The sequence below is a fragment of the Kitasatospora sp. NPDC091207 genome, from assembly GCF_044768625.1.
Taxonomy (GTDB): domain Bacteria; phylum Actinomycetota; class Actinomycetes; order Streptomycetales; family Streptomycetaceae; genus Kitasatospora.
In genome coordinates, this window is the sequence record NZ_JBIVVS010000007.1 from 111,724 (window position 1) to 226,645 (window position 114,922).

Consider the following 114,922-nt stretch of genomic DNA (forward strand, 5'->3'; position numbering starts at 1 on the left):
CGTCCTCGGCACCGACGCCGGCGGCGTGACCTCGGCCGCGAGCGCCTGCGCGGACTCCACCGTCACCGCCGCCACCAACCTGGGCGCGGCGAAGACCACCGTCGCCGGCGCGGTGCTGTCGCCCGGCGCGACCGCCACCTTCCAGGTGATCCCCTACAACCACACCGGCCGCACCCTCGACCGCCCGCTCGTCCTCTATGACCTGCTCCCGCCCGGCATGGTCTACGTCGAGGGCTCCGCGCGCCGCGACACCGGCTGGCCCGACTCGGTGGCGCCCTCCGAGGTCGCCGTCCTGCCCGGCCCCGACGGCCGCCAGCTGCTGAGGATGACCTGGCCCGCGGGCAGCCCGGACATGACCTACCTGCACGACAACCTCGCCTACCGGACCCTGATCGACGTCCAGGTGGCCGGCAGTGCCCGGCCCGGTGAGCTCACCAACGACGTCTACGTGACGGCCGACGGCTCCGGTCCGCCGGTGGCCTGCTTCTACTACGGCAACGACACCGGTGTCGTCGACACCCGGGACCTCGACCGCGACGGCGACACCACCGAGACGCTCTGCCACGCGTCCTCGCAGGTGGAGGTGCAGGTGCCGGCCGTGCTGCGGGCCTACAAGGAGGTCAAGGGCGACCGGGACGCCGACTACGGCAGCACCGGCACGGCCACCCCGGGCGGGCAGATCTCCTACCGGATGACCGTCCGCAACGACTCCCCGGACCCGGTGACCGACTTCGTCGCCTACGACAAGCTGCCGGTCCCCGGCGACGGCTACGTGCTGCGCCCCGACACCCCGCGCGGCTCCGCCTGGACACCGTCACTGGTGCAGCCGCTGGTCGCGAGCGATCCGACCGTGGTGATCGAGTACACCACCTCCGCCAACCCCTGTCTGCCCGGCGAGTTCGCCGTGCCCGGGCCGTGCGACGCCGGTGCGCAGTGGAGCGGCACGTTCCCCGGACCGGGGGCGGCGACCTGGTTCCGGGTGCGTCGGCCCGGCGCGCTGGAGTCCGGCGGCCAGTTCACGCTCACCTGGTCGATGACCGCGTCGATCGACGCCGGGGAGGCCGACTTCGCCTGGAACAGCTTCGCCTACTCCGCGACCGACGCCGAGGGCCGGCCACTGCTGCCCGCCGAGCCCGCCAAGGTCGGCGTCGGCGTGGAGTGGCCGACCCCGCCGGACAACGCGCTCGGCGACTTCGTCTGGAACGACCTGAACAAGGACGGCGTGCAGCAGCCCGGCGAACCCGGTCTGCCCGGCGTACGGGTCGAACTGCTGGACGGCTCCGGCCGGGTCCTGCGGGACAAGGACGGCAAGCCGGTCCAGACGGTGACCGACGCGAGCGGGCACTACCTGTTCGAGCGGCTGCCGGACGGCGAGTACGCCGTCCGCTTCGACCTGGCGACGCTCCCGAAGGACGCCACGGTGACGCGGCGGGCGGCCGGGACCGACCCGGCCCTGGACTCCGACGCCGACCCGGCGACCGGTGCCACCCAGGTGGTCCGGCTGGCCGGCGGGGCGCGGGATCTCGACCTCGACCTGGGGGTGGTGGTGCCGACGCCTTCTCCGTCGCCATCGCCGTCGCCCACGCCGTCGCCGTCGCCCACGCCTTCTCCGACGCCCACGCCTTCTCCGACGCCCACGCCTTCGCCCACGCCTTCGCCGTCGTGGTCCCCGTCGTGGTCGCCCTCGCCCTCGCCGTCCTCGTCCACGGGTGAGCCCTGGTCGCCGACGCACTCGCCGCGCCCGCCGCACCCGACACCGAGCCACGGCGGCGAGCTGCCCGGCACCGGTGGCGGGGTCGGCACCCTCGCGGCCCTGCTCGGCGCGGCCGTCCTCGGCGCGGGCCTGCTGCTCCTCCTGGTCGCCCGGGGAGGCCCTGGCCGCCACAGCTGATCGAGGTCCGGGCCACCCTGACGGGTGAGCCCGGAGAGAAGTGATCGCGCCCGTCGGCCAGACCACCCGGTCCGACGGGCGCGATCACGTCCTGGGGGGTGGGGCTCAGCCCACCGGTACCGGCTGCGCCACCGCGGCCACCGGCAGCGGCTGGAACCAGCGGCGGGTGCCGAACAGCAGCAGCCCGCCCAGACCGATCCCGCCGGCCGCGCAGAGCGCCACCGGCCGCAGCGAGCCCTCCGCGAGGTTGCCGGAGACGGCGTAGCCGAGCGAGTTGCCGGTCGCGAACAGCGTCACCAGCCAGGCGAAGGCCTCGGTGACCGTGCCGACCGGGGCCAGCTCCGCGACCAGGACGAACGCGGCCGCCAGCAGCGGCGCCAGCCCGACCCCGGACAGGAAGGCCAGCGCGGCCATCGCGTACGGCCCGGGCAGCAGAACCAGGGGCAGGTAGGTGAAGGCCATCCCGAGCGCCATCACCCAGGTGCGGGTCGCCGTGCTGCTGCGCCACCGGACCGCCCCGTACCCGAGCGCGCCGAGCAGTCCGCCCAGCGCGGCCAGGGCCAGCAGCGTCCCCGCGCCGCCCGGCAGACCGCCCGCGTGCGCCTCCGCGTAGGCGATGAACAGGACGTTCTGGGCGCCGACCGCCCAGCCGGCGCCGGCCAGGCCGACCAGCAGCAGGACCAGACCCGGGGAGCGGAGCGGACCGAGCAGGCCGGCCGAGTGCGCGCGCGGCGGTGCCTGCCAGGACCGGGCCGGTCCGGCGGTGGCCACGACCAGGGCCCCGGCCAGCCCCAGCCCGGCCGCCACCCAGAGCGCCGCGACCGGGCTGAACACGCCCGCGATCCCGGCCACCGCGAGCGGGCCGGCCACATAGAGGATCTGCTGCGAGGCGGAGTCGAAGGCGTACGCGGTGTCGAGCTGCTCCTCGTCGACGACATCCGGCCAGAGCGAGCGCAGGCAGGGTTCGAGCGGCGGCATCGCCAGTCCGGCGATCGCGGCGCCGACCGGCGCGGCCAGCGCCGAGCCAGGCGCGAGCGCCAGCAGGGCGTACCCGCCACCCGCGACCACGGCGGACAGGAGCAGGACCCGCGGCTGCCCGGTGCGGTCCACGATCCGGCCCAGCACCGGACCGCCCACGGCGGCCGAGATCGCGTAGGCGGCGGTGGCCAGCCCGATCCGGCTGTAGGGGGTGCCGGCCTCGCGCAGGGCCAGCGCGATCACCAGGGCGGTCATGCCGGCGGGCAGGCGGCCGAGCAGGGTGCCGAAGAGCAGACGGCTGACGTGCGGGGCGCGGAGCAGGGCGAGATAGCCCATGGACGGTTCTCCGGGTCGGGGCAGGGGTGGGTGGCGGCTGCCGTCCAAGTTATACGTATAACCGCTGAGCGGTCAATCGGGCCGTCCGGAAGATCTGATGGTGCGTCAGCCTCGTTCGTGTCCGGATTTACCCTTGCGCGGTCCACATCTCAAACAAGTACTTTGAACATCTCAAACCTTTACTGCTAACGTACCGGCCATGACCACCTCAGGAGCAGCTCGGATGCACGGCCTGGGCTCACTGCCCACCGCCGCCCGCGCCTGCCGCCTGACGGGTGCCGTGGACAGCCCGCGCCGTTGTCGTGCCATGAGCTGTATCCAGGCGGCACGCCCCTGACGGGGCCGAGTCCTCCCCGTCCGGCCCACCCGCCGTGCCGCCTTCCTCGCCTCACCTCACCGTCAGCAACGCCCTCCCCGGAGCCGCACCGTCATGTCCACAGCGCCTGAGGCGACCTCGTCGCCGTCCGTGCTCGCCAGAATCCGCAAGACCCCGTTCTGGGTCCAGATCGTCGCCGGCCTCGTGCTCGGTGTCGGCCTCGGCTACCTGGCCCGCGCCGCCGACATCTCCTGGCTGGCCACCACCCTGGAGACCATCGGCAAGATCTTCGTCCAGCTGCTCAAGCTGGCCGTCCCGCCGCTGGTGTTCACCGCGATCGTGGTGTCCGTCGCCAACCTGCGCAACGTCACCAACGCGGCCCGGCTGGCCGCCCGGACGCTGCTCTGGTTCCTGATCACCTCGCTGATCGCCGTCGCGATCGGCCTCGGCCTGGGCCTGCTGACCAACCCGGGCCAGGGCACCGACCTGAAGACCGAGGGCCTCAAGGCGCCGAAGTCCACCGGTAGCTGGATCGACTTCCTGACCGGCATCTTCCCGACCAACATCGTCACGGCCTTCACCGAGGTCGAGGTCCTCCAGATCGTCTTCCTGGCGGTCGTGACCGGCGCGGCGATCATCAAGCTGGGCAGCAAGGCCGAGCCCGTCCTCAAGCTCAGCGAGTCCGTCCTGGAGCTCGTCCAGACCGCCCTCTGGTGGATCATCCGGCTCTCCCCGCTCGGCACCCTGGGCCTGATCGGCAAGTCCGTCGCCAAGTACGGCTGGGACCTGCTGAAGCCCTTCGCCACGCTGACCATCGACGTCTACGTCGGCTGCGCGCTGGTGCTGTTCGTGGTCTACTCCCTGCTGCTCAAGTTCGTCGGCGGCCTCAACCCGGTGAACTTCTTCAAGGGCGCCTGGCCCGCCATCCAGCTGGCCTTCGTCTCCCGCTCCTCGGTCGGCACCCTGCCGGTCACCCGCCGCGTCACCGAGCGCCTCGGCGTCCCGAGCGAGTACGCCTCGTTCGCCGTGCCCTTCGGCGCGACCACCAAGATGGACGGCTGCGCCGCGATCTACCCCTCGCTGGCCGCGATCTTCGTCGCCCAGGTCTACGGCATCGACCTCGGCATCAAGGACTACCTGCTGATCGCCTTCGTCTCGGTGATCGGTTCGGCCGCCACGGCCGGTCTCACCGGCGCGATCGTGATGCTGACCCTGACCCTCTCCACCCTGGGCCTGCCCCTGGAGGGCGTCGGCCTGCTGCTCGCCATCGACCCGATCCTCGACATGGTCCGCACCGCGACCAACGTCGCCGGTCAGGCCGTCGTGCCGGTCCTGGTGGCGGCCCGCGAGAAGACCCTCGACCTGGTCGCCTACAACAACCCGCACGGTGACCTGTACGAGGACGCCCCCGCGGTCACCATCCCGGCGCAGGCCTCCGCGAAGGCCGCCACGGCCTGACGGCCCCGGACAACGGCGAACGGGCCCTCTCCCCGGCGTGGGGAGAGGGCCCGTTCGCGTTGTTGTTGCCGTTGCTGTTGGTTCGGTGGATCAGCGGATCAGCGGATCAGCTGATCAGCGGCCCGCCGAACCGCCGGCTCACCAGCGGCCGGTGAGCGGGGTGTCGGTGGCCTCGCCGAAGCGGAGGCTGTAGAGCGGCGCGCCGGCGTCCTGGAAGGCGCCGTAGAAGGTCGCCGCGCTCGGCCGGTAGACGCCGACCTTCTCCGTCCCGCTCCCGTTCCAGTCGCCCTTGACCGGGATGTCACCGGTGTTGCCGAACGGGACGGCGTGGTCGATGGCGACCGAGGTGTTGGAGTTGCTCAGGTAGAACCCGTGCGTGCTCGGCCGGTAGATCCCGACGGTGTCCTTGCCGGTGCCGCTCCAGTTGCCCACCATCGGGATGTCGCCGACGTCGCCGAGCTGGACGGCGAGGGCGACGGTCGCGTTGTCGTTGGTGAGGTAGAAGGTCGCGGCGCTCGGCCGGTAGATGCCGATGGTGTCCCGGCCCTGGCCGGTCCAGTCCCCGACCAGCGGGATGTCGCCGACGTCGCCGAACGGGACGGCGAGGGCGACGGTCGCGTTGTCGTTGGTGAGGTAGAAGGTCGCGGCGCTCGGCCGGTAGATGCCGATGGTGTCCCGGCCCGGCCCGCTCCAGTGCCCCGTCAGTGGAACGTCGTTCGCCGAGCCGAAGGGCACGGCGCTGACGAGGTTGCCGACGCCGTCGGCCAGCGCGTAGGTCTGGTTGCTCGGGCGGTAGATGCCCGGCTGGGTCGGACGGCCGTTCGGCGTGGTGGTGATCTGGACGTCGAGGTAGTCCCGGTCGATGTCGATCTTGACGCCGCCCCAGGTCTCGGTGGCGTTGCCGTCGTACTGGTGGACCCGCTGGCGACCGGCCCAGGCGGCGCTCGGGATCACCGGGTCGTTGGTGTCCGCCGCACCGTTCCACCGGGCGGTGAACAGCGCGTCGGGCATGGCGTAGCCCTTGCCGCTCGCGCCGGCCGCGACCACGTCCGCGATGCCGGTCGAGGCGCTGCTGTAGACGCCCGAGTTGTAGCCCAGCGCGTGGAGTTCGGTGGTCCAGGCGTGCAGGAACTGCTGCACCGCGACGGAGTACGTCGCTACGGTGTAGGACTCCATGTCGTAGTACAGGACGTTGCCCCGGCCGAGGCCGAGGGCGGTGGCCTGCGCGACGGCGTCGTCGGCCGCGGCGGTGCCCTGGGTGGCCGGCGAGGTGATCTTCGAGGCCTGGACGCCGACGTACACCGGCATGAAGCGCCAGCCGGCGTTGTACTGCTGCTGCACCCAGGAGGACGTCAGGTTGGGCTGGCTGCAGGCCCGGGCGGCCCCGCCGATGTAGATGCCGACGGCCTGGTAGGGGGAGTTGGCGCGCCAGGTGCTCATCGCGGCGGAGTCGGGTGCCGTGCAGGCGTCGAAGCCCTTGCCCGTGTACCTGGTCGCGTCGGCCGGCAGCGGGGCCGGGGCGGCCGCGGGTGCGGCAGCGGCGGACTCGGCGGCCGGGGCTCCGGCGGCAGGGGCGCCGGCGATCGGGGAGGACGGCTTGGTGGTCCGGGCGGACCCCGGCTTCTTCGCCGCGTCGGCGGGGAACCCGGCCGAGGCGAGGATCGTCCGGACCAGCGCCTGGTCGTCACCGTACACACCGGTGGCCGTGACGCCCGGAGCGGTGGCGCGGACCTCGCGCTCGATCTCCGACACGGTCGTGGCGGACGGGGCACCGTCGGTGCCCGGCTGCACGACCAGGGCCTCGGTCCGGCCCACCAGGTGCGCGGGGCAGTCCTGGCGGGACCCGGGGGTGCCCAGGTAGACGGCGTGCTGGTCGAAGCGGACACAGGCCGTCGGATCGGCCGTCAGGTCGATGACCGGCCAGTCGGCCGGCACCGTGAACGCGTGGCCGAGGTAGGAGACGATCTTGGTGGGGACCGGCGACGGGCCGGGCGTGGCCTGCGCCGATCCCAGACTGCCGACGGACAGGAGCGCCGTCGCGCCGAGGGCGGTGAGTATTCGGCGGCGGGCGCCGGAATGCATGGTGATGTCATTCTCCCTGTGGGAAGCGAGGCGGGGCCCGCGCGGTGCCGGGCCCACGACTGGTCCCGCGCCCGGGTACCGGTCGTCGGACCGAGGGCACGGCAGCACAGCATAAGGATCACGGCTGACAGATCGACAACGGCTTTCCGCTCGCGCCGGACCGCCCGGTCCGGCACCGGCGCCGTAGCGGCGCGCCGGTGGTCCGGCTCCGGTGGCAGGGCTCCCCGGGCGGACGGGGGACCACGAAGGGCCCTTGCGCCGCAGGGCCGAGGGCACTTCCGCAGGTCGGGCGCGAGAAGCGGAGCCGCCGGCCGCCACGACGACGCCGGGTGACGGGTCCGGGCCGGGGCGGGCCGGCCGGGGGAGGGGAGCACCACGGGCTGCCCGAACCGCCAGGGCGAACTCGGCGAGTTGGCCGGTTCGTTGCGCCGTCGGCCGGAAGTGGTCTGGTCGCGCTGCCCGGTCTGCGACTGGATCGGCCGCCGCCGGAACGGCGCGGACCCGGAGCTGCGGACACCGCACCGCTACCGGGGGCGCGACGCGATCCGCTGGTGGTGCGGCGGCGGCGACCACGGGTACGAGGAGGCCGCCGAGCCGAGCCACGGGCACGGCAGGCCGGGGCGGCTGGTCACCGATCTATGCCTCGACTGCGGTCGGGCGGGGACGTGGTTCCGGGCGGATGCCGACGGCAGTCCGACGAAGGCCGTTCCCTGAGCGTCCGTCAGGCGCTCGGTTCGGACCGGCTCCAGGGGGAGGAGGAGCGTCCGGGGGGGGGAGGGCCGCCCGGGGAGGAAGGGCGAAAGGCAGGGGGCCCGGCAGACGGCCGGGCCCCCTTGGGTACTGCTCTTGTGCTCATGATGACGGCCGCGGGGGCCGTCTGCGGACCCGAGGGGTCCCGAGCGATCAGGTCATCAGAGGATGATCAGATAGCGGTAACGTTCTCCGCCTGCGGGCCCTTCGGACCCTGGGTGACGTCGAAGCTGACCGCCTGGTTCTCCTCCAGCGAGCGGAAACCGTTCGCGTTGATGGCGGAGTAGTGGACGAAGACGTCGGGGCCGCCGCCCTCCTGGGCGATGAAGCCGAAGCCCTTCTCAGCGTTGAACCACTTGACGGTTCCCTGAGCCATGCCGTTCTCCTTGCGAGGGACGTATTGGGGACCACACCGTGTGGCGCCCGGTCCGCTGCGCTGATCGCCCTGCCTCCGGACGGGTCCGGAGTTTTTCGATATTGCTGAAAAACTACAAAAAGCCTGCGGTTACATGCTCCGCAGGCTTCAAGTACTGCAAGGGGAATCAAACTGCAACTGAGGGCAACGCTAGCATGCGGCTGCTGTGACGACCAGGGGTGACTTACAGGCCGGACAGGGCGTGTCGTAAGGCCGGTGCGAGGCTTCCGGAACGGCAGGCATACCCTGCGGAGAGGCGCACGAACAGCAAGGGAGCGGCCCAGTGGTGGTACCGGAGGCGGAAACGCAGGAGTCCCGGGAGAACCCCCCGGTCAGGCCGCGGGTCGGGCATATTCAGTTCCTGAACTGCGTACCCCTCTACTGGGGGCTGGCCAGGACCGGCAATCTGCTCGACCTGGACCTCACCAAGGACACCCCGGAGAAGCTCAGCGACCAGTTGGTCGGCGGCTCCCTCGACATCGGCCCGATCACCTGCGTCGAGTACCTGCGGCACGCGGACCAGCTGCTGGTGCTCCCCGACATCGCGGTCGGCAGCGACGGCCCGGTGATGTCCTGCGTCATCGTCAGCAAGGTCCCGCTGGCCGAGCTGGACGGCCGCCGGGTCGCCCTCGGCTCCACCAGCCGGACCTCGGTGCGACTGGCCCGGCTGCTGCTGGAGGAGCGCGAGGGAGTGCAGCCGGAGTACTTCAGCTGCCCGCCCGACCTGGACGCCATGCTCGCCGAGGCCGACGCCGCCGTGCTGATCGGTGACCCGGCCCTGCGGGCCTACCTGGGGCAGGCGGCCGCCCAGGGCCTGGTGGTGCACGACCTCGGGGCGATGTGGAAGGAGTGGACCGGCCTGCCGTTCGTCTTCGCCGTCTGGGCCGCCCGCCGCGACTTCGCCGAACGCAGTCCCGAGCTGACGGCGGCGGTGCACCGGGCCTTCCTGGAGTCCCGGGACCTCTCGCTGGTCGAGGCCGGCGCGGTCGCCGAGCACGCGGCCCGCTGGGAGCAGTTCGACGCCGGGGTGCTGGAGCGCTACTTCAGCGAGGCACTGGACTTCTCGCTCGGTGAGCGGCAGCTCGCCGGTATGGCCGAGTTCGCCCGCCGGGTCGCCCAGGACAGCGGCTTCGCCCCGGACGTCACGGTCCGCCTGCTGGAGCCGGCGCCGGTGGTGGTCTGACCATCTGACCGTCTGGTCGTCTGCTCGTCCTCGGCGTGCGCGCTGTCCGCTTGTCCGCTCTTCTGTGCGAAGTGGGCGCCGTGCGCTTCGGGTGGGCGACGGGCGGCATCGGGCCGGCGGCACCCCGGGAGAAACGGGGCCGCCGGCCCGGCTGTGCGTCCTGTCCGGTGCGGGGCGCCGCTTGTCCCCCTCCCGCCCCGTGCGGCCCGGTAGCGTCTGCACGCGAGATCCGTGACGTCGGCGGCGCCCGTAGGCGCTGACGACGGCCGGGCGGCCGAGGGGAGCGTGCGGGATGCGGGCACTGGGGGCGGACGACCCGCGACAGGTGGGCGGGTACCGGCTGCTGAGGCGGCTCGGCGCGGGCGGAATGGGCCGGGTCTACCTGGGCCGGACGGCCGGCGGCCGCACGGTGGCCGTCAAGCTGGTCCGCGGCGAGCTCGCGGAGGACGCCGAGTTCCGGGCGCGATTCCGTCAGGAGGTCGCCGCCGCCCGCCGGGTCGGCGGCGCCTGGACGGCGCCCGTGCTGGACGCGGACACCGAGGGCGAGCACCCCTGGGTGGCCACCGGCTACGTCGCCGGTCCCGCGCTCGGCGCCGCCGTCGGGGACTTCGGGCCGCTGCCCGAGCAGGCCGTACGGGCCCTGGGCGTCGGGCTCGCCGAGGCGCTGACCCATGTGCACGGCCTCGGGCTGGTGCACCGGGACGTCAAGCCCTCCAATGTCCTGCTGACCCTGGACGGGCCGCGCCTGATCGACTTCGGCATCGCCCGCGCGCTGGACGCGACCAGCGGCTTCACCCAGTCCGGCTACGTGGTCGGCTCGCCCGGTTTCATGTCGCCGGAGCAGGCGAACGGACAGCCGGCCGGCCCGCCGAGCGACGTCTTCTCGCTGGGCGCGGTGCTCGCCTTCGCGGCCACCGGTGTGCAGCCCTTCGGCGAGGGGGTGAGCGTGGCGGTCCTGCTCTACCGGGTCCTGCACGAGGAGCCGGACCTCGCCGGGCTCGCCGGGTCGCTGCGCCCGGTCGTGCGGGACTGCCTGGCCAAGGACCCGGCCGCCCGCCCGACTCCGTGGCAGCTCCGGGACCGGTTGGACGCCGACGGCGCGGTCACCGTCCGGCTGGGGCGGGGTGGCTGGCTGCCGCCCGCGCTGGCGGCGGGGGTCGGCCGCAGCGCGGTCGAACTGCTCGACCTGGAGCTCGACCTGGAGGGGGAGGGGGACGCGGGGGGAGCCGATGCCCCGGCGGGCCCCGCGTCGGCGGGTGGTGCACAGGCGGGTGGTTCGGCGGGGGGTGTTCCTGCGGCGGGCGGTTCACCGGGCCGGACGCCGACCGATCGGGTGCCGGTCGACCGAGTGCCGTACGACCACGTGCCGTACGACCACGTGCCGTACGACCGAGTGCCGCACGACAGGACGCCGACGGAGCCGGCGGGGTCGAGGGCGGGGTCGACGGCGGGGCGTCGGACCGGGACCGCGCTGGTGGTCGCGGTGGCGGTCGCCCTGGTGCTCTCGGCCGGCGGGTACGGCCTCTACCGGGGGTTCGGGGGCGACGCGGTCCAGGAGCGCACGCCCAGCTCCGGACCGACCGTCACGGCGTCGTTCAGCTGGTCGGCGACCGCGAGCTCCACCACGTCCACGTCCACCACCACCCTGCCCGCCGGCCAGGCACCCCCGCCGGGCACCGCCGCCGGCCCGAGCGTCGTACCGCCCGCCTTCCTCGGCACCTGGCGCGGGGAGATGACCACCGACAAGGGCCTGCCCGCCGGTACGACCACGCTGGTGATCGGCCCGGCCGCGATCGGGCAGGAGAACACCACCAGTCGCAACGCCGTCTCCGGGCTGATCTCGGTCAGCTGCGAGGGCGCCTGGACGCTGGACTCGGTGTCGGAGGGGAAGCTGGTGTTCACCTCCCGGCTGGTCCGCTCCTCGCTGCCGGGGGCGTGCAGCAGCGGCTCCAACGCGGAGACGCTGACCCTGCAGAAGGACAACACCATCCGGTTCGGCTCCGCCGATCCGGCGGCCGGAAACCCGACCGGGACGATGCGGAAAGTGGCCTGACGGCAGAGCGCGAAAGCGCTGGCGTAGGCTGGTTCGGCCGTACCAGGAAGCACGGAAACACGCAGTGGTACCTGGGAACGCGCGGTAGTGCCCGAGAACACGCAGAAGTACCCGAGAGAGAGAAGGCCGCCAGGTGTCCGAGCTCGCAGCGACCACCCTCGATGCGCCCAGCACCGACCTGCAGGCCGTGCTCGACCGGGCGGCCGGCGGTGGCCGGATCAGCCCCGAAGAGGCCCTGGAGCTGTACCGCTCGGCGCCGCTGCACGCGCTCGGCTCGGCGGCCGACGCGGTGCGCCGCCGCCGCTACGCCGGTACCGAGCACATCGCGACGTACATCATCGAGCGGAACATCAACTACACCAACGTCTGCGTGACGGCGTGCAAGTTCTGCGCGTTCTACGTGCCGCCGAAGAGTGACAAGGGCTGGTCCCGCGACCTCGAGGAGATCCTGCGCCGCTGCGCGGAGACGGTCGAGCTGGGCGGCACCCAGATCATGTTCCAGGGCGGGCACCACCCGGACTACGGCGTGGAGTACTACGAGCGCGCCTTCTCGGCGATCAAGGCGGAGTTCCCGCAGCTGGTGATCCACTCGCTGGGCGCGTCCGAGGTCGATCACATGGCCCGGATCTCGGGGGTGCCGATCGAGGAGGCCATCACCCGGATCCACAAGGCGGGCCTGGACTCGTTCGCCGGCGCCGGTGCCGAGCTGCTGCCGGCGCGCCCGCGCAAGGCGATCGCACCGCTCAAGGAGTCCGGCGAGCGCTGGCTGGAGATCATGGAGGCGGCGCACGGCCTCGGGGTGGAGTCCACCTCCACCATGCTGATGGGCACCGGCGAGACCAACGCCGAGCGGATCGAGCACCTGCGGATGATCCGCGAGGTGCAGGACCGCACCGGCGGGTTCCGGGCCTTCATCCCGTACACCTACCAGCCGCAGAACAACAAGCTCCAGGGCTCGACCCAGGCGACCGTCTTCGAGTACCTGCGGATGATCGCGATCGCCCGGCTCTTCCTCGACAACATCGCCCACATCCAGGGCTCCTGGCTGACCACCGGCAAGGAGGCCGGCCAGCTGTCGCTGCACTACGGTGCGGACGACCTCGGCTCGGTCATGCTGGAGGAGAACGTGGTCTCGGCGGCCGGCGCCAAGCACCGGTCCAACCTCACCGAGCTGATCCACCTGATCCGGGCCGCCGACCGCGTCCCGGCCCAGCGCGCGACCACCTACGAGCACCTGCGGGTGCTGGACGACCCGGCCAACGACCCGGTCGACCCGCGGGTCGCCTCGCACATCGCCTCCACGGCGATCGCGGGCGGCACGGCGCACCCCGAGCTGAAGATCCTCAACAACGGCTGACGGCTGATGGCCGATGGCTGACAACTGACAACTCGCAGTGGCCGGCTGACGGTGGCCGGCGACAGCTGACGCCGGTTCCAGCCGGCTGTGCCCATCTGACCGGTGCCGACCCCGCCTTGGTGACCTCGCGATGCTGACACTGCACCGGGCCGCCCTCGTGCTGCCCGACCCGGCCGACCCCACCGCCCCGTCCGTCGCCGACGGGGCGGTGCTGGTGCACGGCGAACTGATCGCCGCCCTCGGCCCGTACGCCGAGCTGGCCGCCGCCCACCCCCGCGCCCGGCTGCGCGACTGGGGCGACGGCCTGCTCACCCCCGGTCTGCGCAACCCGTACGGGCACTGGTTGCTGGAGTACGCGTACCACCCGGACCCGCGTGAGGAGATCGGGGACGCGCCGGTGCCCGGGGGCCTGGTGGGGCCGGTGGGTTCCGGGGAGCCGGTGCGGCCGGTCGACGAGGCGCGCTGTGGTGCGAGCGCCCGGCGCGGGCTGCAGCGGATGCTCGGCTTCGGCGTGACCGCGGTGGCCGGCCCGTTCGAGCGCGCCGCGGTGCGCACGGCGGTGGCCCGGTCGGGGCTGACCGCACTGCCCGGTCCGGCCGGGCTCCCCGGGGCGGAGGGGCCGTTGGATCCGCTCGCCGTGCTGCCGCTCGCGGCGGCGGTGCACGGGCGGCTGGCCGTCGGCGGGCGGGCCGACTTCGCCGTCTTCGGTTCTGCCGGTGCCGCCCGGCCCCGGGACCGTGCCGATGCCGCAGGGGCCGGTGCTGGGTCCGGCGCGGGGGCCGGGGCAGTGTCCGGGGTGGAGTCCGGGGCAGGTCGGCGACCGGTCGGTTGTCTGGCGACGGTGCTGGCCGGGCGGTTGGTGTACCGCCGACGCTGAGCGTCGCCTACTCGTGGGTAGCTGACTCCCGTGCGTCATGCGGGAGTTCCTTCGTGTGCCGTCGAACTGTGCTGTAGGCCATATTGTCTGATTCACCCTTCGCCGTGACCTGAGGGCCCGCCAGCGGATACGATCCCGGTCAGCTCAGTCCGTACCCTCACCACGTACCGCCCGTCCCCACGGGTGGCGGGGCCCCGTCCCAGGCCCCGAAGGCTAGCCAGGACAGGAACCATGCGATCCGCGACCGTCCCCCCGCCGCGTTCCCCGCGGTTGGGCCGTGGCTGGTACCTCACCGCCGTGCTCAGTGCCGTGCTGGCTGTTGGCATGTGCCTGCTCGGCTGGCGCCAGACCGAGCAGGCCGACCGGATCGGCGCGCACCCGGTGAGAGTGGACGGCGTCGTCACCCAGATGCCCACCGGTGGCGGCTCCTACAGCACCGTCAGCTACCGGGCCGCCGGCCAGCAGCACACCGCCGCCGCGCTGCCGCTGGCGGACGGTGCCAAGGTCGGTGACGCGGTCTGCCTGGAGCACGCCGCCGACGACCCCGGCGCGGTCCGGATCTGCGGGGCCACCTACCCGCAGCCGGTCGGCGTCGGGCTGGCCTGGTTCAGCGTGCCGGTGGCCGTACTGCTCTTCCTCGTCTGCGTGCTGCGGATCCGTCGGCACCGCCGGGCGGTCGCCATTCGCAGCGGCAACGGGCGGTTCGCCACCACCGTGGCGCTGGCCACCGGTGCGCTGGCCGAGGGGATGCCCGCGATAACGCAGGGCAAGCGCTCGCGCCGTAAGCGGCGCTCGGGCGGGCGGCGCGGCCTGCACTGAGCCGGCGCGCCGTCGTGCACGCCTTCCTGCGGGCGCCGCCCGGGTGCAGTCCCGGGCGGATCGGCCGGTGGCCGTGCCGGGGGTGGGCGCAGGGCCCGCGCCGGGCTGGTGGCGTGCGGGCGGCGTGCCCCCTTGCCGAACTCGTCGGTGCCAGGGTGAACAATGGGGGCGTGACCCGAGCCTCTCTGGACAAGCAGCCGCACGAAGTCGCCGCCATGTTCGACGACGTCGCGGCCAAGTACGACCGGACCAACGACGTGCTTTCCCTCGGCCAGGCCCGTGCCTGGCGCCGGGCGGTGGCCGAGGCGGTGGCCGCCGGACCGGGCGATGTCGTGCTCGACCTCGGGGCCGGCACCGGCACCTCCTCGCTGCCCTTCGCCGAGGCGGGCGCCACGGTCGTCCCGTGCGACTTCTCGGTCGGCATGCTCGCGGAGGGCAAGCGCCGGCACCCCGAGCTGCCGCTCACCGCCGGTGACGCGACCAGGCTGCCGTTCGCCGACGGCACCTTCGACTCGGTGACGATCTCCTTCGCGCTGCGCAACGTGCACGACACCGACGCCGCGCTGAGCGAGATGTTCCGCGTCACCAAGCCCGGCGGCAAGCTGGTGATCTGCGAGTTCTCGACGCCGACCTGGACGCCGTTCCGGACGGTCTACACCGAGTACCTGATGCGGGCGCTGCCGCCGGTCGCCACCGCGGTCAGCAGCAACCCGGACGCCTACGTCTACCTCGCCGAGTCCATCCGCGAGTGGCCGGACCAGCCCGCGCTGGCCGCCAAGCTGCAGGACGCCGGCTGGTCCAAGGTCGCCTGGCGCAACCTCACCGGCGGGATCGTCGCCCTGCACCGGGCGTACAAGGTCTCGTAGCGCGCGGGGGCGGGTCGGGGGTGGTGCGCCCTCCGGCCCGCGCCCTCCGGCCCGCGGGGCGCTCCCCGGCCCGCGCCCTCCGGCCTGCGGGGGCGGCGGGCCGCCGGCGGGTGAGCGACGTGCGAGGCCCGTTCAGCCGCGTGGCCAGACCACGCCCTGCAGGTCCTCGATCGAGCGGTTGAGCCGGGTCAGCACCGTCGCCAGCCCGGCCACCTCGGCGTCCGACCAACCCTTCAGGACCCGGCCGAGCCCCTCCTGGTGACGTCGGCGGTCCTCCGTGAGCGCCTCACTGCCGACGGCGGTGATGGCGAACTTGCGGGCCACCCCGCCGTCCGGATCCGGGATCCGTTCCACCACGCCGGCCCGGAGCATCGCCGCCGCCTGACGGTTCACGGTGGAGGTGTCCAGCTGGAACGCCTCCGCGAGCTGTCCGATCGACATCGGTCCCTGCGCCTCGATCCGGGAGAGCAGCAGATAGGCGGAGCGCTCCAGGAAGCCGGCGGTTCGCCCGCCGGCCATCGCGTGATGGCGCCCGATGAGCATCAGCTCCCGTTCGATGTCGTTCAGGTGGTCCCTCACGTGTGCCTCCGGGCGGCCGTACTCCCTGCGTCGTTCGCGTTCATGGTAACCACGAGGATCTGATGTGCATGGTGCATGCAATATGTGTAGTGCATGCGACGAGAGGAATGGGCCCATGAAGAGTGCCGAGAACAACGCCGTGGGCGGTGCTGTGCCACCGACCGGCCGGAACGGTCGCCGTTCGGGCGGTGCGGTGTCGGGCGGTTCTGCGTCGGCCGGTGCCGGTGCCGGTGCCGGTGCCGGTGCCGGGAGCGGCGCGGTCGTCGCGGCGCTGGCCTTCGCCGGCATCGTGGTCGCCGTGATGCAGACGATCGTCATCCCGATCGTCCCCGCCCTGCCGGGGCTGCTCCGCACCTCGGCGTCCAACGCTTCCTGGGCGCTCACCGCGACCCTGCTCGCGGGCGCCGTCGCGACCCCGGTCAGCGGGCGGCTCGGCGACCTCTTCGGCAAGCGCCGGATGCTGCTCGCCAGCCTGTTGATCATGATCGTCGGCTCGGTGGTGGCGGCGCTCGGCTCCTCGCTGGTCCCGGTGGTCGTCGGCCGTGCGCTCCAGGGCGCCGCTGCCGGCGTCATCCCGCTGGGCATCAGCATCATGCGGGACGTCCTGCCGCGGGAGCGGCTCGGTTCCGCGATGGGCCTGATGAGTTCCTCGCTCGGCATCGGCGGCGCACTGGGTCTGCCCGCCGCGGCCGTCGTCGCCCAGCGCGCGGACTGGCACTGGCTGTTCTGGGGCTCGGCCGGGCTCGGGGTGCTCGCGGTCGCCCTGGTCCTGCTGGTCGTGCCGGAGTCGCCGGATCGCAGCGGGGGCCACTTCGACGCGATCGGCGCCGCCGGGCTCTCGGCGGGGTTGGTCTGCCTGCTGCTCGCCATCTCCAAGGGCAGTGACTGGGGCTGGCTCAGTGGCCTCACCCTCGGCCTGTTCGCCGCTGCCGTGCTGATCCTGCTGCTCTGGGGCCTGTTCGAACTGCGCAGTGACCAGCCGCTGGTCGACCTGCGGGCCACCGCCCGACGGCAGGTGCTGCTCACCAACGGGGCCTCGGTGGCGCTCGGCTTCGCGATGTACGCGCAGTCGCTCGCACTGCCCCAGCTGCTGCAACTGCCCGAGGCGACCGGCTACGGGCTCGGCCGCTCGATGGTGGTGGCCGGGCTCTGCATGGCCCCCGGCGGGCTGATCATGATGCTGGTCTCCCCGTTCTCGGCGAAGCTCTCCGCTGCCAAGGGTCCGCGGACCTCGCTGCTGGTCGGCGCGGTCGTACTCGCCGTCGGGTATCTGCTGGGCCTCGCCCTGCTGCACGAGGTCTGGCAGCTGGTCCTGGTCGGCTGCATCCTCGGCACCGGCATCGCCTTCGCCTACGCGGCCATCCCGGCGCTCATCATGGGGGCCGTCCCGCCCGGCGAGACCGCCGCCGCCAACGGGTTCAACGCGCTGATGCGTTCGATCGGCACCTCGTTCGCCAGCGCGGTGATCGGCGCGGTGCTCGCTCACACGGCCGTCTCCTTCGGGCCGGCGCAGGTGCCCTCGCTGGACGGTTTCCGGGCGACCTTCGCGATCGGTGCCGGAGCGGCGGCGCTCGGGGTGCTGATCATCGCCTTCATCCCGCGCCGGCGGCGGGAGGTGGCGCCGGTTCCGCTCGTGGTGGTGCCGGGCGGGGCCGGTGACTCGGTCGGTGACGCGGCCGGTGGCGGGATCGGTGGCGGGGTCGGGGCTGAGGTCGCGCCCGAGGGCGAGCCCAGGGGTGGGGCTGAGGCCGGGGCTCGCGTCTAGCTTCGGAGCGCGTCGTGGGTGCCGCCCTCGGATCCAGGCCCGGGGGCGGCAACTAGACTGCCGGGGACAACGCCTCCGTCCCCCAGCCGTAGCTCCAGGAGAGTGCCCACCGTGTCCGATACCGCAGCCGACCTGACGAAGCCGGACAGCACCGTGGAGAGCACCGCGGACGTCATCGTGGTCGGTGCGGGCCCGGCCGGCGCCACCACCGCGTACTACCTTGCCCAGGCCGGTCTCGACGTGCTGCTCCTGGAGAAGACCTCGTTCCCCCGGGAGAAGGTCTGCGGCGACGGCCTGACGCCCCGTGCCACCAAGCAGCTGGTCGACATGGGGATCGACGTGTCGACCGAGAACGGCTGGCTGCACAACAAGGGCCTGCGGATCATCGGCGGCGGCGTCCGGCTGGAGCTGGACTGGCCGGAGCTGTCCGCGTTCCCCGACTACGGACTGGTCCGCAAGCGTGCCGACTTCGACGAGCTGCTCGCCCGTCAGGCGGAGAAGGCCGGCGCCCGCCTGTACGAGCGGTGCAACGTCAGCGGCCCGGTGCTGGACGACCGGACCGGCCGGATCGTCGGCGTCACCGCCCGGCTCGGTGACGAGAAGCGCGCGGTGACCTTCCGCGCCCCGCTGGTCGTCGCGGCCGACGGCAACTCCACCCGGCTCTCGCTGGCGATGGGCCTGCACCGCCGTGAGGACCGTCCGATGGGTGTCGCCTACCGGACGTACTTCAACTCCCCGCGCCATGACGACGACTACCTGGAGTCCTGGCTGGAGCTGTGGGACACCCGCGCCGGGGACCGCAAGCTGCTGCCCGGCTACGGCTGGATCTTCGGCATGGGTGACGGCACCTCCAACGTCGGTCTCGGCATCCTCAACTCCTCGCCCGCCTTCGGCGAGCTGGACTGGCGCGACGTGCTCAAGGCCTGGTGCGCCAGCATGCCGGCGGAGTGGGGCTACACCCCCGAGAACATGACCGACCCGATCCGCGGCGCCGCCCTGCCGATGGCCTTCAACCGTCAGCCGCACTACACCCGCGGGCTGCTGCTCGTCGGTGACGCCGGCGGCATGGTCAACCCGTTCAACGGCGAGGGCATCGCCTACGCGATGGAATCCGGCCAGATCGCGGCCGGCGTCATCGTCCAGGCCAACGCCCGGGTGACGGACGCCGGCCGCGAGCGGGCCCTGCAGGCCTACCCGCGCATCCTGAAGGACGTCTACGGCGGCTACTACACCCTCGGCCGCGCGTTCGTGAAGCTCATCGGCAACCCCAAGGTGATGCAGCTCGCCACCCAGCGCGGCCTGACCCACCCGATGCTGATGAAGTTCGTCCTCAAGATGCTCGCCAACCTGACGGACCCGCAGGGCGGTGACGCCATGGACCGCATCATCAACGGCCTCGCCCGCGTCGCCCCGAACGCCTGACGGGTCGCGTCTGGGGGGCCGTGCCGGAGGGGCAGCGCCTGACGGTTCGCGCCTGACGGTTCGCGCCTGAGGGGCCGCGCCTGGGGGGCCGCGCCTCCTGACGGGCTGCGTCCGGCAGGAGGTGCGAGACAGGCGACGCTCCGGTGTGCGGCGCAGGGCTGGCGGGCGCAGGGACCGCTACTGCTCCCGGCGGCCGGCAGAGCGCTGTTCGACGTAGGCGAGGCGGTCCGCGAAGACCTGGGCGGCGTCCGGCGTGAGTGTGCGCAGGGCGACGAGGGCGCTGAAGACGACGTCGCAGAGCTCGTGCTGCACGTCCTCCCAGGTGTGGGTCACGCCCTTGCGGGGATTCTGCCCGGTGACGCCGACCACGGCGGCGCCGACCTCACCCACCTCCTCGGAGAGTTTGAGGATGCGGAGCAGGCGCTCCTCCTGCGGGGAGAGCACGCTCCCCCTGTCCAGCCAGGCGACCAGCTGGTCGACGCTCTCCCAGATCCTGCTGTCCATCGGCGTTGCTCCCGTACGGCTTCGGTGACGTCGACCACCGTACGGGAGCGGCACGCAGGGTTCAGCGGGAGCTGATCCTCACGTTCCGGATGTTCACCGGCAGGGTCGGAAAGCCGTCGCCGGGGTTGTTCTGGTCGTCCTCGCCGCCGGCGGCGATCTTCTGCAGGACGTCCAGGCCGGCGGTCACCCGGCCGAACGGGGTGTAGGCGGGGGAGAGCTTGGTGTCCTTCCAGACGAAGAAGAACTGGCTGCCGTTGGTGTTCGGCCCGGCATTGGCCATGGCTACGGTGCCGGCGGGATAGGTGGCGCCGGTGAGGTTCTCGTCGGGGAAGGAGTAGCCCGGGCCGCCGCTTCCGGTACCGGTCGGGTCACCGCACTGCAGGACAAAGATCCGCTGGGTGGTCAGCCGGTGGCAGTGGCTCCGGTCGAAGTAGTCGCGTTCGGCGAGAAAGCGGAAGGAGAAGGTGGTGCAGGGCGCGTCGGCGGTCAGGGCCTGGAAGGTGATCGCGCCCTGGCTGGTCTTCAAGGTCGCGCTGTAGGGCTTGGCGGCCTTCTTGGCGTCGAAGACCGGGATGCCCTTGAAGTTGTCGGCGGGTACCGCGGGGGTGTAGGTGCAAGTGGCGGCCGCAGGTGCGGGGGACGCGGTCGGCAGGCCGTCCGCTGCGGCGGTGCCGGTGCTCGCGGCGAGCAGCAGGACGGTGGCGGCGGCGGGCAACGCCCAGTGCTTGCGATTCACGTGACGGGCCTTCCGAGGGGTGGTGGATGGCTGGATTGTCATGGCGACATCATCCATGCCCGAGCGGGGATCCGGTAGACGCCGGGGGCAGGAGGTGGGCGGTGTGCGGCAGTGGCGGGTGTCGTGCGGAGCCTTCGGGCGCCGTGGCGGGGTGCTCGGCGAGGGATGCTGCTCGGTGCCGGTGCCGGTGCCGGTGCCGGAGCTGGAGTCGGAGCTGGAGTCGGAGTCGGCGTGGCGTCTGCGTTGGTGCCCGGGGGCGTATGCCTTGGTATCCGCGTAGGTATCCGAGGGCGTCGTTGCTGTCGCCATCGACAGCGGCTGTGGGCGGTGGTGTCCAGCTGGGCGTGGGTGGCCGCCGTGGGGCGGTGGTGGTTCGAGGAGGGGCGGGCCTTCAGATGTCGGAGGGTGCGGTGAACAGGCCGGCGCGGGCGGCGAGGCCGGCGGCGTCGGCGGCTTGCTCGGCGGTGCGGGCGTCCAGGGGCTCGCCGGTGACGAACAGGCGGTAGTAGAGCGGGGCTGTCGCTGCCCGGACCACTTCGGCGCCGTCCGTTCCGCCGGGCAGCTCGCCCCGTTCGACGGCCCGGGTGGTCACTGCGGAGGCCTGGCGGTGGCGTGCGGTGAAGAAGGCGCGCAGGGCGGCGGTGCCGATGTCGGACCGCTGCGCGGCGGTGATCAGCGCGGTCGGGGTCGGGCCCAGTTCGGGGTCGGTGAAGACGGCGAAGACCTCGTGGGTGATCCGGCGCAGGTCAGTGACGAGGTCGCCGGTGTCGGGGACCGGCCAGGGCTGGTCGGCGGAGGCGGTGAGCGCATCCGCGACCAGTCCGTCCACGCCGCCCCAGCGGCGGTACAGGGTGGCCTTGTGTACGCCTGATCGGGCCGCGATCGCGTCGACGGTCAGCCCGTCGTACGCCTTCTCGGCCACCTCGGCCAGTGTCGCGGCGACCACGTCCGCACGCACCCGGGCGCTGCGCCCGCCGGGGCGGGGGGTAGGGGTTCGAGCGCCCTCGCTCACAGTGGTCTCCAGTCGCTTCGGCGCGCGCGATGACGACGGTGCCATGGTCCCCACTTTAATGCGACGCGAGTCGTATTTTGCGTCGGGATGAGGCGCGCGAAGCCGAAAAGCGTTGATCGCGGGCGGTGCGGTGCGCGAAGATGGCGGGCCCTTGGTGCAGGCCCTTCGAGAAGGCCTGTGGTGCTCCGAGATCCGTCCGATGTCGTACGGGAATCTCCTCGTCGGTTCCGTTCGCTTCGGAGGGGTCCTGTCCATGCGCACTTCGTCGTCCTTTCTTCGTGATGTACCCGTGCTGCTGGTGGCAGTGGTGTGGGGGTCGAGCTTCCTCGCGGTGCAGCAGGTGGCCGAGTCGGGGACGGTGGTGGCCATGCTGGTACTGCGGTTCGGGCTGGTGCTGCCCGTACTGGGGCTGCTCGCGCAGCGGGCGCTGCGGGGGATGAGCCGGGCCGAGTGGCTGGGCGGGGCCGTACTGGGCCTGGTGCTCGCCGGGGTCTTTCTGCTGGAGACCTACGGCGCGGTGCACACCTCCGCGACCAATGCCGGCCTGATCATCAGCCTCACCATGGTGTTCACCCCGCTCGCGGAGAGCGCGCTCGCCCGTACGGCTTTGCCGCGGACGTTTCTCGCGGCGGCCGGGCTCGCGGTGGTGGGTGTCGCCCTGCTCACCGGCGACGGTGGGCTGAAGGCACCGACGCCGGGTGATCTGCTGGTGCTCGGTGCCGCCGTGGTGCGGACTGTGCATGTGCTTGCCATGGCCCGCGTCCGGGCCATTCGGGACACCGATACCTTGGGACTCACCTGGGTCCAACTCGCGACCGCCACTGCGGTGTTCGCCATCGCCGCGCCGTTCGCCGGACCGCTGCCCTGGACGGTCGCCGCCTCGTACGGACCCACCGAGTGGGCCTGGCTGCTGCATCTGACGCTGCTCTGCACGTTGTTCGCCTTCTTCGTACAGATGTGGGCCGTCCGGGCCACATCGCCGTCCCGGGTCAGTCTGCTGCTCGGCACCGAGCCGCTGTGGGCCGCCGTCTTCGGGATCACTCTCGCCGGCAACCACTTGGGCCCGCTGGCACTCGTCGGAGGCGCTCTCGTCCTGGGCGCCACCGAATGGGGGCGCCGTACCGCCGTCGGAACGGGACGGGACGAACTCAGGCCTGTGGAGGCCGCTTCGGAGCCGGCGCCGGTCTGACCGGGCGCGGTCGTCATCGGCGCCGTCCCAGGGTGCGGCGGGCGTAGGCAACGGTGACGACCGCGACCAGCGGACCCCAGGCGACCAGCGGGAGGTAGCACAAGGTCATGATCAGACCGGCGGTGCCATGGGGAGCTTCCGGACTGCTCATCGCGGACGCCCATCCGCCGAACAGGGACGACATGCCCACCCAGACGAGAGCGCCGGAGCCCAGGGCGGCCGGGACGATCGCGGCGAGCGGGTGGACGGCGCGGCCGCCGATCAAGGGGACCCAGCGGGGCACCACCTCGCCCCAGGGGCGGACCAGGCCGAGGGTGAGGAGGGCCAGGGCTTCGGCCAGAGCGCTCAGCAGGAGGACGTACGCGGTGCCCCAACCCGGGATGTAGCGATCGGTCGTCGCGGCGAGCTCCCCGCTGAAGCCGACCGGAATGCCCAGCCCGAGGGCGACCCGCCAGAGTCCGGACGGCACGGTGGTCCAGACAGTGGCCCTCGCGGCGCGATCGGCCCAGCGGGGGACGCCGGCGGCGGTGGCGCGGCGGCCGCGGACCGTGCCGACGCCCGGTGCGGCGGCCGTGGGGCCGCCGAGGCCGGGGTGTGCGGGCACTGACACGGCGGTGGTCACGGTGTCGGTCATGACGGTGAACTCCTCTCGCGGCCGGCCACGGTGGCCGATCCGACGGGTCAAGCCTGGCGGCCGGGCGGGGGCGGCAACAGATGCCGATCGGGCTGTTCCGGCTGCTCAGAAGGGGCTCGGGAATGTGCCGATCGGCACAGGCGCCAAGCGTCGGTGGCTCATAAGCTGACCGTCGAAAGGAGGCGATGATGAGTCAGATCCTGGCATTGGTAGTCCCCGTCGCCGTGCTGCTCGGCTGGGTGCTGCGGCTGCGGGCACGGTGGGGCGTGGCGGTCCTGACCGGTGCGGCCGGGGCGGGTTCGCTGGCGGTCACCGCGGGGATCTGGGCTGCCGGCCGCTGGACCGAGTCGGACCGGTTGTGCGGGCTGGCCGGTCTGCTTGAAATCGCCTCGCTCCTGGTCCTGTTGGTCTCGACGCTTCGAACCGATACCGGGCGGCGGTCTGCGGTGGTGACGTGGACGATCGCGGGCGCGGTCGCACTCCAGCCGTCCCGGTTCCAGGGCATCGTCGGGCCAGAAGACACGTTGACGCTCTTCGGCTTCGGTTCGGTGCTCGCGGTGCCGGCGGTGCTGATGGGGTTGTACCTGCGGGGGCTGGACGACACCCGGCTCCGCTCGGTGGCTGCCGCCCGTCGGACCCAGCGGCTCGAACTGGCCCATGATCTCCACGACTTCGTCGCGCACGACGTCAGCGGGATGGTCGCTCAGGCGCAGGCGGGCATGGTTCTGGCAGCCTCGGATCCGGCCAGGGCGGTGGCGCTGTTCGAGCGGATAGAACGGGCCGGGCAACAGGCGCTGGCCTCGCTCGACCGGACCGTCCACCTGCTGCGCAGTGAGGAGACGGACACCCCGGAGCGTGGTCCGCAGCCGGGCCTGGCCGAGCTCGTCGAGCTCACCGATCGATTCGCGGAGTCCGGAGGCGTCACCGTGCTGTTGGACGCCCCGGCCGACCAGCCCGGGGTGCCCCGCGAGGTGGCGGCGACGGCTTACCGGGTCGTGGTCGAGGCATTGACCAACGTACGCCGGCACGCGCCCACCGCGCGCGTGATCGACATCCGGGTTCGGCGCGAGGGGCGGTGGCTGGAGGTCACAGTGCAGGACGACGGTAGTGCTTCTCAGCAGTCCGGTACGCGCTTCGGCGAGGCCCGCCGCCGCGGCAGCGGGCTTGCCGGGCTGGCGGCCCGGGTGGAGGCACTGGGCGGGGCGCTCGCCTCGGGGCGCGAGGGCTCCGGTGGCTGGTCGGTCACAGCGACGATGCCGTTGGAGGCGCGATGAGCATCCGGGTCCTTCTCGCGGACGACGACGAGGCGATTCGCAGTGCGTACCGGATCATTCTGGGCGCCCAGCCGGACATCGAGGTGGTGGGTGAGGCCGAGGACGGTGAGGCGGCGGTGGAACAGGCCAACCGGTTGCGGCCGGACGTGATCCTCGCGGACATCAGGATGCCGAGGCTGGACGGACTGGAGCTGACCCGGCGGTTGGGTGAAGAGTTCCGGGTCGTCGTGGTGACGACCTTCGACCTCGACGAGTACGTGCACGCGGCGATCCGCGCCGGCGCCGCCGGATTCCTGCTGAAGCGTTCCGGACCGGCACTGCTCACCGAGGCGGTGCGGGCAGCGGTCGCGGGGGACGCGTTGATCAGCCCGCAGGTCACGGTGCGCCTGCTGCGCCAGCTGTCGCAGCAGGATCTGCGGCCGCCGCTTGAGGCGCGGTCCGAACGGCAGGCCGCGCATCGGGCGAGGCAGCCACAAGAGCGGGGAAGGGGAGTAGGAGCGGCGCATCAGGAGGCGCAGGGCACCCGGGGGCGGCCGAGGCCGGAGTTCGTCGAGGAACTCACCGCGAGGGAAAGGGAGATCGCTCAGCTTGTCGCCGATGGCTCGACCAACGCGGAGATCGGGTCGCAGCTGTTCATCAGCGCCGGAACGGTGAAGAACCACTTGGCCACGATCCAGCGCAAGATCGGAGCCCGCAACCGCGTCGGCGTCGCGGCCTGGGTGTGGGAGAGCGGCTCCTGAGCAACACCTAGGGCGCGCGCCTGACCTCGGGCAGCGCCAGGCCCCGACCTGCCGCCCGACCCGCCGGCCCACCACGCCGCCCGGCCGGTCCACCCCCTCGTGGACCCGTCGTCGGCGCCTCCTCGGAGCCCCCGGCCCGGTCCTCGGAGCCCCCAGCCCGGTCCTCGACACCGTCCTCGCGGGCACCCTCGGCGCCCTCGGCAGTGCCCCCGAATACGACGGAGCCGGCACCGGGTCGGGCCGGGAAAACGGACGCTCGCGCGCTTGTGAACGAAGGGTCAAGCGGACGTTCGGAGGGCCGCCACCCCTGCGGGTGAGGCGCCATAACACGTCAACATGATGCCTGGAAATTTGCCCTGAGCGACGCATAGTTGATATAGGAGCGAAGCCCTGACCTGCCGCTTCGCAGATGAATACGACTAACTGTGACCATTTGACTGCTTTGCGTTGACAACTCTGGTCATGTTCACTTTCGCCACCATTCCAGGGGTGGCGTAGATCACAAAGATCGCCGTGAATTGCGTGTCGCAGATCACAAGCCGACGGGCATAGGATGCGCTCGTTCCAGGCTTTGTGAACTGCCTCACATGAGGTGGATCTCGGGAACTGGAACACGGGTTCACCACAGCGTGACCCGTCGGTTCCGATCTGCAGTCAAGGACGACTGGACGGAGGGAGCGGGGGCTATGAATGCCTACGCGCCGATCCTCGTACTCGGTGCCATCGCGGCGGCGTTCGCGGTCGGCTCCGTCGTGATGGCCTCAATGACCGGGCCCAAGCGTTACAACCGGGCCAAGTTGGAGGCGTACGAGTGCGGCATCGAGCCGACCCCGCAGCCCGTGGGCGGCGGTCGGTTCCCGATCAAGTACTACCTGACGGCGATGCTCTTCATCGTCTTCGACATCGAGATCGTCTTCCTTTATCCGTGGGCGGTGAGCTTCGACGCCCTGGGGATCTTCGGACTGGTCGAGATGCTCCTGTTCATCGCCACCGTCTTCGTCGCGTACGCCTACGTCTGGCGCCGCGGCGGCCTGGAGTGGGACTGAGTGCGGGGCGGCCGCTGACTTTGTGAACGGGCGGACAAGCCCGGACGGGTGCAGAGGCCCGAACCAGCGCACGGACCACAGGACTTGAGGGCACTGAGGGCATTGAGAGGGATCTGATGGGAATCGAGGAGAAGCTGCCGAGCGGCTTTCTGCTCACGAGTGTGGAGACAGCCGCGGGCTGGGTGCGCAAGGCGTCGCTCTTCCCGGCCACCTTCGGACTCGCTTGCTGCGCGATCGAGATGATGACCACCGGGGCCGGCCGCTACGACCTGGCCCGGTTCGGGATGGAGGTCTTCCGGGGCTCCCCCCGACAGGCCGATCTGATGATCGTGGCAGGTCGGGTGAGCCAGAAGATGGCGCCGGTCCTGCGCCAGGTGTACGACCAGATGCCCAATCCGAAGTGGGTCATCTCGATGGGGGTCTGCGCCTCCTCGGGCGGGATGTTCAACAACTACGCGATCGTGCAGGGCGTCGACCACATCGTCCCGGTGGACATCTACCTTCCCGGGTGTCCGCCCCGCCCGGAGATGCTGATGGACGCCATCCTGAAGTTGCACGACAAGATCCAGCACGAGCCGCTGGGGGCGAACCGGCGCCGGGCCGAGGAGTTGGGCGAGGCGCTGGCCCTGCAGGCCACCCCGGTGAGTGAGATGCGGGGGCAGCTGCGATGAGCGACCAGGTACCCGGGACCCGCCGTGACCAGGAGCAGCCGCGCCGCGAGATCCCCGTCGAGGTGGTCGGCAGCCGGCAGGGCATGTTCGGCAGCCAGGGCAGCGGCGACACGTCCGGATTCGGCGGGCTCAGTGCCCCGATCGCGCTGCCGCCCGCCACCGAACGCCCCTACGGCGGTTGGTTCGACGAGGTCGCGGACGAGCTGGAGGGGGCACTGGAGGAGCAGGGCCTCGAACCGGCGGACGTGATCGAGAAGACGGTCGTCGACCGCGCCGAACTCACCTTCCACATCGCGCGGGAGCACCTCCTCCGGACCGCGCGCATCCTCCGGGACGACCCCGCGCTCCGCTTCGAACTCTGTCTCGGTGTGAGTGGTGTGCACTACCCGGACGATCAGGGGCGTGAGCTGCACGCGGTCTACCACCTGCGTTCGATCACCCACGGCCGGCTGATCAGGCTGGAGGTCAGCGCGCCGGACGCCGACCCGCGCATCCCGTCGGTGGTCACGGTGTACCCGACCAACGACTGGCACGAGCGCGAGACCTACGACTTCTTCGGTCTGATCTTCGAAGGCCACCCGGCGCTCACCCGGATCATGATGCCGGACGACTGGCTCGGTCACCCCCAGCGCAAGGACTACCCGCTCGGCGGCATCCCCGTCGAGTACAAGGGTGCCCAGATCCCGGCTCCTGACCAGCGGAGGTCGTACAGCTGATGAGTACTCAGCACTACGGAGAGGCGGCGGCCGGAGAGGCCGCCCGGGCCGGAGCCCGCGAGACCACCGAGGGTCGGGTCTTCACCGTCACCGGGGGCGACTGGGGTGAGGTGGTCGAAGCCGTCGGCCGGGCCGACGACGAGCGCATCATCGTCAACATGGGGCCCCAACACCCCTCCACGCACGGCGTGTTGCGGCTGATCCTGGAGATCGACGGCGAGACGGTGAAGCAGGCCCGCTGCGGCATCGGCTACCTTCACACCGGCATCGAGAAGAACATGGAGTTCCGCAACTGGGTCCAGGGCACCACCTTCGTGACCCGGATGGACTACCTGACTCCGCTGTTCAACGAGACCGCCTACTGCCTCGCGGTCGAGAAGCTGCTCGGCATCACCGACGACATCCCGGACCGGGCCAGCGTCATCCGCGTCATGATGATGGAGCTCAATCGGGTCTCCTCGCACCTGGTCTGCCTGGCCACCGGCGGTATGGAGATCGGCGGCATCACGCTGATGACCTACGGGTTCCGTGACCGCGAGACCGTCCTGGACGTCTTCGAGCTGGTCACCGGCCTCCGGATGAACCACGCGTACGTCCGCCCCGGCGGCCTCGCCCAGGATCTCCCGCCCGGTGCGGTCGACCAGATCCACGAGGCGGTGAAGACCCTCCGCTCCAGGATGCACGAGTACGACAAACTCGCCACCGGCAACCCGGTGTTCAAGGCCCGCCTGGTCGACGTCGGCTTCCTCGACCTGCCCGGCTGCCTGGCCCTCGGAGCCACCGGGCCGGTGCTGCGCTCCACCGGCCTGCCGCACGACCTGCGCAAGACGGACCCGTACTGCGGCTACGAGAACTACGACTTCGAGGTCGCGATCGCCGACAGCGCCGACTCCTACGGCCGGTTCCTGATCCGCCTGGAGGAGATGAAGCAGTCGCTGCGGATCGTCGAGCAGTGCCTGGAGCGGTTGCGCCCCGGCCCGGTCATGGTGGCCGACAAGAAGATCGCCTGGCCCGCCCAGCTGGCCGTCGGCCCGGACGGCATGGGCAACTCGCTCGACCACATCCGCAAGATCATGGGCACCTCGATGGAAGCCCTGATCCACCACTTCAAGCTGGTCACCGAGGGCTTCCGGGTCCCGGTCGGCCAGGCGTACGCGGCGGTCGAGTCGCCCAAGGGCGAGCTGGGCGTGCACGTGGTCAGCGACGGCGGGACACGCCCGTACCGGGTCCACTTCCGGGATCCGTCGTTCACCAATCTGCAGTCGATGGCGGCGATGTGCGAGGGCGGCCAGGTCGCCGACGTGATCGTCGCGGTGGCCGGGCTCGACCCGGTGATGGGAGGCGTGGACCGGTGACAGACGTCCAGTTGGGGATGCCGGCGCTGCCGGCCAGGCCGTACTCCGAGGAGGTGTACGCCCGCCTGGCCGATGACGCGAAGGAGCTGATCGGCCGCTATCCGGTGGCCCGGTCCGCGCTGCTTCCACTGTTGCACCTGGTGCAGGCCGAGGAGGGCTTCGTCAGCCCGACCGGCATCCGGTTCTGCGCCGAGCAGTTGGACCTCACCACCGCCGAGGTCACCGCCGTCGCCACGTTCTACACCATGTACCGGCGCCGGCCGGCCGGGAAGTACCACGTCGGCGTCTGCACCAACACCCTGTGCGCGGTGCTCGGCGGCGACCAGATCTTCGACGAGCTCCAGCAGCACCTCGGGATCAAGAACAACGAGACCACCGAGGACGGCGAGATCTCGATCGAGCACATCGAGTGCAACGCCGCCTGCGACTACGCCCCCGTCGTGATGGTCAACTGGGAGTTCTTCGACGACCAGACCCCGGAGAGCGCGCGGCAGTTGGTCGACGAGCTGCGGGCGGGCCGGGAGGTCCACCCCACGCGCGGCGCGCGGCTCTGCAGCTTCAAGGAGTCCGCCCGGATCCTGGCCGGTTTCCCGGACGAGCGCCCCGGCGCCGTCGACGAGTCCGGTGCCGGCGGCGCGCCCTCACTGGCCGGCCTTCGGCTGGCCAAGGGCGAGGCGCTGCCCGGTACCGGCGCCACCCGGGTCGTCTCGCCCCGTCACGAAGGGACCGAAGCGTGATGACCTCCGCCGAGCCGGCCGAGAAGCTGCTCACCCCCGTGCTGTCCGCGTCCTGGGACGACAGCCGCCCCTGGACGCTCGCCACCTATCGCCGCCACGCCGGGTACGAGGGCCTGAAGGCCGCCCTCGCGATGCCCCCGGACGACGTGATCGCGCTGGTGAAGGACTCCGGTCTGCGCGGCCGCGGCGGCGCCGGCTTCCCCACCGGCATGAAGTGGCAGTTCATCCCGCAGAACGACGGCAAGCCGCACTACCTGGTGGTGAACGCGGACGAGTCCGAGCCGGGCACCTGCAAGGACATCCCGCTGCTCTTCGCCAACCCGCACGCGCTGATCGAGGGCATGATCATCGCTTCCTACGCGATCCGCTGCGACCACGCTTTCATCTACCTGCGCGGCGAGGTCGTCCCGGTGCTGCGCCGGCTCCAGGCCGCGGTGGCCGAGGCCTACCAGGCCGGTCTGCTCGGCAAGAACATCCTGGGGTCCGGCACCGATCTCGACATCACCGTGCACGCCGGCGCCGGCGCCTACATCTGCGGTGAGGAGACGGCCCTGCTGGACTCGCTGGAAGGGCGCCGGGGCCAGCCCCGGTTGCGTCCTCCGTTCCCGGCGATCGCCGGCCTCTACGCCTGCCCGACGGTGGTCAACAACGTCGAGTCGATCGCCTCGGTGCCGCCGATCCTGGCGCGCGGCAAGGAGTGGTTCAAGGGCCTGGGCACCGAGAAGTCTCCCGGCTTCACGCTCTACTCGCTCTCCGGCCATGTCACCAACCCGGGCCAGTACGAGGCTCCGCTCGGCGTCACGCTGCGCCAGTTGCTGGACATCAGCGGCGGCGTCCGGGCCGGGCACCGGCTCAAGTTCTGGACCCCGGGCGGTTCCTCCACCCCGATGTTCACCGACGAGCACCTCGACGTCCCGCTCGACTACGAGGGCGTCGGCGCGGCCGGTTCGATGCTCGGTACCAAGGCCCTGCAGGTCTTCGACGAGACCACCTGCGTGGTCCGGGCCGTCACCCGGTGGACGGAGTTCTACGCCCACGAGTCCTGCGGCAAGTGCACGCCCTGCCGCGAGGGGACGTACTGGCTCGTCCAACTGCTCAAGCGGGTCGAGGCCGGGGAGGGCGTCGAGGGCGACCTGGAGAAGCTCCTCGACATCGCCGACAACATCAACGGCAAGTCGTTCTGCGCGCTGGGCGACGGCGCGGCCAGTCCGATCATCTCCTCGCTCCAGCACTTCCGGGCCGAGTACGAGCAGCACCTCACCGAGCGCCGCTGCCCGTTCGACCCGGCCGCCTCCACCGTCTGGGCCGACGGCCCCCGCCCCGGCCACCAGTCCGCCACCGAAAGGGAGGTGCACGCGTGACGATCACAGAACCAGCCACCTCCAAGGCCGCGGTCGACCTGGTCACGCTCACCATCGACGGCATCGAAGTGCAGGTCCCCAAGGGGACGTTGGTGATCCGGGCTGCCGAGCAGATCGGCACCCAGATCCCGCGCTTCTGCGACCACCCGCTGCTCGACCCGGCCGGTGCCTGCCGGCAGTGCATCGTCGAGATCGAGGGGCAGCGCAAGCCGGTCGCCTCCTGCACGATTCCGGTCGCCGAAGGCATGGTGGTCCGGACGCAGGTCAGTTCGCCGGTCGCGGAGAAGGCCCAGCGCGGCGTGATGGAGCTGCTGCTGATCAACCACCCGCTGGACTGCCCGGTCTGCGACAAGGGCGGCGAGTGCCCGCTGCAGAACCAGGCGATGTCCACCGGGGACACCGACTCCCGCTTCGAGGGGATGAAGCGGACCTACGAGAAGCCGGTGCCGATCAGCACCCAGGTGCTGCTGGACCGCGAGCGCTGTGTGCTCTGCGCCCGCTGTACCCGCTTCTCGCAGCAGATCGCCGGGGACCCGTTCATCGACCTGGTCGAGCGCGGCGCCCTCCAGCAGGTCGGCACCGGCCAGGGTGACGACTTCGAGTCGTACTTCTCCGGCAACACCATCCAGATCTGCCCGGTCGGCGCGCTCACCTCGGCGGCTTATCGTTTCCGCTCCCGTCCGTTCGACCTGGTCTCCTCGCCGAGCGTCTGCGAGCACTGCTCCTCCGGTTGCGCGCAGCGCACCGACCACCGGCGCGGCAAGGTGCTGAGGCGCCTCGCGGGCGAGGACCCGGCGGTCAACGAGGAGTGGAACTGCGACAAGGGCCGGTTCGCCTTCCGCTACGCGCAGCAGCGCGACCGACTGGCGACCCCGCTGGTCCGTGACGCCGCGACGGGCGAACTCGTCGCGGCCTCCTGGCCGGAGGCGCTGGCCAGGGCCGCCGAGGGACTGCGCGGCGCCCGCGCCGGGGTGCTCACCGGCGGCCGCGTCACCGTCGAGGACGCCTACGCCTACGCCAAGTTCGCCCGGGTGGTGCTCGGCACCAACGACGTGGACTTCCGGGCCCGCCCGCACAGCGGCGAGGAGGCGGACTTCCTGGCCGCCGCCGTCGCCGGCCGGGGTGTCGACCTCGGGGGAGCCGGCGTCGACTACGAGCAGTTGGAGGCCGCCCCGGCCGTGCTGCTCGCGGGCTTCGAGCCCGAGGAGGAGTCGCCGATCGTCTTCCTGCGACTGCGCAAGGCCACCCGGGCCGCCGGCCTCAAGGTGTTCTCGATCGCCTCCCACAGCTCCCGGGGCCTCGCCAAGCTGCGCGGCGCACTGCTGCCCGCGGCACCCGGCACCGAGGCGGAGTGGCTCTCCGCCCTCGCCGCCGACGAGCCGCTGAACGACGACGCCGGCCGCGCCGCCGAGCTGCTCCGCACACCCGGGGCCGTCATCCTGGCCGGCGAGCGGCTGGCCGCCGTTCCGGGTGCGCTGACCGCCGCGCTGCGCCTCGCGCACGCCACCGGCGCCCGGCTCGCCTGGATCCCGCGCCGGGCCGGCGAACGCGGCGCGGTCGAGGCGGGCGCGCTGCCCGGGCTGCTGCCCGGCGGGCGTCCGGTCACCGCTCCGGCCGCCCGGGCCGAGGCCGCCGCCGCCTGGGGAGTGGCCGAACTCCCGGCCCGGCTCGGCCGGGACACCGACCAGATCCTCGCGGCCGCCGCCCACGGCGGGCTGGACGCGCTGCTGGTCGGCGGCGTCGACCCGGACGACCTGCCGGATCCGGCGCTCGCGGACGAGGCGCTGGCCGCCGTGCCGTTCATGGTGTCGCTGGAGCTGCGTCCGTCCGCGGTCACCGCGCGGGCCGATGTGGTGCTCCCGGTCGCCGCCGTGGCCGAGAAGGCCGGAACGTTCCTGGACTGGGAGGGCAGGGTGCGGATCTTCGAGGCCGCGCTCAAGCCCGACCAGCAGATGAGCCGGCACCTGTACCCGGACCTCCGGGTGCTGAACATGCTGGCGGACGCGCTGGGCCACCGGCTGGGCCTGCCCGACGTCCGGGCCGCCCGGCTGGAGCTGGACCGGTTCGAGCCGTGGACCGGCGACCACCCCGCCGCTCCCGCCGCCCACCCCGCGCTGCTGCCCCGGCCGGCCACCGGCCAGGCGGTGCTCGCGGGGTGGCGTCAGCTGCTGGACAACGGCTCGCTCCAGCAGGGCGATCCGCACCTGGCCGGCACCCGGCATCCGGCCGTCGCCCGGATCTCACCGGCCACCGCCGAGGAGATCGGGGCCACCGTCGTACCCGCCGCCGCCTCCACGGGGTCGGCCGCCGCGGCCCTCCGGCCGGCGTTGCGGCTGACCGGTCCGGCCGGATCGCTCACCCTGCCACTGGAGATCACCAAGGACATCCCGGACCGTACGGTCTGGATCCCGCTCAACTCCACCCCGGGCGGCGCCCACCGCGCGCTGGGCACCACCGTGGGCCACCTGGTCACGATCGCCGTCGACACGATCGCCGTCGACACCGGCACTGCCGACACGGCCGACGGCACCGCTACCGGCACCGGAGCCGAGCGCGCCGGACAGGGCGCCGCCCCGGCCGCCCCCGGTGCCGCGGCCGCCGACCAGGCCGCCGCCCCGACCGCCGAGGGGGAGCACCGATGAACCTCGCCGCGTACGAGACCCTGGGCTTCTTCGGCCGCGACCCCTGGTGGCTGGTCCTGCTCAAAGCCGTCTTCTGCTTCGTGTTCCTGGTCGGCACCGTGCTGATCTCGATCGTCTGGGAGCGCAAGGTGGTGGCCTGGATGCAGTTGCGCATCGGCCCCAACCGGAACGGTCCGTGGGGCCTGCTGCAGTCGCTCGCCGACGGCGTGAAGCTGGCGCTCAAGGAAGACCTGGTGGTCAAGGGCGCCGACAAGGCGGTCTACATCCTGGCCCCGATCGTCTGCGCGATCCCCGCCTTCATGGCCTTCGCGGTGATCCCCTTCGGCCCGGCCGGCGACGAGGTGTCGATCTTCGGCACCCGGACCCCGCTGCAGCTGACGGACTTCCCGGTGGCGCTGCTGTACATCCTGGCCACCGCCTCGGTCGGGATCTACGGCATCGTGCTGGCGGGCTGGTCGTCCGGCTCGACCTATCCGCTGCTCGGCGGGCTTCGCTCCTCGGCGCAGATGATCAGCTACGAGATCGCGATGGGCCTGTCCTTCGCGGCGGTGTTCATCTACTCCGGCTCGATGTCCACCTCGGAGATCGTCTCCTCGCAGCAGCCGACCTGGTTCGCGGTGTTGCTACCGGTCTCCTTCATCGTCTACATCATCGCCATGGTCGGCGAGACCAACCGGGCGCCGTTCGACCTCCCGGAGGCCGAGGGCGAGCTGGTCGGCGGTTTCAACACCGAGTACTCCTCGCTGAAGTTCGCGATGTTCATGCTGGCCGAGTACGTCAACATGGTCACCGTCTCGGCGGTCGCCTCCACGCTCTTCCTGGGCGGCTGGCGGGCGCCCTGGCCGGTCTCCACCTTCTGGGAGGGGGCCAACCACGGCTGGTGGCCGATGCTCTGGATCACGCTGAAGATCCAGCTGCTGATCTTCTTCTTCATCTGGCTGCGCGGCACCCTGCCCCGGCTGCGCTACGACCAGTTCATGAAGCTCGGCTGGAAGGTCCTGATCCCGGTCTCGCTGGTCTGGCTGGTCATGGTGGCCAGCGTCCGGGCCCTGCGGAACGAGGGCTACGACTTCGGCGAGGTGGTGCTGTACGTCGGTGCGCCGGCCGGCGCGATCCTGCTGCTCGTCCTGTTGCGGGACGCCCTGCGGCGAAAGCCCGAACCGGCCGGGCCGGACGCCGAAGGCGCGCCGCCCGGTGACGAGTTCGACCCGATGGCCGGCGGTTATCCGGTGCCTCCACTGCCCGGTCAGCAGCTCCCGCCGGTCCCGCGCCGGCGCAGCCGCGCCCCGAAGCAACTCCAGGACGCCCTCAACGGGGCCGACCATTCCGAAGGGAGCTGACCGCGATGTCGTCCGACGAGAACGACAGGACCGACAAGCCATCCGTCCTCGGGCCGGCCGCCGGCTTCGGCGTGACCTTCAAGGCCATGTTCAAGAAGCGGATCACCGAGCAGTACCCGGAGTTCAAGAAGCCCACCGCTCCGCGCTTCCACGGCCGCCACCAGCTGAACCGGCACCCGGACGGCCTGGAGAAGTGCATCGGCTGCGAGCTCTGCGCCTGGGCCTGCCCGGCCGACGCGATCTACGTGGAGGGGGCCGACAACCGCGAGGAGGAGCGTTACTCGCCGGGCGAGCGGTACGGGGTGGTCTACCAGATCAACTACGCCCGCTGCATCCTCTGCGGTCTCTGCATCGAGGCCTGCCCGACCCGCGCGCTCACCATGACCAACGAGTACGAACTCGCGGACTCCTCGCGCAAGGACCTCATCTTCACCAAGGAGCAGCTGCTGGTCGGCCTCTCCGAAGGCATGGTCGACAGCCCGCACTCGATCTTCCCGGGCGCCGACGAGGGCGCCTACTACCGGGGCGAGATCACCGCGGCGGCGCCCGGCACGGTCCAGCAGGAGCGCACCGACCGGGAGAAGGAGGCCCAGCAGTGACCGCCCTGAATCTCGCGGAGCGCGGCGCGGCCCTCGCCGCCACCGGGACGACCTCCACCGGCGAGGCCGTCCAGTTCTGGGTGCTCGCGGTGATCGCCGTCGGTGGAGCGCTCGGCATGCTGGCGATGAGGAAGGCCGTGCACAGCGCGCTCTGCCTGGCCGCCACCATGCTCGCCCTGGCGGTCTGTTACATGGCCCAGGGTGCGGTCTTCCTGGGCGTGGTGCAGATCGTGGTCTACACCGGCGCGATCATGATGCTGTTCCTGTTCGTGGTGATGCTGGTCGGTGTCACCAGCGCGGACTCACTGAAGGAGCAGCTGAAGGGCCAGCGGTTCGCCGCCGTCCTCTGCGGGCTCGGATTCGGCGTGTTGCTGATCGCCGGCATCGCCAACGCCAAGCTGGACACCTTCACCGGTCTCGCCGAGGCCAACGCCGAGGGCAATGTCCAGGGTCTGGCCCGGCTGATCTTCACCAAGTACGTCTGGGCCTTCGAGGTCACCGGCGCACTGCTGATCACCGCCGCGATCGGCGCCATGGTGCTGACCCACCGCGAGCACGTGACGGCCCCGAAGACGCAGCGCGAGCTCGCCGCCCAGCGGGTCAAGGACAACATCCAGCTGCCGCCGCTGCCCGCGCCCGGCGTCTACGCCCGGCACAACGCGGTCGACATCCCGGCTCTGCTGCCGGACGGCACCGTCGCCGAGGACTCGGTGATGGAGACCCTGCGCGAGCGTGGCCAGATCCGCGACGTCAGCCAGGAGATGCTGCGGCGGATGGCCGAGCTGGAGTCGACCACCGCCGACTGGCTGGGCCGTCCGCCGTCCGAGCGCCCGCCGGTCACGGGCCCGCGCAAGGCGCTGGAGCCGGTGCCGAACAACCGGCCGGCGTCGGCCGGCCACGACGAGGAGGGCGCGGAGTGAATCCGGTCAACTACCTCTATCTCTCCGCCCTGTTGTTCACCATCGGCGCCTCCGGCGTGCTGATCCGGCGGAACGCGATCGTGCTGTTCATGTGCGTGGAGCTGATGCTCAACGCCTCGAACCTGGCACTGGTCACGTTCTCCCGGCTGCACGGCAACCTGGACGGCCAGATCATCGCGTTCTTCACCATGGTGGTCGCGGCGGCCGAGGTCGTGGTCGGTCTCGCCATCATCGTGTCCATCTTCCGTACCAGGCACTCGGCTTCGGTCGATGACAGCAACCTGATGAAGCTGTAGGCGGAGGGCCTTCGGTGAACTCTCTCATTCCGCTGCTGGTGGCGGCTCCGCTGGCCGGTGCCGTCCTGCTGCTCCTCGGTGGTCGCCGCTTCGACCGGTTCGGCCACTGGCTGGCCACCGGACTGGCCGCGCTCTCGTTCGGCTTCGGGCTCGCGCTGTTCTCGGACCTGCTGGGCCGTGAGGCCGAGGACCGCTCGATCACGGAGCACCTGTACAGCTGGATCCCGGTGAACGGGTTCCAGGCCGACATCTCGTTCCAACTCGACCAGCTCTCGATGACGTTCGTCCTGCTGATCACCGGCGTGGGCACGTTGATCCACCTCTACTCGGTGGGTTACATGGCGCACGACGAGCGCCGGCGACGCTTCTTCGCGTACCTGAACCTCTTCCTGGCGGCCATGCTGCTGCTGGTGCTCGCCGACAACTACCTGCTGCTGTACGTCGGCTGGGAGGGCGTCGGCCTGGCCTCGTACCTGCTGATCGGCTTCTGGCAGCACAAGCCGAGCGCCGCGACGGCCGCCAAGAAGGCGTTCATCGTCAACCGCGTCGGCGACATGGGCCTGTCCATCGCCATCATGCTGATGTTCGTGGAGTTCGGCTCCTTCGCCTTCGGCCCGATCCTCGGCACGGAGGGGACGGTCGGCGCGGCCGGCCAGGCCAGCGAGGGCAAGCTGACCGCCATCGGGCTGATGCTGCTGCTGGCGGCCTGCGGCAAGTCCGCCCAGGTGCCGCTGCAGTCCTGGCTCGGGGACGCCATGGAGGGCCCGACCCCGGTCTCGGCCCTGATCCACGCGGCCACCATGGTGACCGCCGGCGTCTACCTGATCACCCGCTCCGGGACTGTCTTCAACCTGGCGCCGGACGCCCAGACCGCCGTGGTGGTGGTCGGCGCGGTCACCCTGCTGTTCGGGGCGATCGTCGGTTGCGCCAAGGACGACATCAAGAAGGCGCTGGCCGGCTCGACCATGTCGCAGATCGGCTACATGATCCTGGCGGCGGGCCTTGGCCCGATCGGCTACGCCGTCGCGATCATGCACCTGGTGACCCACGGCTTCTTCAAGGCCGGGCTCTTCCTCGGCGCCGGGTCGGTCATGCACGGCATGAACGACGAGGTGAACATGCGTCACTACGGCGGACTGCGCAAGTACATGCCGATCACCTTCGTCACCTTCGGCCTCGGCTACCTGGCCATCATCGGGTTCCCCGGCCTGTCGGGCTTCTTCTCCAAGGACAAGATCATCGAAGCGGCCTTCGCCAAAGGCGGCACGGAGGGCTGGATCCTCGGCCTCTGCACCCTGGTCGGCGCCGCGATCACCGCGTTCTACATGACCCGGGTGATGATCCTGACCTTCTTCGGCGAGAAGCGCTGGCAGCCGGACGCGGACGGCAACGACCCGCACCCGCACGAGTCGCCGAGCACCATGACCATCCCGATGATCGTGCTCGCCTTCGGCTCGGTCTTCGCCGGTGGGCTCTTCGTCCTGAACAACTCCTTCGTCACCTGGCTGGAGCCGGTCACCGGACACTCCGAGGGCAACTCGCCGCTCAGCCCGCTGGTGGTCACCCTGCTCACCATGGTCTGCATGCTGGCCGGTGTCGCGCTCTCGTACCTGATGTACGGCCGCTCCACCGTCCCCGTGGTGCCGCCGGTCGGCTCCCCGCTCACCCGGGCGGCCCGCCGCGACCTCCTCCAGGACGACTTCAACCACGCCGTCCTGGTCCGCCCCGGCTCGGCGCTCACCGCGGCGCTGGTCTACTTCGACAGCCGCGGCCTGGACGGCTTCGTCAACGGCCTGGCCGCCACCATCGGCGGGATCTCCAGCCGGTTGCGGCGGATCCAGAACGGCTATGTCCGCTCGTACGCGCTCTCCATGTTCGGCGGCACGCTGGTGCTGGTCGCCACGACTCTCCTGATGAGGTCCGTCTGATGGATTGGGATTACACAGACCGTCGGGGAGGCGCGGCATGAGTGCCCTGCTGACCGCCACCTGCGCCGTCCCGGCGGCCGGCGCGGTGCTCACCGCCGCGCTGCCCGCCGGGACGACCGGGCCCCGGCGGCGGACCACCAAGCTCGTCGCCCTGGGCGTCTCGGGCGTCACGCTGGCCCTGGCGGCCACCGCGGTCGCCCGGTTCGATCCCGACGGGGCCCGCTACCAGCTGACCGAGTCCTACAGCTGGATCCGCTCCTTCGGCATCACCTTCTCGCTCGGCGTGGACGGCATCGGTGCCGTGCTGGCCCTGCTCACGGCCGTCCTCGTGCCGGTCGTGATGCTGGCCTCCTGGCACGATGCCGACCCTCCCTCCCCTCCTGCCCGCGGGCAGGAGGGGGCCGCCTCCGCGGGACAGCAGGGGGCCGGGTCCGCCGCGCCGGACGGGACGTTCGAGAACAGGCGTCGCACTCAGGGCTTCTTCGCCCTGATCCTGGCGGTGGAGGCGATGGTGATCGTCTCCTTCTACGCCACCGACGTCTTCCTCTTCTACGTGTTCTTCGAAGCCATGCTGATCCCGATGTACTTCCTCATCGGCGGCTTCGGCGACAGGGCGGGTGGCCCGGAGTCGGCCCGTCAGCGGTCCTACGCGGCGGTGAAGTTCCTGCTGTACAACCTGCTCGGCGGACTGGTCATGCTGGCCGCCGTGATCGGGCTGTACGTCATCGCGCAGGACCAGGGGTTCGGCACCTTCGACCTCCGGACGCTGACCACCGCGATCGCCGACGGTCAGCTGGTGCTCAGCGGCACCGCCGAGAAGGCGCTGTTCCTCGGCTTCTTCTTCGCCTTCGCGGTGAAGGCCCCGCTCTGGCCGCTGCACACCTGGCTGCCCAACGCGATGGGCGAGTCCACCGCCGGAACGGCCGTGCTGATCACCGCGGTGGTCGACAAGGTCGGCACCTTCGCGATGCTCCGCTTCTGCCTCGGGCTCTTCCCGGACGCCTCGAAGACCTTCGCCCCGGCGATCATGGTCCTCTCGGTGATCGGGATCATCTACGGCGCGCTGCTGGCCATCGGCCAGAAGGACATCAAGCGGCTGGTCGCGTACGCCTCCATCTCGCACTTCGGCTTCATCATCATGGGCATCTTCGCGCTGACCAGCCAGGGCCAGAGCGGAGCCACCCTCTACATGGTCAACCACGGCATCTCCACCGCCGCGTGGATGCTGGTGGCCGGCTTCCTGATCTCCCGCCGCGGCTCGCGCCTGATCGCCGACTACGGCGGCGTGCAGAAGGTCGCCCCGGTACTCGCCGGAACGTTCCTGATCGGCGGCCTGGCCACGCTGTCGCTGCCGGGGCTGGCACCCTTCGTCAGCGAGTTCCTGGTGCTGGTCGGCACGTTCACCCGGTACCCGGCGATCGGCATCGTCGCCACCTTCGGCATCGTGCTCGCCGCGCTCTACGCCCTGCTGCTCTACCAGCGCACCATGACCGGCCCGGTCAAGGCCGAGGTGCGCGGCATGCCCGACCTCAAGGCGCGCGAGCTCGCGGTCGTCGCCCCGCTGGTGGCCCTGACCATCCTGCTCGGCGTCTACCCGAAGCCGCTCACCGACATCGTCAACCCGTCGGTGGACGCGACCCTCTCACAGGTCCACGAGACCGACCCGGCACCGGCCCACCCGGTCGCCGCCACCTCAGGAGGTGAGCACAAGTGAGCACCACCGGTTGGCTCGCCGCCGCCGGCGGCAACACGTCGAGCATTCCGGCGCCGCACGTCGAGTACGGCCAGCTCTCCCCGATGCTGGTGGTGTTCGGCGCCGCCGTGACCGGCATCCTGCTGGAGGCCTTCCTGCCCCGCCGCTACCGGCACTGGGCCCAGGTCTCGGTGGCCCTGTTCGGCCTGGCCGGTGCGTTCACCGCCGTGGTGGTGCTCGCCGCCCAGGGGTACGGCTCCACCAAGGTCGACCTGCTCGCCATGGGCTCGGTCGCGCTCGACGGCCCCGCGCTGTTCCTGCAGGGCGTGATCCTGCTGGCCTCGGTGGTCGCCGTGCTCACCTACGCCGAGCGGAAGCTGGAGCCCAAGGCCGGGGGAGAGCCGGCCGACGCGTTCGCCGCGCAGGCCGCCGCCACGCCCGGCGGTGAGCAGGAGCGCGCCGCTGTCCGGGCCGGTTTCGCCACCAGCGAGGTCTTCCCGCTCACCATGTTCGCGGTCGGCGGCATGCTGCTGTTCCCCGCCGCCAACGACCTGCTCACCATGTTCGTGGCGCTGGAGGTCTTCTCCCTCCCGCTCTACCTGCTCTGTGCGCTGGCCCGGCGCCGCCGTTTGCTCTCCCAGGAGGCGGCGGTCAAGTACTTCCTGCTCGGAGCCTTCGCCTCGGCGTTCTTCCTGTTCGGCACCGCCCTGCTGTACGGGTACGCGGGCAGTGTCCGGCTCGGCGAGATCTCGGACGTCATCTCCGGCAAGGCCCTGGCCACTCCGGCGCTGCTGTCCACCACCCAGAACGACGCCCTGCTCCTGGTGGGTCTGGCGCTGCTCGGGGTCGGTCTGCTCTTCAAGGTCGGCGCGGTGCCCTTCCACTCCTGGACCCCGGACGTCTACCAGGGCGCCCCGACCCCGGTCACCGGGTTCATGGCGGCGGCGACCAAGGTGGCGGCCTTCGGCGCCATGCTGCGGCTGTTCTACGTCGCCTTCCCCGGCCTGCGGCTGGACTGGCGGCCGGTGATGTGGGGCGTGGCGATCCTGACCATGGTGGTCGGCGCCATCCTGGCCGTCACCCAGCAGGACGTGAAGCGGCTCCTCGCCTACTCCTCCATCGCGCACGCCGGGTTCATCCTCACCGGTGTGATCGCCACCAACAAGCAGGGCCTCAGCTCCGTGCTGTTCTACCTGCTGGCGTACTCCTTCGTGACGCTCGGCGCGTTCGCCGTGGTCACGCTGGTGCGCGACTCCAAGGGCGAGGCCACCCACCTGTCCAGCTGGGCGGGCTTGGGCCGGAGGTCGCCGCTGGTGGCGGCGGTCTTCGCGCTGTTCCTGCTGGCCTTCGCCGGGATCCCGCTCACCTCCGGCTTCACCGGCAAGTTCGCGGTCTTCCAGGCCGCGGCGGCCGGCGGCGCGACCCCGTTGGTGATCGTGGGTGTGCTCAGCTCGGCGGTGGCGGCGTTCTTCTACATCAGGGTCATCGTGCTGATGTTCTTCTCGGACCCGCAGCCCGGCGGCCCGACCGTGGCCATCCCGAGCCCCTTCACGGCCACCGCGATCGGCATCGGCGTCGTGGTCACCATCGGCCTCGGGGTGCTCCCGCAGTACTTCCTGGACCTGGCGTCGAAGGCCTCGCTCTTCGTCCGCTGAGTGCCGGTGTCCGGGCGGTGCCGCACCGTCCGGACACCGGTCCGTCCTCCGGGTACCGGTCCCGGCCGGACGGCTTCACCGGCCGGGGAACCGCGCCACCGGTCGGAACCGCGCCACGTTCCCGGCGCCGCTCCACCGCCCGAAGTCCGGGCCGCGTGTTCGTCCGCGCGGCCCGGACGTGTCGTCTCCGGATCGGCTCCCACCAGCGGGTCCGGCCCGATCATGACAGGATCCGCACGCCCGTGCAGTGATCCACTCGCGACCGGATACCCTGCCTGTATGGCCAGCGGCGGCACTCAGGGACCAGGCCGCTAGATCGACCAGGGACAGAGGAGTGGTCTTCGTGACCGTCGTGGGACCCTTTGGGCTCAGCGTGCAGGACCGCGATCTGACCCGCGATGTCCAGTCCGGGATGGACGCGGTGGAGATCGCGCTCACCGAGGCCGTGAAGAGTGACGTCCCGTTCATCACCGTCACCGCCAGCCACCTGATGGAGGCCGGCGGCAAGCGCTTCCGGCCGCTGCTGGTGATGCTCGCCGCCCAGTTCGGCGACACCAACGCTCCGGGCGTGGTCCCGGCGGCCGTGGTGGTCGAGCTGACCCACCTCGCGACGCTCTACCACGACGACGTCATGGACGAGGCCCTCGTGCGCCGGGGCGCCCCGAGCGCCAACTCGCGCTGGGACAACTCGGTCGCCATCCTCACCGGCGACTTCCTCTTCTCCCGCGCCTCCCAGGTGCTCGCGGACCTCGGCCCGGAGGCCGTCCGGCTGCAGGCCGACGCGTTCGAGCGGCTGGTCACCGGCCAGATCCTGGAGACCGCCGGCCCCGGTCCGGAGGACGACCCGCTCCACCACTACCTCGATGTGCTGGCCGGCAAGACCGGCTCCCTGATCGCCGTCTCCTGCCGGATCGGCGCTCTCATGGCCGGCGCCGAGCCGTGGGTGACCGACATCCTCAGCGCGTACGGCGAGCGGATCGGCATCGCCTTCCAGCTGGCCGACGACGTGCTCGACATCGCCAGCGACGGCCACGAGTCCGGCAAGACCCCCGGCACCGACCTGCGCGAGGGCGTGCCGACCCTGCCCACCCTGCTGCTCCAGCAGATGCCGGCGGACGAGTCCGACCCGGCGGACCTGCGGCTGCGCGAGCTGCTCAGCACCGACCTCAGCGACGACGAGCCGCATGCCGAGGCGCTGCGCCTGCTGCGTCGCCACCCGGCGCTGGAGCACGCCCGCCGGGAGACCCTGCGGCACGCGGAGGAGGCCCGCGCGCTGCTCGACCCGCTGCCGGACGGCGCGGCGAAGGCGGCTCTCCAGGGCCTGTGCGACGCGGTGGCCATCCGCACCATGTGACCGGCCCGCCGGGTGGACCTGCCCGGCGGTGGTCCGACACCTCGTGAGCCGACGGCCTCGCGGGCCGGTGGGTCGAGCGGTGGCCGTGCGGTAGCCGGACGAAGGTGTGGTGGAAGCCGTTCGGTGTCCTCCGTGAGCCCCGGCGCCGGGCAGTCGGTGGGATTGACTGCCCGGCGGCCCGGGGCGTCCGCCGAATAGGGAAGACTGGCACCCGTCAGCACCGTCCGCAGCTCCGCCAATCCGGAAGGCCACCATGCTTCGCGTCGTCATCGCCGAAGACTCCGTCCTGCTTCGGGAGGGCCTGACCAGGCTGCTGACCGACCGCGGTCTGGAGGTCGTGGCGGGTGTCGGCGACGGCGAGGCCCTGCTGAAGGCCGTCCACGAGCTGGCCGCCGCCGACGCCCTGCCCGACGTGGTGGTCGCCGACGTCCGGATGCCGCCGACCCACACCGACGAGGGAGTGCGTGCCTGCGTCACGCTGCGCGGCCTCTATCCCGGGGTCGGTGTCCTGGTGCTGTCGCAGTACGTGGAGGAGCGGTACGCCTCCGAACTCTTGGCCGGTTCCACCCGGGGCGTGGGGTACCTGCTGAAGGACCGGGTCGCCGAGGTCCGTGAGTTCGTCGACGCCGTGGTCCGGGTCGCCGGGGGCGGTACCGCACTGGACCCCGAGGTCGTCCAGCAGCTGCTCAGCCGCAGCCGCAAGGGTGACGTACTGGCCGGGCTGACGCCGCGTGAGCGCGAGGTGCTCGGCCTGATGGCGGAGGGCCGGACCAACGCGGCGGTGGCCAAGCAGCTGGTGGTCTCGGACGGCGCGGTGGAGAAGCACGTCAGCAACATCTTCCTCAAGCTGGGCCTGGCCCAGAGCCCCGAGGACCACCGCCGGGTGCTCGCGGTCCTCACCTACCTGAACTCATAGCCGGCCGCCGGTCGACCGCCGACCGGTCGCGGGCCCGCGGTCGACGTGGAACCGGCGCGCGCACCCTGATGTGCGCCCGAACCGATCCGTACACGCTCGGTGCGAGGTAGGACACGAACCGTGTTCTCGGGACATCCGATGGTGATTTCCCGCCGCATTGGGTAGTTCCGTCCCAGGCAACCCTTACCCGCATAGGATGCGAGAGGTGCACCAGGCGGACGGGGCACACGGCTCACGCCCGCGGCTGGTGCCCACGAGGAGGTCCGCGGCAGTGACCAGTCAGGTCGATCAGTCAGAAGCGGTGGACGGCTCGGACGGCGGCGAGGGCCGTTCCGGGTCCGGTGAGGGCCGCTCCGGCCCCGCCGTGCCGGCCGGCCCGCAGCCCAGACGCGCCAAGCCGATCCGCAGACTGGATCGGGTGATCATCCGGTTCGCCGGGGATTCCGGTGACGGGATGCAGCTCACGGGTGACCGTTTCACCTCGGAGACGGCGTCCTTCGGTAACGACCTCTCCACTCTGCCCAACTTCCCGGCCGAGATCCGGGCTCCCGCCGGGACGCTTCCGGGTGTCTCCTCGTTCCAGTTGCATTTCGCCGATCACGACATCCTGACCCCGGGGGACGCGCCGAACGTTCTGGTGGCGATGAATCCGGCGGCTCTTAAGGCGAATGTGCCGGATCTGCCGCGGGGTGCGGAGATCATCGTCAATACCGATGAGTTCACCAAGCGGGCGCTGGCGAAGGTCGGTTATCCGGCGGATCCGCTGGGCGACGGCTCGTTGGAGGCGTACCACCTGCACAGGGTGCCGCTGACCACGCTGACGCTGGAGGCGCTCAAGGACAGTGGGCTGGCCCGTAAGGACGCCGAGCGGGCGAAGAACATGTTCGCGCTGGGTCTGCTGTCGTGGATGTACCACCGGCCGACGCAGGGGACCGAGTCGTTCCTGCGCGGGAAGTTCGCGAAGAAGCCGTTGATCGCCGAGGCCAATATCGTGGCGTTCCGGGCGGGTTGGAACTTCGGGGAGACCACGGAGTCGTTCGCGGTGTCGTACGAGGTGGCGCCGGCGCGGCTGCCGGCGGGGCGTTACCGCAACATCTCCGGGAATCTGGCGTTGTCGTACGGTCTGATCGCGGCGGCGGAGCGTTCCGGGCTGCCGCTCTTCCTGGGTTCGTATCCGATCACGCCGGCGTCGGACATCCTGCACGAGCTGAGCGGGCACAAGGATTTCGGTGTGCGGACGTTCCAGGCGGAGGACGAGATCGCGGGGATCGGGGCGGCGCTGGGTGCCGCTTTCGGTGGGGCGCTGGGTGTGACGACGACGTCGGGTCCGGGGGTGGCGTTGAAGAGCGAGACGATCGGTCTGGCGGTGTCGCTCGAACTGCCGTTGCTGGTGGTCGACATCCAGCGTGGTGGTCCGTCGACGGGTCTGCCGACGAAGACCGAGCAGGCGGACCTGTTGCAGGCGATGTTCGGGCGCAATGGTGAGGCGCCGGTGCCGATCGTGGCTCCGGCGACGCCGGCGGAGTGTTTCGACGCGGCTTTGGAGGCGGCCCGGATCGCGGTGACGTACCGTACTCCGGTGTTCCTGTTGTCGGACGGTTATCTGGCGAACGGGTCCGAGCCGTGGCGGATTCCCGAGGTGGGTGAACTGCCGGTGATCGCGGCGGACTTCGCGACGGGTCCGAACCGTGAGGACGGTTCGTTCTGGCCCTACCAGCGTGATCCGCGGACGCTGGCCCGGCCCTGGGCGGTGCCCGGTACGCCGGGTCTGGAGCACCGGATCGGGGGGATCGAGAAGCAGGACGGCACGGGGAACATCTCCTACGACCCGGCCAACCACGATTTCATGGTCCGCACCCGGCAGGCGAAGGTCGACGGTATCGCGGTGCCCGAGGTCGAGGTCGACGACCCCGGCGGCGCGGCCCGCGTCCTGGTCCTCGGCTGGGGCTCGACCTACGGACCGATCACCGCGGCCGTGCGCCGGGTCCGGGCCGACGGTGGGCACGTCGCCCAGGCGCACCTGCGGAATCTGAATCCCTTCCCGGCCAACCTCGGCGCGGTGCTGAAGAGTTATGACAAGGTCATCGTTCCGGAGATGAATCTGGGGCAGTTGGCGTTGTTGTTGCGCGCCAAGTACCTGGTGGACGCGGAGTCCTACAACCAGGTGCGCGGACTGCCCTTCAAGGCGGCCCAGTTGGCGGACGTGCTGGGGGCGGCGATCGGCAGCCTGGACGCATCGGAGAGCGGCCGGGAAGGCGGTCCGGCGAGCGGTCCGGCAAGTGGCCCGGACAACGCTTCGGCGTCCGGTGCGGCGTCCGGTGCGGCGGCCGGTTCGGCGAGCGGTTCGGCGGTCGGTGCCGTGGACGAGGAGGACAACCGATGAGTGAGCAGTTCCCCTCCTTGAAGCTGGTGCCGAAGGCCGAGGCGCCGCAGAGCGCGAAGGAGTTCAAGACCGATCAGGAGGTGCGGTGGTGTCCCGGTTGCGGGGACTACGCGATCCTGGCGGCCGTGCAGTCGTTCATGCCGGAGCTGGGGATCAGGCGGGAGAACACCGTCTTCGTCTCCGGTATCGGGTGTTCCTCGCGCTTCCCGTACTACATGAACACCTATGGCGTGCACTCGATCCACGGGCGGGCGCCGGCCATCGCGACCGGGCTGGCCTCCTCCCGGCGGGACCTGAGCGTCTGGGTGGTGACGGGGGACGGCGACGCCCTCTCGATCGGCGGCAATCACCTGATCCACGCGCTGCGGCGGAACGTCAATCTGAAGATCCTGTTGTTCAACAACCGGATCTACGGTCTGACCAAGGGTCAGTACTCGCCGACCAGTGAGGTGGGGAAGATCACCAAGTCCACGCCGATGGGCTCGCTGGACGCGCCGTTCAACCCGCTCTCGCTGGCGATCGGCGCGGAGGCCTCCTTCGTCGCCCGGACCATCGATTCCGACCGTCAGCACCTCCAGTCCGTGCTGCGGGCGGCGGCGGAGCACGAGGGTACGGCGTTGGTGGAGATCTACCAGAACTGCAACATCTTCAATGACGGGGCCTTCGAGGTCCTGAAGGATCCGGGCACGCGTGACGAGGCGCTGGTGCGTCTGGAGCACGGGCGGCCGGTCCGTTTCGGCGCCGACCTGTCCCGGGGTGTCTTCCGTGCCGCCGACGGTGAGCTGTACGTGGACGCCGTCACGGCCGACAACGAGGCCTCGGTGATCGTCCACGACGCCCACGCGGCCGGCCCCGCGGCGGCGTTCGCCCTCTCCCGGATCGCCGACGCCGACACCCTGCACCACACCCCGATCGGCGTGCTCCGCAGCGTCCGCCGCCCGGTGTACGACGAACTGATGGCCGAGCAGCTGACGGCGGCGACGGCGCAGCGCGGCCCGGGGGACCTCGGCGCACTGCTCGCGGGCCGTGACACCTGGACGGTGGACTGACCGGACCGGCCTCCCCGGCCTCCCCGACAGCCCCGACGCCCCCCGGGCGACGGGAACGACGACGCCCCCCGGCTCTGCCAGGGGGCGTCGTCCTGTCGTTGCCGCTGTTACTGCTGCACCCACTCGACCAACTGGATCACCACTCCGTTCGGGTCGGTGACCTGGAAGAGGTTCTCGCCCCACGGCTCCTCGCGCAGCGGCATGGTGATCCTGACGCCCTCGCCCCGGAGTCGGGCCTCCTCGCCGGCCAGGTCGGTGACGACGAAGGCCAGGATCAGCCCGGCCGCGCACTGGTCCCGGACGTCCTCGGGCAGCACCTCGATGCCGCGCCGCAGGTAGACGACGTTCATCCCGGCGTCTTCGCGGCCGAGCGAGACGAAACCGTCGGCCGCCATCTGCTCGGCGAATCCGAAGTGCTTCTGAAGGAAGTCGGCGGAGGCGGCGACGTCCGCGACGGTGAGCGAGACAGCGGATCCGGTGATCTGCATCAGGTAGTGCCCTTTCGTCGGCGATTATCCCGTACGCAGTACACTGTACAACGTACGGAGAATTGCGATAGGGCTGTTTCCGGTCATGCCGATGGCTGGAAACCGATGAGAGTCCGGGAGCTGATCAGAGTCGGCCGCCGTCGCCGGGTGCCGGGCGACCGGCTTTGCGCGAGGGAGTGTCCGCCGGGGCGGTCGGCCTGCGCCGCGGTGGTGGGCGTGCCGTTGGATCGGCGCACCTCCCGGAAGGCCGCGAGGTCTCAGCCGATCCCGGGGAGAGGGTCCTGGTCGACCTCGTGGCGGGGGACGCGTTCGGCGGGATCGCGGCACTCCGGGCCGAGTCGGAGAATCCGGGACTCGGGGTCGTGGAGCGGCCGGTGGCAGCGGCGGCAGGTGACCCGGGAGCGCACGGCCTCGGGCGAGGCGGTGCCGGGAAGGGGCTCGGGCCGGGGGTCGGAGGCGGCATTGGTCATGGGGCCGACGGTAGCCGGGCGGGCGTCGTGAAAGGATCTCCCCATGCCCAGCGACCGCAGCAGCGCAGGAGATCCGGCGCGTACCCTCGCCCTGCTCTGGGGGCTGACGGCGGAGGAGAAGCCGGGCCGACGCGGGCCCAGGCAGGCGCGGTCCACGGTCGAGATCGCCGCGGCGGCGATCGCGCTCGCGGACGCCGAGGGCGTCGATTCCGTGACGATGCGGCGCGTCTCCCAGGAGCTCGGGCTCTCCCCGATGGCGCTCTACACCTACGTCCCCGGCAAGGCCGAGCTGCTCGACCTGATGCTGGACACCGTCTACGCGACCATGCCGCGCAGCGCCCCTGTTGGCGAGGGCTGGCGGGCCAGGGTCGCCGCGGTCGCGGACGACAACCGCGCGCTCCATGGCGCTCACCCCTGGGTGGCGAGCGTCTCCACCAGCCGCCCGCCGCTGGGGCCGGGGCTGATGGCCAAGTACGAGTACGAGTTGCGTGCCCTGGAGGGCACCGGCCTGCCGGACGTGGAGCTGGACGCCGCGCTCACCCACCTGCTGGGCTTCGTCCAGACCTGCGCCCGGATGGGCGCCGACGAGCGGGCCGCGCAGCAGGACAGCGCGATGACCGATGAGCAGTGGTGGGTGGCGAACGCGGATCTGCTGGCCCGGGTGTTCGACCCCGAGCGGTTCCCCGTCGCGGCCCGTGTCGGTGCGGCCGCCGGCGAGGTGTACGGCGGCGCTTACAGCGCGGACCACGCGTACGCCTTCGGTCTGGCGCGGGTGCTGGACGGGCTCGCGGTGCTGATCGGGGAGCAGCGGCGCTGACGACGCGCGAATCAGTAGACCGGTCGGTCCGTTTCGAGGGGCTCTCAGTAGACCGGTCTGCATATTCGACTGCGCGGCACGGGGGCCCGACTTCTCGGTACGGCGAACTCTGTAGACCGGTCGACATATTCAGCCCGGGAATGTCACTGACGGTGACCCCGACCGCCTGCCCCCTGTGGACCGCCTGTCCTCTGTAGACCGACCGATGTAGACCGACCGACATATGTAGACCGACCGACATAAAAAGCGCGCGGACCAGCGCCAGGGGTCAGCGCGGGCGGGTGTCGTACGCGGCGCGGGCGGTCTGGACGGCGGGGACGCGACTCTCGGACCAGTGGGCGAGGGCTGCCACCAGCCCGGCGGCCTCCCGGCCGAGTGGGGTGAGGCTGTAGTCCACGCGTGGCGGGATCACCGGGTGGGCCTCGCGGAGGACGAAGCCGTCGCGCTCCAGGGTCTGGAGGGTCTGCGCCAGCATCTTCTCGCTCACCCCCGAGACGCGGCGGCGCAGCTCGCTGAAGCGGTAGCCGCGCTCGTTCAGCGCCGCCAGCACCAGCACGCCCCAGCGGCTGGTGACGTGCTCCAGCACACCGCGCGAGGGGCACATGCGGTCGTAGACGTCCGGCGGGGGCAGTTCGCCGAGAGGCACGGCCGAACGGGGTGCGGCGGCCGTGGTGGCTTCGTCCTGGGTCATTACCTGCATGTCAGTACCCTACTTTGAAGTGCGTACTTTCGATAGGTTAGTGCCACCCCTAGGGTGAGTGTCGAAGCGGAAGTCCAACGGGCAGCGGCCCGACCCGACCCGGCTTGACCCGATCCGACCCAGGGAGCAGCACCATGTACGTCGTCACCGGAGCCACTGGACAGCTCGGCCGGCTGGTCGTCGAGGGCCTGCTGGCCAAGGTTCCCGCCCATGAGGTGGCGGTCGCCGTCCGTTCCGCCGAGAAGGCCGCCGACCTCGCCGCCCGCGGCGTGACCGTCCGCGTGGTCGACTACGACCGGCCGGAGACCCTGGCGGGTGCCTTCGCGGCAGGCGACCGGGTGCTGCTGATCTCGGGCAGCGAGGTCGGCCGCCGGATCCCGCAGCACACCGCGGTGATCGAGGCGGCGCGCGCTGCCGGTGTCGCGCTGCTCGCGTACACCAGTGCGCCGGGTGCGGCCACCTTCCGGCTGGCGGACGAGCACAAGGCCACCGAGGCGGCGATCCGGGAGTCCGGTCTGCCCTTCTCCTTCCTCCGCAACGGCTGGTACACCGAGAACTACCTGGGCGACGCGGCCGGCACCGCGGCGCGCGGCGCGGTGATCGGCAGCGCCGGGCAGGGCCGGGTGGCCAGTGCCCCGCGTCGGGACTACGCCGACGCGGCGGTCGCGGTGCTGGTCGGCGAGGGCCGGGGGAGCGGTCACGAGAACACGGTGTACGAGCTCAGCGGCGACGTCGCGTGGAGCCTCCCGGAGCTGGCCGCCGAGCTGGCGCAGGCCTCGGGCAAGCCCGTCGAGCACCGCGAGGTGACCCCGGCCGAGCACCGCGCGGTCCTGGTCGGCGCCGGCCTTCCGGAAGGGTTCGCCGAGGTCCTGGTGGACGTGGACGCCGGCATCGCGCGCGGCGAGCTGGCCGGTACGCCGGGCGACCTGGCCCGGCTGATCGGCCGCCCGACCGTCCCGCTGGCCGAGAGCGTGCGCGCGGCGCTCGGCGCCTGACGCCCCGGGAGGAGGCGCTGAGCGCCGGAGGGCCCGCGCCACATGCTCTCCGGAATCGCCCGTCCATCCCATGTCATGAGCAAAAAGCAAATACGGAGATGACAGCCTGCCCCCGCGCCCGCTACCGTCGGCTCGACACACGCGCGCGCGGAGGGCAGGCCGTCCATGGCAGAGACAACCCAGCAGGAGGCCGGCCGGGGCCTTTGGTACGGCCTGGCCGCCTACGGGATGTGGGGGCTCTTCCCGCTGTTCTGGCCGTTGCTGGAGCCGGGGGCCGCCGACGACATCCTGGCCAACCGGATGGTCTGGTCGCTGGTCGCGGTGGTGCTGCTGCTGGTCGCGCAACGGCACTGGAGCTGGATACGCCCGCTGCTGCGCCAGCCCCGCCGGCTGGCCATGCTGGGCGGAGCCGCCGCCGTGATCTCGATCAACTGGGGCGTCTACATCTGGGGGGTCAACGCCGGTCATGTCGTCGAGACCAGCCTCGGTTACTTCATCAACCCGCTGGTCACCATCGCCTTCGGCGTGCTGGTGCTCAAGGAGCGGCTGCGGGTGGCGCAGTGGGCGGCCGTCGGCATCGGCGCCCTCGCGGTGGCGGTGCTGACCGTCGGCTACGGGCGGCTGCCCTGGATCGCGCTGACCCTGGCGTTCTCGTTCGCGACCTACGGGCTGCTGAAGAAGAAGGTCGGGCTGAGCGGGCTGGAGAGCCTGGCCGCCGAGAGCGCCTTCATGTTCCCGTTCGCGCTCGGTTACCTGATCTACCTGGAGGTCTCCGGTCGCGGCACCTTCGGGCACACCGTGGCCGGTTCGTACGGCTGGGGGCACTCGGGGCTGCTGCTGCTCAGCGGGGTGATCACCGCCGTCCCGCTGCTCTGCTTCGGCGCGGCGGCGGTGCGGGTGCCGCTCACCGTGCTCGGGCTGCTGCAGTACCTGGCGCCGGTGTTCCAGTTCCTGATCGGTGTCGCGGTGTTCCACGAGTCCATGCCGCCCGCCCGCTGGGCCGGCTTCTCGCTGGTCTGGGCCGCGCTGGCCATGCTGACCTGGGATGCGCTGCGGCGGGTGCGGACCGACCGGGCGCGGCGGGCGGCCGCCCTGGCCCGGCCGGTGGCCGACGCGCCGGCCGACGGCACCCCGGTGGCCGACGCCCCGGCCCCGGCAACCACCCGCTGACCGGAGCCCCACCGCGACAAAGAACCGCCGACCGGCCCGCCGCCGGACGCGGGCCGGCCCGGGCACCCCGCCGCAGGCCGACCCGGGGCTGCCGCGGGCCGACCCGGGCAACCCCGGTCCGGCACAGCCCGGGACCGTCCAGCGGCCCCGGGCTCGCTACGCGGTGATGTCCCGGCTGGTGAAGCGGGACCAGGCGGCCGAGCCGAAGACGGCGACGTACGCGGCCTGCAATCCGAGGTTGTCCAGGACGCCGTCCCAGTACATCGGTTCACGCAGCAAGTCCCCGAAGCTCAGCCAGTGGTGGGTGAAGAGGAACGGCTGGATCGCGTGCAGCTGGGGGAAGCTGTCGAGGATCTGGACGGTGATCACCAGCCCGACGGTGGCGGCCATCGCCGCGATGCCGCTGCCGGTGAGCGTCGAGATGAAGAGCCCGATCGCGACCAGCCCGGCCAGCGAGGCGGCCACGACCAGTGCCACCAGTACCGCCCGCAGCAGCGCCTCGCCCAGCCCGATCGTCTCCCCGGAGATCAGCGTGACCTCCCCGAGCGGGAACAGCGCGGCGCCGGTCGCGAGCGCGGCCAGTGCGACCGTCGCCGTCGCCGCCAGGCAGAACACCAGACCGGCCGTGAACTTGGCGGCCAGCAGCCTGGTCCGCCCGGCCGGCGCGACCAGCAGGTAGCGCAGGGTGCCGCCGGCCGCTTCACCGGCCACCGCGTCGCCGGCGACCACACCGACCGTCATCGGCAGGAAGATCGGCAGGGCCACGGCCAGTGCGGTGAAGACCAGGAAGAGACCGTTCTGCGTCACCTGGGCGATGAAGGCCGGGCCCCCGCCACCGCTCGGCCCGTCCGTCTCGATCTTGATCACCACGCCGATCAGGACCGGCAGCACCGCCAGGATCCCCAGGAGCACCATCGTTCGCACCCGGCGGAAGGTCAGCAGCAACTCGCTGCGGAACAGGGCCAGGAACCCGGCCACCGTCTGCGGTCGACGCCCGGCCACGCGCGCCGTCGTCAGATCCGCGGCCCGCGGTGCGACCGGTGTGCCCGCCAAGCCCGCCACTCCCGTCGCGGCCGTGGTGCCCGCCACGCTCGTCCCACTCGTCGTGCCCGTCACGCCCGGAGCCTCAGCCCGCGACATCGAAGCCCTCCCCCGTCAGCGCCACGAAGGCGTCCTCCAACGTGCCCCGCTCCACTCCGAAGCCGCGCACCCGCACACCGGCCGCGACCAGTGCCGCGCAGAGTTCCGGCAGGTGGTCCTCGGTGAGCGTGCCCAGCTCGCCGTCCACCCGGTCCTCGCCCGGCAGTACGGCGGAGACCCGGTGTGCCGTCAGCACCCCGGCGGCCAGTGCCACGTCGGGGGTGCGGACCACCAGCCGGCCCTGGGCCCGGGCGGCCAGCTCGGCGACGGTGCCCTGCACCACCAGCCGGCCGCGCGACATCACCGCCGCGTGCGTGCAGACCTGCTCGATCTCGTCCAGCAGGTGCGAGGAGAGGAAGACCGTCGTGCCCTCGGCCGCGACCTCCCGGATCAGCGCCCGGATCTCCCGCATGCCCTGCGGGTCCAGGCCGTTGGTCGGCTCGTCCAGGACCAGCAGCTCGCGCGGCTGGAGGAGCGCCGAGGCCAGACCGAGCCGCTGCTTCATACCCAGCGAGTAGGCCCGGGCCTTCTTGCCGGCCGCGGCGGACAGTCCCACCCGGTCCAGCGCTTCGGTGACCCGCTTGCGGCGGGTGCGCGGGTCGGCGGTCGGATCGGCCGCGTCGAACCGGGCCAGGTTGTCCCGGCCGGACAGGAACCCGTACAGCGCCGGGCCCTCGATCAACGCGCCGACCCGCGGCAGCACGGTGGCGACGGACTGCGGCATCGGCGCGCCGAGCACGGTGGCCACGCCGGAGGTGGGCGCGATCAGGCCCATCAGCATGCGGATGGTGGTGGTCTTGCCGGAGCCGTTGGGCCCGAGGAAGCCGAAGACCGAACCGCGGGGGACCGCCAGGTCGAGTCCGTCGACGGCGAGCTGGCCGCCGCGGAAGCGTTTGGTCAGCCCCTGGGTCCTGATCACGTCATCGGTCGGGACGACGCCGGACCGGCCGGAGAACGCGACGGCGGAAGCAGCGGAAGCGACGGCAGGACCAGCAGCACCAGCCGGTCCAGCGGCACCAACGGGAGCGGCAGAAGCATCGGGAACGACAGGAACGGCCACGGGGGCCGGGCGCGCTGCGGCGCCCCGGCCCCCGGCCGGCTCCGTAACGTCCCCCGTTACGGGAGCCCGGGTCACTTACTTCACCCCGGCCGCACTCTGCAGCACCGGCAGCGTCACCGCGCCCGCGAAGACCCGGCCGTCATCGGTGACCAGCACGTTCAGCACCTTGGTGCTGATCAGCGAGCCGCCCGCGACCGGCTTGCCGAGGGCCTTCGCCAGCCCCGCCGGGTTCTGCGGCCCGGCGGGGCCGCCCTTGCCGTGCCGGCCCTGCTTGCCCTCGGCCGGCACCGTGACGTCGCCGGTGGGCAGCGTGGCGGTCAGTACCGCGGTCCAGCCCTCGCCGATCACGTTGGGACCGTCGACGCGCCCCGGAATGCCCGCCGCGTCCTGCTCGCCCGGCGCGCCCTTCACGGCCTCCTCCGACAGGGCCGGCGCCTTTCCGCCGGCCTTGCCCTCCGTCACCTTGGCGCCCTTGGGCGCCACGAACTCGAAGGTCTTGGCGGCCGGCTTCGCGAACGACACCTCGGTGAAGTGGATGTCCAGCACGGTGCCCCCGTCGGAGCCCTTGACCACGACCGCGAGCGGTACGCCGTTGTCGGCGGCGACCGCGATCCGCACCTCGCCGATGGTCGAGCCGGACTGGGTGGGCTTCACACTGAGCCGGTACGCCTTCTGCCCGGCCACGTTGGCCGTGCCGTCCACGGTGACGGCGGTGGTGCCCGCGCCCGCCGCGAGGAACTGCCGCGCGACCTCCTGCGGGGTGGTCGGCACACCGGTCAGCGGGGCCTTGCCGGGGCGGCCCTCGGGCCGTGCGCCCTGAGCACCGGTCAGGTGGAGCGCCTCGTTGGTGGCGCTGTCCCAGGCCCAGAACTGGTCGCCGTTGTGGACCAGCTCGTACCCGGCCAGGTTCTCGATCAGGCCGACCCGCTGGCGGTCCGGGCCGTCCACCGAGACCCGCAGGGTGTGCTCGCCGTCGAGCAGTGCGGCCAGCTTGGCCTCCGGCGCCGCCGCGGACGACGTACCGGAGTCGGACCCCGGACCCGAGGACCCCGGACCCGAGGACCCCGATCCCGACCCCGGAGCGCCCGCGCCCGCCCCCGGAGCCGATCGCGCCGCCCCACCGATCCCGCCGCCGGCCGCCGCGAGCAGCTGGCTCGGCACCCCGAGGTCGGCGGAGACCGAGACCGTCCCGGACAGCGTCTGCGCCTGCGAGCCGAGCGCCTTCGCGACGACCTGCTCCGCCGTCAGCGTCGGCAGGTCGGGCGCGGAGTCGTCGGCGAGCGCCGGCACCAGGCCGACCCCGGCGGCGATCACCGCCGCCACCGCCACCGGTACCGCCACCCGCACCGCGGTCCGCCGCCCCGAGCGATAGGGCACGCCGCTGCCCTGGTGCCGTTCAGTCGTCGTGTCGTCCGTCATAGCGTCCAACCCCTCCGTAACCGTGACCGACTGCTGTCCACTCCATTACAAGGCCCGGGGGCGTCCGGGGCATCGCTCTGCAGGGCCAGATCGGGCTCGGCCTCCCGGTGCAGGCGACCCTGATACGGCCTCAGGGTCACCTCCTCCGGACGTACCGGAACTGGCGTAGTGTCGCGCCATGGACGCAACCTTCACCCCGACTGCGAACGCGATGCGGCGCGCCCTGCGCCGTGCCCGGGACGGTGTCGCGCTGGACGCGACAGAGGCTGCGGTGCTGCTCCAGGCCAGAGGCGCGGACCTCGCGGACCTCTGTACGAGTGCCGCCCGGGTGCGCGACGCGGGCCTCGCGACGGCCGGCCGGCCGGGCGTCATCACGTACTCCAAGAGCGTCTTCATCCCGCTCACCCGGCTCTGCCGCGACAAGTGCCACTACTGCACCTTCGCCACCGTGCCCGGCAAGCTGCGCCGGGCCGCGCAGGGCACCGCGGGGGCGCTCCCCGGGCGGAGCCACGGGATGTTCATGTCGCCGGACGAGGTGCTGGAGGTGGCCCGGCGCGGTGCCGAACTGGGCTGCAAGGAAGCCCTGATCACGCTCGGGGACAAGCCCGAGGACCGCTGGCCCGAGGCCCGCGAGTGGTTGGACGCCCACGGCTACGACGACACCATCGCCTACGTCAGGGCGATGTCCATCCGCATCCTGGAGGAGACCGGTCTGCTGCCGCACCTCAACCCCGGGGTGCTGAGCTGGACGGACTTCCAACGGCTCAAGCCGGTCTCGGCCTCCATGGGCATGATGCTGGAGACCACCGCGACCAGGCTCTGGAGTGAGCCGGGCGGCCCGCACTACGGCTCGCCCGACAAGGAGCCGGCCGTCCGGCTCCGGGTGCTGGAGGACGCCGGGCGCAGCTCGGTGCCGTTCACCAGCGGGTTGCTGATCGGCATCGGCGAGACGTACGAGGAGCGCGCGGAGTCGCTGTTCGCGCTGCGCCGGATCTCCCGGGCCTACCACGGCATCCAGGAGCTGATCCTGCAGAACTTCCGCGCCAAGCCGGACACGGCGATGCGCGGCATGCCCGACGCCGAGCTGGACGAGCTGGTCGCCACCGTGGCGGTGGCCCGGCACATCATGGGCCCGGCCGCCTGCCTCCAGGCGCCGCCGAACCTGGTGGACGGCGAGTACGAGCGGCTCATCGGCGCGGGGATCGACGACTGGGGCGGCGTCTCGCCGCTGACGCCCGACCATGTGAACCCCGAGCGCCCCTGGCCGCAGATCGACCGGCTCGCGGAGCACTCCGCGGCGGCCGGGTTCGAACTGCGCGAGCGGCTCGCGATCTACCCCGAGTACGTCCGGCACGGCGAGCCCTGGCTGGATCCGCGGGTGCTGCCGCACGTCCGGGCGCTGTCCGACCCGGAGACCGGTCTGGCCCGCCCGGACGCGGTGGTCCAGGGCCACCCCTGGCAGGAGCCGGAGGACCTGCCCGCCTCCTACGGGCGGACGGACCTGCACACCGCCATCGACACCGAGGGCCGCACCGGCGATCGTCGGGCCGACTTCGAGGACGTGTACGGGGACTGGCAGGTGCTGCGCGAGCAGGTGCTCGCCAAGGGCGCCCCCGAGCGGCTGGCCGGCGATCTGCGCGGGGCGCTGGCGGTCGCCGCCGACGACCCGACGCGGCTGACGGACGACCAGGCGCTGGCGCTGTTCCACGCGGACGGCCCGGCGCTGGACGCGCTCTGCCGGATCGCCGACGACGTGCGCCGCGCGGCGGTCGGCGAGGACGTCACCTACTGCGTCACCCGGAACATCAACTTCACCAACGTCTGCTACACCGGCTGCCGGTTCTGCGCCTTCGCCCAGCGCCGCACCGACGCGGACGCCTACACGCTCTCCCTGGAGCAGGTGGCCGACCGGGCCGCGCAGGCCTGGGAGGTCGGCGCCACCGAGGTCTGCATGCAGGGCGGGATCCACCCCGACCTGCCCGGGACCGCCTACTTCGACATCGCGCGCGCGGTCAAGGAGCGGGTGCCCGGCATCCACGTGCACGCCTTCTCGCCGATGGAGGTGGTCAACGGCGCGACCCGGACCGGGCTCTCCGTCCGCGACTGGCTGCAGGAGGCCAAGGCGGCGGGGCTGGACACCATCCCGGGCACGGCCGCCGAGATCCTGGACGACGACGTCCGCTGGGTGCTCACCAAGGGCAAGCTGCCCGCCGCGACCTGGGTGGAGGTCGTCACCACCGCGCACGAGCTGGGCATCCGTTCCTCCTCCACGATGATGTACGGGCACGTGGACACGCCGGGGCACTGGCTCGGGCACCTGCGGCTGCTGGCGGAGATCCAGCAGCACACCGGCGGGTTCACCGAGTTCGTGACGCTGCCGTTCATCCACACCAACGCCCCGGTCTACCTGGCCGGCATCGCCCGGCCCGGGCCGACCGCGCGGGACAACCGGGCGGTGGTCGCGATGGCACGCCTGCTCCTGCACCCGCACATTCCCAACATCCAGACCAGCTGGGTGAAGCTGGGCGCCGAGGGCGCGGCCGAGATGCTCCGCTCGGGCGCCAACGACCTGGGCGGCACGCTGATGGAGGAGACCATCTCGCGGATGGCCGGTTCGGCGTACGGCAGTTACAAGTCGGTCCGGGACCTCCGGGCGATCGCCGAGGCGGCGGGGCGCCCGCACCGGCAGCGCACCACCACCTACGGTGAGGTGCCCGCCGAGCGGCTGGCGGCGGCCCTGGCCTCGGACGGCCACCTGCCGAAGCTGCTGCCGGTCCTGGACTGAGAGCGCCGGCCGCCGGGCCCCGGGGAACCCGGCGGCCCGGTGGCGGCGTCCACGTCGTGACGGTCCGAGGCGCCGACCGCCACGACGGACGACGAACGGGGTCACGGTGGCGACGGAGGACGGCACGGGTCTTCGGGGCCCGTGGTGGGTGGCCGGCCCGGGCGCCCGCGCAGGAGTGCGCTGGGCCGTGCTCGGCCTGTTGCCGGTGGTGGCCGCGGTCGGCTGGGGGTTGGAGGTCTACGCGCAGGAGACCCACCGGCAGCTGGTCTGGGGGCTGTGCCGTCCGGCCGATCCGCTGCCCGGCCTGGTCCGGGTCGCGGCCGTCGCGGCGCCACTGCTGAGCCTGCCGGCCTCGGCGGCCGCCGGCCTGATCGCGGCCCGGGCCCGGCAGCGCCCCGTCCTGCTGGTGGTCGCGGCCGCGGTCGCCGTCCTCCTGGGGCTGCTCGGCGCGCTGGAGGCCTACGCCACCGTCGACCTGCTGGTCGGCGACCACAGCGACGGGGACACCTGCGAGCGCTGAGCGGCTGTGGGCCGGTGCGCCCCACGGCCGCTCAGCGGCCCGGTGGCCTCAGCCGACGAGCAACTGGCCGCGCAGGTCGCGCAGGTCCCGCGCGTCCAGGCCGAGACCGGACTTCAGGTAGCCGTCGAAGGTGCCGTACGTCTTCCGCACCTCGTCGAAGCCGGCGGCGAGGTACTCCGCCCGGACCTCCAGCAGCGGCTTGTAGACGGCCTGGTAGGCCGGCGGCAGCTGGGCCAGGGTGGCGGCGTTCTCGGCGGCCCGGTAGGTGTTGCTGGCCAGGTAGTCGGCCTCGACGGTCGCGCGCGGCACGCCGAGGGCGGTGAGCAGCGCGGCGGAGGCCCAGCCGGTGCGGTCCTTGCCGGCGGTGCAGTGGAAGAGGACGTTCTCGTCGTCGCGCTCGACCAGGGAGTTGAGCACCGCGTGGTACGCCGTCCTGGCGCTGTCGGCGGAGACCATGGTGCGCTCGGCGTCGGTCATCGCCTGGACGGCGGCCTGCGGGGTGGTGACGTTGAAGGCGCCGGTGTCGGCCACGCCGAGCACGTTGGCGTGCACGGCGGTGGCGCCGGCCGGGAGGCGGTCCGGGGCGGTCTTCTGCTCGGCGGGCGTGCGCAGGTCGAAGACGGTCCGGATGCCGAGCCGGCGCAGCTTGGCGAGGTCCGGCTCGGTGAGCTTGGAGAGGTCGCCGGAGCGGTACACGACGCCCGTCCGGACCCACTGGCCGTCGGCGGTGCGGTAGCCGCCCGCGTCGCGGAAGTTGGGCGCGGAGGCGAGGTGCAGCGAGCGGTCGGCGACGACCAGCGGCGCACCGCGGTCCGGGACCAGCTCGAAGTACCAGCGGTCGGCGGCGGCGAGGCCGGTCACCGTCACGGTGGCGGTGCCGGCGCCCTTGGCGACCGCCTTGCGGTGGCGGATGTCGTCCGGGTCCGTGCCGGCGTAGACGGTGACGCCGAGGGCGCCGGGGGCGGTCCAGGTCAGCGTGAAGCCGCCGTCGGCCTGCGGGGTGACGGCGGCGGCGGTGAAGGGGATGGCGTGTGCCGAGTGCCGGGCGGCGGCCGGGGCGGGGGAGCCGGCCGGTGCGGCGACGGCGAGCGCCGGGGTGCCGAGGGCCAGCGCACCGGTGAGGGCGAGTGCGGTGGTCAGGCGGGTGCGGGAGATGGTCATGGCCCGGGACGGTAGGCAGTCCGGGGTGGTCGGCCGTGGCCTGCGCATGGCGGACCAGCAACATTCTGTTGAAGTGCTGGTGTTCGAGGGAATCGCTCGACTTGTTCGGCCATTCGAATACAGTGCGAGGGCGCGCGACCAGCCGTGCGTCGCGCGGCCCGATCCCCGGACGAAAGGCACCCCGGCGTGATGCCACTGTGGTCACGAGCCCAGCAGCAGGACTTCCGCAGCCGGGTGCGGGGCTGTCTGCTCGGTGGCGCGATCGGTGACGCGCTCGGTGCGGGCATCGAGTTCGAGTCGCTGGAGAAGATCCGCGCGGTGCACGGTCCGCACGGGGTGACCGGCTACATCCCCGCCTATGGGCGGCTCGGGGCGGTCACCGACGACACCCAGATGGTCCTCTTCACGGTGGACGGGCTGATCCGCGCCCACATCCGGCGGGACACCGGCAGCTGGCACCCGCCCACCGACCTCCACCTCGCCTATCTGCGCTGGGCCGCCACCCAGCGGGACTGGGGCCCGGACGAGCGCCGCGCCGACCTCGGCTGGCTCGGCCGCGAGGAGTGGCTGTACGCCCAGCGCGCCCCCGGGCAGGCCTGCCTGTCCGGCCTCTCCGGCCCGGACGCGGACCGCCTCGGCACCCTGGAGGTGCCCAAGAACCCGCACTCCAAGGGCTGCGGCACGGTGATGCGGGCGGCTCCGTTCGGGCTGCTCACCACCTGGGAGCCCAGCCTGGTGTTCCAGCTGGCGGTGGAGTGCTCGGTGCTGACGCACGGCCATCCCACCGGCTACCTCTCCGCTGGCGCGCTGGCGGTGATCGTCCAGACGGTGGCCCGCGGCGGCACCCTGGAGGAAGGCGTCCACCTGGCGCTGGCACTGCTCTCCGAGCGGCCGGCGCACGAGGAGACCACGGCGGCACTGCGGGCGGCGCTGGACGCGGTGCGGGCCGGGGAGCCGTCGGCCGAACGGGTCGAGGCGCTGGGGGAGGGCTGGGTCGCGGAGGAGGCGCTGGCGATCGGGGTGTACTGCGCGCTGGTCGCCCATGACGTGCGCTCGGGCCTGCTGCTCGCGGTGAACCACTCGGGGGACAGCGACTCCACTGGTGCGATCTGCGGCAACCTGCTCGGGGTGCTGCACGGGGACACCGCCCTGCCGCCCGGTCTGGTGGCCGGGCTGGAGGGGCGTGGCGCGCTGCTCGAACTGGCCGACGACTTCGTGCTGGAGCTGATGCACGGGCCGGAGCTGCACGGCCGGGACACCCCGGAGGGCGCCGCCTGGGCGACCCGCTACCCGGTGCTGGGCTGACGGTCCGCGCCGTCCGGCCCCGCCCCGTCCGGCTGCGCCCCCGGTCCCTGCGTTCCGCCCGTTCCGCCCGCTCCGCGCGGTCGGATGCGCCCGGAGCCCGGACACGTAGGTGCCCGTAGCGGTGCCCGCGGCCCCGGGGAGGGCGACGGACACCGCTACGGGCAACTGCGCCGAGAACGGTGCGACGGCTCAGAAGCCGCCGAACACCCCTGCTCCGGCATCGATGGCGAACGCCTTCCAGGCCTCGGCCGAGAAGTGCAGCTGCGGGCCCTGCGGATCCTTGGAGTCCCGCACCGCGACGGCGTCCGCAACCGGCGTGGCGATCTCCACACAGGCGCCGTTGCCGCCGCTGTGGGTGCTCTTCCGCCAGGTCGTCCCGTTCTCGAAGGTGGTGCTCATGCGTGGTATCCCTCTTCAATCGTGGCTATCAGTGACCGGCTCTCGACCACCCCGAGCGCCGCTGCCCGCAGGTGGTCGTAGAGACTGGTATAGCGGCGCACGTCGGCTTCCTTCTCCAGGTAGAGATCGCTCGTCACCCCTTCGAAGTAGACAACCGTGGAATCGGCTGACTCGGGGAACTCCAGCAGGGAGAATGTCCCGGTCATGCCGGGGTGGGCGCCGTGTGAGAACGGGATCACCTGGATCGTGATGTTCGGGCGCTGGCTCAGCTCCAGCATGTGCTTCAGCTGATCGGACATCACCGCCCGGTTTCCCACCTCGCGGCGCAGCACCGCCTCGTCTATGACGGTCCAGAGACTGCCGAGCTGGTTCTCGCCGTTGACGCGGTCCTGGCGCTTCATCCGGACCTGCACCCGCCGCTGGACGGAGAGCGCGTCGGTGTCCGGCTGGGTGCCCTCGACCACCGCCTGGGCGTACAGATCGGTCTGCAGCAGCCCGGGGACGAACGAGGACTCGTAGGCGCGGATCGACGAGGCCTCGGCCTCCAGGCCGATGTAGACGCTGTACGGGGTCGGCATGTCGTTGAAGTCGTGCCACCAGCCGCGCTGCCGGGACTCCCGGGCCATCTCCATCAGGCTGGCCCGCATGGACTCGTCGGTCACGTTGTAGACGTCACAGAGGTCGCGCACGTCCCGCTGGCTGATGCTGCGGCGCCCGTTCTCCAGTCGGCTGATCTTCGACTGGGAGACCATCAGGCGGCCGGCCACCTCCTCCGCCGTCATGGCCAGGCCCTCGCGCAGCTTGCGGAGTTCGGAGCCCAGGCGCCTGCGGCGCACGGTGGGGTTGATGTTCGCGGACACGTCGACCTCCGGCCGGACCTCTGGTGATCGTTGGAACGGCAGTCCTCGGAACACAGTGGAAATTGGGACCAACCCCCCTGACGTTGAGCAGCATGTCACCTTGGATCAGGTCGCCGCCGGGGAATCGCAGGAGCGCAGTAGAACACATCATCGGAAAAGCGCTTTGGCGAGACAGTGGGTGTTCCCGAGTGGTAAGGCGGCGGTACGGCTCGATCCGGTGGTGCTGCGGTGGCGGTGCGGTGGTCGTACGGGCGCGCTGTGCGTCCGTACACGTGCTGGTGGCACATGCTCGGGCGGACGGGACAGGACCTCGCGGAGATGCCCCGGCCCCGCCCGCTGGGACGGCGGAGGGGCGGCCGCCCGGCGACTTCCGTCGCGGGCGACCGCCCCTTCTTCCTGCTGGTGCTCACCGCCGGGTGGCGGCGCGGATGGTGTGGCGTGCGCCGTCCCGCACGCTGCCCCGGGTCGGCCCGGGTGGTGCTCCGGTCGCACCCGGGTGCCCGGCGCGGTCGTGCGGCAGGTGGTGCGGTGCTTCAGGCGGTGCGGCGCACCGGAGCGCGATGCGCGGTGGTGCGGTGGTGCAGTCGTGCGGCGGTGCGGTCCTGCGATGGTGCGGTCGGCGCTGTACCGAAGGTCCGGGTGGGCCGGGGCGCTGCCGCGCCGCCGCGGTGGGCGGCGCCCGGCTCGTGGCGGCGCGGTGTCAGCGCACGCCGACGCGAGGCGCCGCGACCCGGCCACCGCTGCCACTGCGGCCCGTCGCACGAGGACCGGGCCGGTCCGCGCCGATCGGTGCGCCGCTACCGCCCTGGGACGAACGGTTCTGCTGTGAGGGCAAGCCGTTCTGCACGTCCATCACGGCGTGCGCGACCATCCCGCCCAGTGGGTCGTAACGGATCAGGTCGCGCAGCCGTGACCGCGATGACCGGCCCTCGTTGCCCGGGTACAGATGCTTGCCCAGACCCACCGAATGGGCCAGCGCGGCCAGCGCGGCCGTCCGCGGGTCCGGCGGCACGCCGGTGCGGATCGCGGTGTCCAGCCGTTGCTTGATCGCGGCGTTGGTGCAGTCGTCGGACGCCTGATAGCGCGTCGTCGGCAGCACGCCGCACATCTGGCCGGGCACGGCCGTGACCATGCCGCACCGTTCGAGGTGCGCCAGATAGGTCTGCCTGAGCCCCAGCCGGGGCCCGCCGATCCAGTGCGCCGCGCGAACCGGGCTGCCGCGTCGGCGCAGCAGTTCCAGTGCGTGGTCCAGGGTCGGGTCGCCTGTCGGCCGTGGCAGTACCACGGCGATCCGATCGCCTTCCGGGACGATCCGTCCGGCCAGGGACAGCTCGACGAGCTGGGCCCCGGCGAGTCCGAGGTCGAGGGTCTGCGGCTGCGCCGTGGTGCCCGTGGTCGGGTCCAAGGCGAGCAGCAAGAGTTCCTCGGGAACAGTTCTGCGGCTCTTGCCCATCCAAGCCTCCCCGCGTGGATGAATGACAGCGTGACGCCTCTCACACGGGCTTGTCGAGTACGCCTCCGAATCGTGACCTTGCGGCGGTGGCGGGGAACCGACGGGGGCAGGCCCGGCGTCTGACCGGTGAACGGATCGCGGTGCGGCCGTGCGGCGGCAATAAGCGCCGGTCGGGCGGGGTGTGGGCGGCCGGAACGGTCGCCGGTGGCGGAGACTGTACAGGTACACGGGGCGGGGCGTCGGCTTCCCGAAATCGGGTCTGCCGGTGCCCCGCCGGGCGTTGAGGAGGCTGGGTTACGTGGGCGAGTCCCCCGACAGGGTGCTGCGGGACGGCGAGCGGAGGCGGGAGCGGGACGACGAGCGGGGCGGTGGCGTCGCCGATGCCGCCGTGCCGGCGACGGCCGCGGAACCGGCCGTGCCGGAGGACGCCGACGCCGCCGCGACGGACTCCGACGCCGTGCCGGACGCCGAGGCCGGCGCCGACGCGCCCGGGGGTTCGGGGGCCGACCCGGCGGCCGGTGCCGGCGCCGCGTCCAACGCTGCTTCGGATGCTTCGGCCACCGCTCCGGCCACCGCCTCGGGCGCCGCAGGCGCCGCAGCCGTTGAGCCGGCCGGGTCCACGGGCGGGGCCAGGCCGGGCTCCACGGTCCAGCTCCGCGTCCGGGATGTGGACAGCAAGACCACCATGCTCCGCCTGCCCGTGGACAACGCGACCACCGCGCTCCGGCTCCCCGTGGACAACGCGACCACCGCGCTGCGGCTCCCCGACGAGCTCCGTTCCCCGGCGGGCACCGACGCCGGCCAGGCGGATCCGGTGGTGGAGCCGTCGGCCGACGCGCCCGCCGGCAAGTCCGGGCGCCCGACCGGTCCCGACCCGCGTCTCGCGATGCGGACGGGATCCGCCGGCTCCGGGAAGCCCGCGGCCACGCCCGCCGGACCTGCCGAGCCCGCCGGATCCACTGACCCCGCCGAATCCGCCGGATCCACTGACCCCGCCGAGCCCGCCGAAGAGCCGAAGGCCACCGCCGGGTCGAAGAGTCCCGGGCGGCCGGCGGCCACCGAGCAGCCGAAGCCGCCGCAGCCCGCGGGCCGGGCCGCCCAGGTCGGGCAGACCGAGAAGTTGGAGAAGCCCCGGTCCCCGCGGACGCCCGGACCCGGCGCGGGCACCGTGCCCGAGCCGGTCCCCGAGCCGCACCCGGAGCCCCGGCCCGTCCCCGAACCGGAGCCGGCACCCGAACCGGAGCCCGCGCCGGCCCCGAAGCCGGCCCCCGCACCGGCCCCGAAGCCGGCCCCCGAGCCGCTCCCCACCCCCGACCCCCGGCCGCTGCCGCCCGCGCCGCCGCTGCCGAGGCCCGAGCCGCTGCCCGCCCCCGAGCCGTCGCCCCGTCCGGAAACGACGGCCGAGGCGATGGAGGTGCTGGCGGCGCTCAACGCGCGGCCCGTCTCGCCGCTGCGCCGCGCCCTCAAGCGGATCACCATCTGGACCGTCTTCCTGGCCGTCGTCCTCGGTGCGGCGGTGGTCGCCCAGCTGCTCCGCCCGCTGCCGGACACCAAGGTGAAGCTGACCGCCCCGGGCAGCTTCAGCTTCGGCGGCGACCCGCTCGACCTGGCCTGGCCGGCCAAGGGACAGTCGGCCGCCGAGGTGGTCGGCGTCGGCAGCCTCGGCAACTCCGGCCCGGAGACACCGGCCTCGATCGCCAGTGTCACCAAGGTCATGAACGCCTACCTGATCCTCCAGTCGCACCCGCTCAAGAAGGGGGAGAGCGGCCCGAAGATCACCGTCGACAAGCAGGCGGCCCAGGAGTCCGGCAACGTCGACGAGTCCCGAGTCACCCTCACCGAGGGCCAGCAGCTCACCCAGTACGAGGCGCTGGAGCTGCTGATGCTGCCGTCGGCCAACAACGTGGCCCGGCTGCTGGCCCGCTGGGACGCCGGCTCGGAGGACGCGTTCGTCAAGAAGATGAATGACGCCGCCGCCAAGTTCGGCATGGGCAACACCACCTACACCGACCCGGCCGGCTTCAGCCCGGAGACCAAGAGCACCGCCAAGGACCAGCTGAAGCTGGCCGAGCAGGTGATGCAGGACGCGATCTTCCGGCAGATCGTCTCGACCCCGGACACCACCTTCAACAACCAGAAGATCTCCAACACCAACACCCTGATCTCCCCGAAGAACGGCATCATCGGCGTCAAGACCGGCTCCAGCACCCCGGCCGGCGGCTGCCTGATGTGGGCCGCCTACAAGGAGATCGGCGGGGTGAAGCGGCTCATCCTCGGCGTCACCCTGGGCCAGCCGGCGACCACCGCCGAGCCCAGCATCCTCAAGATCGTCCAGAACGTCAGCGCCAAGCAGATCCAGGCCGCCCAGAACGGACTGACCGGCCAGACCCTCGCGAAGCAGGGCGACGTGGTCGGCCGGGTCGACGACGGGCTGGGCGGTACGGTCCCGGTCGTCGCCACCAAGGACCTCACCGCCGCCGGCTTCCCCGGCATCAGCGGCACCCTCACCCTGGACCCGGCGAAGATCGGCCACACGGCCAAGGCGGGGGCCCAGGTCGGTGTGCTGAGCGTGGGCGCGGGTGACAACAAGGTCGAGGTCCCGGTCGCCCTCCAGGCCGATCTGGCCCCGCCGTCCATCCTGTCCCGGCTGACCCGCACGCTCTGACCGCGTGCCCTGACCACGGGCACCGACCCGCGCGCAGACGCCAGCAGACCCCTCGGCGGGGGAACCGGTGCACCGGTTCCCCCGCCGAGGCGCGTCAGCCGGCCCGGGGTCCCCCGGTCTTGGGCCCGCCCGTGCCGCCCTCGTCCGCGCCGCCGGCTCCGGCCGCACCGTTCTCGACCTCGCCTTCCCCGTCCGCCTCGGCCGGATCCAGCCGGGCGCCGCCCCAGACGCCCGGCTCGGTACGGGAACCCAGCCAGTGCGCGATCGTCTCCTCCTCCGCGACCACCCGGCCCAGCGCGATCGCCAGCGTCAGCCCGGTGAACATCACGATCAGCCAGGAGAGACCCGTGAAGACCACCCCGTAAGGCCCGAACTGCGTCACGCTGTGCCCCATGGCGCGCGGCAGGTAGACCCGTGCGGCGATGCCCAGCCCCACCACCACCGCCCCGCAGAGCAGTGCCCCCGGCAGCAGCGGCAGCCAGCGCACCCGGCCGACCAGCAGCAGGTGCTGCGTCCACCACCAGAGCGCCGTGGCGTCGAGGAAGGTCAGCGGGATTCCCAGCCAGGCGCCCAGGCCGAAGCCGTCCCGTACCGGCGTCTGGAACACCAGGCAGACCAGCCACACCAGCAGCCAGACCAGCCAGCGCCAGGCCACCACCCGGGACCCCGACTTGGGCAGCTCCCAGCAGCGTTCGCAGACCCGTTGCATCGCCCGGCTCAGCGTCGTCGCCGAGATCAGCGTCACCAGCGCGCCGATCAGGCCGATGCTGGTCTCCTGGTCATGGCTGGTCTGCAGCATCTGCTGCAGCGACTGCTGCGCCGCGCCCTCCAGCCCCAGTTCCTTGCGGAGCGAACGCACCAGACCGTCGCGGACCGCGGCCGGGGTGAACACCGCCACCACGAAGAGTGCGGGCAGCGCGCTCAGGAAGGCCTGGGCGGCCAGCCGGGTCGCGCAGTCCAGGAGGTTGACCCGCAGCAGCTGGCCGATCGCCCGGCCCACCAACGGCACCTGCTCGGGGAGCCCGCGTGCCTGCCCGGCCAGTTCCGTCGAACGTTTCTTCAGCCGGGCCACCCGTCCGACCGGGTGCTCGCTCACAGGCGTCCTCCTGGGGCATGTCCCGACCGTGGACGGGCGGGCTGCCGGAAGCGCCCTGGTCACCGTGCTCCATGGTCACCCGACCACCGGACGGCCGCATCCGGGGCGGACCGCTGTCGTGGCGGTGCCGGACCGGGCGCGCGAGCGGGCCGGGCTCAGTGGGTGGCGCCGTCCAGCAGCGCGAGGGTCATCCCGCCGAGTGGTGTCACCCGTTCGGGTGGCCCGTACCTGGCCCGGAGGGCCCGCGCCTGGTCCGCCGGCACGACGGTCAGCGGGTCGGCGGTGTTGCCCAGCACGACCAGCCAGACGCGCTGCCCCGGCCCCAGGCACGCGACCGCCTGCGGACAGGTGGTCGGAAAGAGGTCCCTGGCCTGGACGGCGCTGCGGTCGACGAAGACCGGGTACGGCCGGACGCCCTTCGGCAGGTAGTAGGAGACGCCGTCCCCGACCATCGCCCACCCCTGGTCGCCGAGCGGAGTCGCCAGCCCGTCCCCGGGCCGGTAGCCGGCCGAGATCAGCGCGGCCGCCGCCCGGTACGGAGCACGGGACATGGAGTGCGAGCCCGGGTAGCGCACCAGGGACTGCGTGGGCAGCGCCACCACGGCGGGCACCGCGATCAGCCCGACGGCCAGCACCGCGCCCGCGGCCCGGACCTGCCGCGGCGTCCGGCTGCGCCGTGCGGCCGCCGCCACCGTCGAGTGGACCGTCTGCACCGCGCCGCCGGCCAGCGCCGCCCAGGCCGGCACCGTGAAGAGCAGGTAGCGGTCGACGAAGTATGAGGTGCTGCCCTGCGACACCAGCCAGACGGCGACCACCGGAAGCACCGCGAGCAGTAGCAGCTGGAGCGAGGGCAGCCGGTGCCCCGGCGCCACCAGCGCGAGCAGACCCAGCAGGACGAAGGTGTGGAACACCCCGGCCGAGCCGAACAACGGCTCACCGAAGTGCCGCAGCTGGTCGAAGGCCGGCGTGCCGACCCAGCCCAGCTGGCGTCCGGACTGCCGACTGCCCAGCACCACCACCGGCACCACCGGCAGCGCCGCCACCAGCACGGCCGACGGGTACTGCCGGAGCAGCCGCCGCGCCACGGCTCCGCCCGTCCGCCACAGGTGCAGCAGCACCACGGCCGACTGGCCGGCCAGCGTCGCGAACGCGATCAGGTGGCCGGTGCCCGCCACCGCCATCGCCACGCAGTACGGTGCCCAGCGCCGCGGCGTCGGCCGCTCCAGCGCGCGCAGCAGGAACCAGGTGGCCGCCGCGACCGCGCAGGTCACCACGGCGTACGAGCGGGCTTCCTGCGCGTACCGCGAGATCTGCGGCACCGCGGTGAACAGCAGCCCGCCGCTGATCGCCGCCACCCGGCCGCCGAACAACCGCCGCGCGGTGAGCGCCACGAACGCGGCGGCCCCGGCCATCGCCAGCACGGAGGGCAGCCGCAGCGCGATCGCGGAGTCGCCGAACACCGAGGTCCAGACGTGCATCAGCAGGTAGTACGCGCCGTTGCTGGCGTCCGTGTGCCGCAGCAGCCCGAGCAGATCGCCGGGCGAGCGGGTGGCCACCGTCCAGGTCGTCACCTCGTCGCGCCACAGCTCCGGGGTCCCGAGCTCGTAGCCGCCCACACAGAGCATCGCCAGCGCCGGCCAGAGCCACACCTGTCCCAGGGTCCGGAGGACCGGGTGCGGGAGGCCGGCTGATCTCATGGTGAAACGCCTCGTCCTTGCGGTCATGCGGTGCTGCGGGCGGGGCGGGGGGAGCCGTGCCGCGCCAGGCCGCCGGGGCAGGATGTGACGCCCCGTCGCCGGCGCCACCAGGACCTTTCCCATGCTCCCACCCGCTCGCGCACCCGTCGCGCGGACTCCGACGGCCCGGGCCGGGCCGCCCTCGGCCCCGCCCCGGTCGACGGCCGCCCCCGATCGACGGCCCTTCCCGGCGTGGCCACGCCCTGATCCGCTAGGCTGTCAGCGGTCGGCCGGGGCTCCTCGCACCATGCGCGCCGCCCGACCGCGAACGACCCCGCCTCAGTAGCTCAGGGGATAGAGCACGGCTCTCCTAAAGCCGGTGTCGCAGGTTCGAATCCTGCCTGGGGCACAACGAACGTGCAGGTCACAGGCCCTCCGCCGATCCGGCTGGAGGGCCTGTGGCGTTTCGGCGGGCTTTGTCGCCCACTCGGTCCCGCAGCCACAGCCACAGCCGCAACCGTTCCGGGCGGGGCGGCCCACCGGGTGATCAGGGGAGCGGCACCGCGCCGGTGGGGGCTGCCGTCCGGCGTGCTCCTGGTGGTGCGTCAGGGGTGGCCGGGTGGGTCGAACCGAGGCGCGACGGCTCCAGCGACCGCCGGACTGCCCGGTCGGGGCCGTGGTCGCCGCCGGCCCCGACCGGGAGGTCAGCCGAGGAGGGACTGCTCCCGCGTGGTGACGGGCGGCCGGGTGGCGAGGTCCTCGAGCAGGCTCTCGCTCTCGCGGGTCGCGCGCAGCACCTCCGGGTCGAGGTCGGCGACGACCAGCTCGCGCCGGTCCGGGCCGGCCTCGGCGAGGAGACGGCCGTCGGGGGACCAGACCGCGCTGGCGCCGCAGGTCTGCCAGCCGCCGGTGGCGCCGATGTGGTTGGCCAGCACCGTGTAGACGGTGTTGTCGAGCGCGCGGGCCGGGAACCAGGTGCGGGACTCGTGGTGCCCGTGGCCCACGCTGAACAGGGCACCGACCAGGTAGGCGTGGCAGCCGTCGAGGGCGGCCGCGCGGGCGTGCTCGGGGAAGCCGGAGTCGTAGCAGATGCCCAGGCCGAGCCGCCAGCCGTCGAGTTGGAGGGTGCGGCCGGTATCACCGGGGCGGTAGGTGTCCCGTTCGGACTTGAAGAGGTACTGCTTGTCGTACCGGGTGGCGAGCGAGCCGTCCGGGCCGAAGACGAGGGCGGAGATGCGCAGTTCGCCGTCGGCGTCCCGCACGGCCGCGCCGACGACGGCGGCGGTGCCGCTCTCCCGGCAGGCGTCGGCGATCGGTGTGAGCCGGGGGTCGCCGGGCTGGACGCTGTACTTGAGCGGGTCGGTCCGGATCAGCTCGGGCTCGTAGCCGGACAGGAACTTCTCGGCGAAGAGCACCAGGCGGACCCCGGCCGAGGCGGCCTCGCGGACCAGTTCGGCGACGGTCGCGACGTTGGCGGGGATGTCGCCGGCCACGGCCTGGGCCTGGGCGGCGGCGATCCGCAGCGGCCGGTCCGGGTGGTCGGGAGAGACGGTCGGGCGGTCGGGCGTCGAGGGGAGCGGCATGGCGGCCAGATTATGGGGTAGGCGGTGGGCCGGACGCGGTCGGGGGCACCACTTCCGCAGGCCCGGCACGCCGATCCGCGCCGACCAGAGCCACGCGCCGGCCCGGGTGGTCCCGCTCGACCGGTCCGGCGTCCGTTCCGCCGTCCGCTCAGCCGACCGCGCCGTCCGGGCGGTCGACGGCCTCCTCGAAGGCCGGGTCGTAGGGCACCGGCGCCGTCGGGGAGACCAGCACCCGCTGGACCCTCGGCCTGGTCCGCCAGTTGACCCGTCGGACGTCCCGGGCCAGCGCGCCGGGCCGCCAGAGTTCGACGGCGACGGTGACCGCGCCCAGGACGATCCCGGCGGCCAGCCAGCCGCCCAGGACGTCGCTCGGCCAGTGGACGCCGAGGGCGATCCTGGTCCAGCCGATCGTCAGCACCGTCAGCGCGGCGATCGAACAGGCGGTGATCCGTCCGCCGCGTGACGCCCGGTGCCAGATCAGTCCGACCAGGACGGCGCAGGTGATCGCGGAGGCCATCGCGTGCCCGGAGGGGAAGGCCGGCCCGCCGGCGTGCGCGACCGGGTCGGTGAAGTGCGGCCGAGGGCGGTCGAAGGAGAGCTTCAGCACCCACAGGAGGCCCCAGCCGATCAGGGCCTGTGCGGCGACCCAGGAGGCCAGCACCCGGGCGCCGATCAGCCAGAGCCAGACCGCGGCCACGCCGAGCAGCGTACGCATGGTGATGGTGCCGCCGATGTCGGAGAGCATCTGCACCGAGGCGACCCAGACCCTCCGGTCCCGGGCGTAGCCGTGCATGCCGTCGATCCACCCCTGGTCCAAGCCGGCGAGCGGCGACCACGCGGTCTGCACCAGGGCGGCCAGAACGGCGAACAGCGCGGTACAGCCCACCGCGAGCGCCGCGTGCCGAAGCAGGTGGCGATTACGCGGGGTGAGGGATGGCGAGCTGTTGGTCAGGTGCATGGCTGACACCTTCCCAGTGCGTCGTGCTGTTCGGATGCCGTGGCGATAGCGATTTGGCATCTTTTGTGCGGAGAACCTGCGTGCGCCGGGGCGCGGGCGCGGGCGGCTTCGAGGCGTGGACGCGGTGGGAGCGACCGTTCGGGGCGGGCGGCGCGGGAACGTGGGCGGCTGTCGGCGGGTTGAGAGAAGTGAAGAGTGTGCGAAGGAGTGGTCGGTGGCCCCGCGAAGGCTGTTCGCCCCTTCGCCCGGGGTGCGGGCCGGCCGGGGGTCCGTCGCCGGCCGCCGGTCGCCCGCCGCGCCGGCCGAGTGCGGTGACCGGCTGTGGCGAACGCTCCGGAACGGTCACCGGGTTGGCACCTGTGGTGGCGGGCCGGTCACCCTCCGTCCAGGATCGCGGTGAAAACCGGCAGGATACTGCATCGCTGGAAGAATCTGAGCGACTTGGGAATGTTGTCCGGAATCTGTTCGTTGGATCGTTACGTGTGAGCCCCCCGGGGCCCGCATTTCTTGCCCTCTCGGGGCAGGCAGGCAGACCTCCGGCACTACCAGCAAAGGGAGCAAGCATGGCCACCCGTGCCGTCGTTCGCGACAGGGCCGACCGGACTCGCGCGGCCCGCCCGACCAACCTTGAGGCCGACCGTGACCTGGTCGGCATGTACCTCGACGAGATCGCCAGGACGCCCCTGCTCGATGCCGCCGAGGAGGTCGAGCTCTCGCTGCGGATCGAGGCCGGTGTGTACGCCCAGCACCTCCTGGAGGAGGCGGAGCTCCCCAAGGGCGTCAAGCGTGAGGAGCTGGAGGCGATAGCCGAGGACGCCGAGCGCGCCAAGGACGTGTTCATCCGTTCCAACCTCCGCCTCGTCGTCGCCGTCGCGCGGCGCTACCCGCGCAGTGGTCTTCCGCTGCTGGACCTCATCCAGGAGGGCAACGCCGGCCTGGTGCGGGCGGTGGAGAAGTTCGACTACGCCAAGGGTTTCAAGTTCTCCACCTATGCCACCTGGTGGATCCGGCAGGCGATCACCCGGTCCATCGCCGACCAGTCGCGCACCATCCGGCTGCCCGTCCACCTGGTCGAGGAACTCGGCCGGATCCGGCGGGTCCAGCGAGAGAAGTCCAAGGAGCTGGGCCGCGAGCCCGAGCCGGCCGAGATCGCGGCCGAACTGGACACCACCGAGGCACGGATCAAGGACGTCCTGGACTGGGCGCGTGACCCGGTGAGCCTCAACATGTCGGTCGACGACGAGGGCGAGACCCAGTTCGGCGACCTGGTCGAGGACACCGGGGCGACCTCCCCCGAGGACGCCGTGATGGTCATGCTCCGCCGGGAGGAGCTGGACGGTCTCATCGGGCGCCTGGACGACCGGACGGCCTCGATCATCCGGTCGCGGTACGGGATGGAGGACGGCCGCGAGCGGACGCTGACCGAGGTCGGCAAGCAGCACGGGCTGACCCGCGAGCGGATCCGCCAGATCGAGAAGCACGCGCTGGCCGAGCTGAAGCGGATCGCCGACCACGCGGGCTTCGAGGCCGCCTGACGGCGTTCCGGAGCGCCGACGGTGGCCTTCGCGCCGCAGCGACGGACGGTGCGGCCGGGCCCGCGCCGTCGGTCACCGGCAGGGCCCGGTGGGGACGTGCTCCGCGCCGGGCCCCACGCGCGTTCGGAGACCGGGCGTGGGCCGGGGCGGAAGCTTCTAGGCTGGAGGAGTGGACCATGTGCGAGACGGAGGCGGGCCGGTGGCCGAGCAGAAGCCCGGGCGGGACGGCGTGGACGGCGCCGACAGGACGGATGACGCGGAGACGGTGACGACGGTGGACGAGGCCGCGGCTGTCGGTGCCGAGGCGGTGACGAAGGCCCGGCTGGTGTTCCGGGACCCGCTGGACCAGCAGTCCGCCGACGACACCGACGCCGGCTGGGGAGGGCGCCCGGGGGCGGGGGAGAGTGGTGGACGGGGACTGGACTGGTACCTGAGCCAGCGCCCGCCGCACCACGGCGACTGACGGGGAACCGCTCAGCGCTGCTGCGTGACCAGCGCGTCGCGGATCTCGGTGAGCAGGACGACCTCCTTGGCCTCGGCCTCGGCCTGGATCTCGGCGAGGCTCTTGCGCCTGGCGGCGAGCCTGTTCATGGGCAGGATCAGGAAGAAGTAGACGACGGCCGCGGTGATGACGAACTGCAGGACGGCGCTCAGCACGGAGCCCCAGAGGATGAAGATGCCGGTCGTGACCTCGCCGGTCGCGCTCACCTCGCAGGGCCCCTTGAGGCACGAGCTGTAGGTGCCCAGGTCCTTGGCCCCGAAGGCGCCGACGATCGGATTGATCACGCCCTTGACGAAGGCGTTGATGATGTTGGTGAATGCCGCGCCGATGACGACGGCGACGGCGAGTTCGACGACATTTCCGCGCAGCAGGAATTCCTTGAAGCCTTTCATGCCGCGTGAACGACGAAGTCGTTGTCCGGTTACGGGTGATCTTCAAGGGCACCCGATTGACAACCCGTCCGGCCGATCGGCGCGGCGCCCGGCGGGGACAGACCCGCCCGGGCGGGCCCCCAGGCCGACGCGGCCGCCAGTGTGAGCAGCAGCAGGGCGGCTGCCCCGGCCCGGTGCCGGGCGGCCCGGCGGAGCCGGTGGAGGCGGCCGCCGCCGCGTCGGATCGGCGGGAACGGCGGGACCTCCCGTCGTGGCGGGACGGCCGGGGCGGGGAGCGGCAGGGGAAGGCGCAGGGGGAGGCTCGTGGTCGACATGGGCACCGCCGTGGTCGCAGGGCGCCGGCCCGCGGGGCGGACCGGCTCTTCCGACGCAGACTCTGCGCGGTCCGCGCGCTCGACGAAAGCCCTGTCCCCAGCCTGTGGACAACTCGGCCCTGTGGACAACTTCGTACACCCGCGCGAGCTAGTCGACCTGCGGCCGGTTGACGATGCGGTGGGCTGACCCGCGCCCGCGCCCGCGCCCGCGCCCCCCCCAGCCCCCGCGCCCCCAGCCCCCGCCACCCGTACCCGGGCAGCCGGAAGGCCCGTGGGTCGCGCGGTGGCGCGGGCCCACGGGCCTTCCGAAGTCTGGACTCAGCCGGCCGGCTTCGCCGCCGGAGCCGGGCTCGCCGCGGCGGCCGAGCCACCCGAGGACGAGGACGTCGACGAGGTCGAGGACGCCGACGAGCTCGCGGCCGTCGACGAACCGGTGCTCACGGAGCTGCTGGACGACGAACGGCTGTCGGTCCGGTAGAAGCCGGAGCCCTTGAAGACCACACCCACGGCCGAGAAGACCTTGCGGAGTCGTCCCTGGCAGTCGGGGCACGTGGTCAGCGCCTCGTCGGTGAACTTCTGCACCGCCTCCAGGCCGTTGCCGCACTCGGTGCACTGGTACTGGTACGTGGGCACTTGTCTTCCTCCTGGCACTCTCGCCTGATGAGTGCTAACGATGGTCAATGATGCGGCATTCCGCTGGATCAGTCCAGCGACTCGAATGTGAGATGAGCCGGGGGCGCGCCGAAGAGTCCGTTCCCGCACCCGGCCGGGCCCGGCCGGGTGCGGGCCCGCCCCGCCCGGGCCGGGCACCCCGCCCAGCGCCCCGCAGGCCGGCCCGACGCCCAGCGCCCCGTGCCGCGCCGCCGCCGCTCAGCCCTTGGCCGCCCCGACCAGCTGCGGCGCCGCGCTCCGCTCGCCGACGGACGCGACCACCGTGCTCGGCGCACCCGGCGCGACCAGCAGGTGGCGCAGCGAGACGAGCGCGACCAGGCCCAGTCCGGCGCCGGCCATCGGCACCAGGAACCCGGCCGACGGCCCGTGCCCGTCGATCAGCCGCCCGGCCGCGGTGGACCCGACGGCCAGGCCCAGCCCGATGGCACCGGTCAGCCAGGTGAAGGCCTCGGTCTTGGCGCCGTCCGCGACCAGCGTCTCGACCAGGGTGTACCCGGTGATCAGCGTCGGCGCGATGGCCAGACCGCAGACCAGTCCGGCCACGGACAGCGCGACCAGGTTGGGCATCGCCCAGAGCGTCGAGCAGCCCAGGACCAGCAGGGCGTAGCTGGCGAGCATCCGGTGCCGGGCGGCCCGGCGCCAGGCGACCATGCCGTACAGCACGCCGGCCAGCATCGAGCCGCCGGCGAAGATCCCGTACACGGTGCCGTTGGCCCCGGGCTGGCCGACCGACTCGGTGAAGGCGGTCACCGAGACCTGCATCGCGCCGAAGACGGTGCCGACGCCCAGGAACGCGCCGGCCAGCAGCCGGACGCCGGGTGAGGAGAGCGCGGAGACGCGCCGGGCGCCGGGCTGGTGCGGGTGGCGGGCCGGCGCGGTGCGCCGCTGGGCGGCGAAGGCGAGCCCGCCGACCACGGTCAGCGCGGCCTCGGCGATCAGTCCGGCGGCGGGGGTGACCGAGGTGGCGATGGCGCCGGCGAGCACCGGGCCGATCACGAAGGTGAACTCGTCGGTCACGGACTCGAAGGCGAACGCGGTGTTCAGCTTGGCCGCCGACAGGCCCGGGGCCGACTGCCCCGCGCCCTCCGCGGAGAGCTTGGCGACCCAGCGGGCGCGCACCATCGCGCCGACCTGCGGCACGCTGGCGCCGGCCGGGGCGGCGGCGAGGAAGAGGGTCCAGACCGGGGCGTGGCCCAGCGCCAGCGCGATCAGCGTGCCGACCGAGACGGCGTGCACGATCACGCTCGGGACGAGCACGGCGGCCTGGCCGTAGCGGTCGGCCAGCCGGCCGGTCTGCGGGCCGATGAAGGCCTGGGCGACGGCCGAGACCGCCGCGACGCTGCCGGCCGTGCCGTACGAGCCGTGGGTGTCCAGGACCAGCAGGACGATGCCCAGGCTGAGCATCGCGTACGGGAGCCGCGCGGCGAGGGCGGGGGCGAGGAACGTCCAGGCCCCGGGGGTGCGCAGCAGTGCGCCGTACCCGACCCGGGCGGGTGCGCCCCGGTCGGTGGCGGTCTCGGTGTCCGGTCGGGTGTCCGGGCGCGTGACCTGGGTGGCGCGGGTGTCCGCGGTGTTGTCGACCGTTCGGCGGGCCGTCACGGTCGTCCTTCCTGCTGCCTGGTAGCGCGGAAGGGGCATGGGGTGGCCCCGACGGCGCCGAGAGTCGTCCTCTCGCGCGTCGACCGGGGTAGTTACCGGGCCGGCCCGGCGTGGTTACCGAGGTCCGGGCCGCGGCCGCCGAGCGGTCGCGCCAACTCTGCTTCAGACAGATGCTGGGGTGTGTCGATCGTTCTACATATACGCGCGTAGATGACGCGCTTTCCCCCACCATACAGAGGACATCCACATCTGTCCCGCCGACGGCGGGTGAATGCTGGGCGAAGCCCCGATGGTCACCGGCCGTACAGCCACCCGGCGAGCTTGCCGCCCTTGTCCACGGCCCGCAGCCGCCGCTCGGCTGCCTCGCTCACCTCGTCCGTGGTGACGACCAGCAGTTCGTCGCCGCCGCGCAGCACGGTGGCCTTGTCCGGGACGAAGCTGCTCCCTTCCCGGACCACCAGGGTGACCGCCGCGCCGGCCGGCAGCCGCAGCTCGCCGATCTCCACGCCGGACATCCTGGAGGTCGGCGACAGTGCCACCGACAGCAGGTGTCCGTGCAGCTTCTCCAGGGGTGCGGACTCGATGCCGAGGTCCTGGCCCATCGAGCCCTCGGAGACCTTCAGCCACTTGGCGACCCAGGGCAGGGTCGGGCCCTGGAGCAGGGTGAAGACCACGACCAGGATGAAGACGATGTTGAAGACGTCCTGGGCCATCGGCGCACCCGACACCATCGGGATGGTGGCCAGCACGATGGGCACCGCCCCGCGCAGCCCGGCCCAGCTGAGCAGCGCCTGTTCGCGGCCGGGCAGCTTGAACGGGGTGAGCGTGAGCACCACCGACAGCGGCCTGGCCAGGAAGACCAGCACGCCGCCGATCACCAGTGCGGGCACCACGGCCGAGCCCATGGTGGCGGGGGTGCAGAGCAGGCCGAGCAGCACGAACATGCCGATCTGCCCGATCCAGGCCAGGCCGTCGGCGAAACCGCGGACCGCCGGGCCGTGCGGCAGCTTGGAGTTCCCCAGGATGACCGCGCTGATGTAGACGGCGAGGAAGCCGGAGCCGTGCAGCAGCGCGCCGCCGGCGTAGGCGAGCACGGTGAGCGCCAGGACGGCGATCGGGTAGAGGCCGGAGGACGGCAGCGCGACGTGCTTGATCCCGAACGCGCCCAGCTTGCCGACCGCGAGGCCGACCGCGGCGCCGATCGCCAGCTCGGCGACGATCGTGCCGATCAGGACGTACCAGGAGTCCAGCTCACCGGTGGTGGCGAAGGCGACGACCAGGATGACCACGGGCGCGTCGTTGAAGCCGGACTCGGCCTCCAGGAGCCCGGTCAGCCGGTGCGGCAGCGGCACCATCCGCAGGACGGAGAAGACGGCGGCCGCGTCGGTCGAGGAGACGATCGCGCCGAGCAGCATGGAGGTCCGCCAGTCCAGGCCGACCAGCCAGTGCGCGCCGGCGGCGGTCACGAAGACGCTGATGCCGACGCCGACGGTGGCGAGCACCGTGGCGGCCGGCATCACCGGTCTGACCTCACGCCAGCTCGTCTTGAGACCGCCCTCGGCCAGGATGACGACCAGGGCGGCGTAGCCGATCACCTGGGTCAGCTCGGCGTTGTTGAAGGCGAAGCCGAGGCCGTTCTGGCCGAGCGCGACGCCGATGCCGAGGTAGATCAGCAGGCTCGGCAGTCCGGACCGAGTCGAGATGCGCACGGCGACCACCGCGACCAGCAGGATCACGGAGAACTCGAGGAGCAGCTGGTTCAGGTGGTCGACATTCACGCAGGGGCACCTCGGAGGCTGGGGGCGGGCGGGGTGTCTGTCGGCGGTGAGGCCGGAGGGAGCCGACCGGCCGGGGCGATTGGTCCCCTAGCGGATCGTTACTCAGTCTAACATTTTGCCATATCTTTAGCTTCGCTGTTCACACGGGTCTCCTCCGTCCCTTCGCTGACCTCCTCCGATCCCACCGTGAGCGTCCCCCGTGCACGCCCGCCAGCCGAGTCGGCCTAATGTGGTGCCCTGTCCCGGCCGAGTGCCCTGGACATGCCCGCCCGCCCCCCAGTCGAGGACCGCAAGGACCCAGATGCCCCGCTCGAAGAAGTTCCGGCGCGCCCGTCTGATCGTGATCGTGCTGGTCGTGCTGTTGGTGGCCGGCGCCGGCTACGGCGGCTACCAGGGGGTGGCCGCGGTGCGCGCGTCCTTCCCGGAGGTGGACGGCAGCGTCAAGGTGGCGGGCCTGAGCGCGCCCGTCGACGTGAAGCGCGATGCCAACGGCATCCCCCAGCTCTACGCCGACACCTCGGAGGACCTCTTCCGCGCCCAGGGCTACGTCCAGGCCCAGGACCGGTTCTGGGAGATGGACGTCCGACGGCACATCACCGCGGGCCGGCTCTCCGAGATGTTCGGCGACAGCCAGGTCGAGACGGACTCCTTCATCCGCACCATGGGCTGGCGCGACGTGGCGCAGAAGGAGTTCGACTCCCAGCTGTCGCCCGAGACCAAGAAGTACCTCCAGGCCTACGCGGACGGCGTCAACGCCTGGCTCGGCGAGCACCCGGGCGGCGCCGGCGCCTCCCTGGAGTACGCCCTGCTCGGTGTCGCGAACGGTGACTACAAGCCCGAGCAGTGGACCCCGGTCGACTCGGTGGCCTGGCTGAAGGCGATGGCCTGGAACCTCTCCGGGAACCTCCAGGAGGAGATCGACCGCTCGCTGCTCGCCCAGGACTTCAGCCCGGAGAAGATCGCCGAGCTGTACCCGGAGTACCCGTACGCGCGCAACGGCACGATCGTGAAGACCGGCACCGTGGCGGGCGACACCTACCGCCCGGCGGACGGCGCCGCGCCGGCCGGTACCGGCACCACCGCCGGCGGCGGCGGCACCGCCCAGGGCGCGGCCGCGACCAAGGCGCTGTTCAAGGACGTCACCGACCGGATCGACGCGATGCCGCAACTGCTCGGCCGGCAGGGCCAGGGCATCGGGTCCAACTCCTGGGTGGTGGCCGGCTCGCACACCACCACCGGCAAGCCGCTGCTCGCCAACGACCCGCACCTCGGCCCCGGCCTGCCCTCGGTCTGGTACCAGATGGGCCTGCACTGCCGCACCGTCTCGGCCGCCTGCCAGTACGACGTCTCGGGCTTCACCTTCGCCGGCATGCCGGGCGTGATGATCGGCCACAACAAGGACATCGCCTGGGGCTTCACCAACCTCGGCGCGGACGTCACCGACCTCTACCTGGAGAAGGTCACCGGCCCGGACACCTACCTGGTGGACGGCAAGGAGGTGAAGTTCAAGCTGCGCAAGGAGACCATCAAGGTGGCCGGCGGCGAGGACCGCACCATCACCGTGCGCACCACCCAGACCGGCGCGCCGCTGATCTCCGACCAGAGCACCGAGCAGCAGAACGTCGGCAAGTACGCCCCGAACGGCACCTCCGCCCCGGACCGCTCGACCACCGGCTACGGCGTCGCCCTGCAGTGGACGGCGCTCGAACCGGGCAAGACCATGGACGCGGTCTTCACGCTGGACCGCGCCAAGGGCTGGGAGGACTTCCGGGCCGCCGCCAAGGACTTCGCCGTCCCCGCCCAGAACCTGATCTACGCCGACGCCGAGAACATCGGCTACCAGGCCCCCGGCAACGTCCCGGTGCGCGGCAAGGGCGACGGCGGCTACCCGGCGCCCGGCTGGGACTCCGCCTACCAGTGGAAGGGCTCCGTCCCGTTCACGGCGCTGCCCTTCACCCGCAACCCGTCGGCCGGCTACATCGTCACCGCCAACCAGGCCGTGGTCGACCCGTCGTACAAGTACCTGCTGACCAAGGACTGGGAGTACGGCACCCGGGCCAAGGAGATCACCGACCAGATCGAGGCCAAGCTCAAGAACAACGGCAAGATCTCGCCGGACGACATGCAGGAGATGCAGCTCGACAACACCAGCATCCTGGCCAGGACACTGGTCCCGCTGCTGCTCAAGGTGCGGATCGACGACCCGTACGTGCGTGAGGCGCAGGACCTGCTGAAGGACTGGAACTTCCACCAGGACGCCGACTCGGCCGCCGCCGCCTACTACAACGGCGTCTGGCGCCAGCTGCTCAGCCTCTCCTTCGGCCAGAAGTTCCCGGCCGATCTGCGCGCCAAGGACAACTGCCTGCTGGTCCGCCGGCAGACCGATCCGACCAAGCCGGACAGCAGCACCCAGATCGTCACCGAGTGCGGCACCCGCGACCCGGGCAAGGCCCAGCCGGACGGCGGCGACCGCTGGACCGAGGTGGTGCGCCAGCAGCTGGAGAAGCCCGACAGCGGCTGGTGGACGTACATCGACTCGGACCACCACGAGCAGAAGGGCCTCGACAACCTGCTCGCCGAGGCAATGAAGAATGCCCGGCAGGACCTCACCGCGCTGCTCAGCAAGGACGTCTCCACCTGGAGCTGGGGCCGTCTGCACAAGCTGACGCTGCGCGAACAGACCATGGGCAGCGACGACTCCTCGATCGCCTCCGGCCTCGTCCAGCGGCTGCTCAACCGCGGCCCGTACCGCCTCTCCGGCGGCTCGGGGGCGGTCGACGCGGCGGGCTGGAACGCGGCGGCCGGCTACGAGGTGGACTGGATCCCGTCGATGCGGATGGTCGTCGACCTGAGCGACTTCGACGCGTCGCGCTGGGTCAACGTCGGCGGCGCCTCCGGTCACGCGTTCCACCCCAACTACAACGACCAGACCGACCTCTGGCTCAAGGGCAAGCTGCTGACCTGGTCCTACTCGCCCGACGCGGTCGAGAAGTCGGCCAAGAACAAGCTGGTGCTGACCACCGGCTGAGCGAGTCCGGCCCGCTACGGCGGCCCCGCCCCCCGGATCCCGGGGCGCGGGGCCGCCGTCGTCACCGGGGCCGTCACCCGAGCCGGTGCGGCCCGGACGGCGTGAGGGCGAGGTCCACCGGCAGGTCGTGCGGCTCGGCCGGCACACTCGCCACCAGCTCGTGCTCGTACAGCAGCACCGCCAGCAGCGGGCGTGCCCCGGCCCGCCCGAGCCGGGCCAGGACCCGGTCGTACGAGCCGCCGCCGCGCCCCAGCCGCAGCCCCTGCCGGTCCACCGCCAGGCCCGGCAGCAGCACCAGCGACGCCGTGGTCACGGCCTCCGGCCCGAGCCGCCCGCCGACCGGCTCCAGCAGCCCGCGCCCGGCCGGCGCCAGCGCCTCCGGCCCCTCGTACGCGGCCCAGTCCAGGTCGTTGTCGGGCAGCAGGACCGGCAGCAGCACCCGGACCTCGCGCGCCAGCAGCGCGTCCAGCAGCGGCCGGGTGCCCGGCTCGGCGCCGACCGACACGTACGCGGCCACCGTGGCACCCGGCGCCGCCAGCTCCCCGGCGTGCCCGGCCAGCGCGCGCGCCGCCCGCTCCCGCTCCTGCGGTGGCAGCGCCCGTCGCTCGGCCAGCAGCCGTGTCCTCAGCGCGCTCTTCTCGTTGTGCATGGGATCCTCCACAGCTCTGTGCCCGTGACGCTCAGAGCCTGACACGCGGAAGGCGCCCCGATGTCGACCCCGTTGCTGGTCCAGGCCCTGGCCGCGCTGAGCGCCCCGGCGCTGGCCGGTGCCGCCGTGCTGGGGTGGCGACTGCGCCGGGCCGACGGCGAGGCCGCCGACCGCGAGGCCGGGCTGCGCGGGCAGGTCGCCGAGCTGGAGGCCCGCTGCGCCGAGCTGGAGCGCACGGCCTCCTGCGACCCGGTCACCGGGGTCTGGAACTACCGCCACCTGCAGCTCACCCTGGACCGGGAGATCGAGCGCGCCCGCCGTGCCGAGCAGGCCGGCCAGCAGGACGGCCCGCACCCGCTGGCCGTGCTGCTGCTGGACATCACGGGCTTCGACGCGGTCATCGACGAGCACGGCCGGGCCCGGGCCAACGCGATACTGCGCGACCTCGCCCAGCGGCTCGGCATGGAGATCCGCCGCTCCGACACCCTCGGCCGGTACAGCGGCGAGGAGTTCCTGGTCGTGCTGCCGGACACCGGCGCCCAGGGCGCGGCGCACGTCGCCGAACGGCTGGTCTGGTCGGTCCGCCGGCACCTGCTGCTGGACTGGTCCTCCGGCCCGCGCGAGGGCCGTCACCCGCAGGGCAACGGGCTGACCGCCGCCCTCGGCGTCGCCGTGCTGCCCCGGGACGGCACCCATGCGGCGGTCCTGCTCCGGGCCGCCGACCGGGCCCTGGCCGAGGCCCGCGCGGCCGGTGGGGACTGCTGGCGCGCGGCCGCCTCGTCCCGGCCACTCGGCGGCTCCGAAGCCGAGCGTGACCGTTCGGAAAAGCCGGGTAGTGTGTCGCCCTGTGCCGGAGAGGACCCCCTCGCCTCACCCGGCACTTCCCCTTTGCCTGCCACCGTGGCCGGGCCCAGCGACGTGCTGTCATAGCCGGTCCAACCGCGCTCGGCCGGGCGAAAACATGCCTTAGTAAGGTAAACGCATGACGACGATCAGCTCCCGAATTCCGGTTACCAAGGCCGTGGTCCCCGCGGCCGGACTGGGCACCCGCTTCCTCCCGGCCACCAAGGCCACTCCGAAGGAGATGCTGCCGGTCGTCGACAAGCCGGCGATCCAGTACGTCGTCGAGGAGGCGGCCGCCGCCGGGCTGTCCGACATACTGATGGTCACCGGCCGTAACAAGCGCGCTCTCGAGGACCACTTCGACCGCGCCTACGAGCTGGAGGAGCTGCTCGCCCGCAAGGGTGACCAGGACCGGCTGCGCCGGGTGCGCGAGTCCGTCGACCTGGCCAACATGCACTACGTCCGCCAGGGCGACCCGAAGGGCCTCGGCCACGCCGTCTCGGTCGCCGAGCAGCACGTCGCCGGCCAGCCCTTCGCCGTCCTGCTCGGCGACGACCTGATCGACCCGCGCGACCCGCTGCTGGCCCGCATGATCGAGGTCCAGCAGGAGCTCGGCGGCTCGGTCGTCGCCCTGATGGAGGTCGACCCCGCCCAGATCCACCTGTACGGCTGCGCGGCCGTCAAGGCGAACGGCTTCGGCGAGGACGTCTTCCAGGTGACCGACCTGGTCGAGAAGCCCGAGACGGCCGACGCCCCGTCGAACTACGCGGTCATCGGCCGCTACGTGCTCGACCCCTCGGTCTTCGACGTGCTGCGCGAGACCCCGCCCGGCCGCGGCGGCGAGATCCAGCTCACCGACGCCCTGCGCGAGCTGACCACCCGCGCCCCGGAGAGCGGCGGCCAGGTGCACGGCGTGCTGTTCAAGGGCCGCCGTTACGACACCGGTGACCGCGCGGACTACCTGCGCGCTATCGTCCGACTGGCCTCCGAGCGCGAGGACCTGGGCCCGGAGTTCCGCTCCTGGCTCCGTGAGTTCGTCGCCTCCGAGCTTCAGGACTGACACACCGACAGAGAGCGAGAGCGCCGATGACCGGGTCCACGGAGAACAACCCCACCGCCGCAGCCTGCTGCGACGGAGCCGCGGACCCGGCACCGGCCGCCCGCCCGGCCCGCCTGTGGACCGTCGACGAGCACCTCGCCGACGTCCTGGCCGCCGTCGGTCCGCTGCCCGCGATCGAGCTCCAGCTGCTCGACGCCCAGGGCTGCCGGCTCGACGAGGACGTCCTCGCCGACGGTGACCTGCCGCCCTTCGACAACAGCTCGATGGACGGCTACGCCCTCCGCACCGCGGACACCGCCGGCGCCACCACCGAGTACCCCTCGGTGCTCTCGGTGGTCGGCGACATCGCCGCCGGCGCCGCCGAACTGCCCAAGGTCGGCCCCGGCCAGGCCGCCCGGATCATGACCGGCGCCCCCGTCCCGCCCGGCGCCCAGGCCGTCGCCCCGGTCGAGTGGACCGACGGCGGCAGCGGTACCGGCCAGGCCGCCGACGCGATGGGCGCCCCGGTCGAGGACGAGGAGGTCCGGGTGCTGCGCCCGGTCTCCGAGGGCGCCCACATCCGCCGCCGCGGCAGCGACGTCACCGCCGGCGACCGGATCCTGGAGGCCGGCACCCGGCTCGGCCCGACCCAGCTCGGCCTGCTCGCCGCGATCGGCCGGGCCACCGTCAAGGTCCGCCCCCGCCCGCGCGTGGTGGTGCTGTCCACCGGCAGCGAGCTGGTCCAGCCCGGCGAGCCGGTCGGCCCCGGGCAGATCGCCGACTCCAACAGCTTCACCCTCACCGCCGCCGCCCTGGACGCGGGGGCCATCGCCTACCGCGTCGGCGGGGTCCCGGACGACGCGGCGCGCCTGCGCGCCGTCCTGGAGGACCAGCTCGGCCGGGCCGACCTGATCGTCACCAGCGGCGGCGTCAGCGTCGGCGCGTACGACGTGGTCAAGGAGGTCTTCGAGTCCTACAGCGGAGCCAACGGTGTCGAGTTCCGCCGGCTGCGGATGCAGCCCGGCAAGCCGCAGGGCTTCGGCCGGATCGGTGCCGGGGCGGGGGTCCCGTTGCTGGCCCTGCCCGGCAACCCGGTCAGCGCCTACATCTCCTTCGAACTCTTCGTCCGCCCGGTGATCCGGACCATGCTCGGCGCCGCCGACGTCCACCGCCCGGTGGTCCGGGCGCTCTGCCCGGTGGCGCTGCGCTCGCCCGCCGGCCGCCGGCAGTTCCTGCGCGGCCGGTACGCGGCGGCCGACGGCGTGGTGGAGCCGGTCGGCGGCGAGGGGTCGCACCTGGTCGGCGCGCTGGCCAGGGCGGACTGCCTGATCACCGTCCCGGAGGACGTCACCGAACTCCCCGCCGGCAGCGAGGTGGACGTCGTCCTGCTGGGCGGCTGAGGGCGGCCGGCGACCGGCCCGTCTCGCCCGCTGACACGGGCCGTCCCACGCCCTGGCCGGAGTGAGGAGTACGGTAGCGCGGTATTCGATCTGCGCGCCCCCTGGAGCCTTCCGTGACCACCTCACCCCCCGGCGACCGCCTCACCCACGTCGACGACCAGGGCGCGGCCCGGATGGTCGACGTCTCCGAGAAGGCCACCACCGCGCGGACCGCGGTCGCGGCTGGCCGGGTCCGGGTCTCCCCCCGCGTGGTCGAGCTGCTGCGCGGCGAGGGCGTGCCCAAGGGCGACGCCCTCGCCGTCGCCCGGATCGCCGGGATCATGGGGGCCAAGAGGACCCCGGACCTGATCCCGCTCTGCCACCCGATCGCGGTCTCCGGGGTGAAGGTCGAGCTGACCGTCACCGACGACGCGGTCGAGATCACCGCCACCGTGCGGACCGCCGACCGCACCGGCGTCGAGATGGAGGCGCTCACCGCCGTCGCGGTGGCCGGGCTCACCGTGATCGACATGGTCAAGGCCGTCGACAAGGGCGCCGCCGTCGAGTCCGTCCGGGTGCTCAGCAAGACCGGCGGCAAGAGCGGCGACTGGTTCGCCGAGGGCCCGGCATGAGCGCGCCGGTCGGTGACACGCCGGGCATGAGCGCGCCGGTCATGAGGGCGCTGGCCGTCACCGTCTCCAACCGCGCCTCGGCCGGCGTCTACGCGGACCGGGGCGGCCCGCTCCTGGTCGCGGGCCTGGGCGCGATGGGCTTCACCGTCGACGGCCCCCGGGTGGTGCCGGACGGCGAGCCGGTCGAGGCGGCTCTGCGCGAAGCCGTCGCGGCCGGGTACGACGTGGTGCTGACCACCGGCGGCACCGGCATCTCCCCGATGGACCTCACCCCCGAGATGACCGCCCGGGTGATCGACCGGCCGATCCCCGGCATCGCCGAGGCCATCCGGGCGTACGGCCGCGAGAAGGTCCCGACCTCCGCGCTCTCCCGGGGGCTGGCCGGCCTCGCCGGACGTACCCTGATCGTCAACCTGCCGGGCTCGACCGGCGGCGTCAAGGACGGCCTGGCCGTCCTGGAGCCGCTGCTCGCGCACGCCGTCGACCAACTCGGCGGCGGGGACCACCCCCGGCCGGACGCACCTGCTTCCGGGAGCGCGCACTGAACGCCGGTTGGCCGGTAGAACTCCACGAGGGGGACCTCGCGCTGCGCCCGATCCGGGCCCGTGACCAGCGGGAGTGGCAGGAGGTCAGCCGCCGCAACCGGGACTGGCTCCGCCGCTGGGAGGCCACCGTGCCGCCCGGCCCGGCCGCCCGCGGCACCGGCCCGCGCCCGACGTACCGGCAGATGGTCCGCTTCCTGCGCGGCGAGGCCTCGGCCGGGCGGATGCTGCCCTTCGTGGTGCTCCACCAGGGCCGGCTGGTCGGCCAGCTGACCGTCGGCGGGATCACCTGGGGCTCGATGTGCTCGGCCAACGTCGGCTACTGGATCGACGAGGCGGTGGCCGGCCGGGGCATCATGCCGGCGGCCGTGGCGCTTTCGGTGGACCACTGCTTCAGCACGCTGGGACTGCACCGGATCGAGGTCTGCATCCGGCCGGAGAACGGGCCGAGCCGCCGGGTGGTGGAAAAGCTGGGGTTCCGCTCGGAGGGAATGCGGCCGCGCTATCTGCACATCGACGGCGACTGGCGCGACCACCTCGTGTACGCCCTGACCGCCGAGGAGGTCCCCGAGGGGATGCTGGAACGCTGGCGGACGCTCAGTTCCGCCCGACGGCCACATAATTGAATATATGTTCGAAAGAAATATCGATATGGCATCGGCGTGGCGACGGACGGGCACAAATACCGGCAAAATAGTCGGAGAATCAGCTTGATCACACGACACGCCGTGCCAAATTGCTGCCAGGCCTTCCCCGTCGCCCGTACGGTGTGAAACGTGAGCAGTAGCGGCCTTATCTACGCCGTCATCGTAGGGGCCTGGGCCGCCTATCTGGTGCCCATGTGGCTCCGCAGGCAGGACGAGCTCAATGAGGCGCGCCCGACGGAACGCTTCAGCACCGCCATTCGCCTGCTGGCCGGGCGTTCGGCGCTGGAGCGGCGGGCATCCCGGGCCCTGGGCGACGAACCGCGTGACGAGCAGAGCAATGACGACGGCCCTCCCGTACGGGACGAGGCCGCCCCCGGCGACCCCGACGGCGACCCCGGCCCCGTCGGCGATCCCGCCGGTGGGGGAGTGGCGGAGCCGGAGCCGGAGCGGGAGGCGGAGCCCGCCCGGCCCGCGGTCCGGGCCCCCGAGCGCCCGACCGGGGGGCGGGTCGGGATCGAGCCCCGGGCGCGGCTGCTGGCCCGGCGGCGCCGGATGGTCACCGTGCTCTTCCTGGCCTTCGCCCTCGGCGCGGTCGTCGCGGCGGTGTCCGGCCTGGCCTTCCTCTGGGTCCCGGCCGTGCCGGCGACCCTCCTCACGCTCTACATCGGCCACCTGCGCAAGCTGGAGCGCCTGCGGTACGAGGTGAAGATCGACCGCGCCCGGGCCGCCCAGGCCGCCGAGCGGCTGCGCAAGCGCGAGCGGCAGCGCGCCGAGGCCCGCCCGACTGAGGAGGAGCCGCCGCCGGCCCCCGCCGTCGCGCCCCCGGCCGGCCGGGGGCGGCCGCACCTGCGGCTCGCCACCGACCACGACCGGGCGCCGGCGCCGGCCCGGCCGGCCGGCCCCGCGTCCGCCTCGGTGCTCGCGGAGGCGACCGAGCACGAGGAGTGGGTCGACGGCATGCGCGAGCGCGGTGCGGCCGGCCCGGACTCCTGGGAGCCCGTCCCCGTCCCGCTGCCGACCTATGTGACGGCTCCGGTGGCGCCCCGGGTCTCCCGGGGTCTCGACCTGTCGGCCCCCGGCACCTGGACCGCCGGACGTCCGGCGGAATCGCGTCCGGCGGAGCCGCGTCCGACCGAAGGGCGCACCACCCCGCTCTTCGACCAGTACGCCGAGTCCTCCGCCGCCGAGTCGCGTCCGCGCGCCGCCAATGAGTGACCGGCCGGGGGTGCTCCCGCGCCCCCGGCCGGCCGGTGCTCCGGAGTGGTCACGAGCCCCCTCGGAAAGGTGCTAAAGTTTCATCTCGTTGGGGCTGTGGCGCAGTCCGGTAGCGCACCTCGTTCGCATCGAGGGGGTCAGGGGTTCGAATCCCCTCAGCTCCACCCAACAGGAAGTCCCGCCCGATCGATCAGATCGGGCGGGACTTCTGCGTTGTGCCGGAAGCCGCGACGGACCGGGCGTCAGCGGGCCGCGGGGGCGCGGATGTCGGGGCTGTGACGATGATCACCTGACCACCACCACGGTGCACGAGGCGTGGTGCACGCAGTACTGGGTGACGGTGCCGAGGGCGGCGCCGGGCGGCGCGGCGCGGCCGCGGCTGCCGAGGACGAGTACCGCGGCGCCCTCGGCGGCACTCGCCAGCGCGGGGCCGGGGGCCCCGGCCTTGAGGCGGCGCCGGACGGCCGGCGCGGGGGAGAGGGCGGCGGCCAGCGTCTCGTCGAGGATCCGGGCGGCGTGCCGCTCGGGACCGAAGCCGTCCAGCGGGGGCGGGACGAGGCCGTGCTCACCCAGCAGGCAGGGGAACTCCCAGACCGTCACCGCCTCCAGCGGGCCGCCGGTGAGCGCGGCCAGCCGCGCGGCCCAGCGGACGGCGGCGAGGGAGAGCGGGGAGCCGTCCACGCCGACCACGATCCTGCCGTCCGGCTGCCGGGTCATGGTTCGAGCCTAGGGCGGTGCGGTGCGGGCGGCGAGACGGCCGAGGGCCGGCCGGAAGGCTCCGGCCGGCCCTCGGGAGGGTGCGTGTCGGGTCAGGGCTGGCCCGAGCCCGCGTACGGGCCCGGCTGCGGGGCGCCGGCCTGCGGCGGGACGGTGCCGTAGCGGGCCGGCCGGCGGCCGCGCGGGTGGCGGGTGAGGGTGTAGCCCGCGACACCGGCCAGGGCCGCCAGCGCGCCGCCGCCCAGGGTCCAGAACCAGCGGCCGTTCCAGCCGGAGAACCAGCCGGTGTACCAGTGGTCCTCGGGCTCCTCGGGTGCGGCCGCCTTGGCGGTCGCGGCGCCGCCACCGACCGGCGGGACCAGCGGGGCCTTGAGCTCACCGCCCTCCGGCTGGGCGTTGTCGGCGTCGCCCTTGGCGCTGACGCGCAGTTGGACGGCGGCGGCGAGGCCGAGATCCGGCTGCGGGGCGTCGGCGAGCGAGAGCCGCACGTAGTAGGTGCCGGGCAGCGGGTCGCCGGACCAGGGCTCGGCCCAGGAGCGGACCTCGCGCAGGGTGCAGCTCAGCGCGAGCGACGGGGCGGCCGGATCGGCGGTGGCGTTCTGGGTGCCGGCGGTGCAGGACTGGCGGCGGCGCAGCCCGTCGAACACCTCGACGCTCCAGGTCTGCGGGCCGTGCCGGTCGGCGGAGGGGGCCAGGTCGACGGTCAGGCCGACCGTCGGGGTCTGGCCCTCGGAGGCCCCGAACGCCCAGTACAGGTAGTCGCCGGTGGAGGCGGCGACCTTGGCGTCCTGGCCGGGGGCGAGGTTGATGGCGGTCAGGAAGGACGTCCCGGCCTTGGTGGCCGGGGCGGGCGTCCCGCTCGCACTGGCGGAGGGGGACGGCGAGGCGGCGGAGGCGGCCGGCGCCGCCAGGGCCAGCGCGGGGAGCAGGGCGAGTGCGGCGAGCGCGCCGCGGAGGGCGCTGCGGGTCGTCGAGGTACGCATGGTCAGTTCTCCCGCCAGACAGCGATCCGCCAGCGCGCGATCCAGCCGAACAGCAGGCCGGTCAGCAGGCCGGCCAGGGTGAGCACCAGCAGCAGGATCCAGCCGCGGCCGAGGCCCATCGCGGCTCCGTCCGGGGCGGGCGAGGCGGCGGACAGGTCGACCGTCAGCTCCAGCGGCAGGCCGGGGTCGGCCTGGACGCCGGGCAGGGCGGCCAGCGAGTTGCTGACGACCAGGCAGACGGTGGTCTCCGGCTTGCCGCTCGGGGAGGCGGAGGGCGTCGCGGAGGTGTAGCCCTTGGAGTCGTCGGTGGACCAGCGCAGACCGGTGGAGATCACATCGGTCCGGCCGCTGCCGGCGTCGGTGCCGCGGACCAGCTCCTGGCCGGTGGCGCTGGTGGCCTGGAGCAGGACGCCGTAGTCACGGGCGACGCCGCGGTCGAGCGCGACGCTGACCGAGGCGCGCAGCTCCTGGCCGGCCTTGACCGGGACGCGGTAGACGCGGTGCTCGGAGAACTTCTCCCGGTCGCTGTAGACGCCGGGGGTGAGGACGGGCGCGCTCTCGCACTTGTCGGTGCCCGCGGTCTTGACCGGCGCCACGGTGTACGTGTCGTTGGAGCGGTCGACGAGCTGCTTCACCTTGTCGGTGAGCTGCTCCTGGGTGCGGACGTCGGTGTAGGTGCCGCCGGTGGCGTTGGCGATGCAGAGCAGCTGCTGGCGGGTCTTGTCGTCGTGTGCCAGGCCGAGGGTGTCGACCACCAGGTGGATGCCCTGGGCGGCGAGCTCGCGGGCCACGTCGCACGGGTCCGGCGGGGCGCAGGAGTCCTCGCCGTCGGTGATCAGCACCACCCGGCGGGTGGTCTCGCCCTTGCCGAGGTCCTGCGCCGCGCCGCGCAGGGCCAGGCCGATCGGGGTCCAGCCGGTCGGGCGCAGGGTGGCGACCGCGGTCTTGGCCTCGACCTTGTTGGTCTTGCCGACCGGGAAGAGCTGCTTGGTGTCCAGGCAGCCCTGGGTCTTGTCGTCGCCGGGGTAGTTGGCGCCGAGGGTGCGGATGCCGAAGTCGGTCTCCGGGGGCAGGGCGTCGATCACCTCGTTCAGGGACTGCTGGGCCACCGCGATGCGGCTCTTGCCCTGGATGTCGGTGGCCCGCATGGAGCCGCTGACGTCCAGGACGAGGTCGACCCGGGGGGCTTCCTTGCCGGCGGTGCCGGCTGATGGTTCGTCGGCATGGGCGGGCAGGCCGCTGAGCAGCGCGCCGCCTGTTATCGCCAGGGCGGCAAGCAGGCTGCCGAGCCTGGCCTTCGGGCGTCGTCCGGTAGTCACCCGCCCGATCCTAGGGATCATCAGTTCGCCATGGCCAACGCGGTCCGCCGCGCGGTCCGCCGGGCTCCGGCGTGAACTCCTGGGCGCCGGTGGGAGATCGGCCGTCCGGTGCCCGGGCGTGCGCTGCCCGGTGCCCAGGTGTCCGCTGCCCGCTGCCCAGGCGTGCGCCGCCCGGAGCCGGTCGGGCGGGTGGCGCCGGGCGTGGTGGCGCGGCCCGGACGGTGGCGCGGCTCCGCTCGGCCGGTTCGGCAATACGGGACACACCGGATGGAAGAGCGAATAAATATGGATAGTGCTCGTTAGGGTGACGAAAGGGGCATGGGCGCCGTCGCACCGGTACCCGCCCCCGGCCGGTACATCCGACGCTTTGGAAGGACCAGCACGTGAGCAACCTCTTCGCGATCGCCTACCCGGATCTGGCCACCGCCCAGGCGGTGCGCAGCGAGGCGGTCGGACTGCAGACGCAGAAGCTGATCGACCTGGAGGACGCGGTCGTCGTGGAGCGCCGCGAGGACGGCAGGATCAAGCTGCACCAGCAGGCCAGCACCACGGGCGCGGGTGCCGCCTCGGGGGCGCTCTGGGGCGGGGTCATCGGCCTGCTGTTCTTCATGCCGTTCCTCGGTGCGGCGGTCGGCGGTGCCGCGGGTGCCGCGGTCGGCGCCTCCACCGACATCGGGGTGGACGACAACTTCATGCGCGAGGTCGCCCAGCACCTCCAGCCGGGCACCGCCGCGGTGTTCCTGCTGGTTCGCAAGGCCACGGCCGACAAGGTCGTCCCGGCCCTGGCCCGCCACGGCGGCCAGATCATCCAGACCTCGCTCTCCGCCGAGGCGGAGGCCGAACTCAAGGCCACCGTCGAGGCCTCCCGGCCGCAGCCCGCCCCGGCCTCCGCCTGAGCCGCACCCACCGGACCGGCCGCTCACGTCGGGACGGACGGGCCCGTTCGCCCGTCCGTCCCGATCGTCACCCCGGCGCCGGCCCACCACCGCAGCAGGACACCCAGGACGGTCCGTGGCGACTCCCTCCGCCGTGACGAGAACCGCCGGCCGGCCCCGCCGGACGGTGCGGACCCGGCGCAACACCGAGCTCGCGCTGGTCCTGGCCGCCGTGCTGATCGCCGTCTTCGGCTACGCCGAGGTGGGCGTCAACATCGACGGCAGGGTCCCCGCCGACGCGGGTGAGTACGGTGCCGCGCTCGGTGTGCTCGCGCTGCTGGCGCACGCCGTGGTCCGCTGGAAGGCGCCGTACGCCGATCCGCTGCCGCTGCCGATCGCGGTGCTGCTCAACGGGATCGGCCTGGTCGCCATCTACCGGCTGGACCGGGCCACCCCGGGCGGCGGCGCGGCCCCCGCCCAACTGCTCTGGTCCACCCTCGGGGTGGCGCTGTTCATCGCGGTGGTGGTGCTGCTGCGCGACCACAAGCGGCTGCAGCGCTACGCGTACATCGGCGCCCTGGCGGCGCTGGTGCTGCTGGTGCTGCCGATCTTCTTCCCGCCGGTGTACGGCTCGCGGATCTGGATCACCGTCGGGCCGCTCTCCTTCCAGCCGGGCGAGTTCGCCAAGATCCTGCTGGCGGTCTTCTTCGCGGCCTACCTGGCGGTCCACCGGGACGCGCTGGCGCTGACCGGCCGCCGGGTGCTGTGGTTCCAGCTGCCGCGCGGACGGGTCCTCGGGCCGGTGCTGCTCATCTGGGCGGCCTTCGTCGGGGTGCTCGTCCTGGAGACGGACCTCGGCACCTCGCTGCTCTTCTTCGGCCTCTTCGTGATCATGCTCTACGTGGCCACCGCGCGCAGCGGCTGGATCGCCATCGGGCTGTTCCTGGCCGCCGTGGCGGCGGTCGGGGTCGGCTGGCTCTCGCCGCACGTGCACAGCCGGGTCAACGACTGGCTGGACCCGCTCGGCTCGATCGCCGCGGGCCGGGGGGCCAACCAGATCGCCCAGTCGCTGTTCGCCTTCGCCTGGGGCGGCGAGCTGGGGACCGGCCTCGGCAACGGGCACTCGGTGCTGATCGGGTTCGCCGCCAAGTCCGACTTCATCCTCGCGACCATCGGCGAGGAGCTGGGCCTGACCGGGCTGATCGCCGTGTTCCTGCTGTACGCGCTGCTGGTCGCCCGGGGCTTTCGCACCGGCATCGCGCTGCGGGACCCCTTCGGCCGGCTGCTCGCGATCGGGCTGGCGTCGATCGTCGGCCTGCAGGTGTTCGTGGTGGCCGGCGGGGTGCTCGACCTCATCCCGCTGACCGGGATGACCCTGCCGTTCGTCGCCCAGGGCGGTTCCTCGGTGGTCACCAACTGGATCATCGTCGCGTTGCTGGTGAGGATGAGCGACATCGCCCGCCGGCCGTCCGCCGGGGAGGCCTGATGGCACGCGGGCGCTCCCGGGGCGACGGGCCGCAGGGCCGGCCGGGGATCTCCGTCACCGGTCGCCGGGCGGGCACCTTCTGTCTGCTGCTGACCGTGGCGCTCTGCGTCCAGGCCACCCGGGTGCAGGTGTTCCGGGCCGACGAGCTGGACCACAACCCGGCCAATCAGCGGCTCACCGTCGAGCGGTACTCCCAGCCGCGCGGCAACATCCTGGTCGGCGCCGACACCGTCACCGGCTCGGAGCCCACCGGCGGCCGGTTCGACTACAAGCGCACCTACACCGACGGCCCGCTGTACGCCGCCGTCACCGGGTACTCCTCGCAGGCCTACGGCAACACCCAGCTGGAGGGGACGGAGGACGACCTGCTCTCTGGGACCGACAGCCGGTTGGCGAGCTGGGCGGTCTGGGACGCCGTCGCCCGCCGGCAGAACCCCGGCGGGGACGTCTACACGACCATCGACCGGGCCGCCCAGCAGGCCGCGATGCGCGGACTGGGCGGGCAGCAGGGCGCGGTCGCCGCGATCGAGCCCGCCACCGGCCGGATCCTGGCGCTGGCCAGCACCCCCACGTACGACCCGGGCAGCTTCGCCGGCGTGTCCGCGGCCGACCAGGCGGCCTGGAACCGGCTGCGGAACGACGCCGACCAGCCGATGCTCAACCGGGCGCTGCGCCAGACCTACCCGCCCGGCTCGACCTTCAAGGTGGTCACCGCGGCGGCCGCGCTGCAGAACGGCGTCGTCACCGACCCCGACGCGCCGACCGGCGCGCCCTACCCGTACGTCCTGCCGGGCACCACCACGCCGCTGGTCAACGACACCGCGGCGTGCGACGAGCCGGGGCAGTCGCTGGACACCGCGATGGTCTACAGCTGCAACAGCGTGCTGGGGTACCTCGGGGTGCAGGTCGGGCTCGACAAGATGGTGGAGACGGCCGAGAACTTCGGCTTCAACGACCCGAAGCTGGACATCCCGGTCCGGCCGGCGCGCTCCAACGTCGACACCCGGATGAACCAGTCCCAGCTCGCGCTCTCCTCGATCGGCCAGTTCGACACCGCGGCCACCCCGCTGGTGATGGCGATGGTCGCGGCCGGGGTCGCCAACAACGGCACCGTGATGCGTCCACAGCTCGTGGACAAGCTGACCAAGCGGGACGGCACCACCGTGCAGCTGATGCGTCCGGTCACCTACCGGCGGGCGATGAGCCCGGAGGTGGCCGGGCAGGTGCGGCGGCTGATGACCGACGTGGTCGAGCGCGGCACCGGGCGCAACGCGCGGATCGGCGGCGCCGAGGTCGGCGGGAAGACCGGCACCGCCCAGCACGGGGTGGACAACACCGGGACGCCGTACGCCTGGTTCATCTCCTGGGCCAGGCCGGCCGGCTCGGACGCGGTGCCGCCGGTGGCCGTCGCGGTGGTGATCGCGGACAGCGCGGCCACCGACGTCACCGGTGGCGGCCTGGCGGCGCCGATCGCCCGCTCGGTGATGCAGGCCGTGCTGGGCGGCTGACCGACCGGGCCGGGCCGGGTGCTCACCCCAGGGGAAGGGCGCTGACCTGCGGCTTAGCCGCTCATCGGAAGATCCGCCGTCTGCGGAGTGTCCGGTTTGTGCCCGCCGATGCGACGATTCGTACAATGCGCGCCGGGTGACTGTTCGTTTGCGACACTGGTGCTTTCGCGGGGTACTGTCCCATCTTTGTTCGGTTGGTCCCCGATGACACCCCACGGCGCGTCGAGTGACCGGCCGCTAGGACACCCTCCCCCGCCTAGAAGGATCCTCGTTTTGGCCAGCAACACCCTCGGCGCGCGCCTGCTGCGGCGCAAGCCCGTATCGACCCTGATCGCCGAGAGCGAGGGCCGCGAAGGCCTTCCCGCCGGTGCGCCCGAGGAGGGCGGACGCTCCGGTATCCACCTGCGCCGGTCGATCGGCCTCTGGCAGCTGTCCTCGATCGGTATCGGCGCCACCATCGGCACCGGCATCTTCTTCGTGCTCAGCACCGCCGTGCCGTCGGCCGGTCCGGCCGTGATCCTGTCCTTCGTGATCGCCGCCGTCACCGCCGGTCTCACCGCGCTCTGCTACGCCGAGATGGCCTCCGCGATCCCGGTCTCCGGCTCCTCGTACTCGTACGCCTACGCCACCCTCGGCGAGGGTGTCGCGTTCGCGGTCGGCATCTGCCTGCTGATGGAGTACGGCGTCTCGGCCTCCGCGATCGCGGTGAGCTGGGCCGAGTACCTCAACAAGTTCTTCGACCTGGCCTTCGGGTTCAAGATCCCGGAGGCGATCTCCGGCGCGCCCGACGAAACCCACTGGTTCAACCTGCCGGCGTTGATCCTGGTCGCGATGGTCTGCGTGCTGCTGATCCGCGGCGTCAGCGAGTCCGTGAAGGTCAACGCGGCCATGGTGGGCATCAAGATCCTCATCCTGCTGCTCTTCATCGGCGTCGGCCTGACCGGCTTCCACTCCGGCAACCTGACCCCGTTCATGCCGCTGGGCATCGGCGGCGTCCAGGTGGCGGCCTCCAGCATCTTCTTCTCGTTCATCGGCCTGGACGCCGTGTCCACCGCCGGTGAGGAGGTCAAGAACCCGCGTCGCACCCTGCCGCTGGCGATCATCATCTCGCTGGTCGTGGTCACCGTGCTGTACATCCTGGTGGCCCTGGCCGGCATCGGCGCCCAGCCCTGGCAGAAGTTCGACGGCCAGGAGGCCGGCCTCGCCCAGATCCTGCAGGACATCACCGGCCAGAGCTGGCCCGCGATGGTCTTCGCGATCGGCGCGATCATCTCGATCTTCAGCATCACCCTCGTGGTGATCTACGGCCAGACCCGCATCCTGTACTCGATGGGCCGCGACGGCATGCTGCCCAAGCGCTTCGCCCAGCTCTCGCCGCGCACCGGTACCCCGGTCTGGAACACCATCGTGGTGGGCCTCGGCGTCGGCGCGCTGGCCGCCTTCATCCCGCTGCGGGTGCTGGCCGACATCACCAGCCTGGGCACCCTGATCGCCTTCTCGGTGGTCGCGGTCGGCGTGATCATCCTGCGCCGCACCCAGCCCGACCTGCCGCGCGGCTTCAAGGTGCCCGGCTACCCGGTCGTCCCGCTGATCAGCGTCGGCTTCTGCGTCTACCTGATCACCGGACTGCACGCCGACACCTTCCGGGCCGGCGCGATCGCGCTGACGGTCGCCGTGGTCGTGTACTTCGGCTACAGCATGAAGCACTCCAAGCTCGAACGGCCGGCGCGCTCCGACGCCGCGACGTCGGCCGACAACCCGGCCGGCTGAGATTCGCGTACCGAGCACCCGTGGACGGGGCCGCCGGAGGGTGATCGCACCCCGGCGGCCCCGTCCGTGCCGCCGCCGACTCCCTCGGCGGCCATGGCGACAGGGTGCGGCCCCCACCCATAACCTTCCACCATGGTGAGCACCCGCACGCCCGGCCACTCCCGCCCGCGCGGCCGCTTCACCGGCCGTGGCGGCCCGCCGGCCACGCCCGCGGAGGCCGGATCGCCGAGCCGGCGCGGCCGTCCGCGCGGCATGCCGGGACCCGGTCCGTTCCCCCGTCAGCGTGGTGACAACGCCACCGGCCCACCGCCCGATCGGCTGAACCCGGCCGGGCTCGCCTCGCTGCGGCGCGTCCAGGCGTTCGGCTGCCTGGTGGCGGCCGGCTGGGCGGCGGCCTTCCCGCTCGTCTCGGACCTTCCCAACCAGCGGCTCTGGGGGGCCGTCGCGGCTCCCGCGTACGCCCTCGCCGGGCTGCTCTGCCTGATCCTGCCGCGCCGGACGGCGGCCCGCGCGGCCGCCGGGGCCGCCGTGCTGGGCGCGGTCCTGGTGCCGTTGGCGCTGCTGGCGCTGCAGGGCCGCCACCAGTCCGAGGTGATGGTGGTCGAACGCTCGGCGCACCTGCTGCTCACCACCGGCAGCCCGTACCTGCCGCATCCGGTGGTGGTCACCGACTACAACCCGTACCTGCCGGCGATGACGCTGTTCGGGATGCCGCGCGCCCTGGTGGGCCACGGCAACCCGGTGGCGCAGGTGGTGGGGGACGCCCGGATCTGGTTCGCGCTGACCTTCCTGGCCTGTCTGCTGGCCAGCTGGCGGCTGCTCCGGCCGTCCCGGGACCGGGCCCCGGTGCTGCCGCTGGCCGTGCTCACCGCCTCGCCGCTGATCGCGCTGGCCCTGGTGGTCGGCGGGGTGGACCTGCCGCTGATCGGGGTCTGCTGTCTGGCCATGGCCCTCGCCGAACGGGACCGCACCATCGCCGCCGGGCTGGTCCTCGCGCTCGCCTGCACGCTGAAGTGGACGGCCTGGCCGGCCCTGCCGGTGGCCGTTCTGCTGCTCTGGCGGCTCTACGGGCGGCGCCCGGCGGCCCGGGCCGGCCTGACCGCGCTCGGCGTGGGCGTGCTGGTGATCCTGCCCTCGGCGCTGGTCCGGGCGGACGCGCTGCGCGAGCAGGTGGTGCGGTTCCCGCTGGGGCTGACCGCGATCCAGACGCCGGCCGGCAGCCCGCTGCCCGGCAAGGTGCTGGCGGGGTTCGGGCCGACCGGGCACACCGTGTCGCTGGCGCTGATGACGGTGGGCGGACTGGGGGTGGCGATCTGGCTGCTGGCCCGGCCGCCGGTCTCCGCGATCGCCGCCGCCGACCTGCTGGCGGCGGGGCTGGCGATCGCGTTCATGCTGGCGCCGGCCGGGCGCTTCGGCTACCTGGCGCTGCCGGCGGTGCTGGTGATCTGGCCCCGGCTGGCGGCCCGCCGGTGGCGCGGGAGGCCCCTACCGGTCGGCTGTCTGCTGACCCGGCCGGAGCCGGTGCTGCCCCGGGGCTGACCGCGGGGCGGCACCGGCCGGGCGTCAGCGGTTGCCGGCCGCCTTGATGACGGCGGCGACGGCCGGGCCGGCCGCGTCGGCACCGTGACCGCCGGCCTGGACCTCGGCCGCGACCGCGATGTTGCCCCGGTAGGCGGTGAACCAGCTGTTGGTGGTGTCCACCCCGGCGACCTCGGCCGAGCCGGTCTTGGCGCCCGCGTTGTCCGAGATGCCGGCCATCGCGCCCTTGGCCGTGCCGTCCTTGGCGGTGGCGGCCATCATGGCCTTCAGCTTGCCGACGGCGTCGGGGGAGAGGTTCCGGGCGGCCTTCTGCTGCGGCAGGTCGGCCACCAGGATCGGCTGCTTGAACTCGCCGCTCTGCACCGTGGCGGTGATCGAGGCGATGGCCAGCGGGTTCATCTGGACCTTGCCCTGGCCGATCGACTGCATGGCCTGCTCGTCCTTGTTGGTGCCCGGGTCGGGCACCCGGCCGTCGACGTTCGGCAGGCCGGTCTTCCACTCCAGGCCGATCCCGAACACGTCCTTGGCGGTGGCGCCGAGCGTGCCCGGCTTGAGGCTGGCCAGGCCCTGGTCGATGAAGGCGGTGTTGCAGGAGATCATGAAGTCCTGCTGGAGCGTGTTGTTCGGGTAGGCGTCCGGGAACGAGTTGGGGATCGCCTTCGGGTTGCCGCTCTTCACCGGACAGGCGACCGGGGTGTCCGGGTTGACCCCGGCCTCCAGTAGGGCCGCCGAGGTGACGATCTTCATCGTCGAGCCCGGGGCCAGCAGGCCGACGAAGGCCCGGTTCTGGCCGGTGGCCGGCGCGTTGGCGAAGGCCAGCACCTGACCGGTGCTCGGCTCGATGGCCACGATCGAGCCCTGCTTGCCGCCGAGGTCCGTCATCGCCTTCTCGGCGGCGGCCTGCACGGCGTTGTCGATGGTCACCTTGAACGGCTTGGCCGGCTTCGGCTCGACGATGGTGAACAGCTTGTCGGTGGTGCCCTTGCCGGCCGCGTCGGTGATCACCACGCCGCTGCCCGCGTCGCTCTGGTCCTTGGTGGGGTCGGCCTGGAGGAGCTTGCGGGCGTTGTCCTGCAGGGTGGCGATCAGCGCCGGGGTGATCGAGGCGCCCTGCAGCGGCTTGTTGTTGCGGTCGACCACGTTGGACGGCGGGGCGAAGACCGGCTGGGTGGAGATCACCTCGCCCGCGGCCAGGTGCGGGTGGATGACCGACGGGGCCCAGTGCACGGCCGGGGTGTTGTCGCTCATCTTCACGACGCCGAGGAAGCCGCTGTAGTCCCAGACCCGGTTGGTGCCCTCGAACTCGGCGCGGGCCTTGAAGCCCATCAGCACGCCGGACGGGGCGGCCGAGGCACCGGCCGAGGGGGACTCGCCGCCCGCCGCGGACGGTGTCGCGGAGCCGGAGGCGGCGGTCGAGGGCTTGGCGGCGGTCGGCGCGGGGGTGCCGGTCGCGGACGCGAACGCGGCCGGGGTGGCCGGACCGGCCGGCGCGAGGGTCAGCGCGCTGGGCTTGACCTGGTCCCGGAAGGCGGTCAGCGCGGTGGTCGCGGCCGCCGGGTCGTCGGTCAGCCCGGCCGCCTTGGCGATGTCACCGGCGGCCCAGGCCTCCAGGAAGTCCTTGGCTCCGGCCGCGGCCTGCTCGGCGCTGGGGGGCTCGGCGACCACCGTGCGGGCCTTCTTGCCCTCGGGCGTACCGGAACCGCCCGACCCGACGAGGCTGTACGCCCCGTACCCGCCGCCCGCGAGCACGGCGACGGACACGCCAGTGATGATGCCGATCTTGGCGCCTCTGCGCATGGTGCTGTTCCCCCAGGGGTCTGGCGACTGGCCGCAGCCGGAGATGGCCGGATACGCGTTCGCTCACCACCCTAGGCAGCCCGACTCCGTGCGCCGTCGAAATGCCCGGGTCTTGTGACGCATCTGGTACGTGTCGCGCACCACGTCGGTACGGTTCCCCCCCTCCGGGGCCGCCGTCAGATCCAGCTGTTGAACCACATCCGCTTGCGCCAGTCGTCCATCGGGATCGTCTGCCCCGTGTACAGGGGGTAGAAGAAGAGGAAGTTCCACACGATCAGCAGGATCAGCAGCCCGGCCGCCGCGGAACCGATGATCCGGCGGTCGCGGGACGCCCCGGACGGCCCGATCAGCGCACCGACCAACATGGTCACGGCGAGCACCAGGAACGGGACGAAGGCCACCGCGTAGAACAGGAAGATGGTCCGCTGCTGGTAGGCGAACCAGGGCAGGTAGCCGGCGGCCAGACCGCAGAGCACCGCGCCGGCCCGCCAGTCGCGCCGCGCGGCCCAGCGCCAGAGGCAGTACGCGAGTGCCACCACGCCGGCCCACCAGAGCAGCGGGGTCCCGATGCCCAGCACCTCGCGGGCGCAGTCGCTCGCGGTGCAGCCGGCCTGGCCCTGCTTCGGGGACTCATAGAAGAAGGACACCGGGCGGCCGACGAACAGCCAGCTCCACGGGTTCGACTGGTAGGTGTGCGGGTCGCTCAGGTGGGTGTGGAAGTCGTACACCGTGGAGTGGTAGTGCCAGAGCGCGCGCAGGCCCTCCGGTATCCAGGGGAACGCGGTGTCCCGGCCGACCGCCCAGTCCCGGCCGTAGCCGCCCCGGCCGGGCACGGTGCTGCTGGCGAACCAGCCCCACCACGAGGTGATGTACACGACGACGGAGGTCACGACGATCGAGACGAAGGCCGGCACGACGTCCCGGACCAGCGTCCACAGGTAGGGGCGGTCCGCGCCGGCGAGGCGGCGTGCGCCGGCGTCCCAGAGCACCGTCAGCACCCCGAAGGCGGCCGCCACGTACAGGCCGCTCCACTTGGTCGCGCAGGTCAGGCCGACGCAGACGCCGGCCGCGATCCGGTACGGGCGCCAGCCGAGGTTCAGCCGCCGGGCCGCGGCGGAGTCCGCCACCCCGCCCAGGCGGGCCGCGATCCGGGCCCGGGTGCGGTCGCGGTCCAGCAGCAGGAAGCCGAAAGCCGCGAGGATCCAGAACATCACCACGAGGTCCAGCAGCGCGGCCCGGCTGAGCACGAAGTGCAGGCCGTCCACGGCGAGCAGCAGCCCGGCGACGCAGCCCAGCAGGGTCGAGCGGAACAGCCGGCGGGCGATCCGGGCCACCATCAGGATCGACAGCGTGCCGAGCAGCGCCACCGCGAACCGCCAGCCGAAGGGGTTCATCCCGAACAGCTGCTCGCCCGCGCCGATGATCCACTTGCCGACCGGCGGGTGGACGACGTAGCTCGGGTCCGGCCGGTAGGGCACCGGCCCGCCCGCCATGATCTGCTCGTTGGCGCCGTCCGGCCAGCTGATCTCGTAGCCGCCGTGCCAGAGCGCGTAGGCGTCCTTGGCGTAGTACGTCTCGTCGAAGATGATCGCGTGCGGCTCGCCGAGGCCGCTGAACCGCAGGATCCCGCCGAACAGGGCCACCGCGAGCGGGCCGAGCCAGCCCGCCCAGCGGCAGAGCCAGGACCAGAGCGCCGCCGGCACGGGTATCCCGAGCCTCAGCAGCAGCGGCGAGGGCGCGACCCGGGCCGGCGTCACACCCGGGCCGTCCGGCATCGGCGGCACCAGCCGCTCGGCCAACGTCGCCTTCGGCGGCGGCGCGTAGCCGTGCCGGGCCAGCCGCCGCGGCCAGGACGGGCGCTCCGGCCGGTCCGGGTCGGGCGCGCGCGGGGCGGGGACGGCGGGGGACGCCTGGTCCGTCAGGACCGGCACGCCGACGCCACCCTGCGCGGTGTGGTCTGTACCAGTGGGCGTCTGCGCCGCCGTGTCGCCGTTCATCCGCCACATCGTAGGGGCGGTTCCCTCAGGGAGGACGGCTCCCTCCGAAGCTGCCCGAATCGTCACCAAAAACACCCGGGCCCCGGTTACTGGAAGGATGGGGCACGTGACAGGAGTACTCGTTCTCGCAGGCACACCCATCGGCGACGTCTCGGACGCCCCGCCCCGGCTGCTCGCCGAGCTGGCCTCGGCGGACGTGATCGCGGCCGAGGACACCCGGCGGCTGCGCCGGCTCACCCAGGCACTCGGGGTGACCCCGGCCGGGCGGGTGCTCTCCTACTTCGAGGGCAACGAGGTCGGCCGCACCCCCGAGCTGGTCGAGGCACTGCTGGGCGGCGCCCGGGTGCTGCTGGTGACGGACGCCGGGATGCCCTCGGTCTCCGACCCCGGCTACCGGCTGGTGGCCGCCGCGGTGGCCGCCGACATCAAGGTCACCGCGGTGCCCGGACCGTCCGCGGTTCTGACCGCGCTGGCGCTGTCCGGCCTGCCGGTGGACCGCTTCACCTTCGAGGGCTTCCTGCCCCGCAAGACCGGGGACCGGGCCCGGCAGCTGGCCTCCGTCGCCGCAGAGCCGCGCACCATGGTCTTCTTCGAGGCCCCGCACCGGATCGCCGAGACGCTGGCCGCGATGGCCGAGGCCTTCGGCGCGGACCGCCCCGCCGCGGTCTGCCGCGAGCTGACCAAGACGTACGAGGAGGTCAAGCGGGGCCCGCTCGGCGAGCTGGCGCGGTGGGCCGCCGAGGGCGTCCGGGGCGAGATCACCGTCGTGGTCGCCGGCGCCCCGCCGGCCGCCCCGCAGGAGCTGACCCCGGGCGAACTGGCCCGGCTGGTGGCCGTCCGGGAGGAGGCCGGCGAGCGGCGCAAGGAGGCCATCGCGGCGGTCGCGGCGGAGCTCGCCCGGCCCAAGCGGGAGGTGTTCGACGCGGTGGTCGCGGCCAAGAACACGGCGGCCGGCAAGGTCTGAAACCCGCGGGTGCCGGGGCTGACGGGGGCGCGTACCTTGGAGAGAAGGCCCCGGTAAACGCCTGGTGAGCTGAAGCTTTGGCTGCGGATTTCGGTCAGGACCCACCCTTTCGTATAGGTCTTCCCAACCCGCGTCCAAGTCTTCACAAGACGGGCATCGGCCGGGACGGTCCGGGCATTTCCTGGGATGGAAAGACCCAGCCGGGCGAGCGCCCGGCGGGCGCTGGGAGACGGCTATGAGCGAGACGATCGGTAGCCCCCGCAGTGGCAACGCGCTGAGCGACCCCGGCCTGACCGGCCGGTCGCAGACCCCTGTCGAGACCGTCCGGGAGGCCTACTCCTTCGCCTGCCTGAGCTGCGGTTACGGCTGGGAGCAGGCGTACGACATCGAGCACCACGTGGCCCGGGACGGGCACGTCGTGTTCGAGTACCACGCCAACGGTGTCCGGGTGCCGTCGCCGCTGCTCAAGCCGACCTGCCCGGGATGCGGTGGGCACACCGTCCGGATCATGCGCGAGGGCCGGGTGGCCGTCGCCGACAAGTCCTGGCAGCACGCCCCCGGCTACTCGGCGCACGCCGAGCCGGCGGGGCCCCAGCCGGTGGCCGGGACCGTCGCCCCGCGTGGGCGCCTGGGCCGGCTCTGGGCGCGCCTGACGGGCTGAGGGACCGGGCGGACGACCGTCCGGCGTCACGACGGCCGCCGACTCCGGCGGGCCGGGAACCGACCGGCGCGAGCGCGCCGGCCGGCGGCGCCGGCCTCCCGCGGGGTCACCGCGTCGAGGGCCGCCCGCGCGCCCGATTAAGCTTGCCGACCATGGCGGCCACTGCAGAACACAGCACCACCGGGGACGCGACCCCGGCGTACTACGTCACCACCCCGATCTACTACGTCAACGATCGCCCGCACCTGGGCCACGCCTACACCACCGTGGCGGGCGACGTGCTGACCCGCTGGCACCGCCAGCGCGGCGAGAAGGTCTGGTACCTGACCGGCACCGACGAGCACGGTCAGAAGATCCTGCGGACCGCCGAGGCCAACGGGGTCAGCCCGCAGGAGTGGTGCGACAAGCTGGTCGAGGAGGCGTGGAAGCCGCTCTGGCAGCACCTGGAGATCGCCAACGACGACTTCATCCGCACCACCCAGGACCGGCACACCGACCGGGTGCAGGAGTTCGTCCAGGACCTGTACGACAAGGGCGAGATCTACAAGGGCGGCTACTCCGGCCCGTACTGCGTCGGCTGCGAGGAGTACAAGCTCCCGGCCGAGCTGCTGGACGGCGCCACCGAGGGCGAGAAGCTCTGCGCGGTGCACAAGCGGCCGGTCGAGTGGCTGGAGGAGGAGAACTACTTCTTCCGGCTCTCCGCCTACGCTCCGAAGCTGCTGGAGTTCTACGCCGCCAACCCGGACTTCATCCAGCCCGCCTCGGCCCGCAACGAGGTGCTGCGCTTCGTCGAGCAGGACCTCAAGGACCTCTCGATCTCCCGCTCCACCTTCAACTGGGGCGTGCCGCTGCCCTGGGACGAGAAGCACGTCCTGTACGTCTGGGTGGACGCGCTGCAGAACTACATCACCGCCGCCGGCTACGGCACCGACCCGGAGCGCTTCGCCGAGCTCTGGCCGGCCTCCGTGCACCTGGTGGGCAAGGACATCCTGCGGTTCCACGCGGTGATCTGGCCGGCCATGCTGATGGCCGCCGGACTGCCGCTGCCCAAGCGGGTCGTCGCCAACGGCTGGCTGATGGTCGGCGGCGAGAAGATGTCCAAGTCCAACCTGACCGGCATCGCGCCGCAGGACCTCACCTCGCACTTCGGCGTGGACGCGTACCGCTACTACTTCCTGCGGGCCATCCCGTTCGGCACCGACGGCTCGTTCTCCTGGGAGGACTTCAGCGCCCGGTACACCTCCGAGCTGGCCAACGACTTCGGCAACCTGGCCTCCCGGGTGGCGGCCATGGTCGGCAAGTACTTCGACGGGGTGCTGCCGGCCGCGACCGACCACGGCCCGGCCGAGCAGGCCGTCGCGGACGGGCTGACGGCGGCGGTCGCGACCGCCGACCGCAAGATCGGCGAGGAGCTGGACTTCGCCGGCGGCCTCGCGGCGATCTTCGAGTTCGTCAAGCAGGTCAACGGCTACCTCAGCGACCAGGAGCCCTGGAAGGTCGCCAAGGACGACTCGCCGGAGGGCCGGGCCCGCCTCGCGACCGTCCTCTACACCTCCGCCGAGGCACTGCGGGCCGCCGCCGTGCTGCTCAACCCGGTGATGCCGGCCACCGCCGAGAAGCTCTGGGTCTCGCTCGGGGCGGAGGCCGCCGGGCTCGGCGCGCTGTCCGCGCAGACCGTCGCCACCGCGGCGGACTGGGGCCGGCTGCCGGTCGGGACCACCGTCACCAAGGGCGAGATCCTGTTCCCCCGACTCGAAGAGAAGCCCGCCGCCTGATGGCCGCCAAGGACGACGACCGGTCGACGCCGCCGCCACTGCCCGTCCCGCTGGCGGTGCCGGTCGCCGACTCGCACACCCACCTGGACATGCAGTCCGGCACTCCCGCCGAGGGGCTGGCGCGCGCCGCCTCCGTCGGCGTGACCACCGTCGTCCAGGTGGGCTGCGACGTGCCCGGCTCGCGCTGGGCCGCCGACCTGGCGGCCGAGTTCGAGCAGGTGCACGCGGCCGTCGCCCTGCACCCCAACGAGGCGCCGCGGATCTACCTCGGCGACCCCGACGGCTGGTCCGGGCAGCGGCGTCCGGCCGGCGGACAGGCGGCGCTGGACGCGGCCCTCGCCGAGATCGACGCGCTCGCCGCGCTGCCGCAGGTCCGCGCCGTCGGCGAGACCGGCCTGGACTACTTCCGCACCGGACCCGAGGGCGTGGAGATCCAGAAGGAGTCGTTCCGCCGCCACATCGAGATGGCCAAGCGGCACGGCAAGGCCCTGGTGATCCACGACCGGGACGCCCACGACGACGTCATCGCCGTGCTGCTGGAGGAGGGCGCCCCGGAACGGACGGTCTTCCACTGCTACTCCGGTGACGCCGCGATGGCCAGGACCTGCGCCGAGCACGGCTGGTACCTCTCCTTCGCCGGACCGGTCACCTTCAAGGCCAACCAGCCGCTGCGCGACGCCCTCGCGGCCACCCCGCTCGACCGCGTCCTGGTCGAGACCGACGCGCCCTTCCTCACCCCGCACCCCTACCGGGGCCGCCCCAACGCCCCGTACCTGATCCCGGTCACGGTGCGGTCGATGGCGGACACCCTGGGACTGCACGAGGACGAGCTGTCGGCCGCCGTCGCGGCGAACACGGCGCGGGCGTTCGGGTACTGAGCCGGAACGGATATCGGTCGAACACATATCGGGTCACGCCGAAACGATTCGGCACTCTCGTCGGACTGCGATGCTGGCTAGCATGAGTGCAGTGAGGGAGGTGGCGATGACCGCCGAGCCGATCGACTGGAAGCTTCCGCCGTCCCAGGGCTGGACGTACGAGCAGGTCAAGGACATGGACCTGCCGTTCGATTGGGAACTGGTGGACGGAGCCGTCGTGGTCCGAGGGATGGCCAAGTGGTGGCACGATCAGGTGCGGGATCAGCTGCTCCTCGCGCTGGCGAGCGCACGGATCCAGCCTTACGTGGTCAACGTCGAGCGTTGTGTGCTGCTCGACGAACACAACGTGACGAAGCCCGACGTCGTGGTCATCGACAAGACCGGCCTGGACTTCTTCGAGCTGGAGTGCACCGCGCCCGAATCGGTGGTGCTGGCGGTCGAGGTCGTCTCCCCCGGGTCCCGGGCCGCCGACCGGTTCCGCAAGCCCGGTCAGTACGCCGAGGCCGGCATCCCCCATTTCTGGCGCGTCGAGCGAGGCGTCGACGACCTCCCGATCGTCCACGAGTTCCACCGGGACGAGGAGAAGGGCGTCTACCTGCCCGTCGCCCAGCACGAAGGAGTACTGAGGACCTCGGTGCCCTACCCCGTGGAGATCGACCTCGCGGCGGTCGTCGACCTGTGAGCACCCGCCCCGCCCGTATCCTTGCGGGGTGAGCACCACCGACCCCACCTCCGACACCCACCTGCTCGGCGCCTCCGACATCAGGGAGCTGGCGGCCACCCTCGGGGTGAAGCCGACCAAGCAGCGCGGGCAGAACTTCGTCATCGACGGCAACACCGTGCGCCGCATCGTCCGGGCCGCCGAGGTGACGAGCGAGGACGCGGTGGTCGAGGTCGGCCCCGGGCTCGGCTCGCTCACCCTGGCGCTGCTCGACGTCGCCGCGCACGTCACCGCCGTCGAGATCGACCCGCTGCTGGCCCAGCACCTGCCGGCCACCATCGCCGCCCGGTTGCCCGCCCGCGCCGAGGACTTCGACCTGGTCCTCAGTGACGCCATGGAGGTCACCGAGCTGCCCGGCCCGCCGCCCACCGCGCTGGTCGCCAACCTGCCCTACAACGTGGCCGTCCCCGTCCTGCTGCACATGCTGGCCACCTTCCCCAGCATCGAGCGCACCCTGGTGATGGTGCAGAGCGAGGTCGCCGACCGGCTCGCGGCCAAGCCCGGCAACAAGGTGTACGGCGTCCCGTCGGTCAAGGCCAACTGGTACGCCGAGGTGAAGCGGGCCGGCGCCATCGGGCGCAACGTGTTCTGGCCCGCGCCGAACGTCGACTCCGGGCTCGTCTCGCTGGTCCGCCGCGAACCGCCGCGGACCACCGCCAGCCGCAAGGAGGTGTTCGCGGTCGTCGATGCCGCGTTCGCCCAGCGCCGCAAGACCCTGCGCGCCGCCCTCGCCGGCTGGGCCGGCTCCCCGGCCGCGGCCGAGCAGGCGCTCGCCGCCGCCGGCATCGACCACAAGCTGCGCGGCGAGATGCTGACGGTGGAGCAGTTCGCCGCGATCGCCGAGCACAAGCCAGTGAAGCCGGAGTCCGAGTGATCACGGTCCGCGTCCCCGCCAAGGTCAACGTCCAGCTGGGGGTCGGCGGGCTGCGCGCCGACGGCTTCCACGACCTGGCCAACGTCTTCTTCGCCGTCGCCCTCGGCGACGAGGTGACGGCGAGCGCCGCCGGGCCCGGCGAAGGCGTCACCCTCACCTGCTCCGGCCCCGACGCGGCCGTCGTCCCGCTCGACGACAGCAACCTCGCCGCCCGCGCGGCCCGGCTGCTCGCCGCCCGGCACGGCCTCGCCGACCCGGACGTGCGCCTGCACATCGCCAAGGCCATCCCGGTGGCCGGCGGGATGGCCGGCGGCAGCGCCGACGGCGCCGCGGCCCTGGTGGCCTGCGACGCGCTGTGGCAGCTCGCCACCCCCGTCGGGACCCTGCTGGAGCTGGCCGCCGAACTCGGCTCCGACGTGCCGTTCGCCCTGCTCGGCGGCGTCGCCCTGGGCCGGGGCCGCGGCGAGATCCTGGACCCGCTGCCCGTCACCGGGACCTTCCACTGGGTCTTCGCCGTCGCCGACGGCGGACTCTCCACCCCCGCCGTCTTCCGGGAGTGCGACCGCCTCCGGGAGGAGGCCGGCACCGGCTCCGGCGACACCGACGTGGCCACCCCCGACGCCGACCCCGCGCTGCTCGCCGCCCTCGCCGACGGCGACGCCGTCGCCCTGGCCGGCGCGCTCGCCAACGACCTGCAGTCGGCCGCCCTCTCGCTGCGCCCGTCGCTCGCCGCGACCCTGCGGGCCGGCACCGAGGCCGGCGCCCTCGGCGCCCTCGTCTCCGGCTCCGGCCCGACCTGCGCCTTCCTGGCCAAGGACGCCGAGGCGGCCGCGGCCGTCGCCGACGCCCTGCGCGCGTCCGGCACCTGCCGTACCGCGCACGCGACGCACGGCCCGGTCCCGGGGGCGTCCGTACTGCCGTAGTGGGCACCCGGGGCTTCCCCATTAGGCTGGGGAGAGATCGGGGCGTCCCCGAGTGGGGCGCGCACCGGCAGATCGGGGCGGCCCCGAGACCGCCGAACCCTGGAGCGCAGCACACGTGGCCGTCAACCTCGCCACCATCGAGTCCGTCACGAAGGTCTACGGCACCCGGGCCCTTCTGGACGGGGTCAGCCTCGGCGTCAGTGAGGGGGACCGGATCGGCGTCGTCGGACGCAACGGTGACGGCAAGACCACCCTGATCCGGATGCTCGCCAAGCTGGAGGAGCCGGACGGCGGGCGGATCACCCACGCCGGCGGGGTGGAGATGGCCGTCCTCACCCAGCACGACTCGCTCGACCCGAAGGCCACCATCCGGCACGAGGTGATCGCCGGCCGGGCCGACCACGAGTGGCTCGGCGACGCCCGGATCCGCGACATCATCGAGGGCCTCTTCGGCGGCCTCGACCTGCCCGGCTTCGCCGACGGCCTGGACACCGTGATCGGCCCGCTGTCCGGTGGCGAGCGCCGCCGGATCGCCCTCGCCCGGCTGCTGCTCGGCTCGCCGGACCTCATCGTCCTGGACGAGCCCACCAACCACCTCGACGTCGAGGGCATCGCCTGGCTCGCCAAGCACCTCCAGAACCGCCGCTCCGCGCTCGTCTGCGTGACCCACGACCGCTGGTTCCTGGACCAGGTCTGCACCCGGATGTGGGACGTCCAGCACGGCGCGGTGCACGAGTACGAGGGCGGCTACTCCGACTACGTCTTCGCCCGCGCCGAGCGCACCCGGATCGAGGCCACCGAGGAGCAGAAGCGCCAGAACCTCGCCCGCAAGGAGCTGGCCTGGCTGCGCCGCGGCGCCCCCGCCCGGACCTCCAAGCCGCGCTACCGGATCGAGGCCGCCAACGCCCTGATCGCCGACGTGCCGGACCCGCGGGACAAGAGCGAGCTGATGAAGTTCGCCAACGCGCGGCTCGGCCGGACGGTGTTCGAGCTGGAGGGCGTGACCGTCACGGCCGGTCCGAAGCTGCTCCTGGAGAACCTGACCTGGCAGCTCGGCCCCGGTGACCGGATCGGCCTGCTCGGCGTCAACGGCGCCGGCAAGACCTCGCTGCTCCGGGCGATGCGCGACGCGTACGCCTCGGAGGGCGACGTGCAGCCCGCGTCCGGCGTGATCAAGGTCGGCAAGACGGTCCGGCTGGCCTACCTCTCGCAGGAGGTCGCCGAGCTGGAGCCGGAGATCCGGGTGCTGCAGGCGGTCGAGCAGGTGCGCTCCCGGGTGGACCTCGGCAAGGGCCGGGAGATGAGCGCCGGGCAGCTGTGCGAGCAGTTCGGTTTCGGCAAGGACAAGCAGTGGACGCCGGTCGGCGACCTCTCCGGCGGTGAGCGACGCCGGCTGCAGCTGCTCCGGCTGCTGATGGACGAGCCCAACGTGCTGTTCCTGGACGAGCCCACCAACGACCTCGACATCGAGACGCTCAACCAGTTGGAGGACCTGCTCGACGGCTGGCCCGGCTCCATGGTCGTGATCAGCCACGACCGCTTCTTCATCGAGCGCACCACGGACGTGGTGCACGCGCTGCTCGGCGACAAGAAGCTGCGGATGCTGCCGAACGGCGTCGACGAGTACCTGGAGCGCCGGGCCCGGATGGCGGCCGTCGCCGTGCCGGCCGCCGCCACCGCCGTGGAGGCGCCGGGGGCCGGCCTGTCCGCGGGGGACGCGCGGGCGGCGAAGAAGGAGATGCAGAAGCTGGAGCGGCAGATCGCCAAGCTGGACCAGAAGGAGTCCAAGCTGCACGCCCAACTGGCCGAGCACGCCGCCGACTTCTCCAAGGTCGCGGAGCTGGACACGCAGCTGCGCGGCGTCCGGGAGGAGAAGGAGGAGCTGGAGATGAGCTGGATGGAGCTCGCCGAGCAGGTCTGAGGGCGGCCCGGGCCGCCCGGGGTCCGTCCTCGGTGGGGGCCGTCGGTCGGCCCCGGTCGGCTGCGGTCAGCTGCGGTCAGCTCCGGTCGGCGAGGAGCGTTTCGAGTTCGTCCGCCGCACGGCCCAGCGCACTGCGCGCCGGGTCGTGCGGCCGGGTCGGGCGGGCCGCCGGCCGGGTCGGCGGCCGGTGCGCGCGGGCGGCCGCGGTGAGCTCGTCCAGGGCCTGCCGGACCCGGTCCACCTCGGCCGGATCGGGGACCCGGCCGCCGTAGCGGATCTGTGCCGCGTACGCCGCCACCGCGCCGCTGAGGCGCTCCAGGGCGGCGGTCGTGGGCAGCCAGCGCTCGGCGAGCCGGCCGGTGGGCGGCGGCTCCGCGAGGCCCTGCCGCACCTCCTGGCGGGCGTCGGCGAGGGCGCGGTACGCGGTGCGGCGGAGCCAGACCTCGGCGACGGGGGCTTCCGGGATGGTGGTGGTCGGTCGGGTGGCGGGGGTCCGCGGGGCGCCGGCGGCGGGGCCCGGCCGGGTCTGCGCGGTGACCGAGGCGAGGTAGGCCCGGAGCGCGGCGGCCGCGTCGACCAGGCGGGGCTCGATCCGGTGGCGCGGGCGTTCCGGCCAGAGCAGATAGCCGAAGAGCAGCACCACCGCGCTCGCGAGCACGGTGTCCAGGACCCGGGGCCAGAACTCGGCCGCGCCGCTCTGCCCGCCGAGCTGGAGCAGGATCAGCGCCATCGGGGTCATGACGACGGTGTTCAGGCCGTAGTGCGCCGCCGTCGCGTACGGCAGCAGGGCCACACAGAGTGCGGCGATCGCCGTCAGCGCCCAGGTGTCCGTGGTGAGCGAGAGCACCCCCGCCGTCACCGCCACCCCCAGCACGGTGCCGATCGAGCGGCTGACCGCGCGCAGGAACACCGAGCCGAGGTCCGGCTTGAGCACGAAGGCGATCGTCATCGGCACCCAGTAGCTCTTGCTGAGCGGGAGCGCGGCGGTGGCGGCGGAGCCGACCGCGATGCAGAGCGCCACCCGCAGGCCGTACCGGACCGACCCCCGGGAGAGCAGCCGCACCCGCAGCCGCCACGGGTCCGGGGGCGGGGGCGGCGCGGTGCCCAGCGCGGCCTCGCGCCCGGCGACGGTCTCGGCGGCGGCGCGCAGGGCCACGTCCAGGGCCAGCCGGGACGGCGTGTCGGGCTGCCAGTCGGGCACCGCCACCTCCCCGCCGCCGCGCTCCACGGCGCGGGCCAGCCGCCCGGGCACGGCGGCGACCTCCGGCGGTACCGGCCGCCAGGCCCAGAGCAGCCCGCTCGCCGCCTCGGTGGCCGCCAGCGCCGCCTCGTACATCCGACGGATCCGGACCGTCCGGGGGGATTCGGGGACCCGGGGGTGGGGTGGCGGCAGGAGGTCCTGGAGCTGGTTCAGGCGGGCTGTCAGGACCTGGCGGGAGGTGGCGCCCTGGGGGGTCCCGAGGTCGGCCAGGGTGCGGCCGAGCGCGTCGTACGCGGCGGCGAGCGCCCGGGTGCGCGGGTCGGCGCGGGGCCGGCGGTGGCCGCGGCGCGGCAGACCGAGCAGCACCACGAAGGCCGCCCCGGCCAGCATCATCGGCGCCGCCGCCCACCACGGCCGGGCCAGCGGCATCCCGCTGCCCAGCGCGGCGGAGACCAGCAGCAGCATCCCGGCCGCCGATCCGCGCGGCCCGGTGGCGCTCAGCGCGCCGGACACGAACGCCGCGGCGGTCAGCGCCGCGCCGATCACGAGGGCGGTCGTGAGGAAGCCCTGGGGACGGAACTCCTGCAGGGCTGTGCCGATCAGCATGCCGAGCGCGGAGGCGAGTACGGCGGAGGCGATCCGCGGGGCGCGGAGCCGGGTGGGCTCGACGCGGTCGTTCATGGTGGCGTGCATCGCGCCGAGACCGGCGAAGACGCCGAGGTCCAGGCGGTGGGTCAGCAGTCCGAGCGCGAGCGGCACCGCCATCCCGACCGCCGCACGCACCATCAGCGCGAGCGGCAGCGGTGGCCGGGCCGGGCGGGCGGCCCGGGCCCACCAGGGGATGCTCGGCTGTACGGGATCGGCCGGCCGGGACGGCACGTGATCACATCCATTCCGCTGCCGGCCGCCTCGCACGCGGGTGGGCGGGGCGGTGGGTCGCTGCTGTGCGACATTGCGCGGCAGATGAGGTCGTACCCGGCCGAACCGGACCCGGTCAGTCTAACGGCCGACCGGGCGGGCCATGGCGGGATTTGTACGTGTCAAGTTCGTACCGATCGCGCACGGTCGTGGCACCGGCCCTGCCGACGTGACGGAGCGGGTGGCTACGATGGACGAGGCGACTGCTGTGCCACAGGGCGATGGCGCGCCGAGTACGACTGTACGACCGAGAAGTTGACGGTGTGTTGCGGTGCGGTGGCCTGCGGGTCGCCCCGCACGCGGGGGAGAGGTGGATTTGCGGTGGCTGACGCACCAGTAGGCGGAGAAACCGGCACGACGACGGACGTGACGGCGACCTTGGACGACAAGCCGTTCTCGCTCGGCTCCCATGGCAGCGGCTGGTTCGGCATGTTCGGCGTGGTCGACAACGTCGTCCGTGCCGTCGAGACGAACGTCAGCGCCTCGGCACTGGTGTCCGCCTTCGGCAGTCAGAACGTCAAGGTCGAGCTGGACACGCTGACCGCCTTCGCGAAGAAGATCGAGGCGCTGCTCCAGACGATGGACGGCTCGGAGGCGGCTCCGGCCAACCTCCAGGAACAGCGGCTGCACGCGGACAACTTCGGTACGGGCTTCACGCAGTCCACCGACCTGACGGCCGCGTACGGGAAGACGCACGACGCCCTGGTCAAGC

At 72.6% G+C, this 114,922-nt stretch carries 94 protein-coding genes, 2 tRNA genes and 3 pseudogenes (2 of these 99 running past the window's edge); 65 read left to right on the top strand and 34 right to left on the bottom strand.

Annotated features, from left to right (window positions below):
- Window positions 1-1,531, top strand: a pseudogene (locus ACIQTO_RS15065) (SdrD B-like domain-containing protein); its annotated part reaches 1,430 nt to the left of the window's first position; the annotation flags it as partial.
- Window positions 1,532-1,560: 29 nt separating this feature from the next.
- Here ACIQTO_RS15065 and ACIQTO_RS15070 read toward each other — a convergent pair.
- A pseudogene (locus tag ACIQTO_RS15070) lies at window positions 1,561-1,803 on the bottom strand (hypothetical protein); the annotation flags it as partial.
- A gap of 193 nt (window positions 1,804-1,996) precedes the next feature.
- The gene (locus ACIQTO_RS15075; RefSeq protein ID WP_402388010.1) at window positions 1,997-3,205 is read right to left on the bottom strand and encodes an MFS transporter; all 1,209 of its coding nucleotides are present in this window, start codon (window positions 3,203-3,205) and stop codon (window positions 1,997-1,999) included.
- A 430-nt stretch (window positions 3,206-3,635) separates the two neighbouring features.
- Between ACIQTO_RS15075 and ACIQTO_RS15080 the strand changes: the two genes are divergently transcribed.
- Window positions 3,636-4,979 carry a dicarboxylate/amino acid:cation symporter gene (locus ACIQTO_RS15080; RefSeq protein ID WP_402388012.1) on the top strand — a complete coding sequence of 448 codons (1,344 nt, stop codon included), beginning with the start codon at window positions 3,636-3,638 and terminating at the stop codon, window positions 4,977-4,979.
- Between the two features lie 138 nt (window positions 4,980-5,117).
- Here the strand turns inward: ACIQTO_RS15080 and ACIQTO_RS15085 are convergent, their stop codons facing one another.
- Window positions 5,118-7,061 (bottom strand): DUF1906 domain-containing protein, encoded by a 1,944-nt coding sequence (locus ACIQTO_RS15085; protein ID WP_402388014.1) that lies wholly within the window; start codon window positions 7,059-7,061, stop codon window positions 5,118-5,120.
- 411 nt (window positions 7,062-7,472) lie between these two features.
- Here ACIQTO_RS15085 and ACIQTO_RS15090 point away from each other — a divergent pair, with 411 nt between their 5' ends.
- Window positions 7,473-7,775, top strand: a complete 303-nt coding sequence (locus ACIQTO_RS15090; protein WP_402388016.1) for a hypothetical protein — start codon at window positions 7,473-7,475, stop codon at window positions 7,773-7,775.
- 208 nt (window positions 7,776-7,983) lie between these two features.
- On the opposite strand, the gene ACIQTO_RS15095 is transcribed toward ACIQTO_RS15090, so the two are convergent.
- Window positions 7,984-8,187: a cold-shock protein gene (locus tag ACIQTO_RS15095; RefSeq protein ID WP_057227626.1), complete on the bottom strand. Its 204-nt coding sequence runs from the start codon at window positions 8,185-8,187 to the stop codon at window positions 7,984-7,986.
- Between the two features lie 322 nt (window positions 8,188-8,509).
- Between ACIQTO_RS15095 and ACIQTO_RS15100 the strand changes: the two genes are divergently transcribed.
- The 6 genes from ACIQTO_RS15100 to ACIQTO_RS15125 all read left to right on the top strand — a co-directional run bounded on the left by ACIQTO_RS15100 (window position 8,510) and on the right by ACIQTO_RS15125 (window position 15,381).
- Window positions 8,510-9,409 (top strand): menaquinone biosynthetic enzyme MqnA/MqnD family protein, encoded by a 900-nt coding sequence (locus ACIQTO_RS15100; protein WP_402388018.1) that lies wholly within the window; start codon window positions 8,510-8,512, stop codon window positions 9,407-9,409.
- Between the two features lie 292 nt (window positions 9,410-9,701).
- A complete protein-coding gene (locus tag ACIQTO_RS15105) occupies window positions 9,702-11,462 on the top strand; it encodes a serine/threonine-protein kinase (protein ID WP_402388020.1) in 1,761 nt (586 codons plus the stop codon).
- Window positions 11,463-11,595: 133 nt separating this feature from the next.
- Window positions 11,596-12,819, top strand: a complete 1,224-nt coding sequence (gene mqnC / locus ACIQTO_RS15110) for a cyclic dehypoxanthinyl futalosine synthase (RefSeq protein WP_402388022.1) — start codon at window positions 11,596-11,598, stop codon at window positions 12,817-12,819.
- Window positions 12,820-12,949: 130 nt separating this feature from the next.
- Window positions 12,950-13,696, top strand: coding sequence for an imidazolonepropionase-like domain-containing protein (locus ACIQTO_RS15115; protein ID WP_402388024.1), 747 nt, complete (start codon window positions 12,950-12,952; stop codon window positions 13,694-13,696).
- Between the two features lie 231 nt (window positions 13,697-13,927).
- Entirely contained in the window at window positions 13,928-14,515 is a 588-nt protein-coding gene (locus tag ACIQTO_RS15120; RefSeq protein ID WP_402388026.1) for a hypothetical protein, read from the top strand.
- 170 nt (window positions 14,516-14,685) lie between these two features.
- Entirely contained in the window at window positions 14,686-15,381 is a 696-nt protein-coding gene (locus ACIQTO_RS15125) for a demethylmenaquinone methyltransferase (protein ID WP_402388028.1), read from the top strand.
- 132 nt (window positions 15,382-15,513) lie between these two features.
- On the opposite strand, the gene ACIQTO_RS15130 is transcribed toward ACIQTO_RS15125, so the two are convergent.
- Window positions 15,514-15,924 carry a MarR family winged helix-turn-helix transcriptional regulator gene (locus ACIQTO_RS15130; protein WP_402388155.1) on the bottom strand — a complete coding sequence of 137 codons (411 nt, stop codon included), beginning with the start codon at window positions 15,922-15,924 and terminating at the stop codon, window positions 15,514-15,516.
- Window positions 15,925-16,075: 151 nt separating this feature from the next.
- Here ACIQTO_RS15130 and ACIQTO_RS15135 point away from each other — a divergent pair, with 151 nt between their 5' ends.
- Together ACIQTO_RS15135 and ACIQTO_RS15140 are read left to right on the top strand one after the other, a co-directional pair.
- Window positions 16,076-17,725 (top strand): MFS transporter, encoded by a 1,650-nt coding sequence (locus ACIQTO_RS15135; protein ID WP_402388029.1) that lies wholly within the window; start codon window positions 16,076-16,078, stop codon window positions 17,723-17,725.
- Window positions 17,726-17,857: 132 nt separating this feature from the next.
- On the top strand, window positions 17,858-19,147 hold the full coding sequence (locus tag ACIQTO_RS15140) for a geranylgeranyl reductase family protein (protein WP_402388156.1): 1,290 nt from the start codon (window positions 17,858-17,860) through the stop codon (window positions 19,145-19,147).
- A gap of 177 nt (window positions 19,148-19,324) precedes the next feature.
- On the opposite strand, the gene ACIQTO_RS15145 is transcribed toward ACIQTO_RS15140, so the two are convergent.
- The 3 genes from ACIQTO_RS15145 to ACIQTO_RS15155 form a co-directional block, all read right to left on the bottom strand.
- Window positions 19,325-19,651, bottom strand: coding sequence for a MazG-like family protein (locus tag ACIQTO_RS15145; RefSeq protein ID WP_402388030.1), 327 nt, complete (start codon window positions 19,649-19,651; stop codon window positions 19,325-19,327).
- 61 nt (window positions 19,652-19,712) lie between these two features.
- Window positions 19,713-20,429, bottom strand: a complete 717-nt coding sequence (locus ACIQTO_RS15150) for a peptidylprolyl isomerase (RefSeq protein WP_402388031.1) — start codon at window positions 20,427-20,429, stop codon at window positions 19,713-19,715.
- A 349-nt stretch (window positions 20,430-20,778) separates the two neighbouring features.
- On the bottom strand, window positions 20,779-21,444 hold the full coding sequence (locus ACIQTO_RS15155; RefSeq protein WP_402388032.1) for a TetR/AcrR family transcriptional regulator: 666 nt from the start codon (window positions 21,442-21,444) through the stop codon (window positions 20,779-20,781).
- 208 nt (window positions 21,445-21,652) lie between these two features.
- Here ACIQTO_RS15155 and ACIQTO_RS15160 point away from each other — a divergent pair, with 208 nt between their 5' ends.
- On the top strand, window positions 21,653-22,588 hold the full coding sequence (locus tag ACIQTO_RS15160; RefSeq protein WP_402388033.1) for a DMT family transporter: 936 nt from the start codon (window positions 21,653-21,655) through the stop codon (window positions 22,586-22,588).
- A 13-nt stretch (window positions 22,589-22,601) separates the two neighbouring features.
- Here the strand turns inward: ACIQTO_RS15160 and ACIQTO_RS15165 are convergent, their stop codons facing one another.
- The gene (locus ACIQTO_RS15165; RefSeq protein WP_402388034.1) at window positions 22,602-23,222 is read right to left on the bottom strand and encodes a hypothetical protein; all 621 of its coding nucleotides are present in this window, start codon (window positions 23,220-23,222) and stop codon (window positions 22,602-22,604) included.
- 188 nt (window positions 23,223-23,410) lie between these two features.
- Between ACIQTO_RS15165 and ACIQTO_RS15170 the strand changes: the two genes are divergently transcribed.
- From ACIQTO_RS15170 to ACIQTO_RS15265, 20 genes and pseudogenes are all read left to right on the top strand, one after another.
- A complete protein-coding gene (locus ACIQTO_RS15170) occupies window positions 23,411-24,496 on the top strand; it encodes a sensor histidine kinase (RefSeq protein ID WP_402388035.1) in 1,086 nt (361 codons plus the stop codon).
- A complete protein-coding gene (locus ACIQTO_RS15175) occupies window positions 24,493-25,236 on the top strand; it encodes a response regulator (RefSeq protein WP_402388036.1) in 744 nt (247 codons plus the stop codon). Before ACIQTO_RS15170 ends, ACIQTO_RS15175 begins: the two co-directional genes overlap by 4 nt.
- Before the next feature lie 686 nt (window positions 25,237-25,922).
- Entirely contained in the window at window positions 25,923-26,282 is a 360-nt protein-coding gene (locus ACIQTO_RS15180) for an NADH-quinone oxidoreductase subunit A (protein WP_387883284.1), read from the top strand.
- Between the two features lie 116 nt (window positions 26,283-26,398).
- Window positions 26,399-26,953 carry a NuoB/complex I 20 kDa subunit family protein gene (locus ACIQTO_RS15185; protein ID WP_380573973.1) on the top strand — a complete coding sequence of 185 codons (555 nt, stop codon included), beginning with the start codon at window positions 26,399-26,401 and terminating at the stop codon, window positions 26,951-26,953.
- Window positions 26,950-27,669: an NADH-quinone oxidoreductase subunit C gene (locus ACIQTO_RS15190; protein ID WP_402388037.1), complete on the top strand. Its 720-nt coding sequence runs from the start codon at window positions 26,950-26,952 to the stop codon at window positions 27,667-27,669. Before ACIQTO_RS15185 ends, ACIQTO_RS15190 begins: the two co-directional genes overlap by 4 nt.
- On the top strand, window positions 27,669-29,024 hold the full coding sequence (locus ACIQTO_RS15195; RefSeq protein ID WP_402388038.1) for an NADH-quinone oxidoreductase subunit D: 1,356 nt from the start codon (window positions 27,669-27,671) through the stop codon (window positions 29,022-29,024). Before ACIQTO_RS15190 ends, ACIQTO_RS15195 begins: the two co-directional genes overlap by 1 nt.
- Window positions 29,025-29,041: 17 nt before the next feature.
- Window positions 29,042-29,761 carry an NADH-quinone oxidoreductase subunit NuoE gene (gene nuoE, locus ACIQTO_RS15200; RefSeq protein WP_402388157.1) on the top strand — a complete coding sequence of 240 codons (720 nt, stop codon included), beginning with the start codon at window positions 29,042-29,044 and terminating at the stop codon, window positions 29,759-29,761.
- Window positions 29,761-31,122, top strand: a complete 1,362-nt coding sequence (nuoF, locus tag ACIQTO_RS15205) for an NADH-quinone oxidoreductase subunit NuoF (protein WP_402388039.1) — start codon at window positions 29,761-29,763, stop codon at window positions 31,120-31,122. The genes nuoE and nuoF overlap by 1 nt, the downstream gene beginning before the upstream one ends.
- Window positions 31,119-33,764, top strand: a complete 2,646-nt coding sequence (locus ACIQTO_RS15210; RefSeq protein ID WP_402388040.1) for an NADH-quinone oxidoreductase subunit G — start codon at window positions 31,119-31,121, stop codon at window positions 33,762-33,764. Before nuoF ends, ACIQTO_RS15210 begins: the two co-directional genes overlap by 4 nt.
- Entirely contained in the window at window positions 33,761-35,104 is a 1,344-nt protein-coding gene (nuoH, locus tag ACIQTO_RS15215) for an NADH-quinone oxidoreductase subunit NuoH (protein ID WP_402388041.1), read from the top strand. The genes ACIQTO_RS15210 and nuoH overlap by 4 nt, the downstream gene beginning before the upstream one ends.
- 5 nt (window positions 35,105-35,109) lie before the next feature.
- Window positions 35,110-35,703 (top strand): NADH-quinone oxidoreductase subunit NuoI, encoded by a 594-nt coding sequence (gene nuoI / locus ACIQTO_RS15220; RefSeq protein ID WP_402388042.1) that lies wholly within the window; start codon window positions 35,110-35,112, stop codon window positions 35,701-35,703.
- Entirely contained in the window at window positions 35,700-36,623 is a 924-nt protein-coding gene (locus ACIQTO_RS15225; RefSeq protein WP_402388043.1) for an NADH-quinone oxidoreductase subunit J, read from the top strand. The genes nuoI and ACIQTO_RS15225 overlap by 4 nt, the downstream gene beginning before the upstream one ends.
- Window positions 36,620-36,919, top strand: coding sequence for an NADH-quinone oxidoreductase subunit NuoK (gene nuoK / locus ACIQTO_RS15230; RefSeq protein ID WP_209412994.1), 300 nt, complete (start codon window positions 36,620-36,622; stop codon window positions 36,917-36,919). The genes ACIQTO_RS15225 and nuoK overlap by 4 nt, the downstream gene beginning before the upstream one ends.
- 14 nt (window positions 36,920-36,933) lie before the next feature.
- Window positions 36,934-38,847 carry an NADH-quinone oxidoreductase subunit L gene (gene nuoL / locus ACIQTO_RS15235; protein WP_402388044.1) on the top strand — a complete coding sequence of 638 codons (1,914 nt, stop codon included), beginning with the start codon at window positions 36,934-36,936 and terminating at the stop codon, window positions 38,845-38,847.
- 37 nt (window positions 38,848-38,884) lie between these two features.
- Window positions 38,885-40,561, top strand: coding sequence for an NADH-quinone oxidoreductase subunit M (locus ACIQTO_RS15240; protein WP_402388045.1), 1,677 nt, complete (start codon window positions 38,885-38,887; stop codon window positions 40,559-40,561).
- The gene (gene nuoN / locus ACIQTO_RS15245; RefSeq protein WP_402388046.1) at window positions 40,558-42,195 is read left to right on the top strand and encodes an NADH-quinone oxidoreductase subunit NuoN; all 1,638 of its coding nucleotides are present in this window, start codon (window positions 40,558-40,560) and stop codon (window positions 42,193-42,195) included. The genes ACIQTO_RS15240 and nuoN overlap by 4 nt, the downstream gene beginning before the upstream one ends.
- 343 nt (window positions 42,196-42,538) lie before the next feature.
- Complete coding sequence (locus tag ACIQTO_RS15250; protein WP_402388047.1) at window positions 42,539-43,549, top strand: polyprenyl synthetase family protein; 1,011 nt, start codon at window positions 42,539-42,541, stop codon at window positions 43,547-43,549.
- Between the two features lie 253 nt (window positions 43,550-43,802).
- A complete protein-coding gene (locus ACIQTO_RS15255) occupies window positions 43,803-44,465 on the top strand; it encodes a LuxR C-terminal-related transcriptional regulator (RefSeq protein ID WP_402388048.1) in 663 nt (220 codons plus the stop codon).
- 271 nt (window positions 44,466-44,736) lie between these two features.
- Window positions 44,737-46,686, top strand: a pseudogene (locus ACIQTO_RS15260) (2-oxoacid:acceptor oxidoreductase subunit alpha); the annotation flags it as partial.
- Window positions 46,687-46,844: 158 nt separating this feature from the next.
- On the top strand, window positions 46,845-47,897 hold the full coding sequence (locus ACIQTO_RS15265) for a 2-oxoacid:ferredoxin oxidoreductase subunit beta (RefSeq protein WP_402388049.1): 1,053 nt from the start codon (window positions 46,845-46,847) through the stop codon (window positions 47,895-47,897).
- 107 nt (window positions 47,898-48,004) lie between these two features.
- Here ACIQTO_RS15265 and ACIQTO_RS15270 read toward each other — a convergent pair whose 3' ends face one another.
- The gene (locus ACIQTO_RS15270; RefSeq protein WP_402388050.1) at window positions 48,005-48,385 is read right to left on the bottom strand and encodes a VOC family protein; all 381 of its coding nucleotides are present in this window, start codon (window positions 48,383-48,385) and stop codon (window positions 48,005-48,007) included.
- Between the two features lie 257 nt (window positions 48,386-48,642).
- Window positions 48,643-48,855 (bottom strand): DUF6011 domain-containing protein, encoded by a 213-nt coding sequence (locus tag ACIQTO_RS15275; RefSeq protein ID WP_402388051.1) that lies wholly within the window; start codon window positions 48,853-48,855, stop codon window positions 48,643-48,645.
- A 43-nt stretch (window positions 48,856-48,898) separates the two neighbouring features.
- On the opposite strand from ACIQTO_RS15275, the gene ACIQTO_RS15280 reads away from it, so the two are divergent.
- On the top strand, window positions 48,899-49,672 hold the full coding sequence (locus ACIQTO_RS15280; protein ID WP_402388052.1) for a TetR/AcrR family transcriptional regulator C-terminal domain-containing protein: 774 nt from the start codon (window positions 48,899-48,901) through the stop codon (window positions 49,670-49,672).
- A gap of 268 nt (window positions 49,673-49,940) precedes the next feature.
- Here the strand turns inward: ACIQTO_RS15280 and ACIQTO_RS15285 are convergent, their stop codons facing one another.
- On the bottom strand, window positions 49,941-50,276 hold the full coding sequence (locus tag ACIQTO_RS15285) for a winged helix-turn-helix transcriptional regulator (protein WP_402388158.1): 336 nt from the start codon (window positions 50,274-50,276) through the stop codon (window positions 49,941-49,943).
- Window positions 50,277-50,506: 230 nt separating this feature from the next.
- On the opposite strand from ACIQTO_RS15285, the gene ACIQTO_RS15290 reads away from it, so the two are divergent.
- Window positions 50,507-51,367: an SDR family oxidoreductase gene (locus tag ACIQTO_RS15290; protein WP_402388053.1), complete on the top strand. Its 861-nt coding sequence runs from the start codon at window positions 50,507-50,509 to the stop codon at window positions 51,365-51,367.
- Window positions 51,368-51,532: 165 nt separating this feature from the next.
- Window positions 51,533-52,537: an EamA family transporter RarD gene (gene rarD / locus ACIQTO_RS15295; RefSeq protein WP_402388054.1), complete on the top strand. Its 1,005-nt coding sequence runs from the start codon at window positions 51,533-51,535 to the stop codon at window positions 52,535-52,537.
- 156 nt (window positions 52,538-52,693) lie between these two features.
- Here the strand turns inward: rarD and ACIQTO_RS15300 are convergent, their stop codons facing one another.
- From ACIQTO_RS15300 to ACIQTO_RS15310, 3 genes are all read right to left on the bottom strand, one after another.
- Window positions 52,694-53,677, bottom strand: coding sequence for an ABC transporter permease (locus tag ACIQTO_RS15300; RefSeq protein WP_402388055.1), 984 nt, complete (start codon window positions 53,675-53,677; stop codon window positions 52,694-52,696).
- Window positions 53,664-54,596, bottom strand: a complete 933-nt coding sequence (locus ACIQTO_RS15305) for an ABC transporter ATP-binding protein (protein ID WP_402388056.1) — start codon at window positions 54,594-54,596, stop codon at window positions 53,664-53,666. The genes ACIQTO_RS15300 and ACIQTO_RS15305 overlap by 14 nt, the downstream gene beginning before the upstream one ends.
- A gap of 216 nt (window positions 54,597-54,812) precedes the next feature.
- Window positions 54,813-56,156, bottom strand: coding sequence for an outer membrane lipoprotein carrier protein LolA (locus ACIQTO_RS15310; RefSeq protein WP_402388057.1), 1,344 nt, complete (start codon window positions 56,154-56,156; stop codon window positions 54,813-54,815).
- 178 nt (window positions 56,157-56,334) lie between these two features.
- Here ACIQTO_RS15310 and ACIQTO_RS15315 point away from each other — a divergent pair, with 178 nt between their 5' ends.
- Together ACIQTO_RS15315 and ACIQTO_RS15320 are read left to right on the top strand one after the other, a co-directional pair.
- Window positions 56,335-58,941 (top strand): bifunctional FO biosynthesis protein CofGH, encoded by a 2,607-nt coding sequence (locus tag ACIQTO_RS15315; protein WP_402388058.1) that lies wholly within the window; start codon window positions 56,335-56,337, stop codon window positions 58,939-58,941.
- Between the two features lie 187 nt (window positions 58,942-59,128).
- Entirely contained in the window at window positions 59,129-59,461 is a 333-nt protein-coding gene (locus tag ACIQTO_RS15320; protein WP_402388059.1) for a hypothetical protein, read from the top strand.
- A gap of 48 nt (window positions 59,462-59,509) precedes the next feature.
- Here the strand turns inward: ACIQTO_RS15320 and ACIQTO_RS15325 are convergent, their stop codons facing one another.
- Window positions 59,510-60,622, bottom strand: a complete 1,113-nt coding sequence (locus ACIQTO_RS15325; RefSeq protein WP_402388060.1) for a tyrosine-protein phosphatase — start codon at window positions 60,620-60,622, stop codon at window positions 59,510-59,512.
- Window positions 60,623-60,811: 189 nt separating this feature from the next.
- Between ACIQTO_RS15325 and ACIQTO_RS15330 the strand changes: the two genes are divergently transcribed.
- On the top strand, window positions 60,812-61,927 hold the full coding sequence (locus tag ACIQTO_RS15330; RefSeq protein ID WP_402388061.1) for an ADP-ribosylglycohydrolase family protein: 1,116 nt from the start codon (window positions 60,812-60,814) through the stop codon (window positions 61,925-61,927).
- Window positions 61,928-62,116: 189 nt separating this feature from the next.
- Here ACIQTO_RS15330 and ACIQTO_RS15335 read toward each other — a convergent pair whose 3' ends face one another.
- From ACIQTO_RS15335 to ACIQTO_RS15345, 3 genes are all read right to left on the bottom strand, one after another.
- Complete coding sequence (locus ACIQTO_RS15335; RefSeq protein WP_380573943.1) at window positions 62,117-62,326, bottom strand: DUF397 domain-containing protein; 210 nt, start codon at window positions 62,324-62,326, stop codon at window positions 62,117-62,119.
- The gene (locus ACIQTO_RS15340; RefSeq protein WP_402388062.1) at window positions 62,323-63,186 is read right to left on the bottom strand and encodes a helix-turn-helix domain-containing protein; all 864 of its coding nucleotides are present in this window, start codon (window positions 63,184-63,186) and stop codon (window positions 62,323-62,325) included. Before ACIQTO_RS15340 ends, ACIQTO_RS15335 begins: the two co-directional genes overlap by 4 nt.
- Before the next feature lie 700 nt (window positions 63,187-63,886).
- Window positions 63,887-64,639 (bottom strand): GPP34 family phosphoprotein, encoded by a 753-nt coding sequence (locus ACIQTO_RS15345; protein WP_402388063.1) that lies wholly within the window; start codon window positions 64,637-64,639, stop codon window positions 63,887-63,889.
- Between the two features lie 298 nt (window positions 64,640-64,937).
- Here ACIQTO_RS15345 and ACIQTO_RS15350 point away from each other — a divergent pair, with 298 nt between their 5' ends.
- The gene (locus ACIQTO_RS15350) at window positions 64,938-67,304 is read left to right on the top strand and encodes a D-alanyl-D-alanine carboxypeptidase (RefSeq protein WP_402388064.1); all 2,367 of its coding nucleotides are present in this window, start codon (window positions 64,938-64,940) and stop codon (window positions 67,302-67,304) included.
- A 94-nt stretch (window positions 67,305-67,398) separates the two neighbouring features.
- Here the strand turns inward: ACIQTO_RS15350 and ACIQTO_RS15355 are convergent, their stop codons facing one another.
- A complete protein-coding gene (locus ACIQTO_RS15355; RefSeq protein ID WP_402388065.1) occupies window positions 67,399-68,400 on the bottom strand; it encodes a YhjD/YihY/BrkB family envelope integrity protein in 1,002 nt (333 codons plus the stop codon).
- 155 nt (window positions 68,401-68,555) lie between these two features.
- Window positions 68,556-70,097, bottom strand: a complete 1,542-nt coding sequence (locus ACIQTO_RS15360; protein ID WP_402388066.1) for a glycosyltransferase family 39 protein — start codon at window positions 70,095-70,097, stop codon at window positions 68,556-68,558.
- A 315-nt stretch (window positions 70,098-70,412) separates the two neighbouring features.
- Here ACIQTO_RS15360 and ACIQTO_RS15365 point away from each other — a divergent pair.
- Window positions 70,413-70,485, top strand: a tRNA-Arg gene (locus ACIQTO_RS15365).
- 295 nt (window positions 70,486-70,780) lie between these two features.
- Here ACIQTO_RS15365 and ACIQTO_RS15370 read toward each other — a convergent pair.
- Window positions 70,781-71,659 carry a carbon-nitrogen hydrolase family protein gene (locus tag ACIQTO_RS15370; protein WP_402388067.1) on the bottom strand — a complete coding sequence of 293 codons (879 nt, stop codon included), beginning with the start codon at window positions 71,657-71,659 and terminating at the stop codon, window positions 70,781-70,783.
- A gap of 148 nt (window positions 71,660-71,807) precedes the next feature.
- Entirely contained in the window at window positions 71,808-72,617 is an 810-nt protein-coding gene (locus ACIQTO_RS15375; protein WP_402388068.1) for a phosphatase PAP2 family protein, read from the bottom strand.
- A 563-nt stretch (window positions 72,618-73,180) separates the two neighbouring features.
- Here ACIQTO_RS15375 and ACIQTO_RS15380 point away from each other — a divergent pair.
- Window positions 73,181-74,152 (top strand): sigma-70 family RNA polymerase sigma factor, encoded by a 972-nt coding sequence (locus ACIQTO_RS15380; protein WP_329489273.1) that lies wholly within the window; start codon window positions 73,181-73,183, stop codon window positions 74,150-74,152.
- Between the two features lie 199 nt (window positions 74,153-74,351).
- Window positions 74,352-74,615, top strand: a complete 264-nt coding sequence (locus ACIQTO_RS15385) for a hypothetical protein (RefSeq protein WP_402388069.1) — start codon at window positions 74,352-74,354, stop codon at window positions 74,613-74,615.
- Between the two features lie 11 nt (window positions 74,616-74,626).
- Here ACIQTO_RS15385 and mscL read toward each other — a convergent pair whose 3' ends face one another.
- The 4 genes from mscL to ACIQTO_RS15405 form a co-directional block, all read right to left on the bottom strand.
- Complete coding sequence (gene mscL / locus ACIQTO_RS15390) at window positions 74,627-75,046, bottom strand: large conductance mechanosensitive channel protein MscL (RefSeq protein WP_402388070.1); 420 nt, start codon at window positions 75,044-75,046, stop codon at window positions 74,627-74,629.
- Window positions 75,047-75,678: 632 nt separating this feature from the next.
- Window positions 75,679-75,993, bottom strand: coding sequence for an FmdB family zinc ribbon protein (locus tag ACIQTO_RS15395; RefSeq protein ID WP_402388071.1), 315 nt, complete (start codon window positions 75,991-75,993; stop codon window positions 75,679-75,681).
- A gap of 237 nt (window positions 75,994-76,230) precedes the next feature.
- Window positions 76,231-77,502 (bottom strand): MFS transporter, encoded by a 1,272-nt coding sequence (locus ACIQTO_RS15400; RefSeq protein WP_402388159.1) that lies wholly within the window; start codon window positions 77,500-77,502, stop codon window positions 76,231-76,233.
- Window positions 77,503-77,924: 422 nt separating this feature from the next.
- Window positions 77,925-79,409, bottom strand: a complete 1,485-nt coding sequence (locus ACIQTO_RS15405) for a potassium/proton antiporter (RefSeq protein WP_402388072.1) — start codon at window positions 79,407-79,409, stop codon at window positions 77,925-77,927.
- 301 nt (window positions 79,410-79,710) lie between these two features.
- Here ACIQTO_RS15405 and ACIQTO_RS15410 point away from each other — a divergent pair, with 301 nt between their 5' ends.
- Window positions 79,711-82,437: a penicillin acylase family protein gene (locus ACIQTO_RS15410; RefSeq protein WP_402388073.1), complete on the top strand. Its 2,727-nt coding sequence runs from the start codon at window positions 79,711-79,713 to the stop codon at window positions 82,435-82,437.
- A 73-nt stretch (window positions 82,438-82,510) separates the two neighbouring features.
- Here ACIQTO_RS15410 and ACIQTO_RS15415 read toward each other — a convergent pair whose 3' ends face one another.
- Window positions 82,511-83,086 (bottom strand): 5-formyltetrahydrofolate cyclo-ligase, encoded by a 576-nt coding sequence (locus tag ACIQTO_RS15415; protein WP_402388074.1) that lies wholly within the window; start codon window positions 83,084-83,086, stop codon window positions 82,511-82,513.
- A 60-nt stretch (window positions 83,087-83,146) separates the two neighbouring features.
- On the opposite strand from ACIQTO_RS15415, the gene ACIQTO_RS15420 reads away from it, so the two are divergent.
- The 8 genes from ACIQTO_RS15420 to ACIQTO_RS15455 all read left to right on the top strand — a co-directional run bounded on the left by ACIQTO_RS15420 (window position 83,147) and on the right by ACIQTO_RS15455 (window position 89,547).
- The gene (locus tag ACIQTO_RS15420; RefSeq protein WP_402388075.1) at window positions 83,147-84,016 is read left to right on the top strand and encodes a GGDEF domain-containing protein; all 870 of its coding nucleotides are present in this window, start codon (window positions 83,147-83,149) and stop codon (window positions 84,014-84,016) included.
- A 52-nt stretch (window positions 84,017-84,068) separates the two neighbouring features.
- Window positions 84,069-84,989 (top strand): UTP--glucose-1-phosphate uridylyltransferase GalU, encoded by a 921-nt coding sequence (gene galU, locus ACIQTO_RS15425; RefSeq protein ID WP_402388076.1) that lies wholly within the window; start codon window positions 84,069-84,071, stop codon window positions 84,987-84,989.
- A gap of 26 nt (window positions 84,990-85,015) precedes the next feature.
- Window positions 85,016-86,368 (top strand): gephyrin-like molybdotransferase Glp, encoded by a 1,353-nt coding sequence (gene glp, locus ACIQTO_RS15430; RefSeq protein ID WP_402388077.1) that lies wholly within the window; start codon window positions 85,016-85,018, stop codon window positions 86,366-86,368.
- Window positions 86,369-86,481: 113 nt separating this feature from the next.
- Window positions 86,482-86,979, top strand: coding sequence for a cyclic pyranopterin monophosphate synthase MoaC (moaC, locus tag ACIQTO_RS15435; protein WP_402388078.1), 498 nt, complete (start codon window positions 86,482-86,484; stop codon window positions 86,977-86,979).
- Window positions 86,980-87,005: 26 nt separating this feature from the next.
- Window positions 87,006-87,524 carry a molybdenum cofactor biosynthesis protein B gene (locus tag ACIQTO_RS15440; protein ID WP_402388079.1) on the top strand — a complete coding sequence of 173 codons (519 nt, stop codon included), beginning with the start codon at window positions 87,006-87,008 and terminating at the stop codon, window positions 87,522-87,524.
- On the top strand, window positions 87,521-88,147 hold the full coding sequence (locus tag ACIQTO_RS15445) for a GNAT family N-acetyltransferase (protein ID WP_402388160.1): 627 nt from the start codon (window positions 87,521-87,523) through the stop codon (window positions 88,145-88,147). The genes ACIQTO_RS15440 and ACIQTO_RS15445 overlap by 4 nt, the downstream gene beginning before the upstream one ends.
- A gap of 150 nt (window positions 88,148-88,297) precedes the next feature.
- A complete protein-coding gene (gene glpR / locus ACIQTO_RS15450) occupies window positions 88,298-89,383 on the top strand; it encodes a gephyrin-like molybdotransferase receptor GlpR (RefSeq protein WP_402388080.1) in 1,086 nt (361 codons plus the stop codon).
- Window positions 89,384-89,473: 90 nt separating this feature from the next.
- Window positions 89,474-89,547, top strand: a tRNA-Ala gene (locus ACIQTO_RS15455).
- 121 nt (window positions 89,548-89,668) lie between these two features.
- Here the strand turns inward: ACIQTO_RS15455 and ACIQTO_RS15460 are convergent.
- The 3 genes from ACIQTO_RS15460 to ACIQTO_RS15470 all read right to left on the bottom strand — a co-directional run bounded on the left by ACIQTO_RS15460 (window position 89,669) and on the right by ACIQTO_RS15470 (window position 92,402).
- Window positions 89,669-90,100, bottom strand: coding sequence for a universal stress protein (locus tag ACIQTO_RS15460; protein WP_402388081.1), 432 nt, complete (start codon window positions 90,098-90,100; stop codon window positions 89,669-89,671).
- 92 nt (window positions 90,101-90,192) lie between these two features.
- Complete coding sequence (locus tag ACIQTO_RS15465) at window positions 90,193-91,083, bottom strand: peptidase (RefSeq protein WP_402388082.1); 891 nt, start codon at window positions 91,081-91,083, stop codon at window positions 90,193-90,195.
- 2 nt (window positions 91,084-91,085) lie between these two features.
- Complete coding sequence (locus ACIQTO_RS15470) at window positions 91,086-92,402, bottom strand: VWA domain-containing protein (protein ID WP_402388083.1); 1,317 nt, start codon at window positions 92,400-92,402, stop codon at window positions 91,086-91,088.
- A gap of 383 nt (window positions 92,403-92,785) precedes the next feature.
- Here ACIQTO_RS15470 and ACIQTO_RS15475 point away from each other — a divergent pair, with 383 nt between their 5' ends.
- From ACIQTO_RS15475 to ACIQTO_RS15495, 5 genes are all read left to right on the top strand, one after another.
- Complete coding sequence (locus ACIQTO_RS15475; protein WP_402388084.1) at window positions 92,786-93,298, top strand: DUF1269 domain-containing protein; 513 nt, start codon at window positions 92,786-92,788, stop codon at window positions 93,296-93,298.
- Between the two features lie 115 nt (window positions 93,299-93,413).
- On the top strand, window positions 93,414-94,763 hold the full coding sequence (locus ACIQTO_RS15480) for an FtsW/RodA/SpoVE family cell cycle protein (protein WP_402388085.1): 1,350 nt from the start codon (window positions 93,414-93,416) through the stop codon (window positions 94,761-94,763).
- Complete coding sequence (locus tag ACIQTO_RS15485) at window positions 94,763-96,271, top strand: penicillin-binding transpeptidase domain-containing protein (protein WP_402388086.1); 1,509 nt, start codon at window positions 94,763-94,765, stop codon at window positions 96,269-96,271. The genes ACIQTO_RS15480 and ACIQTO_RS15485 overlap by 1 nt, the downstream gene beginning before the upstream one ends.
- 204 nt (window positions 96,272-96,475) lie before the next feature.
- Window positions 96,476-98,041, top strand: a complete 1,566-nt coding sequence (locus ACIQTO_RS15490; RefSeq protein ID WP_402388087.1) for an amino acid permease — start codon at window positions 96,476-96,478, stop codon at window positions 98,039-98,041.
- 132 nt (window positions 98,042-98,173) lie between these two features.
- The gene (locus tag ACIQTO_RS15495) at window positions 98,174-99,580 is read left to right on the top strand and encodes a glycosyltransferase 87 family protein (protein ID WP_402388088.1); all 1,407 of its coding nucleotides are present in this window, start codon (window positions 98,174-98,176) and stop codon (window positions 99,578-99,580) included.
- Between the two features lie 24 nt (window positions 99,581-99,604).
- On the opposite strand, the gene ACIQTO_RS15500 is transcribed toward ACIQTO_RS15495, so the two are convergent.
- Entirely contained in the window at window positions 99,605-101,377 is a 1,773-nt protein-coding gene (locus tag ACIQTO_RS15500) for a penicillin-binding transpeptidase domain-containing protein (RefSeq protein WP_402388089.1), read from the bottom strand.
- A gap of 176 nt (window positions 101,378-101,553) precedes the next feature.
- Window positions 101,554-103,374: a dolichyl-phosphate-mannose--protein mannosyltransferase gene (locus ACIQTO_RS15505; protein WP_402388090.1), complete on the bottom strand. Its 1,821-nt coding sequence runs from the start codon at window positions 103,372-103,374 to the stop codon at window positions 101,554-101,556.
- A 106-nt stretch (window positions 103,375-103,480) separates the two neighbouring features.
- Here ACIQTO_RS15505 and rsmI point away from each other — a divergent pair, with 106 nt between their 5' ends.
- From rsmI to ACIQTO_RS15545, 8 genes are all read left to right on the top strand, one after another.
- Window positions 103,481-104,338, top strand: coding sequence for a 16S rRNA (cytidine(1402)-2'-O)-methyltransferase (rsmI, locus tag ACIQTO_RS15510; protein WP_402388091.1), 858 nt, complete (start codon window positions 103,481-103,483; stop codon window positions 104,336-104,338).
- A 235-nt stretch (window positions 104,339-104,573) separates the two neighbouring features.
- Entirely contained in the window at window positions 104,574-104,999 is a 426-nt protein-coding gene (locus tag ACIQTO_RS15515; protein ID WP_402388092.1) for a hypothetical protein, read from the top strand.
- 152 nt (window positions 105,000-105,151) lie between these two features.
- Window positions 105,152-106,774, top strand: a complete 1,623-nt coding sequence (metG, locus tag ACIQTO_RS15520; RefSeq protein ID WP_402388093.1) for a methionine--tRNA ligase — start codon at window positions 105,152-105,154, stop codon at window positions 106,772-106,774.
- Window positions 106,774-107,652 carry a TatD family hydrolase gene (locus ACIQTO_RS15525; RefSeq protein WP_402388094.1) on the top strand — a complete coding sequence of 293 codons (879 nt, stop codon included), beginning with the start codon at window positions 106,774-106,776 and terminating at the stop codon, window positions 107,650-107,652. The genes metG and ACIQTO_RS15525 overlap by 1 nt, the downstream gene beginning before the upstream one ends.
- Before the next feature lie 82 nt (window positions 107,653-107,734).
- Window positions 107,735-108,334, top strand: a complete 600-nt coding sequence (locus ACIQTO_RS15530) for a Uma2 family endonuclease (RefSeq protein WP_402388095.1) — start codon at window positions 107,735-107,737, stop codon at window positions 108,332-108,334.
- Between the two features lie 28 nt (window positions 108,335-108,362).
- Window positions 108,363-109,247 (top strand): 16S rRNA (adenine(1518)-N(6)/adenine(1519)-N(6))-dimethyltransferase RsmA, encoded by an 885-nt coding sequence (gene rsmA / locus ACIQTO_RS15535; protein WP_402388096.1) that lies wholly within the window; start codon window positions 108,363-108,365, stop codon window positions 109,245-109,247.
- Window positions 109,244-110,170, top strand: coding sequence for a 4-(cytidine 5'-diphospho)-2-C-methyl-D-erythritol kinase (locus ACIQTO_RS15540; protein ID WP_402388097.1), 927 nt, complete (start codon window positions 109,244-109,246; stop codon window positions 110,168-110,170). The genes rsmA and ACIQTO_RS15540 overlap by 4 nt, the downstream gene beginning before the upstream one ends.
- Window positions 110,171-110,285: 115 nt before the next feature.
- A complete protein-coding gene (locus tag ACIQTO_RS15545) occupies window positions 110,286-112,091 on the top strand; it encodes an ABC-F family ATP-binding cassette domain-containing protein (RefSeq protein WP_402388098.1) in 1,806 nt (601 codons plus the stop codon).
- 76 nt (window positions 112,092-112,167) lie between these two features.
- Here the strand turns inward: ACIQTO_RS15545 and ACIQTO_RS15550 are convergent, their stop codons facing one another.
- Window positions 112,168-114,171 carry an FUSC family protein gene (locus ACIQTO_RS15550; RefSeq protein WP_402388099.1) on the bottom strand — a complete coding sequence of 668 codons (2,004 nt, stop codon included), beginning with the start codon at window positions 114,169-114,171 and terminating at the stop codon, window positions 112,168-112,170.
- Between the two features lie 405 nt (window positions 114,172-114,576).
- Between ACIQTO_RS15550 and ACIQTO_RS15555 the strand changes: the two genes are divergently transcribed.
- Window positions 114,577-114,922, top strand: partial view of a hypothetical protein gene (locus ACIQTO_RS15555; RefSeq protein ID WP_402388100.1) — the 5' portion only. Its footprint extends 179 nt past the window's final position; the window shows 346 of its 525 coding nt (coding positions 1-346); the start codon lies at window positions 114,577-114,579; its stop codon lies beyond the right edge, outside the window.

Bases quoted from the DNA above. Each gene is read 5' to 3' on its own strand.
- ACIQTO_RS15075 (WP_402388010.1), bottom strand. From the start codon at position 3,205: ATGGGCTATCTCGCCCTGCTCCGCGCCCCGCACGTCAGCCGTCTGCTC.
- ACIQTO_RS15080 (WP_402388012.1), top strand. From the start codon at position 3,636: ATGTCCACAGCGCCTGAGGCGACCTCGTCGCCGTCCGTGCTCGCCAGA.
- ACIQTO_RS15085 (WP_402388014.1), bottom strand. From the start codon at position 7,061: ATGCATTCCGGCGCCCGCCGCCGAATACTCACCGCCCTCGGCGCGACG.
- ACIQTO_RS15095 (WP_057227626.1), bottom strand. From the start codon at position 8,187: ATGGCTCAGGGAACCGTCAAGTGGTTCAACGCTGAGAAGGGCTTCGGC.
- ACIQTO_RS15105 (WP_402388020.1), top strand. From the start codon at position 9,702: ATGCGGGCACTGGGGGCGGACGACCCGCGACAGGTGGGCGGGTACCGG.
- ACIQTO_RS15115 (WP_402388024.1), top strand. From the start codon at position 12,950: ATGCTGACACTGCACCGGGCCGCCCTCGTGCTGCCCGACCCGGCCGAC.
- ACIQTO_RS15120 (WP_402388026.1), top strand. From the start codon at position 13,928: ATGCGATCCGCGACCGTCCCCCCGCCGCGTTCCCCGCGGTTGGGCCGT.
- ACIQTO_RS15130 (WP_402388155.1), bottom strand. From the start codon at position 15,924: ATGCTCATCGGGCGCCATCACGCGATGGCCGGCGGGCGAACCGCCGGC.
- ACIQTO_RS15135 (WP_402388029.1), top strand. From the start codon at position 16,076: ATGAAGAGTGCCGAGAACAACGCCGTGGGCGGTGCTGTGCCACCGACC.
- ACIQTO_RS15145 (WP_402388030.1), bottom strand. From the start codon at position 19,651: ATGGACAGCAGGATCTGGGAGAGCGTCGACCAGCTGGTCGCCTGGCTG.
- ACIQTO_RS15150 (WP_402388031.1), bottom strand. From the start codon at position 20,429: ATGACAATCCAGCCATCCACCACCCCTCGGAAGGCCCGTCACGTGAAT.
- ACIQTO_RS15155 (WP_402388032.1), bottom strand. From the start codon at position 21,444: ATGGCACCGTCGTCATCGCGCGCGCCGAAGCGACTGGAGACCACTGTG.
- ACIQTO_RS15160 (WP_402388033.1), top strand. From the start codon at position 21,653: ATGCGCACTTCGTCGTCCTTTCTTCGTGATGTACCCGTGCTGCTGGTG.
- ACIQTO_RS15165 (WP_402388034.1), bottom strand. From the start codon at position 23,222: ATGACCGACACCGTGACCACCGCCGTGTCAGTGCCCGCACACCCCGGC.
- ACIQTO_RS15170 (WP_402388035.1), top strand. From the start codon at position 23,411: ATGAGTCAGATCCTGGCATTGGTAGTCCCCGTCGCCGTGCTGCTCGGC.
- ACIQTO_RS15175 (WP_402388036.1), top strand. From the start codon at position 24,493: ATGAGCATCCGGGTCCTTCTCGCGGACGACGACGAGGCGATTCGCAGT.
- ACIQTO_RS15180 (WP_387883284.1), top strand. From the start codon at position 25,923: ATGAATGCCTACGCGCCGATCCTCGTACTCGGTGCCATCGCGGCGGCG.
- ACIQTO_RS15185 (WP_380573973.1), top strand. From the start codon at position 26,399: ATGGGAATCGAGGAGAAGCTGCCGAGCGGCTTTCTGCTCACGAGTGTG.
- ACIQTO_RS15190 (WP_402388037.1), top strand. From the start codon at position 26,950: ATGAGCGACCAGGTACCCGGGACCCGCCGTGACCAGGAGCAGCCGCGC.
- ACIQTO_RS15195 (WP_402388038.1), top strand. From the start codon at position 27,669: ATGAGTACTCAGCACTACGGAGAGGCGGCGGCCGGAGAGGCCGCCCGG.
- nuoE (WP_402388157.1), top strand. From the start codon at position 29,042: ATGCCGGCGCTGCCGGCCAGGCCGTACTCCGAGGAGGTGTACGCCCGC.
- nuoF (WP_402388039.1), top strand. From the start codon at position 29,761: ATGACCTCCGCCGAGCCGGCCGAGAAGCTGCTCACCCCCGTGCTGTCC.
- nuoH (WP_402388041.1), top strand. From the start codon at position 33,761: ATGAACCTCGCCGCGTACGAGACCCTGGGCTTCTTCGGCCGCGACCCC.
- nuoI (WP_402388042.1), top strand. From the start codon at position 35,110: ATGTCGTCCGACGAGAACGACAGGACCGACAAGCCATCCGTCCTCGGG.
- ACIQTO_RS15240 (WP_402388045.1), top strand. From the start codon at position 38,885: ATGAGTGCCCTGCTGACCGCCACCTGCGCCGTCCCGGCGGCCGGCGCG.
- ACIQTO_RS15255 (WP_402388048.1), top strand. From the start codon at position 43,803: ATGCTTCGCGTCGTCATCGCCGAAGACTCCGTCCTGCTTCGGGAGGGC.
- ACIQTO_RS15265 (WP_402388049.1), top strand. From the start codon at position 46,845: ATGAGTGAGCAGTTCCCCTCCTTGAAGCTGGTGCCGAAGGCCGAGGCG.
- ACIQTO_RS15270 (WP_402388050.1), bottom strand. From the start codon at position 48,385: ATGCAGATCACCGGATCCGCTGTCTCGCTCACCGTCGCGGACGTCGCC.
- ACIQTO_RS15275 (WP_402388051.1), bottom strand. From the start codon at position 48,855: ATGACCAATGCCGCCTCCGACCCCCGGCCCGAGCCCCTTCCCGGCACC.
- ACIQTO_RS15280 (WP_402388052.1), top strand. From the start codon at position 48,899: ATGCCCAGCGACCGCAGCAGCGCAGGAGATCCGGCGCGTACCCTCGCC.
- ACIQTO_RS15285 (WP_402388158.1), bottom strand. From the start codon at position 50,276: ATGTGCCCCTCGCGCGGTGTGCTGGAGCACGTCACCAGCCGCTGGGGC.
- ACIQTO_RS15290 (WP_402388053.1), top strand. From the start codon at position 50,507: ATGTACGTCGTCACCGGAGCCACTGGACAGCTCGGCCGGCTGGTCGTC.
- rarD (WP_402388054.1), top strand. From the start codon at position 51,533: ATGGCAGAGACAACCCAGCAGGAGGCCGGCCGGGGCCTTTGGTACGGC.
- ACIQTO_RS15300 (WP_402388055.1), bottom strand. From the start codon at position 53,677: ATGTCGCGGGCTGAGGCTCCGGGCGTGACGGGCACGACGAGTGGGACG.
- ACIQTO_RS15310 (WP_402388057.1), bottom strand. From the start codon at position 56,156: ATGACGGACGACACGACGACTGAACGGCACCAGGGCAGCGGCGTGCCC.
- ACIQTO_RS15315 (WP_402388058.1), top strand. From the start codon at position 56,335: ATGGACGCAACCTTCACCCCGACTGCGAACGCGATGCGGCGCGCCCTG.
- ACIQTO_RS15325 (WP_402388060.1), bottom strand. From the start codon at position 60,622: ATGACCATCTCCCGCACCCGCCTGACCACCGCACTCGCCCTCACCGGT.
- ACIQTO_RS15330 (WP_402388061.1), top strand. From the start codon at position 60,812: ATGCCACTGTGGTCACGAGCCCAGCAGCAGGACTTCCGCAGCCGGGTG.
- ACIQTO_RS15335 (WP_380573943.1), bottom strand. From the start codon at position 62,326: ATGAGCACCACCTTCGAGAACGGGACGACCTGGCGGAAGAGCACCCAC.
- ACIQTO_RS15345 (WP_402388063.1), bottom strand. From the start codon at position 64,639: ATGGGCAAGAGCCGCAGAACTGTTCCCGAGGAACTCTTGCTGCTCGCC.
- ACIQTO_RS15360 (WP_402388066.1), bottom strand. From the start codon at position 70,097: ATGAGATCAGCCGGCCTCCCGCACCCGGTCCTCCGGACCCTGGGACAG.
- ACIQTO_RS15370 (WP_402388067.1), bottom strand. From the start codon at position 71,659: ATGCCGCTCCCCTCGACGCCCGACCGCCCGACCGTCTCTCCCGACCAC.
- ACIQTO_RS15375 (WP_402388068.1), bottom strand. From the start codon at position 72,617: ATGCACCTGACCAACAGCTCGCCATCCCTCACCCCGCGTAATCGCCAC.
- ACIQTO_RS15380 (WP_329489273.1), top strand. From the start codon at position 73,181: ATGGCCACCCGTGCCGTCGTTCGCGACAGGGCCGACCGGACTCGCGCG.
- mscL (WP_402388070.1), bottom strand. From the start codon at position 75,046: ATGAAAGGCTTCAAGGAATTCCTGCTGCGCGGAAATGTCGTCGAACTC.
- ACIQTO_RS15410 (WP_402388073.1), top strand. From the start codon at position 79,711: ATGCCCCGCTCGAAGAAGTTCCGGCGCGCCCGTCTGATCGTGATCGTG.
- ACIQTO_RS15415 (WP_402388074.1), bottom strand. From the start codon at position 83,086: ATGCACAACGAGAAGAGCGCGCTGAGGACACGGCTGCTGGCCGAGCGA.
- ACIQTO_RS15420 (WP_402388075.1), top strand. From the start codon at position 83,147: ATGTCGACCCCGTTGCTGGTCCAGGCCCTGGCCGCGCTGAGCGCCCCG.
- galU (WP_402388076.1), top strand. From the start codon at position 84,069: ATGACGACGATCAGCTCCCGAATTCCGGTTACCAAGGCCGTGGTCCCC.
- glp (WP_402388077.1), top strand. From the start codon at position 85,016: ATGACCGGGTCCACGGAGAACAACCCCACCGCCGCAGCCTGCTGCGAC.
- ACIQTO_RS15440 (WP_402388079.1), top strand. From the start codon at position 87,006: ATGAGCGCGCCGGTCATGAGGGCGCTGGCCGTCACCGTCTCCAACCGC.
- ACIQTO_RS15460 (WP_402388081.1), bottom strand. From the start codon at position 90,100: ATGACCCGGCAGCCGGACGGCAGGATCGTGGTCGGCGTGGACGGCTCC.
- ACIQTO_RS15465 (WP_402388082.1), bottom strand. From the start codon at position 91,083: ATGCGTACCTCGACGACCCGCAGCGCCCTCCGCGGCGCGCTCGCCGCA.
- ACIQTO_RS15485 (WP_402388086.1), top strand. From the start codon at position 94,763: ATGGCACGCGGGCGCTCCCGGGGCGACGGGCCGCAGGGCCGGCCGGGG.
- ACIQTO_RS15490 (WP_402388087.1), top strand. From the start codon at position 96,476: ATGACACCCCACGGCGCGTCGAGTGACCGGCCGCTAGGACACCCTCCC.
- ACIQTO_RS15495 (WP_402388088.1), top strand. From the start codon at position 98,174: ATGGTGAGCACCCGCACGCCCGGCCACTCCCGCCCGCGCGGCCGCTTC.
- ACIQTO_RS15500 (WP_402388089.1), bottom strand. From the start codon at position 101,377: ATGCGCAGAGGCGCCAAGATCGGCATCATCACTGGCGTGTCCGTCGCC.
- ACIQTO_RS15505 (WP_402388090.1), bottom strand. From the start codon at position 103,374: ATGAACGGCGACACGGCGGCGCAGACGCCCACTGGTACAGACCACACC.
- ACIQTO_RS15515 (WP_402388092.1), top strand. From the start codon at position 104,574: ATGAGCGAGACGATCGGTAGCCCCCGCAGTGGCAACGCGCTGAGCGAC.
- metG (WP_402388093.1), top strand. From the start codon at position 105,152: ATGGCGGCCACTGCAGAACACAGCACCACCGGGGACGCGACCCCGGCG.
- ACIQTO_RS15525 (WP_402388094.1), top strand. From the start codon at position 106,774: ATGGCCGCCAAGGACGACGACCGGTCGACGCCGCCGCCACTGCCCGTC.
- ACIQTO_RS15530 (WP_402388095.1), top strand. From the start codon at position 107,735: ATGAGTGCAGTGAGGGAGGTGGCGATGACCGCCGAGCCGATCGACTGG.